Here is a 115343-nt window from a genome sequence, read left to right on the forward strand (position 1 = left end):
TGTACTTGATAGCACCAGAAGGTGAATCATCACCTGAGACCAGCCGATCTTTACGGCTATCAAGTAGGCGCGACGACGCGTACCCGTGACCCAATAGGTCCCACATGGCTTCCAGATCTAGCCCGGAACGCTCAGCCAACACCGACGCTTCACCCAAGGCAAAGATGGTGGCGCTGACAACCAATTGATTACACGCCTTAGCAACCTGACCGGACCCGAGTTCGCCTAGACGCACCGACGTGCCACAAGGTGCCAATGCCTCAGATGCTCGTTCACAAAGAGCTTGTGATCCGCCAAGCATGATGGAAAGCGTGCCTGCTTTGGCACCATCCTCACCGCCTGAGACCGGTGCGTCGACGACGTAAATGCGCTCGCCGAAACGTGCGGTGAGGTCTTCAGCTAGTTTGCGTACCCCGGGGGCCGAGCACGTGGAGCCAATAAGAAGCAGTAGTGGTGGGGCTGTTTCGGATCGCTGTTCCAGCCCGGCCAAGAGTCCTTGGGGGCCTTCCAGGGTTTCGCTGATCTGTGGAAGGTCCGGAAGCATAAGTAGAACTTCATCGCATTCGGCCGCTAGTTGTGCCGCATTGGATGCCCACCGAATGTTTTCTGGGTTTGTGCCGTCTTCCAACTCTGATCGTAGGTCGGTGAGCACCTGGTCTTCCGGTCGGCTGGAAGTCACGGTAACCACTCCGTGGCCCTCGGCTAGCAGTCTGGCCATAGGACGTCCCATGGCTCCAAGACCGATCACGCCTACAAGAGGTGTGTTCTTTTGTACTGGTGAATTCATCAGCAACTCCTTTGTTGTGAAGTGGAACGACGTAAAAAAGGGTGGTCAATATAGAGAACTCTGTTCAATATACTGTCCAAGACGCTATGCTGTCACCAGACGGAAGGAAAACAGAGCAATGACGCCTACAACACAACGCCTGCGCGTGGGAATCGCCGTAGATGTACCCGCAGCAGATATTGAACTCATGCAAGAACTCGAACCCCGCTTGGATTTCATTTATGAACCGGGGCTTTACCGGCCCCAGCGCTGGCAAGGTGACTGGGAGGGTGATCCGCAGTTCACGCGCACGGCCGAACAAGCTGAACGCTATCAAGAGATCATCACTTCATCACAGGCACTCTTTGGAATTCCGGACGTAAACCCAGGACTTCTGAAGAAGACCGTGGGCGAAAACTCGGAACTTCGCTGGGTGCACACCACTGCTGCCGGTGGTGGCGCGCAAGTTAAAGCCGCAGGGCTGACCACGGAAGAACTGGAGCGCGTCGCCTTCTCCACCAGTGCCGGAGTCCACGGTTCAACTCTGGCGGAATTTGCCCTCTTTGGTGTTCTGGCCGGTGCAAAGAATCTGCGCAAGCTTGAAGCTGACCAAGCCAATAAGTTTTGGCCCTCGGAACGCTGGGGTATGCGCCATCTAGATGAGATGACCATTCTTGTTGTTGGCCTCGGCGGCATTGGTACCGCAGTAGCGGAACGCTTTAAGGCCTGCGGATCTACCGTTTGGGGAACCTCGCGTAGCGGCCAACCGGTTACGGGTGTAGATCGACTGATTGATCCTTCCAAGCTGGCCGAAGTGGCTGGTCAGGTAGATGCCATTGTCGCCACGCTTCCAGGCACCAAGAGTACCGAAGGACTGCTGGGTGCTGACGTCTTTGAAGCGGTCCGCGAAGGAACCATCTTTGTGAACGTGGGACGTGGAACTGTGGTTGATGAATCTGCGCTCATCCCTGCATTGCAGGCCGGTCGAATCGGATTTGCTGCCCTTGATGTGGTGGCTCAGGAACCGTTGGATCCGAACAGCGTTTTGTGGGATCACCCGAATGTTTTGATCAGTCCGCATACAGCTGCGCTGAGCAGCCAAGAGACTACGCGAATCGCTCGTCTCTTCGCTCATAATGCAACGTGCTTCCTGGATGGTCAGGACTTGCGCAACAAGGTCGACACCGTAGAATTCTACTAATGACAAGCGAAATTGAGGTTACTGAAGGCACCGGCGAACGGGGTAATAGAGACCCTGCGCCGGCGGTGACCCGAGCCTTGGGAATTCTAGGTCTGCTTGCTGAAGCCGATGGTCGTGCGCTCTCACTTAGTGAGCTCGCACGAACCTTGGGCATTGCCAAATCCTCCTGCGCCAACCTTTGCCAAGCATTGGAAGACGGCGAAATGATACGGCGCACCAGTGACGGATTTGGACTGGGTCGACGCAATGCCGAACTTGGCGGAGCGTACTCGCTGCAGTTCAATCAGGTGCGCGAATTCTTCGGGCTCATCTCATCCTCACCCACCCTGCGTGGTGAGCTGGTGCAGATTGCCATGCTTGATGGCGCGGACGCGCTGTACTTGGCTCGTCATGAGGGGCGTATGCCTTACCGCTTTGGTGCTCCTCTGGGTTCGCGGCTACCGGCCGTCTTTAGTGCGGCGGGTAATGCGCTGCTAATGTCGCTCACCGAAGATCAGCTGACCGAACATATCGACCAGAATCTGCCATTGCGCAGTGGGATTGATGGTCTGGAAGTGACGCCGAAGGAACTTCGTCAACGTTTGACGCTGGCGCGTGAGCGTGGATTTGCGGTGGATGAAGGGCATTCAACCAGTGGCGTTACCGGCGTAGCCGTACCGTTGGCTGCCTGGTCGCCAGGTGATCCGCCATTGGCTCTTGGAACTGCTATTCCGATGGATCAGGCTGACCCGTTACGTGTGGCTGCTGTAGGTACTGCACTACGCGAAGTGGCTGCGCGTCTTGAAAATCCTTGGAGAGCCCGCGCCGCACGAGACTAATTGTCTCTAGCGAAAACTAAATAGTGTTTTAGAGCGTCACCTCGTTTCCCCTTGTGAAGGGCGTGCGAGGTGGCGCTTTTGTTTTCCAAGAAATATCAACCAAAAATAATGTGTCCAATATGTTGTACAGCGTTCGCTATGCTGGTATCTTCAATTCAGGTAGAAGTGATGTGCTTCACTCGTCAAAGGAGACCACCATGAATTCAACGCCAACGGGAGCCACCGGCTCCGGCGGTTCAGCACTTGATGCGAACTACGCTAAAAACCTGCAACGGGCCACCTTGGCCTCGAGTATTGGTAGTGCACTGGAGTATTTCGACTTCGCTCTGTACGGCTTGGCCACGGCGCTGATTTTCAATGTGCTCTTCTTCCCGCAAGGCGATCCGGCCATGGCCACGGTGGCAGCATTCGCCACCTTTGGTGTTGGATTTATTGCTCGGCCTTTTGGCGGCCTGTTCTTCGGAATGCTCGGTGACCGGCTGGGGCGAAAGATTGTCCTGATCATCACCATCATGCTGATGGGCGGCGCATCAACCCTGATCGGTGTATTGCCGACCTATCAGATGGCCGGCATCTGGTCCCCAATTCTGCTGGTGCTCCTGCGCCTCTTGCAGGGCTTCGGCGCAGGCGCCGAACAAGCTGGCGCTACCGTGCTGATGGCAGAGTACTCGCCAACTGCGCGACGCGGTTTCTTCTCGGCCTTGCCATTTATCGGCATTCAGGCCGGAACTCTGCTGGCCGCAGTGGTGTTCTCGCTGCTGACCATGCTTCCCGAAGAAGCATTGATGACCTGGGGCTGGCGTGTACCTTTCCTAGCATCATTCTTGCTGATCATCCTGGCCGTGCTTATCCGTTCAAAGCTGGAAGAAACCCCAACCTTTGTTGAGATGGAAAAGCGCGAGCAGGTTTCAGAGCACCCACTGCGTGAACTCTTCCGCAACGGTTTCCCCGGCGTGCTGGTAGGTATCGGTCTGCGCATGGCGGAAAACGGTGGCTCCTACATGTTCCAGGGCCTGGCACTGAGCTTCTTTGTCACCGTTGTGGGTCCAGAAGCCGACAAGGGCTTGCTTACCTGGGGTGTGACTATTGGTTCGCTGATCGGTGTCTTCTCGGTACCGTTTGCCGGAGCACTCTCTGATCGTTTCGGACGTCGAATCATTTATCGTGCCGGCGCGGTCTTCATGCTGGTGTACTCACTGCCAGCATGGTGGGCCTTGACCCTGGGCAGCCACGCCTTGGCCATTGCCGTGATCGCAGTGGGCATCGGCATTGGTGTTGCCACGATGCTTGGCCCACAGTGCGCCATGCTTCCTGAACTCTTTGGCAGTCGTCACCGTTACTTGGGTGTGGCTATGGCCCGCGAAATCTCTGCAGTGCTCGCCGGTGGTTTGGCCGGTGTGCTCGGTGCCTACCTGATTGCCATCACCGATGGCAGCTGGTTGGTCTTGGGACTGTATATGGCAGTGCTTTCGGCCATCACCGTAGCTTCGACCTTCTTGGTTCCTGAAACCCTGCGTCGAGATTTGACCCGCACCGACGATGCAGTCAAGATTTCCTCGGTAGAAGCAGGCGACGATGTCTGGCTCTCCGGCAGTCAAGGTATGGGTGCCTCGGCAGTTTCTGCTCGCACCTCCTTCACCGTAGACCGGGAGCCGGTCTCGATGGACGAACGGTAGATCCCAACGGCCACAAATGACCGTGGGTAGATAACCAAAACTCAAAACGCGAACCTCCAAGCAACTCGGTTGCTTGGAGGTTCGCTTTGTTCTGGGCAAAACACTAATTTTGTGAACCCTGCTACTGGGGGACTGGTTTAGTGGTCTGGACTACCCAGAAGTAGTAAAATGACGAAAAACTTGTTACTCGGCGTAAGTTTTGGCGCTGAGATGGCTGAATTTAGGTGCGCAGAGCGCCGCGATGTGGCAAAGTTACACTGGGCGCAGTCCATAATAGGGCGCGGCACCGGCGCAGTCTCGTGGCTGAGGCCAAAACTAAAGTCAACTCGCATCATTAGTTCGGGTAGCGCTAGACCACGCACATCAGGTGGCAAGCGACTGCACTGAGCCACAAACAGAAGGACCCTATGAGGATTCCTGGACGTAGTGCCGCCTTAGCGCTGGCCGTAACCATGACCATCGGAACAGGTGCACAGGCAGCGGTTGCAACCGCAGCCACCCCTGAAGTTCCCAAATCATTGCCTTCGACTAAGCTCAACGTCGCAGCTGCAAAGTCCACAGTCACCAAGCGCACCACGGCGAATCTGCGCTTGCGTGCCAAGGGCAGCACATCTTCGGCCACCTTGGCGGTCATTCCCAAGGGAACCAAACTCACCATTTTGGGCACCAGCGGATCATGGAGCAAGGTTCGATACGCTGGCAAGACCGGTTGGTCTTCCAACTCCTACCTAGCCACCGTCTCCGCGTCGCAAAACAACGGTGGCGCCGTGCGCTACACCATTGCCAATCTGAACCTTCGCAGTGGCGGTGGAACCAACTATCGCTCGCTGGGTGTGATCCCTAAGGGTGAGCGTGTCACCGTCCTGAAAACTTCAGGTGGCTGGGCCAAGGTTTCTTCTTCCAAGGGCACCGGCTGGTCCAAGGCCAGCTACCTCAAGTCCTCGGGCGGTTCCTCGACCCCAGAGAAGTCCACCCCGGAAACAACGAGCACTTCTCGTTACACCACAGCTAACCTGAATCTGCGTACCGGTGCTGGACTCAGCTACCGTTCACGGGGTGTGATCCCCAAGGGCGAAAAGGTCAAGGTCTATCGCTCCTCGGGCAACTGGGCTCAGGTTTCAACTTCCAAGGGAACAGGCTGGGTCAGCAAGTCGTACCTCGGCAATGCCGCTACGCCGCAGAAGCCACAACCAGCGCCTAAACCAGAGCAGACTCCTACCAAGACTGCCTACGCCACTTCCAGCGTGAACCTTCGTTCCGGTCCGGGAACTAACTACCAGATCAAGGGAGTTGTTCCGGCTAGTTCCAAGGTTCAGGTACTCAGTGCCGAGGCCGGCTGGTCAAAGGTTTCCGGCAGTGTTGGTGTTGGCTATGTCGCCTCTAGCTACCTGAGCACTTCGGCAACTGGCTCGTCAACCAGCGGGGTGCGCAGCGATACCCGACTGGTCATGAACACTGTCAGCAGACTATTCGCCGGCGATTTCACCTCACTGGGCACTCTGCGTTCAGGCTCTGTAGGCCATAGCTCAGGACGAGCAGTAGACGTGATGATCCGCAATTACCAGAGCGCCTCAGGCGTTCAGGCCGGTGACCGCATCGCTCAGTTCCTTCTGGATAACCGTCAGCAGCTGGGCATCAGCTACCTGATTTGGCAGGACAAGATCTGGTTGGGTGAGAGCAAGGGATGGGAGCCATACTCTACTTCAGGTAAGTACGGCACTCAGTTCACAAACAACTGGACTGACAACACCCGACACATGAACCATATCCATGTGGAGACCTTTGGTGATTCTGCAACCGGTGGGGCACTAAACTACCGCATGCTGAACGGCTAAAAGCAACGCACAAAGCAGTAGACGCTTGAATATTGTGTTCAAGCGTCTACTGCTTTAATAGGCCTCGGCAGCCGGAGTGCTGGCTCGTCGCACCGCAGCCGGGGCGTGAAGGGCAGCGGGCCAATGAAACCTGACAGAGCTTTCGCCCTTCAGCTCCAAGACTCTGGCGCCTGGCTACAGCGTGTTATAGGTTGGGCGTGTTGTGAACGCTGTCTGCGGGGAAGGACCTGACCCCGCATTTGATATGTGCTTCACCGAACCTTGGGCTCCGCCCCGCAGACGTTTCAGATATCTCAGGAGAACCATTGATGGCCTCATCCCGCATTGTCATTGCCGGTCCGGCCACATGGAATCATCTGATCAAGATGGATCACCTACCAGAACCGGTACCTCACACGCAGTTCGCACAGTCAGCCTGGCACACGGTAGGCGGAACAAGCGCGGGTAAAGCACTGCATCTGGCCGGGCTGGCAGCGGATGTTGAGCTATGGACCAGTTTGGATGAGGACACAGATGGCACTCGGGTAAAAATCCTGCTCGAAACCGCCGGAGTCCACGTTCAGGTCATCCCAAGCAAGGACACCGAACGGCACGTTAACCTCATGGCTGGTGGAAGCCGAGTTTCCGTCTATGTCTCTACGGTCTCTGCACCAACAGCCGCGTCGGTAGCAGCCCTTTGTGAGGCAGTAATGGGCGCACGTGTTGCGGTCATCGACCTCAGCGTCGTGGGCCAGCACCTCTTGGATTTGTTACCTGTTGAGCACCCGCCACTGTGGATGGATCTACATGACTATGACGGGTCCTCGACCTTCCACGAACCATTTCTGAGCCGGGCCAGCACAGTCTTCATGAATGACGACGGAACTGATGATCCCTGGACGCTCATGAAGTCCTGTCTTGAACGTGGCCCGCAGCTGGCGGTGTGCACCTTGGGTGCCAAAGGTGCGATCGCCTTGGAAGCTGACGGCACCCGGCACCAGGTTGCAGCCGCACCGGCAACAATAGTTGACACCAACGGTGCAGGCGATGCGTTCATGGCAGGGTTCCTCGCTGCAACTCTGAACGGTAACGACGTCCAGGAAGCGTTAAGCGCGGCCGCGCACCAAGCTACAGAAGCTCTAAAAACCAGGCACTTGCATCCGGTGCTCGCCGAGCTCTGGCAGCCGATTGATTAGCAGTTAGCTGACTATGTCCAAGGGCTGCGGCATTTTATTGTGATGATTTAACGCAAGTACTTGCCAGAGGCCCAACCGTTTTTACCGGCGTACTTCACTGGGTACCACCCCGATTTTTTGGAACCGGTGACGCTCACCTTTTTACCCTTGGGGATTGTCAAGATGATTCGGTGGTTGGTTCCGTTACCGGATCGCATGTTCAGGTTTTCAGTCGTCTTAGCCGACTTTGCCTTGATGGTCTTGGAGTCATCCTTTTTTGGAGTGTCCTTGGACGTATTCGATGGCATGGAGATGTTCTTTAGGTACTTGCCAGAAACCCAACCGGTCTTTGAACTGTACTGAACCTGGTACCAACCCGAATTCTTGGAACCGGTGAGCTTGACGGTTTTGCCGTTAGGAATGGTCAGCAAAATTCGGTTGCCGGTGCCAGCGCCGCTACGCATATTCAAATTTGCGCTTGTTTTTGCCGTTCCCTTGGCGCTCTTGGAAGGAGGAGTGGTGGACTTGCTTCCGGCAACACCGTAGTAGGCGTCAAGAGTTTTCGCGCCTGAGTTCTTGTAGCTCTTGGCCAGTGACGTTCCCAAGTAGCGGAAGTGCCATGGCTCGTACGAGTATCCCGTGATCGATTCTTGGCCCTTCGGATAACGAAGGATGAAGCCGTACTTATGTGCATTCTTTGCAACCCAACGGCCAACAGGAGTATCGGCAAAGCAGGCTTGCAGGCCGCAAGCGCTGTTGTTGTTTCCAACATCGATGGCCAGGCCCGTTTGATGCTCGCTGGTTCCGGGGACGGCCGAAATCTTAGATGCGTAGCTCTGACCGTAGATTCGTGTGTAGTAGTTGTAGAGCTCCGCCTGACGGGCGTAGGAACGGTAGCCGCTGACCGCACGAATCTTGACTCCGTCTTTGGCTGCTGCCTTGACCATCGTGGTGTAAGCAGATGATGCCGAAGATTTCAGGCGAACGTTAGTGCCTGGTACTGCAACTGTCTTAGGTGCGTATTTTTTGGGGCTCAACGGGTAGCTCTTGTTCACAAATACGTCGGTCCGGCTCGGATCACGCTGGATCTTGCGTGCAGCTATGTGTACCGCCGAGTCTACCGAGAGTGCTTGGGTGCTGATTTCGCTCGGCGCAGCAATGCTCGAAGTGGCAGAGGCTGGAGCTAACGGCATCAATGTTGCCATTAACGCAACACTTAGCGTCGTGGCCAGAGAAAGTCTAAGCATGCGTGGCGATTTCATGCGTGTGTCCATTCGGATCTCGAGTGATGTGCTGCTCATTTCATCACTAATCGCCCTCCGATTCAAGGTTTCTGCAATTGGTTGAAGATGAATGTTCTACTTGCCTGCGGTTTATCGAAGCCAGTCTTCATTGGTGTCAAAAGGTGAATGTCCCGGTCAGAGACAGGTGGATACGTCATCTTGTGCCGGCGGCTGCGAGTTCAATTATTACGATGTGTTCAGCCAGCGGTGGAAGCGATACCGGTAGTTATGAGCTGGCATGCACAAACGCTTTTGAATGAGGTGGTCGGCGAGCATATTGATCGGACCTGACGCCCCGAACGGGTTGATCAATCTGAGAGGAGAATTTTTCTTGCTCGGTGAGTTTTGATAAGTTTGCGATCATGCATATCCGTCCAGAAGTCTTTGATGACCGTGCTGCGGTGTATGCAGTTACGCATGCAGCCTTCGCCGGAATAGACCCGATGGTGGAACCTGAAGAGGTCTCACTTTTGCAAGAACTGTTCGACTGCGACGAGTATGACTCCAGGTTCTCGTTGGTCGCTTTGGATGGCACCGCTGTCATTGGCCACGTGATTGCCACGTGGGGGAACATCGCTGGCGTACCGACTCTCGGGTTAGGCCCACTAGCGGTAGCCCCGGAATACCAGCACCGCGGCGTCGGATCGATCTTGATGCAGAGCATCCATGATCAGGCCGAAGCAGAAGCTCTTGGTGGAATCGTCCTCTTGGGTGCTCCGGGCTATTACCGCCGATTTGGATATGAGCCGGCACTCGCGCGAGGAATCAACCCGAGCGACAGCACCTGGGGCGATCATTTTATGGTCCGGGTCTTTGATGAGCGGAAGCTGCCCACCGGTCATTACCAGTATGCCAAGCCCTTCGGTGTTTGACTCAGAATTCTCGGTAAAAAAGTAGCGAAGTGTTGCCTGAGCCTACCGCTACGCGTAGACATGAAACATGGCATCAGATCAAGATTTAGAGCAACTGTCCTTCACCGTCTCAGGATTTATCTCCAAAGAGATTTCCGAGGTTTACGAAGCCGTTGCTGATCCCGAAAAACTCTCTAGCTACTTCACCACTGGTGGGGCTAAGGGCCGTGCTGAAACCGGGGAAACGCTCACCTGGGATTTTCATGATTTCCCTGGCGCTTTCCCGGTCAAAGTCATTGAGGCGCAGTCCCCAAAGAAAATCGTGATTCAATGGGGCGCTGAGCACACCACCTCAGATAACGCGATGAACACCGTGACCTTCGATTTCACTTCCGTTGATAATGACACACGAACTAAAGTCGATATCACCGAAACCTCGTGGCAAGCCACCACTGATGGCGCCAAAGCGGCCTTTGGCAATTGCATGGGATGGACCGGGATGATGGCCGCGATGAAAGCTTGGCTGGAGTACGGCATCAACCTGCGTGAGGGCTTCTACAAGTAATCTCGACGAATCTAGCGGCGACGTCGGTAGTACAAGTGGGTGGCTAGCGAAGTTTCTCGTCGTGAGTAACGGTCCATATGCGACTCGATTGTTTCTACGGTGATCGCTTCGCCCTTGCCCAGCTGAATCGGCGCGATATGTAGGCGCAGTTCATCAATGAGTCCCTCGTTCAAGAACTGCACGATCGTGTTGGCGCCGCCAGCGATGGCTACCTGCCCTTCGCCGGCAGCTTCCTTGGCTTCGGAGAGCGCCTCCTGAATTCCGCGGGTGACAAACTGAAAACTTGTGCCACCATCAAGGCGAAGTGTGGGTCGAGGGTGGTGGCTTAGTACAAAAACCGGTGCGTGGTACGGAGGATTATCGCCCCACCAACCGCTCCAGCCGGACTCAAGGGCTTGTTCTGGTGGGCCAAACATATTCAGGCCCATGATGAACGCTGAGGCTTCGGTAATGGCCGCTATCTCGGCGGTATTTTCCTCGGTGCGCTCAAGTTGCCACCGATGCAGTTTCTCTCCGCCTTCGCCTAGCGGAGTTTCTAAGCATTGATTCGGTCCGGCGCAGAAACCATCAGAGGAAACCGTAACATCGCAAGTAACTAGCCCCATCACTAGACCTCAATTCATCATCGGAGAAACGCTTTGAGTATTGGTACTCCTACAGTGAACCGGTCAGAGAGTAGATGCAAGCAAATCACGCACGGAACGCGTCGAAGCTTAGGAATCAGCGTCCTTAGGAACACCAACAACATTCCACACCGTGGCGGCGTGCTTCTTTAGTAGTGCAGATTCCAAAACTACGGCGGCCTTGCGGTGCACACAAGTCACCCATCTGATCTCACCGTCCAGGCGGTCAATGGCGCGCCTTGCTACAGACTCAACTTTGTCTGCGGTTCCAGCTTCGGCCTGTTGGAGTAGTTCTTTCACCCAGGCGGGATCTGCCAGTGCCCGATCCATGGCATGTTTGCCTAGACCGGAGGTTGCGCCCTTGCCGGAAGAATAGATTCTTAACCGACCGCGCACACCCTTGCCGTTTCGTTCGCCGGCAGCTCCGATATACAGCGGTGGATTTGAGTCGCTGCCTTGCTGGCGAAACATGTAAACACCAGGAAGCGCCGGTGCTTCGTTGGCTGCCTGAGCAAAGGGGATCCACTCGGACCAGTCCAGCGAATCTAGGGTTTCGTCGCTGATAGGTACCAACGGTGCGTTTAGTCCCGGGGCGCCAGCGAATCCGAGCTGGGTGAGCAACGCGGGTTGCAGGTGCCAGTTGCCGCCGGGCTTATTCGGGATTTGGACACCGCCCTTGGGGCGCTGCTTTTGAAGGTAAGTTCTTAGATCCTTGGTAGGAACGCCAAGCTGGCTAGCTGCTACGTCTAACGAAAGTAGCTGCTCATCTTCTAACAATGATCTTCCTTCGGTGCTGGTCTAGGTCCGACTATTTTGTTGCCTAGTTCAATGGTGCCAGAAAACCCGGTAGGCGGGGCGCGAGCCTGACCTACCGGGTCTGTAATGATGAACTAGTCAATGGCGCGGTGCAACTTCGTGCTCAACCGTTCTAATTCGTGAAATTCTTCTTCGCTCAGTGCTGAACCCAAAAGCTCATGAAGATGTTTAACATGCTCACGGCCGATTTCCTGCTGAACTTTGAGACCTTGATCGGTCAGCGAGAGCCGTGAGGCCCGTTGGTCATCTGGATCTGCTTCACGGACTACCAGGCCTCGCTCTTCTAAGCGAGTGATCATTCGACTCAAACTTGGTTGGGTAATGAGCAGATGTTTGTTCAGATCAACCATGCGGCTTTTGCCTTCGGGGCAGTTGCGCAAATTGAACAATACGTCGTATTCGCGCATGGAGAGCTTGCCGAACTCGGGCATCGAATTGATGTGACGCATGACCGCCACCTGTGCTCGGAAGAGTGACTCCCAAGCATCGGTGGTGCTCTTGAGCGAGGCTACCGGTTTACTGGTCTCGGTCACTTGCTACTGGCTCCTTGGTATTTGCTAAGTCAGCTTCCATTTTAGCCCGGCGAGCTACAATCAAGCGTTCATGGGTTGGAGCTGGAGTCAGGTCGTTTGGAGCACGTGACTCCATTTCTTTGCGCAGTTCTGGCAAGACGTACTCACCAAACATGTCCAACTGATTCAGCACGGTCTTCAGTGGGAGACCTGCATGGTCCACCAAGTAGAGCTGGCGCTGGTAGTCGCCAAAGTATTCCTGGAAAGTCAGGGTCTTTTCGATGACCTGCTGTGGGGAACCAACGGTGAGCGGAGTTTGTGCGGTGAAATCTTCCAACGACGGACCATGGCCATAAACCGGCGCATTATCGAAGTATGGACGGAATTCTTTCACCGCCTGCTGCGAGTCCTTGGCCATGTAGAACTGGCCGCCAAGACCAACCACTGCCTGATGTGCTTTGCCGTGACCGTAGTGCTCGTAACGCTCACGGTACAGGTTGATCAGCTGCTGGTAGTGCTCCTTTGGCCAGAAGATGTTGTTGGCGAAGAAACCGTCACCATAGTAGGCAGCGATTTCAGCTACCTGTGGGGTACGGATTGAGCCGTGCCAGACGAACGGTGCAACATCATCAAGCGGACGCGGGGTGGAGGTGAAGTTCTGTAGGGGAGTACGGAACTTCCCTTCCCAGCTCACCACATCCTCATCCCACAGTCGGCGCAGTAGGTTGTAGTTCTCAACGGTCAGGTTCACTGAGTCCTGCATGTTTTTGCCAAACCATGGGTACACCGGTCCGGTGTTACCGCGGCCCAAGACCAAGTCCACACGACCATTGGAAAGGTGCTGAAGCATGGCAAAGTCTTCTGCGATTTTCACCGGGTCATTGGTGGTGATCAGCGTGGTGGTGGTTGAAAGAATAATTCGCTCAGTTTGCGCAGCGATGTAAGCCAGGGTAGTTGTCGGCGAGGAAGAGAAGAATGGACGGTTGTGGTGCTCGCCGATGGCGTACACATCCATACCAATTTCTTCTACCTTTTTAGCGATAGCTACCGAAGCGTCGATGCGCTCCTTTTCGGTCGGGATACGGCCGGTGGTTGGGTCGCGGGTGATGTCGCTGACTGAGAATACTCCGAACTGCATTTCCACTCCTGAATCTATGGGCTGTTGCGATGTGCGCTTGCCTCAAATTTATATGCGTATGCATGTAATAACAAGTTGAAGCGTCAAATATTCCCTGAGGCTTAGAAAACTCGCCGTCAGTTCCGATGGCGCAAGAAGCGGTACCAGCTAAACAAGGCATCGTGCACAGCGATGCTGGATGGGGCTCGGTGACGGGTGCTGACCATGAGTAGTGATCAATCTCGCCGGGTTTCGCGACACCGGTGATGATTGGTTATCGTAGTGAAGATGAATCAATCTAGTAGCGTTGTGCGCCTCGGTCAGCGGAGGATTCCTCCGATGACCTTAGTACGCATGGCGTTGCTCGTTGGTTCAGTTTTTATCGGCCTGCTTTCCATGCATGTGCTGCTGGCACCGGCCACACAGCCTCAGTCAGTTCCAGCAACGAGCCATGAACAGGTAGTTGCCCATCATGGGTCTCACGCCTCTGCCGATGCCAAGAGTGTTCCAGAAAGATCGCACGGTTGTGCTGACTGTCCGAGGGACCATGACATGGCAGCAGTAGGCTGCGTTCTCGCCTTGCTGGCGCTTTTGCTACTTGTGCGCCCTCCGAAGGTTCTAGGTATTTCCGCTGTGGTGGAGAGTATCTATCGACCAGTGAATGCCACCTCACGAGTATGGGCGACGAGGCCAGATTTGACCGCGTTGGGGATTTGTCGAACGTGAAATATTGGCAGGCGCTATCTTGACCTGCCGTTTCGCTCTTTTGTGCCAAGGCTAAGCCGGCACACGACATCTTTCACCCAACGTAGGAGTTTTTCTTGAAGGACAAAAATCTATATTTCAGCGCCCTGGCGCTAAGCACCCTGTTTGCATTCACCGCTTGCGCAGCCGAATCCGGGCAGGTGGCCGAACCAAGTTCCTCGGTTCACGACAGCGGACATCACGCTTCCTCGGCGCCAGCCACGGAATCGGGTGCCGCCAATTCGGCGGATATGAGTTTCGCCAGCGGAATGAAGGCCCACCATCAACAAGCTCTGGACATGTCCGAGGACCTGCTGAGCAAGGAAGATATTCCACAAGAGGTTCGGGAGCTGGCCGAAAAGATCAAGTCGGCTCAGGGGCCGGAAATTGAACTCATGAACAGTTGGCTAGCCGATTGGAAAATGCCTCAAGGCATGGATCACGGTCAAATGAACCACGGTGACGGCATGATTTCAGATGAAGACATTGCGGCCCTGAAAAAGGCCGAAGGAACTAGCGCTGCAAAGCTCTTTCTGCAGCAGATGATTACGCATCACGAAGGCGCGGTCGACATGGCCAAGACTGAAGTGGATCAAGGGTCAGATGCTGAAGCGATCAAACTTTCAAAAAACATCATTGAAGATCAAAATCGTGAAATTCAAGAGATGAAAGAGCTATTGAGCGGACTCTAATCTCGACGCTGTGCTGCTTCCCTATGAGGCAGTGAGCATTAGATAAAACTAAACGGTGAGTGCCGCATGGCACTCACCGTTTAGTTGAACTTATGAGGTATTCAGCTCTTTGAACGCAACTGATCGCGGTCACGCCAAGCTCCGGTTCCCCAGAGTGCCAGTGCAACCAGCGCCGGCTGGAAGAACAGCCGAGCCAATCGCTTGCCATCGGTATCTAAACCGAAGGCATCGCGGTGATCCAGTAGCTGTGCGATATTGCCGGGGAATACTGCGACAAAAAACAGTGCCACTATCCAACCGACGTGAACACGCTTCTTGAGCAGGGTCAGTAGCGATAGACCTAGACCCACTTCTGCCACGCCGGACAATATAACCACTAAGTCAGGATCCAACGGAAGGCTCTGTGGAACTTGCGCCTGGAATTCTTGGCGTCCAAAGCTCAGGTGGCTAACGCCCGCGTAGGTCAGGAATGCGCCGAGCACCAGACGTGCTGTATGCCTTGGCTTGCTGAGTTGATTAGTCATCAGAAACGGTGACGGTCACGTCGATGTTGCCACGGGTGGCGTTCGAGTATGGGCACACGGCGTGAGCTGCATCAGCAAGTTCCTGAGCAGCGTCGTGATCCATTCCGGGGATGATAACTTCCAGCTCTACCGACAGCTTGTAGGCATCGCCATCGCGGTGCAGGTTCACTCGGCCACCAACGCTGGAGTCCTCAACCTTGATCTTGCGTGCACGAGCCACGGTGTTTAGTGCGGAGTGGAAGCAAGCCGAGTAGCCGGCAGCAAAGAGCTGCTCTGGGTTGGTGCCAATTCCGGTTCCACCCAATTCCTTAGGGGCAGTCAAAACCAGATCAAGACGGCCATCCGGGGTCTGTGCGCGACCTTCGCGGCCCTGGCCGGTGGACAATGCTTCTGCGGTGTACAAGGTTTCCATGGTTCTGCCTTTCTTAGGGGGAATACGTGCTGGTGGGCAGTAAATTATTTGCTGTCCATAGTTGGGATCTCTTGCATTGATTCGGTAAGCCGATGCAATGAGTTCACCAAAGCTTTGGCGCTGGCGATGTCGGGTAGGCCCGTGCCGCAAGCGATTTGTTCTGGGATATGCGCTAGTTCATTGCGTAGATTGTTGCCCTGCTCGGTGAGTAGAACGTTGACTACGCGAGTGTCTGTCTCGCTGCGTTGACGCTTGATGAATTCTTTGCTTTCCAGTCGGCGTAACAGCGGGGAGAGCGTTCCGGAATCCAGCTGGAGCATCTCACCGATTTCTCGTACCGGCTGCGATCCTTCATTCCAGAGGATCACTAGGACCAGGTACTGGGTGTAGGTCAGTTTCCACGGAGCTAGCAGCTCGGTGTAGGCCCTGGTGGTAGCTCGGGTTGCCGAGTACAGGGAGAAACAAACCATTTCATCAACTATCGCCATGCATTAATCATTGCACGTAATTAGATTGTGCGCAACTTAAATTTGTGGTGAAGTGCTTCACGCGGTCATGATGTCCACGCTGAGCAATTGGCGGAGACTCTGAAGATGAAAAACGGCGGACCAGACACCGTTAGTTTGGTGTCTGGTCCGCCGCCTAGTCGAGGCCGAGATTAATCTTCAGAAGCCTTAGGGGACTTATTGATCATCTCTTCAATCGTCCGTCGTTCGCGACGTGTGCTCGGGATCTGGCCGGTCATGGGATGAACCACTGGATCATTCGAGACAGGAGCCTTAGAAGTCTTACTTTCGACTTTGTCAGTTAGGTCGGTTTCTGACTTTTCAGGCTTCTCGCCTTGAACCGTCGACTCACTGGCCGGGGCAGTGATCTTTGCGGTGGCCGAATTCATCGCCAGAGCAAGATCAGCGGAATCGGTCTGTTGTTGTGAGGAGTGCTTGCGATTGGCACGACGTGCCGCACGCTTTTCCTTGCGGGACTCCACCAAGCGGTAAAGCACCGGCACCAGGATCAAGGTCAGCAAGGTAGAGGTCACCAGGCCACCGATCACCACAACAGCCAGAGGCTGAGAGATGAAGCCTGACTGTCCAGTCAATCCAAGACCCATTGGAATCAGCGCAAAAATGGTGGCCAATGCGGTCATCAGAATCGGACGCAAACGTTGACGCGCACCATGGGTGATGGCATCTTCCAGACTCATGGCCGCACGCTCAGCGGAAGGCTGACGATATTGGTTGATCAAGTCGATCAGCACAATCGCGTTGGTGACCACAATGCCCACGAGCATCAACATACCAATCAGCGACGGCAGACCCAGCGGGATGCCCGAGATCAGCAGCAGACCGATGGCGCCGGTGGCAGCAAATGGAATGGATACCAAAAGCACCAGCGGCTGAATCAATGACTTAAAGGTGGCCACCATGATGACGTAAACAATGGCTACAGCAGCCAGCAATGCGAGGTAGAGCTGGTTGAACGAGTCTGCCTGCTCGGTGGCAGCGCCACCAATTTCTGCGCTGGCACCTTCTGGAAGATCTACCGAAACAAGCTTGGTAGTGACTTGTTTGGAAACCTTACCCAGCATGTTTTCATCCGGGGTCAGCGTCACCGTAGCGATGCGCTCACCATTAGAGGTGGTGACCTGCTGGACTACCTTGGTGCGATCAACCTTGGCCAGATCCTGCAGCTTCTTCGGACCCGTTGCGGTAGGGATCTGCAAGTCGCGGAGCTTCTGTACGCTATCGAGCTTGAGCCCCTCACCAATCTGTACCGTCAGGTCGGTGTAATCAAGGCGAAGCTTGCCGGCTGGAACAGGGGAGACCTGGCCAGCGACCATTCCGGCCAGCTGGGATTCGGTCAGACCCGCTGCTGCGGCCTTATCTGCATCGATGTCGATGGATACCTGCTCACGTTCAGCCGAGAGGTTGTCGGTAATACCGGAGACATACGCGGTGTCCTCAAGCGCCTCACGCATAGTCGCTGTGGCTTCCCGCAAGCTGTCTTCATTAGGAGCTTTGATCTCCACGGTGACGTCACTTGAGGTCATAGCCGAAGAATTGGAACCGTAGGTGACGGTCATGTCCTTGGACAGATCAAGGGAATCAACTTGCTCGTGGATCGTATCGGTCAGCTTTTCCTGATCTGCGTCCTTATCGGTAATGACGGTAAAGCTTGCGGTGTCTGAACCGGAAGCAAACATGGCCGCCATGCCGCTGGCGGTACCGACGGTCATCTGAACGTCTTCTACACCATCAATGTCGCCAAGCTTAGACTCAATCTTCTTGGCTTCATTAGTGGTTGTATTCAACGCGGTACCCGAAGGCATAGTGGCCTTGACCGTGATGGAGTTTTCGCCGGTAGAACCCAGCAGGTTGGTGTTCAGCAACGGGGTCATGGCTACGGTGCCAGCCAAGATCAGCACTGAGGCCAACAAGGTGATGACCGGGTGCTTCTGGGTAGATTTCAGCACTGGCTGATAAGCCCGCTGCATCCACGACTTATCTTCAGCAACGTGAACCGTGTGCGCCTTGGTGGTCCCTGGACGGTGCGGTAAGAACCAGTAGGCCAAAACCGGAACGATAGTCAAAGAGACCAGAAGTGAAGCGAGCAGTGCGATGGTCATGGTTAGCGCGAACGGGCTGAACAGTTCACCAGCCATACCGCCAACCATTGCGATAGGTAGGAAGACTGCCACCGTGGTCAGCGTTGCAGCCGTGATAGCACCGGCAACTTCCTTGACCGCTAGCAAGATGGACTGAGCCTTGGATTCACCAAAGGCAAGGTGTCGTTTGATGTTTTCAATGACCACAATCGAGTCATCAACCACACGGCCAATGGAGATGGTCAGTGCGCCCAAGGTGAGCATGTTCAGGGTGTAGCCAAAGACGTTCATTCCAATGAAGGTCATCATCAGCGACAGTGGAATCGAGATTGCGGTGACCAAGGTGGAACGCACTGAGAACAGGAAGATCAAGATAATGATGACCGCAAAACCAAGGCCCAGCGCACCTTCGATAGCCAAGTGGCTGATCGAGTCTTCAATAAATGGTGCCTGATCAAAGATCGTGGTCATAGTGGCCTTGTGGCCCAGCTCGGACTGAAGGTCCTCAACCATGTCAGCAACCGCGTGGGAGATGGCAACGGTATCGCCATCTGGGGTTTTGGTCACCGAGATGGAAAGAGTTTCTGCACCGTTGGTGCGGGTGATGCTGGTTGCTTCATCGGCCTTGACCGAAACATCTGCAACGTCCTTGAGCAGGGCTGGTCCATTATCCGTAACGATCGGGATGTTCTTGATAGCATCCAAATTATCCGGGGTTGAGCCGGCAATAACGGGCAACTGGAGACCGTCCACGTTCATATTGCCCACCGGAATTGGTGAGCCGGCGTTCTCGATGCCGTCCTTCAAATCGGAGACGGTCAGCCCGGCACGGGACATCTCAGCGTTTTTCGGTTTCACCGCAATGTGCTGGGTCGCACCACCAGAAACTGAGGCTTCACGGACTCCGTCAATCTTCTGTAGCTTGGGAAGTGCAATTCGCTTAACGTCGTCATTGAGCGACTCCAAGGACTCATCCGAGGAGACAGCAAGCATCAGTACCGGAAGATCTGCGATGGATCCGGCCAGCGCTGTTGGCTCAACGTCATCAGGTAATTGGGACTTGGCGTTAGAGATCGCGCGGTCTACTTGAGAACGGGCACGATCCATATCGGTGCCGTACGCAAAGGTTAACGCAATGCGGGTGAATCCGGCCTGCGAGGTAGCGCTGGAAGATTCAAGACCCTCAACAGCCTGCAACGCCGTTTCAAGCGGAGCGGCAACCTGCTCATCGATGACATCAGGACTTGAACCTGTTTGGGTAGCCATGACGGAGATCTGCGGGAACTCCATGGAGGGGATTAGTTCCTGTTTTAGTGATCCCATGGAGATCACACCAAAGATGGCGGCGAAGACCGTAATTAGCGCAATGAGCGCTCGGTTCTTCAATGACAAGGTGGCCAAGCGTTGCATGCGGGTGTAGTCCTAGCTAGGTCGCAGTACGGATGAAGTGCTTGGAACCAATTCTAGTTTGTTGTGCATGCGCAACTGTCCACTAAAGAGTTAAAACGGTAAAGATCATCCGTGAGGAGTAGTGGCACAAACAAACCCCTCGCGGACTGTTGTCCGCAAGGGGTTTGTAAGTTCTTCAAGTGCGCGGGTTAGGCACGGACGTTGCCACCAGAAACGGCCGCAAATTTGTCGATTATTTCCAATTCTTCGGTGGAGAACTCAAGATTATTGACCGCAGCCAACGAGTCTTCCAACTGCTTCACGCTCGATGCACCAACCAAGGCGGAGGTCACTGGCGTGCCAAGTGGCTGGTCGCGCAGCAACCACGCGATAGCCATCTGGGCCAACGACTGCCCGCGCTTGGCAGCAATATCGTTGAGCCCGCGGATACGGTCCAGGATCTCGTCGGTGATTGCCGACTCGGAGAGGAATCGTCCCTTGGTGGCGCGCGAGTTTTCCGGGATTCCATTCAGGTACCGGTTGGTCAGCAAACCCTGGGCCAATGGCGAGAAGGCAATAGACCCAGCACCTACCTGCTCCAAGGCTTGGAAGACGTTAGGGTTCTCTGCTTCGGTCCAGCGGTTAAACATTGAGTAGCTTGGCTGATGAATGAGTAGTGGAGTGCCAAGTTCCTTGAGGATTCGTGCTGCCTCCAGTGTCTGGGCAGGGGAGTACGAGGAGATACCTGCGTACAGTGCCTTGCCTGAACGGACTGCTTGATCCAGTGCGCCCATGGTTTCTTCCATAGGTGTCTCAGGATCTGGGCGGTGGCTGTAGAAAATATCTACGTAGTCTAGGCCCATGCGTTCGAGGGACTGGTCAAGGCTGGACAGCAAATACTTGCGGGAGCCGCCATCACCGTAGGGGCCAGGCCACATGCGGTGACCGGCCTTGGAGGAGATGACCAATTCGTCGCGGTAAGGCTTGAAGTCTTGGGCCAGGTGGCGACCGAAGTTCTTTTCAGCGGTACCATCCGGTGGACCGTAGTTATTGGCCAGATCAAAGTGTGTGACACCTAGATCAAAGGCACGGCGCAGGATTGCGCCCTGCTCGTCAAAGCGTTTGTCATCGCCAAAGTTATGCCACAGTCCCAACGAAATAACGGGAAGCTTCAGACCGCTACGTCCAACGCGGCGGTAGGGCATGGAGTCGTAACGGTTTCCCGCTGCGGTATAGGTCATTGGTACCTTTCAGCATTCCGCGCGGGGTTGGCCGGCGCAGGAAATTTTGAGACTAAAAACAGTTAGTGTGAAGTAGACAACCTTTTTGAGGATACAGGAATTGTGATCTGTGGTTCTTGGTGTGGCCCGTGTGGAAATAAATTGTTCGGAGCAAGAAGTTCTATGGAATGAGGGATGCTTCCAATGTCGGTCATAGACGAGCGTTTCGGGTTGGCAGACCGCCAGGTCGAGTCTTTTCGGTACCGAATGAGTTACCTGACGATTCTTGGTATCTAGATCTATACCGTGCCGTGGTTAGGGAATGAATAGCTTCAGCCCAAAGAGTCGCTTTTATGAAAATTTGGTACTTTCTGGTGGTTGCAAGATTTCTAGGAAAAGTATTATGCCTGCTTTACGTCAACGTTCTAATGAAGTTTCTGTTCAGTAACAATTAGAGCCGTAAACTTATTTGTCTGAATTTCTCTAAAATGTCGGAAGCTGGACGTACGCTTGGGGCTACTTGGTGGGGATTGATTGGGGCCATCAAGTTCACTCTCAAATCAGTTCCTAGGAGGACAAGTTGTCCACTCGTTTTAATCCACCGCCAGCCTGGCGGCCTTACCTTCCGCACGATTTTGTCCCTGGTGTCCAATGGACCCCAGAGCCTTCTTGGGGCGCTCCGCCAGCCGGATGGCCTCTGTGGGTTGACATGAATACCGGAGCTGCTGCTGAACCGCCGATCGAGTATTCGCAGAACCCGTTCCTGTTCATGTCTGTAGTGCCGGATTGGGGAGCAACAAATAGCGCTTCACTTGGTTCCTCGCCGCTTGGGTTGCCTGTGTCTTCCGCCAAGAAGCGCCTTGGGCGAGGAAAGAAAATTGGCCTCGGCGTTCTAGGGGGAATCGTTGCCATTGTTGTCATCGCTGCGCTTAGTGGTGGGGGCGAAGACGGGGGTGGTGACCCGGTAGTTGCAAGTCCAAGCGCCAATGTTGCTGCAAGCGCCTCGAATATCGCGCTGGCCGAGGAACCGTTGGCAAGTGCCTCTGCTTTTTCTGAAGCTGACGAAAGCTCTAAAGAAGCGGCGGAGGAACAGGCCAAGGAAGAAAAAGCTGCGGCAAGTTCAGCGGCCGCTGCCGAAGAGAAAGAAAAGGCCGCGGCGGAAGAAAAAGCAAAGGCTGAGGAAGAAAAGAAAGCTGAAGCTGAAGCTAGCGCCAAGGCTAAGGAGGAAGCGGAAGCTTCGGCGAAAGCGGAAGAAGAAGCTGGGACACTTAGCCAGCAAAATGCGCTGAATAAAGCTGCTGATTATTTGGAATATACCGCTTTTTCAAAGACTGGTCTCGCTGGACAGCTTGAATTTGAGGGTTTTTCAAAATCCGAAGCTGCTTGGGCGGTTGAACGCGTCACTGTTGATTGGAACGAACAGGCCGCGTTGAAAGCTGCCAGTTACTTGGAATATACGTCATTCTCAAAGTCAGGGCTGGTCAAACAGCTGGAATTTGAAGGCTTCACCCAGAAGCAGGCGGCATATGGGGTAAGCACAACGGGTCTGTAGCTACGATGCTGAGTGACTATCATTTTTGTGATGGCTGAGAGGCAAGTCTCGAGCTTTGTTGCTGGTGTCTAGTTGCTCATGGTGTGGTTAACGTAAAAAGGTCCGTCCACCAATTGGTGGACGGACCTTTGAACGTAGAACTAGATTAGTCCCAGAGTCTTATCGGTAGCAGCCTTAACCTCAGCGTAGAGCGCTGGGTTTTCATTCAGCTTCTGACCGTAAGAAGGAATCATGTCCTTGAGCTTCGACTCCCAGCCGGCGAACTGCTTAGGGAAGCAGCGCGAGAGCAGGCCAACCATGATTGGGGTTGCGGTCGAAGCACCAGGCGAAGCGCCGAGCAGACCGGAAATGGAGCCGTCCGAAGAAGTGATGACCTCGGTTCCGAACTGAAGTACACCGCCCTTCTTGGCATCCTTCTTGATGACCTGTACACGCTGACCGGCGGTGATCAATTCCCACTTGGAACCATCGGCACCAGGGAAGTACTCGGTCAGCGCCTCGTCCTTCTTAGCGCGGGACTTGAGAACTTCCTTGATCAGGTAAGTAGTCAGATCTAGATTGTCCTTGCCAACAGCCAACATCGGAATGAGGTTGTGTGGGCGCAGCGACAGTGGAAGATCAAGCTGGCTGGTGGACTTCAAGAAGTTCATCGAGAATCCAGCGTAAGGGCCGAACATCAGCGAGCGCTTGCCATCAACAAAGCGGGTGTCCAAGTGTGGAACCGACATTGGAGGAGCGCCAACCGAAGCCTGGCCGTAAACCTTAGCATTGTGCTGGTTCACGATGGTCTCATCGGTGCAACGCAAGAACTGACCGGAGACTGGGAAGCCACCGAAGCCCTTGATTTCATCAATGCCTGACTTCTGCAGCAGTGGCAGTGCGCCGCCACCTGCGCCAACAAAGACGAACTTTGCCTTGACGTTCTTTACTGTGCCGGAGGCCTTGTCCTTGACGGTCAGTTCCCAACCAGCACCGGAGCGCTTGAGGTTCTGAACCTTGTGACCGTAGTTCACCGAAGCACCAGCGGCGCTCAGCGAGTTGGTCAAATCTGCGGTGAGGCGACCGAAGTCAACGTCGGTACCCGAGGTTACGCGTGAAGCTGCAACCTTCTGCGAAGCGTCGCGACCCTGAGCAACGAGTGGAGTCCACTGATTGATGGTGTCTAGGTTGTTGGTGATTTCAAGTTCCTCAAACAGAGCGTTGGGCTTCAGTGCCTCGTAACGGGTCTGCAGGTACTTGGAGTGGTCCTCGCCGATAACAAACGACATATGAGGAAGCGGGTTGATGAAGCTGTTGTCAGCAACGCGCTTGTTGTCCACGGCCCAGGAGAAGAACTGGCGGGACATCTGGAACTGTTCGTTGATGCCAATAGCCTTGGCTGGATCAACCGAACCGTCAGCAGAAGCTGCGGTGTAGTTCAACTCGCACAGGGCCGAGTGGCCGGTACCAGCGTTGTTCCAAGGGGAGGATGACTCCAACCCCGCCTTGTCTAGGTTCTCAAAGAGACCAATAGACCAGGTTGGTTCCAGCTGGTTGATCATGGTGCCAAGAGTGGCACTCATGATGCCGGCACCGATTAGTACTACGTCAAAAGATTCGGTTGACGTTTCAGAAGGCACGAGGATCTCCATCGACAGTGATACTTTGCTCTATCCCAGAGTAGACCTAACCACCCTTGGGTTAGAAATCGTTAACTGGGTTAATGCTGATTAACTCTTTAGGGCTGGTGAATTAGTCATCTGCACATCGGCGTAGCATTCGTTGAGCATCGGCGATGGGGGATAGAAGGTGACGTTTCCGTTGAACGCCAAGGCTGAGATTGGGAAGACCAGTGGCAACAAGGGTAGATCCTCATCCAATGTCTTCAGAATGCTTGCGTAGGCATTAGTGCGTTCTTCTCCCGAAGGAATGGAACGAGCAAGCAAGATTTGTGAGTCAAGTAACGCTGACTTGTATCCGAACTCATTAGCTTTATTTGCCAATATTCCGGAGAAGAAGTCATCTGCTGAGCGGTAGCCTCCGGAGAACCCGAGTAGGTGCAGCCCGTTAAATTCACTTGATTGCACGGTTTTCACATAGCCATCGGTCCACGCGATAGGACGAGGCTTGATACGAATGCCTACCTTGGCTAGGTCCTCTGAGATCTGAGCAAAGGTACGTTCAGGAAGTGGGAGATAGTTGCGCGATACCCGTAGTGGGTAGGCAAACTCAATTTCTTCTCCCTTGTAGTTGATCTCATCCAGAAGTGCCTTGGCCTTGGACTCATCATGACTCGGCGTATTTTCTGGACTGGGAATGTTCAGCGCTGGCGGCAAAATGGTGGCCGCGTACTTTGATCCCTGAATGAATAGTTTGTCAGCCAGTGAAGTCCTGTTAGTTGCATGGGCAATGGCCTTGCGGAACTCAGGCTTTGCTAGCCACTTGTTGCGCTGATCCATGCCGAGGTACAGCACGGAGAATGGGTCACGCTGAACAACTACCTTTGCATTGCGTACCAAGGTGCGCATGGTGTCAACGGAGACCATATCGAATCCATCAACTTCTTCGGCCAGCAAGGCGCCCTCCCGGTTATACGGGGAAGGTATGGAAGAAATGAGAACTACTTCTGGGTGTTGCTTATTGTCTGTGAGCCGCTTCTGATTCCAGTAGTCAGCAAAGATCTCGAGACGAACAACAACCTTGTCCAAAGAAACAAACTTATAGGGACCGGTGCCGACCGGTGCGGTAGCCAAAGATTCGGCAGGGTTATCTTCTGGTCCACCGGTCAGGCCGCTAGGTGCAGCAATGGCCATTCCTGGAAGAGTGAATGCCTCAATAAGATCTGGCAGGCGGCGGCGCAAACGTAGAGTGACTTCGTATTTGTCGGTGGCTTCCACCGACCTGAAGTAGCTTGCGCTCCCACCCTTTGACTTACCAGTAAAGAGGTTGGTGGTGAATTGCTTTTGCAGCTCCGTTAGCTGTTGAACACGTTCTTGCTGTGTGGCCAGTTGTTCTGCCGAAGCGGATTCGCCGTCCTTGACCTCCGGCTCAAGATCGTCGGCCTTAGGGAGCTTGGGAATGTCACAGTCGTAGTGGAAAACGTCAAAGAAACCCTGCGTCGACGAGGCGGTTTGGGAGCTGGACAGGGATTCCCAACGTTTGAAGTTGGCAATAACGCCGGCTGCAATCAGCTCGGTGCCGTCGTGAAAGAGCACACCTTCACGCAATTTGAAGACGTAGGTTAGTCCGTCTGTACTTTCACTCCAAGACTCTGCCAGTCCTGGAATTGCGCCACCGGTATCCAGATCAATATTAACGAGCGTCTCGTACACCTGACGAGTGACGCGGAACGACTCATTGTCGGCAACCACGGCTGGATCTAACTTGATCGGCGGAGCCGAGGCGGACAGGCGTAGGGTCCGGGGAATCGGGGTGCTTGAGGCAGAAGCATTGGAAGACGGATCGGCTTGAGTGCCAGATTTTCCAGTGCAGGCGGCCAATGCCAGAGCGGTTGTCGCCAAAGTACCGGTCAGCATTGCGCGTCGAGATACGAGACTTAGTGGCAAATCGGGCACTGGGATGGCTCATCTTCCTTTAGCAAGCAACGTTCTATGCCGCACGCACCAATAACAATGGTGGACTAACGGTATTTATCAAAGATAGCGCACCATCGCTATAGCCCCGGGGCTAAAACTCCCGGGGTCGATAAGTGTCACCTAATTGTTAGCTGCGGTGCACAACATTCTCGCCAAAATCTCCCTCGGACCATTGAACTAGCTGTCGCTTGAGGAGCTTGACCATACGCGGGAAGAAGGCTGCAGTATTTCCGCCGTTGTGGGGAATGATCAGCGCGTTGGGATGCTGCCACAAGGGGTGATCTTTAGGCAGTGGCTCCGGGTCGAACACATCCGAGGCAACGTTGAGGCGTCCAGAGGCGACTTCTTTAACCAAAGCATCGGTATCAACCACCGGTCCGCGAGCAACATTCACGATCGTTGCGCCGTCGGGCAGCTGCGCCAAGAGCTCAGCGTCAACAAGATGATGGGTGGAATCGGTGAGCGGCACAATCAAGATCAGTACTTCTATATCTGCAGCGTGCTGGGAAAGTTCGTTGGTGGAAAGGATTTCGCCGTGCTCATCTGCACGAGCGGTTGAACCAAAGCGCAGCAGGTTTACCTCAAAAGGTTCCAGACGCTTGCGAATTTCTTCACCGATTCCGCCAACACCTACCAGTCCTACGGTTCGATCAGCCAGACCAGGCCACTGCTGCGGGTTCCAGCGGCCGTCCTGCTGGTCTCGAACTGCCTGCGGGAATCCACGCAGGGACGCAATAGCCAGACCGATGGCCATCTCTGCAGTTGATGCCGCGTGCACTCCGGCTGCTGTGTTGATGTTTGCCCGGTCTCCAATCAGATCCACTAAGCCGTCAAAGCCGGTGGTCTGGGTCTGAACAATCTTCAAGTTAGGTGCCTTGCGGATGTTTTTCAGGGCGGCTGGGTTAGCCATATAAGGCATGACCGCAATTTCAATCTCGTCTAGGGGAGTCTGCGGGTCGTTGACCAGATCCCACAGCACTGGTTTGAGATTCTCGGGGAATGAGCCCACCGCATCAATCAAATCTTGGGAAGGGAGAGAAATTGTTTGTTGTCCACTCATGGATTCACTGTACAAACCGAAGCGATCCTATGGAAGTAACGCCTAGTCATATCCTGTAATGAAGGTCACCGGTCCGCGGTGGGTATCGAATTTGCGCTGGGGGATAAAGCTGGTAAAGTTTTATCTCGTTGCGAAAGCGCGGAGCCCAAAAGCTTCTAGAACATCGCAGCGGGCGCCTCTAGCTCAATTGGCAGAGCAAATGACTCTTAATCATTAGGTTTCGGGTTCAAGTCCCGAGGGGCGCACCAACATATTGATCGTTTCGATGAGCAATATGTTCACAAAAGAATAAAACGCGCCTCTAGCTCAATTGGCAGAGCAAATGACTCTTAATCATTAGGTTTCGGGTTCAAGTCCCGAGGGGCGCACCAAAGAAAATAGGTCAGACTTCGGTCTGGCCTATTTTTGTTTTCCCGGATTCTCGAGACCTGAATTCAAATTTCGTTCCTTCTGCCTGTAGGCCCGTGTTCTGCGTGGAAACCACAAGGCACGGAAGGTAATGTGAGGCGCTGCATAGACAATATGGTGTGGCGTGAGTTACTTGGTGGTCAGTTGGCCTATCGTAAATCAGGGGTTGACTAGTAACTACGCGCTCATTAGCGGCAGATTGACCGGGTTTTGTTTTTTGGTCGGTTACTGCTTATGATTATCTACGTTGCAAAGATAACTTCTTCAAAAGAACTAGTCAGAGCGATATGCGCCTCTAGCTCAATTGGTAGAGCAAATGACTCTTAATCATTAGGTTTCGGGTTCAAGTCCCGAGGGGCGCACAGTAAATCCGATCTGATTCATCAGGTCGGATTTTTTGTATACCGTGAAGAAAAGAGGTCCAGTAATGAGCACTTCCGAAACAACCGCACGCCTTGCCGTTGGCGATAAGGCTCCAGAATTTACCCTGACTGACGCAGCGGGTAATTCGTTGTCCTTATCTGATTACCGCGGTAAGAAAACCATCGTATATTTCTACCCGGCAGCTTCCACCCCAGGCTGCACTAAGCAGGCCTGCGACTTCCGTGACTCGATTGAGTCTTTGAAGTCTCTGGGCTACCAAGTTCTGGGTATCTCTCCGGACAAGGTTTCAAAGCTGGAAAAGTTCGTCGCAAACGAATCCCTAAACTTCCCAACACTCTCTGATGAGGATCACGCGGTGGCCGAGGCATACGGCGCGTGGGGTGAAAAGAAGAACTACGGACGTGTTTACGAGGGACTGATTCGCTCAACCATCGTTGTGGATGAAGAGGGCAATGTGGCACTCGCGCAGTACAACGTGCGTGCTACAGGTCACGTTGCTAAGCTCCGTCGTGACTTGGGGATTGACCCAAAGTAGGCCGCGTGACTCGCCGATTTCGTATCGGTGAAAACTTCCGCTACACTGATTGAGGTCGCCTTCGAGGATTTCGATTCTCGGTGTAGCGCTGGCGAGTATGGCGGAATTGGTAGACGCGCTGGATTTAGGTTCCAGTGTCTTCGGACGTGAGAGTTCAAGTCTCTCTACTCGCACCTGATAACCCTGCGGTCTGAGCAATCGGACCGCAGGGTTTTTGTCTGCTTCATGGCAAGCCAGTGAAGCGTAGTATCAAAGGATCATAGGCAGCGAATAATCGTGTTGCTGGGCCGGGCAAGGGCGTAGGGGAGGGTGTTATGGCAGTAGAGCGGTTGCCCACAACCTATGGGCTTGTAGAATCGGATCCAGAACAGTTATTGATTGACCGGCGGGGCATTTCCCCTTCTGATCTGGCGCAGATCGAGCGGATCATGGCCGAGATGGGCCGAATGCGGCAGGTTGAGCGCAAGATCATGCGCAGCTCGCAGCGCTATATGCAATTGAATGAGACCGACATGCGTGCGCTTCGGCAATTGATCGCCGCAAAGAATGTGGGCAGGGTTACTACACCCACTGATTTGCGCGCTTATCTCGGGATCTCCAGCGCGTCCGTGACGAAAATGATCGACCGGCTTGAAGCCCATGGGCATGTTCGGCGCAGCCAGCATCCGACGGACCGCCGGTCGCAGTGCATCGAAGTCACCGAGCAGGCACATCTGGCTGCGCGCGAGCAGATGGGGCGGCATCATGCCAAGCGCTTTGAGGTGGCCTATTCTCTGACCCCTGAAGAACGCGAGGTCGTGATCCGTTTCCTGGCCGAGACCTCCGATGCCCTGGACAGCAGCCTGGAGCAGTCAAACCCCACGCGTTCCTAGTCGCGCCTAGTCCCGGAAACCGCGCGGTGCCTGTTCTGCGTCCTTCGCGATGTTGGCGATTGTCGCCGGGAAAATGACCCCGTGAAACGGGTAGACCGCCCACCAGTAGCAGCGTCCCCAGAGGCCGCGGGGAAAGAAGACCGCACGCTGGATGAGCTCAGAGTTTCCGTTGGCTTGCTGGCCGATGGAGTATTCAAGCCAGGCCTGTCCCGGAACGCGCATTTCCGCTCGTAAGCGCAACAGGCGGTCCTTCTCCAGCGCCTCGACCCGCCACCAGTCAACTACATCGCCTAGGGCCAGGGTGCTGTGCGAGCGCCGGCCTCGACGTGACCCCACGCCGCCGGCTAGTTTATCCATCAGGCCGCGCAGCCTCCAGAGACTTGGGAATGCGAAGTATGGCGAATCACCGCCGAGTCGCTGCACCACCTGGAAGAGTGCCTGCGGGGTGGCTGCCGTGCTGATCCTGCGCGTATCGGTATAGCTTTTGCGCCCAGCCCATTGTGGATCCGAGGGCAGCGGCTCGGCCGGAGCTGAAATCGGATGGGCTGTCGCCCAGGTGGTTTCCACCGCGTCCGCATGAATCTTTTCCAAGGCCAAGTGCACCGATTTGGGGTAGTCGCACAAGCCCTGCGCAGGCGGCGCAATGAGATCGTCAATTTTTCGCGATTGCATAACGCAGTCGTGCTGCAAGGACTGGACGAGCGCGGTAGCCAAAGTGCGGGGCAGGGGCGTGACCAGATTGACCCAATGCGAGGCCAACCGCGGGGTCAGCAGCGGAAGCGCCCAGATCCTCGGTTCGCGTAGCCCGGCCACGCGGGCATAGATTTGCATCAGCTGGGCGTAGCTGTAGGCTCGCGGTCCACCGATGTCGTAGGCGCCTTGGACGGGCGCTCCCAGTTCGGCTGCGGCCACGAGATAATGCAGGGCATCGCGAATGGCTATGGGCTGGACCTTGTTGCGCACCCACCGTGGTGCCGGCATCACCGGCAGTACATCGCTCAGGTGCCGGATCATCTCGAAACTGGCGGATCCCGAGCCGATCACCAGTCCGGCCTGCAGGATCAGCGTGTTCACCGAAGCGGACAGGATCTCTCCTACGGCAACACGGGATTCCAAGTGCTCGCTGAGTTCTCCCGAAGGGTGCAGCCCGGAAAGGTAGACGACTTGGCCAACACCTTGCTGCAGTGCCGCCTGGGCCATGACAAAAGCGCAATTTTTCTCCTGTTCGGCGAAATTGCGGCTTCCGGACATGGAATGCACCAGGTAATAGACGACGTCGGCACCGGAGCAGAGCTGGGAAACGGCCTCAAGGTCCGCGAGGTCTCCTTCGATGATGTCCACCTCGGCATGCCAGGGAACGTCGCGCAAACGCTGGGCATCGCGGGTGAAGACCTTGACCTGGTGCCCTTGGCGCAGCAGCCGCGGGACCAGCCGGCCTCCGATGTATCCGGTGGCACCGGTGACGGCGATCATGCTCATCGGGAGCCCTCCTTTGAACTCGATGTGCGGTGCCAGGCGATTGCGCTGGCTCCAATCAGGACTGCTGCCGCGCAGCCGAGTGCGGTGATGCCAACCAGATTCGATGCGTTGGCCCCGCCCAGGCGCCCAACGCCGATCCATAGCAGACCCCAGCAGATAGCTGCTGGAGCAAAGATGTTGCGCGCATAGAAGCTGATGGTCAGAGCAATCAGGACGGCAACAATCAAAAGCGCGACGGCCAGCTTGGGAGCCCACGCAGCATCGACGCCGAAGCCCAGCGACAACAGCCATGCCGCGGTATTGGCTATGCTGGCAACGCTTACCCATCCCAGGTAGAGGCCGAAGGTCAGCCACATGATCCAGTATTCCAGCCCCGATGATGGCGTGCCGGCACGCATGATTGCCATCATCCACGCCAGGACGGCGACGAGGCCGAAAATAATGGCAACACTGAGTCCCAACCAGCCAAGTTGCACCACGCTGATCCAAGCCGCATTGAGCAATGCCGAGAGCACGGCCGGAGTTCGCAGGGTCGCTGCCCAGGAAGAGCGCCGGCCCGATGCAGTGAGCTGGAAAATGCCGTAGACCGCCAATCCGGCGTAGATCACGCTCCAGATCGAAAATGCCGGTCCTGCCGGCGCCAGCAGTGTCGCATCAGCGCTGAGGTAGCCTCCGGCCACCTGCTGGACCGGAGTGCCGCCCAGTGCTCCGCTGCCGATGAAGGATACGACGATGGCCGTGGCCAGCGAGATTGCCGTGACCACCGACCAGGTCCATCGCGGTTCGGCAACAGGGCTGACGCCCGGCTGCAGTGCGGGTTGGTGTGAGGGTCTCATGCGTTGCTCCTAGGATCGTGGAATCTTTTTGCGGATGCGGCTGGACAAACCTATCTCTACAAAACTATATTATTAAAACATCATGTATCTAGATAAGCTAAATATCAACATAGCGAGATAAAAAATCATGGCAAGTGCACCTCCCTTCCGTACTTCGGAACTTTTCCGCTCTCTGATCTCACTTCAGCGAGCGCATGCACTGCGCGAAGTTCGATTACGCGCTGGCCTGAATCTGAACGACACGGATCTCAAAGCGCTGAACCTCATCCGCAGCTTGAGCGCACCCGGACCCGGCGAGCTGGCTAAGGAGCTGGGCGTTTCTACGGCCGGCATCACCGCGGTGTTAGATCGGCTCGAGGTACGCCAAGTGATCGCGCGCCGGGAACACCCCACGGACCGGAGGCGCACTGTGATCCATGCAGGCCCTGCCTTTCCCGAGGCAACCGGCGAGGCGCTGGCGATCCTGCGCAGCCTGCACAGGTTCTGTGCGCAGCTCGATGCTCCCTCCCGACAAGCGCTGCGCACGCTGCTCGCGGAAATCCTCCTATCGCTGCAGGCCGCCAGCACTGGGCAAGACGATAATTCCACCCCACCAGATCACCGGAGCAGTGAACTATGACAACGCATGCCAGTACCGATCAATCTTCGCCGGCCGGCCCGCGCACGATGACCGGCGAGAAGGGGTTCATCGACGAAGTCACCCGGGCGGCCATCAGCGATCGCCTCGAGCAGATCGGGTTGCAGGCTCAGCAGCGCAGCGCGGCGTATTCCGCGCAGGCCGCCGTGCTGTGGTCGCAGATCACCGCCCGCCTGTCCACAGGCAAGCTGATGCGCCCGGCCTTGGTCATGCTCGGCTACCGCGCCTTCTCGGGCTGCAATGAGGTCCGTGCCATCGATTTGGGCTGCGCTTTCGAGCTGCTACACAGTGCGCTGCTGATCCACGACGATGTGGTGGACAAGGACTTCGTGCGCCGCGCAGAGCCAACCATCTCGGCGCTGTACCGCGATCAAGCTCTAACCGTCGGGCGCAGCCAGGCCGAAGCGGAGCATGCCGGGAATTCGGTGGGGATCATCGCCGGTGACCTGCTGATCAGCGAGGCGATCAAGCTCGCCGCACGGGCCGCCGCTGGCACCGACAGCGAGTCCGTCGTGGAGCAGGCCTTCTTCCAGGCAATCGAGCAGGCCGGAGCAGGGGAACTGGAGGATCTGCTCTACTCCCTGGGATCGGCCCCGGCGACCACCAGCGAAGTGCTGCGCATGGAGCAGCTAAAAACCGCATCGTACTCCTTCCAGTTGCCGCTGCAAGCGGGGGCGCTCTTGGCAGGTGCAACCATGGGCCAAGCTGAAAACATCGGCACCGTCGGCTGCCAGCTGGGGGTGGCGTACCAGGTCATCGACGATGTGCTTGGAACCTTCGGGGATCCTTCGTGCACCGGCAAATCCGTGGAGTCCGACCTGCGCGAATTCAAGAGCACGATCCTGCTGGCCCTGGCCGCCGAACAGCCTGAATTTGCCCAGATGCTCAATGGCCTCCGCTCCGGTCACGTGTCAGTCGGGCAGATCCGCCAAGAGCTGGTCGACCAGGGGACGGAGCAATTCGCCCGGCATCTGGCCCAAGCACTGTGCAGCCGCGCCACTGGATCGACGGCATTCCGCGACTTGCCCGAGGAGGCCCAGCAGCTGCTGCGCACCTGCAGCCACCTCATCCTGGAGCGACGCCGATGAACGCCATAAAACCGCGGGAGCTCAACCCGCGCACCCCTGCCCTGCACTTGTATTCCCGCACGGCACAACGCAGCGCGCAGGTGCTGCTTCGCCAGTACTCCACCTCCTTCTCGCTGGCCTGCCGGATGCTCGACACAGCTAGCGCCACCCATATCGCCAATATCTACGCCCTGGTGCGCCTCGCCGATGAAATCGTCGACGGCGTGGCCTTCCAAGCCGGGCTCGAGCCGCGCGCGATCGCCGCGTGCCTCGATGACCTGGAAGCGGAAACGGAACGTGCCATGGAACGCGGCTACAGCACCAATCTGGTGGTGCATGCCTTTGCGCTCACCGCTCGTTCCACCAGCATCACGCAGGCGCTGACTGCCCCGTTCTTCGCCTCGATGCGGGCGGACCTGACCACCGGGCAGCACGATGCGCGCAGCCTCGAAGATTATATCTACGGCTCCGCCGAGGTGATCGGGCTGATGTGTCTTCAGGTGTTCCTGGCGATGCCCGGGGCCGTGCCGCTGGACGCGGAGCAAGCGGACCAGGCCAAACGGGCGGCCCGAAGCCTGGGCGCGGCCTTCCAGAAGGTCAATTTCCTGCGCGATTTGATGCAGGACAGCCAGGAGCTGGGACGTGCCTATTTCCCCGGCATCAACCCCGCAGCATTTAGCGAGCAGGAAAAGCAGCGCCTGGTGGCGCAGATCGAGCAGGATCTGGAAACGGCGCGTGCTGGGCTGCCACTGCTGGCGCCCGCCGCGGCGCGTGCGGTGCGCCTGGCCCACGACCTGTTCAGGGAGTTGAACAGGCAGCTGGACAAGGCTCCGGCAAAAATGCTACTGCGCACCAGAATCTCGGTTTCCCCCGGGCGCAAGGCGATGATCGCGGTGCGGGTGCTGCTGGGCAGGCCGGGAAAGACGCAAACCAGTCACATCATGGAAAGGCGGCACTAGATGGCCAGAGAAATTCGGGACGTGGTAGTCATCGGAGGGGGATTCTCGGGCTTGGCCAGCGCCGGTCTGCTGGCCGCGCGCGGGTGCAATGTCACCTTGCTGGAACAGCACGCCACGGTGGGCGGCCGGTCCGGCCGTATTGAGCGCGCGGGATTCCGCTTCGATACCGGGCCCTCCTGGTATCTCATGCCAGAGGTATTCGAGCATTGGTTCGAGCTCATGGGAACCAGTGTCAGCGCGCAGCTGGAGGTGCGCGAACTGGATATCGGATACCGCACGTTCTTCCAAGGCCGCCCATCTCCGGTGGACGTGGGCACCGCACCGGGCATCCGCGCGCTCTTCGAATCCCTAGAACCGGGAAGCGCTCCAGTGCTTGAGGATTACCTGCGCACCGCTCGCACAGGTTACGAACTGGCCCTGCAGCACTTCCTCTACGATGATTTCAGCTCGCCCCGGTCGCTATTGGACCCTCAGCTGCTGCGTCTGCTCCCACAGCTGGCCGCCTTGTTGGGCTCTAGCCTGGAAAGCTACCTAGCCAAGCGTTTCCAGAGCAATGAAATTCGCCAGTTGCTTGGCTATCCTGCCGTATTCTTGGGCTCCAGCCCGGAGCGCACCCCTGCGCTCTATCAGCTGATGAGCCACCTGGACCTGACAGATGGCGTCAAGTACCCGATGGGCGGCTTCGCTGCGGTGGCCGAGGCTATGGCAAAGGTGGCAACCCAGCATGGAGCCAGCATCACAGTAGGAGCCACCGCCACCGCGATCGAAACCACGCCGGGCAAGAACCCGCGGGTGGCGGCGGTTCACTGGACCGATGCCACGGGGAAGCGGCAACACACCGCGGCCCAGGCAGTGATCGGGGCAGCCGATGTGCGCCATATCGACGGAAGCTTGCTGCCAGGGCACCTCCAAACTCATACGGCCAAGAATTTTGCGCGCCGGGATCCAGGCCCGAGCGCCATTCTGGTGTGCCTGGGCATCACCGGGAAACTGCCAGAACTGGAACATCACAACCTGCTTTTCAGCACGGACTGGAAAGATAATTTCGCGCGCATCCGCGAAGGCCGCGAATTGCAGCCGGAAACCAGCATCTACGTCTGCAAGCCCAGCGCCACCGACCCTTCCGTCGCGCCTGCTGATTGCGAGAATCTGTTCATTCTTGTGCCTGCTCCAGCCCTGCCAGAATGGGGAAAAGGAGGCCCGGATGGTCATGGGGATCCCATGGTCGAGCAGATCGCTGACGCCGCCATCGACCAGCTGTCGAGCTGGGCCGGAATCTCGGATCTGCGCCAGCGGATCGTGGTGCGCCAGAGCATCGGGCCGGCGGATTTCGAACAGCAGTATGGCGCCTACCGGGGAGGGGCGTTGGGCCTGGCACATACCCTGGGCCAAAGCGCCATGCTCCGGCCCGGCAACCACAGCAAGAAGGTGCAGGGACTGCATTATGCCGGAAGTACGGTGCGCCCCGGGATTGGCGTTCCGATGTGCTTGATCAGCGGCGAGCTGGCCGCCAAGGCAGTTCTGGGCATCACTGCCCCTGGCCCCTTGCCCGATGAGCGACGAAGCGCCAACAGAAGGGAAGCGGGAACATGATCTATCTGGGTATTCTTCTCGGACTGCTCGGGTGCATGGCGCTATTGGATGCCAAATGGAAGCTCTTTGTCTTCCGCCACCCGCTGCGCGGGCTGGCGGTCCTGGGATTGGGGACGGGATTTTTTGTGTTCTGGGATGTCCTTGCCATCGGGCAAGGGATCTTCCTGCATGAGCCATCGAAGCTGATGACCGGGATCATGGTCGGCGAACAGTTTCCGTTGGAAGAAGTCTTTTTCCTGGTCTTCCTGTGCTATTGCGCGATGATTTTAGTCACCGGAGCGCAAGCGCTGATCCAGGTCCGGGCGCGGCGATGCCGTGCAAGCTCAGAGCTAAGGGGAAGGCGATGACCTTGTTTCTTGAGATGAGCTTATGGTTTCTCGCTGCAGCAGGCAGCGTGTTCCTCCTGGGCGTCCTGGCCAGCCGGAAAAGGCCTGCCGCTATAGCGCTGCCGTTGCTGGCCGCAATGGCGCTGATGCTGCTGCTCACGGCGATCTTCGACAACCTGATGATCTTTGCGGGGCTCTTCGACTATGGGACGCACACGCTTTCCGGTCTGCGCATCGGGTTGGCGCCCATTGAGGACTTCTTCTACTCCGCCTGCGCTGTGCTCTTGGCACCCGGCCTCTGGTGGCTCTTCGAAGGCCAGGAGTCAAGGCGCAAGGGCAGCGGCCATTCCACTCTTGACCACGACAAGGCTTGAATATGCTTCATGGAATTATCACAACTTCGCGGCCGGTGTCTTGGGTGAACACCGCCTACCCCTTTGCCGCCGCCTACCTCTTGGCTGGTGGCTCAGTGGATTGGAAATTCGTCGTGGGTACCATCTTCTTCTTGTTTCCCTACAACCTGGTGATGTACGGGGTCAACGACGTCTTCGACTATGAATCGGATCTGCGCAACCCGAGAAAGGGCGGCATAGAAGGCGCGCTACTGGCCCGCCACAGCCACCGGATGATTTTGCTGGCGAGCGCGATCACCGCCGTGCCCTTCCTGATCGTCTTGGCCGTCGCCGGTAGCGGCATCTCCACTGCTGTACTGGCGGGGTCGGTTGCTGCGTTGCTTGCCTATAGCGTTCCGGTCCTGCGGTTCAAGGAACGCGCTGGGCTGGATTCCCTGACCAGTGCGGTCCATTTTGTCTCACCTGCGTTCTTCGGCTGGGTGCTGGCGGGAGCGCCGGTGCACCCCACCCAAGGGCTGGTGTTCACTGCATTCCTCCTCTGGGGCATGGCCAGCCATGCGCTGGGTGCCATTCAGGACATCCTTCCCGACCGTGAAGCAAAGCTTGGTTCGATCGCGGTAGCATTCGGTGCACGGACGACGATTTTCTTGGTGGCGGGCGCGTATGTATTCGCTGGGCTGTTGCTTCTGCTCGGGGTTCGCGGAGTCGGCTCGTTAGCTGGCTTGCTCGCCATCGCCTACATTCTTAATGTGCTTCCGCATCTTGGGGTGCAGGATTCCACGTCCGGTACGGTTAACCGTGCCTGGAAGAGATTTCTGTGGATCAACTACCTATGTGGTTTCTTGCTGACGATGTTGTTGATTTACACAGCTGTATTCACCCGCTAATCACCAAAGAGATGTCGAGGATTTGATGGATGTCATCCTGCTTTCCGAGGACGGCCAGCCAGTTGGCGTCATGCCCAAGGAAACAGTGCATACCAGGGATACACCTTTGCACCAAGCGTTCTCCTGTCACGTCAAGAATTCCCTGGGCCAGGTGCTGATTACACGCAGGGCGCTGTCAAAGTCGACATGGCCCGGGGTATGGACTAACTCCTTCTGTGGCCACCCCCAGCCGGGGGAGCAGATGGAAACCGCGATCCGCCGGCATGCTGGCGGTGAATTGGGCATGGCGATCCGCGATATCCAGGTGGCCTTGCCGGAGTTCCGCTATCGCGCGGTCGATGCCTCCGGGGTTGTTGAGAACGAGATCTGTCCGGTATTTACCGCCGTGATCGATGCAGAAATCACCATGAATCCGGAGGAAGTCATGGATTACCGCTGGGTTGATCCCGTGGAATTTGCGGTAGCGGTCCGAGCCGCTCCATGGGCCTTCAGCCCATGGCTGGTCATGCAGGCCAGCGAAATGCCCCAGTATCGCACTCAGTAGCGAGCCCGGCCAGATTAGCGGCTCTTAAAAGCCAAGCGTGGTGAGGATGCTCAGCACGGTAGTAAGCCCACCGTATACAACAATATCCGACCCCGGTAATGACCCTGATTCCGATACCCCCGACCAATCCGTTTCAAGTTCTTCGCCGTCAAATTCACTGACTCACCCTTAGCGTTAGTGAACCGGGTACTCACAAACACCAACAACTCGCACCGCCAGGCAACCAACGTCCGGAACAAAGACTGCGCCTCCACCATTTTCGATGCTTTCGCTGACTTCTCCGACACCGCCCCCGGGAATGACACTCATGAACGTCCGTAGCCTGCAACAGCGTTCTCATATGCTCTTTAATCCCATAAACCACCGCGAGTTCAGTATCTGATTACAGGATCTCTTGCAGTCGTTCAATCTGAAGATGGGAAAGGTTCTCCAAGTTACAGGTCAACAGTTTCCGATACTTATACGCCGGATCAGTCACCCTGCCACGACGCTCAAAGACCTCATCGGACCGGCGTCGACGAACCTGTGTGATCATATGATTCGCCCGCTGAATCACATGAAAATGATTAACACTGATCTTCGCTTTCAGTAAGTTCTCCCGCACCGCTTTACGGAACTCTGAGGACATATCAATCGCCACATGCTCAACACTTTGACGCCGATACCGCGGCCGGGCCTTCAACCATTTCTTCACTGCCGCACCGCGGCGTGCGTCCACGATATCCAAGATTTTCCCCGTATCAAGCTCAGTGAACACAATGGACCACGGTTCAATCCGCACGAATTTTCCGGTCCTACCCCGGGCATAACGAACCTTACGAAATTGGTGTTCATCGATACCGAGGCGGCGAATAAACATCCGGTCCACATCCCCGACAACCTGACCTTCAACATTCAGCCGCGCCATGACCGTAGGCCACGACTCTCCGTGCGCTGCGGCGACCCGAGACACTGCCCGCAATTCGCAGCTCATCTCATCGACCAGACGCTGGAGAGCGGGCTGGTGATCCGTGCAAGGGGAGGGCAGCTGGGCGGTGGTTTGCACGAAGGCACGGCGTGCACAGGCTGTTTCTTGGCAGGCCATACGGCGTTTGCGTACCAGGATCTGGAGGTCGTTTCCGCCGGTTGGGATGTCTTTGACTCGGTGGATTGGCCTGGCTTGGATGCGAGTGGTGACCACCCCCACACGAGGGGCAGGCAGCTTCGAGGGCTTTGGGCTCGAGGAGGACTTGTTGTCCATCAGTATCGTGGGTTGCGTTGATGACGCGGTAGTCAGTGAGGTTCAGAAGAATCGACGCAGGGTCGCTTCCACCGGAATCCTTGAACGCGGCTCGTAGTTCCTTACGTAATGGTTTGTCTAGACGACATCCATTTTCTCAGAAGGGACTGCGAGCCCTACTTATTTTGGGGCCACCACGCTAAAACTTGAAGAGCCATTTAAAGATTTCTCAAAATTCCGTTTGGTGGAGCCCTGTACCGTGAGGAGTATGGGGCCGGTCATTTTGACCTGTTCCACACAGGAAGAGAGCAACACGTATGGGCTCGAGAAAAAACCTTTCGCTAGGTGTCATTGCAACTTCGCAAAAGACTGACGAAAAGCGACTACCAATTCACCCGATGCATTTTGAACGCATCGAAGAAAACTCCCGCCAGAGCATCATGATCGAATCCGGATACGGCATTCCCTGTGGCATGAGCGATGAAGAACTGGCACCATTTGTCGGAAAAATCGCCTCACGAAGTGAAATCATCGCCAGCGCAGACATTGTGCTGCTTCCCAAACCGCAATTCGCCGACCTGGAAGAAATGCGTGAAGGGCAGACACTTTGGGGTTGGCCTCACTGCGTCCAGGACGCAAAGCTGACGCAGCTTGCCATCGACAAAAAGCTCACGCTGATTGCTTTTGAAGCCATGAATCACTGGGGTGCGGACGGTAGCTTTGGGCTGCACGTGTTCCACAAAAACAATGAACTCGCCGGCTACGCCTCGGTACTTCATGCCCTGCAACTTTGCGGGGTCACCGGAGACTATGGTCGCCGGCTGACCGCGACTGTCATTGGCTTTGGTGCTACAGCTCGCGGCGCTGTCACCGCGCTGCGCGCCCACGGCATTAACGATGTTCGGGTGCTAACTAGCCGATCGGTAGCTGCCGTAGCTTCCCCAATTCACGCCGTACAGATGGTCCAGTTTGAACATGAGGGTGGTCCGAACCTAAGCGAAGTCATCACCGACGAGGGCAAATTGCCATTGGCGCCGTTCCTGGCCGAAAGCGACATTGTCGTGAACTGCACTCTCCAAGACCCCAATGCTCCGTTGATGTACTTACGAACCGCCGAATTAAGTGCTTTCAGCCCGGGGAGCATCATCGTGGATGTGTCTTGTGATGAAGGGATGGGATTCGAATGGGCCAAGCCGAGCACCTTTGCCGAACCAATGTCGAGCATTGGTCCGAACATCAACTACTACGCGGTGGACCATTCCCCTTCGTATCTGTGGAACTCGGCCAGCTGGGAGATTAGCGAAGGCTTGTTACCATTCCTCGATACCGTGCTGGCCGGAGCCGAGGCCTGGAAAGAAAACAAAACTATTTCACGGGCCATTGAAATCCAGGACGGTGTTGTTCTCAATCCTGCGATTCTTGAGTTCCAAGGCAGGGGAGCGCACTACCCTCATCAACTCTCCGCCAAGTAGCAATACTTTCTTGAGATTCTCCGTTGGTAGCTAGGCGGCAGGTTCCGATACGCTTAGTTCCCAAAGGTTTTACCGGTGAGCGCCAATCAGAACAGGAAACAAGAATCTTCATGGATGTAGTTTTGCTGTCGGAGGATGGTCAACCAATTGGCACTTGTGCCAAAGAACTGGTGCACACCACCGACACCGCACTGCACCAAGCATTCTCCTGCCACGTGCTTAATGCAGACGGACAGGTTCTGGTTACTCGCCGTTCACTGAATAAGCTCACCTGGCCTGGAGTCTGGACGAATTCATTTTGCGGACATCCGCAACCGGATGAAGTGATGGAAGATGCTATCAAGCGCCATGCCCAACACGAACTAGGTCTGTCCATCAAGTCAGTTGAACTGGCGCTGCCTGACTTCCGTTATCGAGCAGTGGATGCCAGCGGCATTGTTGAGAATGAAATCTGCCCGGTGTTCACTGCGGTGATTGATAGCGAGATTTCGGCCAACCCGAGCGAAGTGATGGATCACCGCTGGGTTGACCCGAATCAGCTGGGGGACTCCCTTCGCCTGACCCCTTGGGCATTTAGCCCATGGGTAGTTTGGCAAGCGGAACAGATGGATTTATATCAGCGTGCCTGAGTTGAATCGAAACTGAAACTAATAACAAGGAAGCCTCCCAAACTCAAAAGAGTTTGGGAGGCTTCCTTGTCTTGTTCGGAGGTCGACGTTGACCTATACGAAGTTTTCAGTTCCTTCAACGGTGTTCATGAAGTGATCCATGAACTCAGCAAAGTCCTGAGCATCTGACTCTTGATCAATAACGGCACCAACGCTCACCGCGTCATCGATATAAAAATCAATGCTCGGCTTAACCGGGATGGTGAAGCGGAAGACTCGTCCAGTGGAGGTGGCGACTTCATAGCCGCCGTCTACAAGCTGGGCAAGCTGGTTCACATTGGTGTTATTGATATTGATGGCGTCTTCGGAGGCCCGCAAGTCACTGGAATTCACCGGAGCGATGATCAGTTCTGCTGGCTGACGCCGATAGCCGATGACCTTAAGTCCTCCAGAACCGGCAATACCAGTTCCAGCTACAAGGTTGTAGCTGGCGAAATTAGGGATCTGCGAATCGAACGCGTCGTGAAGACGCGCTTTGACCTGCTCGGCTGGATTTTCGTCTGGGCGGTTGTCCATGTCTCCTACTCTACCGATATCTTTGGACAATTTGATCAGTCATAACATTTATTGAAACATGTCATGGTTACGTCATGGGTTGCTCAATTGGTCATATTGACGACTAGAATGAAATTTATGAGCCAGGATGCTACGCCAGATATCAAACCACGTTCCCGTGTGGTCACCGATGGTATCCACGCCGCTCCGGCGCGCGGTATGTTGCGTGCCGTCGGCATGGGCGATGATGACTTCGCAAAACCTCAAATTGGTATTGCCAGTTCATGGAACGAAATCACTCCATGTAACCTTTCGCTTAATCGTCTAGCCCAAGGCGCCAAAGAAGGCGTTCACGCAGGCGGCGGTTTCCCCATGCAGTTCGGAACCATCTCCGTATCTGATGGCATTTCTATGGGCCATGAAGGAATGCACTTCTCACTGGTTTCACGAGAGGTCATTGCCGACTCGGTAGAAACAGTGATGATGGCCGAACGGCTTGACGGCTCAGTGCTGCTGGCCGGCTGTGACAAGTCGCTGCCGGGAATGCTCATGGCAGCTGCCCGACTGAACCTCTCATCAGTGTTCCTCTATGCCGGTTCCATCATGCCGGGCTGGGTCAAGCTAGAAGACGGTACCGAAAAAGACGTCACCTTGATTGACGCCTTTGAAGCTGTAGGTGCTTGCGCGGCCGGGCGTATGAGCGAAAAAGATTTAGATTCTATTGAACGTGCCATCTGTCCAGGTGAAGGCGCCTGCGGTGGAATGTACACGGCCAACACCATGGCATCAATCGGTGAGGCCCTGGGTATGAGCCTTCCGGGTTCCGCCGCTCCACCGTCAGCCGATCGACGCCGCGACATGTTTGCGCACCGCTCCGGTGAAGCCGTGATTGAAATGTTGCGCAAGGGAATTCGCGCCCGCGACATTATGACCAAAGAAGCATTTGAAAACGCTATTGCCGTCATGATGGCCTTCGGCGGATCAACCAATGCAGTGTTGCACCTATTGGCCATTGCTAAGGAAGCCGAAGTTGAACTGTCACTGAGCGACTTCAACCGCATTGGAGATAAGGTCCCGCACCTAGCGGACCTGAAACCATTTGGCCGTTACGTGATGAATGACTTGGACCGCATTGGCGGTGTCCCCGTAGTGATGAAGGCGTTGCTAGATGCAGGACTGATTCACGGAGACTGCCTGACGGTCACCGGCAAGACGGTTGCTGAAAACCTCGCGCACATCGCTCCACCAGATCCTGACGGCAAGATCCTTCGTGCCATGGACAACCCGATCCACAAGACCGGTGGGGTGACCGTGCTGCATGGTTCGTTGGCTCCCGAAGGTGCAGTGGTGAAGTCCGCCGGCTTTGATGCTGATGTCTTTGAAGGTACAGCTCGCGTCTTTGAACGTGAACAAGGTGCACTCGAAGCCTTGGATGCAGGAAAGATTCACGCCGGAGATGTGGTGGTCATTCGTTATGAAGGACCCAAGGGCGGACCGGGTATGCGAGAGATGTTGGCCATTACCGGAGCCATCAAGGGCGCCGGTCTAGGTAAAGATGTCTTGCTACTTACCGATGGACGCTTCTCCGGTGGAACCACCGGATTGTGTATTGGACACGTGGCACCTGAAGCCGTTGATGGTGGGCCCATTGCCTTTGTGAACGACGGAGATAAGATCCGTGTGGATATTTCGGCACGGAGTTTTGACCTCTTGGTTGATCCCGAAGAATTGGAAGCTCGCAAGATTGGGTGGAAGCCCTTGCCAGCGAAGTTCACCACGGGTGTGCTGGCCAAGTACGCAAAGCTAGTCAATTCTGCTTCGACAGGCGCGTATTGTGGCTAAGCAGCAGAAAATTCATGGTGTGGGTGAGACGAAGCGTCCACACCATGGACATTCATCTCATATACTGAGATGAACGGGGCGTCTATTTGCTCTTTACCCTCGGGTAGAGAAAACTAGAGGCATGCAAACAAACTTCGATGTTCTACTAGTTATCAGGCGCGGAGCCTGAGACGCTGTCGCACTAAGCGGACAGAACATCGGTAACGCGCAAGCCCCCTTTCGTCAGTAGCGACGGCCGCGGGGCGTTTTTTATGCGCAAACGAAGAGATAGAAATGGAAAGGATCCCGATGAGCAACTCAACACCCGCCAATCCGGCGTCGGTTGCGAATTCAATCAATCGAACCAAGGATGCCGCCGCCGCTGTCTCTTCCGTTGTGGAAGCTTCGAACCCGGTACAGGGTCCGAATACTATCGTTGCTCCCACACAGATGACGGGCTCACAAGCCATCGTCCGCTCGCTGGAAGAACTAGGCGTCAAAGACGTCTTCGGATTGCCAGGTGGGGCCATCCTTCCCACCTATGATCCACTGATGGATTCGACCAAGATCAACCACGTCTTGGTCCGCCACGAACAGGGTGCCGGCCATGCCGCACAGGGTTTCGCCATGGCTAGCGGCGAGGTAGGCGTTTGTATCGCCACCTCCGGCCCCGGCGCAACCAACCTCGTCACCGCACTGGCCGATGCCAATATGGATTCGGTTCCAATGGTGGCAATCACAGGTCAGGTGCACAGTGCCTTTATCGGCTCTGACGCATTCCAGGAAGCAGACATTGTCGGCATCACGATGCCGATCACCAAGCACGCTTTTTTGGTCACCAAAGCAGAAGACATTCCCAAGACCTTGGCCAGTGCCTTCTACCTAGCTCAGACCGGTCGTCCCGGTCCGGTGCTGGTAGATATCACCAAGGATGCCCAACAGGCGGATATGACCTTCTCGTGGCCACCAAAGGTGGAATTGCCTGGATACCGTGTGGTGACTCGTGGTCACAACAAGCAGCTACGCGAAGCAGCCAAGCTGATCGCCGGCGCAACTCGTCCGGTGCTCTACGTAGGCGGCGGCGTCATCAAGGCCAACGCTCACGAAGAGCTGAAGGAATTTGCGGAATTCATCAATGCGCCAGTGGTCACCACCCTGACCGCACGCGGTGCGTTCCCTGACTCCCATGTACAGCACGTGGGCATGCCTGGCATGCACGGTGCAGTATCCGCGGTGACTGCACTGCAGCAGTCAGACTTGCTGATCACCCTGGGTGCTCGCTTTGACGACCGTGTCACCGGTGTGCTTTCATCCTTCGCTCCTAACGCGAAGGTGATCCACGCCGATATCGACCCAGCGGAAATCTCCAAGAATCGTGTAGCAGATGTGCCAATTGTGGGCTCGCTGGATGAGATCATCCCGCAGCTGCAAGAAGCCTGCGCTACCCGCTTTGAAAACGAGCCTCAGGCCGATCTGACCGGTTGGTGGGGACTGCTGAACCGTCTGCGTGAAACCTATCCAATCGGTTACACACAAACCCAGGATGGACTCTCCGCGCCACAGAACGTGATCCAGCGTATCGGTGAACTCACCGGTCCTGAAGGCGTTTATGTAGCCGGCGTAGGCCAGCACCAGATGTGGGCTGCCCAGTTTGTTAAGTATGAGCGTCCTCGCTCCTGGCTGAACTCGGCCGGTCTTGGCACCATGGGCTTCTCGGTACCTGCAGCGATGGGTGCCAAGGTGGCCCAGCCTGAGCGTGTGGTCTGGGCTATTGATGGCGACGGTTGTTTCCAGATGACCAACCAAGAGTTGGCCACCTGCGTGATCAACAAGATCCCCATCAAGGTAGCCATCATCAACAACTCTTCACTGGGTATGGTTCGTCAGTGGCAGACCCTGTTCTACGACGGCCGTTACTCCAACACCGATCTGAACACCGGTCACGGCACCGCACGCATTCCCGACTTTGTGAAGTTGGCAGATGCCTACGGTTGTGTGGGACTGCGTTGTGAACGTGATGAAGACATTGACGCCACCATCAAGCAGGCTTTGGAAATCAATGACCGCCCAGTGGTGATCGATTTTGTTGTCTCGGCTGATTCGATGGTGTGGCCAATGGTTCCTTCGGGAGTCAGCAACGACCAGATTCAGATTGCTAAGGGCATGACCCCTGAATGGGAAGAGGAGGACTAGAACATGGCAAAGCACACGCTTTCGGTACTGGTAGAAGACGTACCTGGTGTACTCACCCGAGTAGCTAGCCTCTTCGCCCGCCGTGCCTTCAACATTCACTCATTGGCTGTAGGCCCCACGGAAATTGACGGCATTAGCCGCATGACCGTAGTGGTTGACGCCGAGGGCGATTCCCTAGAACAGGTGACCAAGCAGCTGAACAAGCTGATCAACGTCATCAAGATTGTCGAACTGCTGCCGGAAACCTCGGTGCAGCGCGACCACATCATGGTCAAGGTGCGTGCCGACGCGGCAACCCGCCTGCAGGTGACCCAGGCTGCGGAACTCTTCCGTGCCTCGGTGATCGATGTGTCCACCGACTCGCTGGTAGTGGAAGCTACCGGCAACGCGGCAAAGATTGAAGCGCTCTTGGCGATCCTTGAGCCTTTTGGCATTCGAGAGATTGTCCAGTCCGGCACCCTCGCGGTGGGACGTGGCGCCAAATCAATGAGCGACCGCGCACTAAAGTCCCTCTCCGCCTAAGACTGGCGAAGACATCAACGGACACGAACTACAAATTTTAGATACTTGGCACCTAGCTTAGAGATTGAGCTAAACGCCAGAGCACAAATAAGGAGAACTACAGTGGCTGATCTGTATTACGAAGACGACGCAGACCTCTCGATCATCCAGGGCAAGAAAGTAGCCATCATTGGTTACGGTTCCCAGGGTCACGCACACGCACTGAGCCTGCGCGATTCGGGTGTTGAGGTTGTTGTTGGTCTGGCTGAGGGCTCCAAGTCCCGCGCCAAGGCTGAAGCTGAAGGCCTGAAGGTCTCCAACGTAGCTGAAGCAGCTGCTTGGGCCGACGTCATCATGATCCTGACCCCAGACCAGGTTCAGGCTCAGGTGTACTCCGAGTCCATCGCAGAGCACCTTGAAGAAGGCAATGCACTGTTCTTCGGCCACGGCTTCAACATCCGCTTTGGCTTCATCCAGCCACCAGCCAACGTTGACGTTGCCCTGGTTGCACCGAAGGCTCCGGGTCACACCGTACGCCGCGAATTCGAAGCTGGCCGTGGTATCCCTGACCTGATCGCCGTGGAGCAGAACTTCACCGGTGGCGCCAAGGAACTGGCACTAGCTTACGCAGCAGGCATCGGTGGCACCCGCGCTGGTGTTATCGAAACCACCTTCACCGAAGAGACCGAAACCGACCTGTTCGGTGAGCAGGCTGTTCTTTGTGGTGGTACCTCGCAGCTGGTTCAGTACGGCTTCGAAGTTCTGACCGAAGCTGGCTACAAGCCAGAGATCGCTTACTTCGAGGTTCTGCACGAGCTGAAGTTGATCGTCGACCTGATGTGGGAAGGTGGCATCGCCAAGCAGCGTTGGTCCATCTCTGATACCGCTGAGTACGGCGACTACGTCTCCGGTCCACGCGTTATCACCCCAGAGGTGAAGGAAAATATGAAGGCTGTACTGGGCGATATCCAGTCCGGTGCTTTTGCAAAGCGCTTCATGGAAGACCAGAAGGCCGGCGCTCCTGAATTCAAGGAACTGCGTGCCAAGGGTGAGGCCCACCCAATCGAGACCACCGGCCGCGAACTGCGCTCGCTGTTCTCCTGGATCTCGGACGCATCCTCGGATGACTACGTAGATGGTTCCGTAGCCCGCTAATTGCGAGCTGAGAACTAGCTTTATTATCTGAAAGCAGCTGGCTCTGAACGATAGGAATATCGTTTAGAGCCAGCGGTTTTCGTTTAAATGCATGTTGCGTCCATTCTGCGATGAGCGCATCGAAAAGGGAGCTGCACTCCTGCTGTGTGCTGAAGTGCCGCGGCCTGAAGGAACTTTAGTATTCAATCTTTTAGTGTAAGAATTGTTCCGGGCGAGAGCAGAACGAACAATGCCGCCGCCGCTGTTCAATAGCTGATAGTTCAAGGAGCAAAAGTGGCTAGCGAAGATATTGAGATCGTTTCTGATGGAAATGGCGTGGCAGTCCTTGGCGAACGCAGCGCCGTTGACAAATTCGTGGAATCCGTCGGCTTGATTTCCAAGGAACTGCCCTTGGAACGCGTAAGCAAAGCAGCTGGCCACAGTGCAACCGCGATGCAAGCCGGTAGCGGGATTGCGCAGACGTCCGGACGCTGGATCAAGCTCTCGGAAGACTCAGCACGGATCTTCAATGCCAAGAACCTGATGGCTGGATCGGAGAACGGCCTGGCGCGTGCAGTCGTCATGAAAGATGGCAAGATCAGCAATTTGCTTGAAATCGTCACCAGCCCAACGGCGATGCTTTCAAACCCGGCTGTTCTGGCAGGCGTGGGTGGAATTATAGCCCAATACGCGATGCAGCAGAGCATGGATGAGATCACCGATTACTTGAAGGTGATCGACGAGAAAATTGACGATATCCTCCGTGCGCAGAATGACGCGGTCCTAGCGGATCTTGATGGTGTTGGAATGCTCATCGATGATGCCATGGTCGTGCGCGACCAAGTGGGGCATATCGGCGAGACGACATGGTCAAAGGTTAATTCGAATGCCAAGACCATCGCAACGACCCAGTCCTATGCGCTGCGGGCCTTGGCAGGATTAGCTGAAAAGCTGGAAAACAAAACGAAGATGGGTGAACTGGCCAAGATCACCCGCGAGATCGAATCAAAGGCCACCCAGTGGTTGGCAGTATTGGCACGTTGCTTCCAACTCGAAGACGGCATGTCTGTTCTGGAACTGGACCGTGTGCTCAACGGGTCTCCTGACGAACTGGAGAATCATCGAATCGCGCTGCAGATCGCGCGCGAACGCAGAATCGCACACATTACGAAGGTGACCGAGCAGCTTCTTGAGCGAATCGCTGTCGTCGCCGGACTGGCGAATTCAAAGGTGCTGCTGCATCCGAAGTCATCGAGCGAAGTCGTGAAGGCGACGAATGCCGTCTCGAATGATCTAGTGGAATTCCAAAGCCGATTGGGAATCGAGAGCGCCTACGGGGCACTGGAGTCAAAGAAGTGGCTCAAGGCTGTCTCCGAGGTTCGGGACAAGGTGACTGATGCAGGCGCTGATGGCTTGAGCGCAATCAAGCAGTTTGGGGACGAGACGAAGAACCGTGCCTTGGACAAAGCCGAGGACGTAGCAACTTCATTTGCCGAGAATATCAAGAAAAGCCGCAGTGGGGAGTCCGCGAAGGATTCTCCAGAAGCCATTGAGAAGTAGGAGCTGGCGGAGCTAGATTCTTCCCTCGCACTTGGCTCCATTGCATTTCAAATAAATCGACCTCGGTTACTTCCGATATGGGAAGTAACCGAGGTCGATTTTTTAGTCTGCTGGGTCGGATACCAGCCAGGCAGGCTTAGAGCTTCGAAGCCCGGTAGCCGGCCTTGCGCGCATCAGCTGCAGTCTTGAAGCATTCTTCTGGCTTCGTGATGTTGTAGAAGCGCTGTCCCTTGACGTGGTACTTCCACTCCTTCTGGCTGCCGGTGCGGTTGCCCTTCACCGGGTAGCCTGCAGGGCAGTTCTTTGCCTTGCCGCTCATCTTCACGGAACGCTTGGCGGCCGCCTTCTTCACCAGCAAGGTCTGCGTCTTCTGAATGGTGGAGGTCTTGCCCTTGAGCTGGTACTTGACCGTGGTGGTGACCTTGTAGGTGCCCGCTGCGAGCTTGACGGACTTCTTCTTGCTGGCGACGGTCTTCTTGCCCTTGACCACCTTCAGCAACGCCGACTTGATCTTCACGTTCTTTGCCTTGGAATAGCTAGGCTTGATGGTTGCCTTGGCTGAACCCTTGACAGTCTTCGTGCCAATTTTCTTGATCGTTACCGCAGGAGCCTTTTTCTTCGCAGCAACGATGCTGGCAGATGAAATGCTGGTGGGCAACGGAGCGGCCGAGGCCGCGGAGACACCGGAGAATACAAGTGCTCCCGAAGCGATGACAGCGAGTGAACGCTGAACTAATTTATTCAATTTCTCCCCATGGAAAGTCGAGCGAGCATGGGCACTGATCGGTCCCATGTGCTGATTCTAATCTGGACTGGGAATAGAAACTATGGCTTGACGCGATTGTGATCGATTGCGGCTATTGCCGTCAAAGCGTTACCCGAGCAGTCGAGTGTTTTCCCAATGATTAGTTGAAGCCTTTGCTAGGCTCGGGCAAAACCATGCAAAGGAGGGCGCCCATGCCACAGGAAAGCAACTACGACGATTTCGCCCAGGACTACGCTGACGAGAACGAATTCAGCATGCTGAACGCCTACTATGAGCGGCCGGCCACCTTGGAACTGGCAGGAGAGGTTGCCGGCCGGAACATCCTGGATATCGGCTGCGGCGCCGGTCCGCTGTCGGAACAGCTCATGAGCCGTGGAGCGAGCGTCTCGGGCTTCGACACCAGCCGGGCAATGGTGGACCTGGCACGCCAGCGGCTGGGCGAAGATGCCGACCTGAAAGTGGCGACATTGGGGGAGAAGCTCCCGTATGCCGACAACAGTTTTGACGATGCCATTGCTTCCTTGGTGTTCCACTATTTGCCGGACTGGGACTACGCACTGGAGGAAGTCCGCCGGGTCCTCAAGCCCGGCGGCCGGCTCATCATGTCGGTGAACCATCCGATTCTCTTCCCGTTCAACCACCGAGGCAAGGACTACTTCCAGCTCACCCAGTACACCGACGAAGTGACTTTCAAGGGGAAGCCTGCCGAACTGACCTATTGGCATCGGCCTTTGCATGAAACCATGAAGGCACTGATCTCCGCAGGGTTCGCGGTGGAGCGTGTTTGGGAGCCGCCGTATGCCAAGGATGCGCCCGAAGGCGTGATTCCAGAAGCCTTGCGTGAACGCGACGCGTTCTTGAGCTTCCTGTTCTTCTCGCTGCGCTCGACGCGCTAGCCAGCGCGCTGCTTCCAGGTGCCAACGGCGTCCGGAAGCCGCGAAGCCCTCGAATGTCAGCTGATAGCCGGCATAGCGGCAGGACGCGTTGAATGATGGGGATCGACGAAACTGTTTTCTGCCAGCTGAAGCAAGTAATCGCCATACCCGCTCTTGCCCAACTCTCGGCCCAAAGTGCGCAACTGGTCATCGCAGATGAACCCCTGGCGCCATGCAACTTCCTCGGGAGAACCGATCTTCAAACCCTGCCGCGCTTCGACAGTGCGCACGAAGTTGGAGGCGTCGTTGAGCGAATCGAAGGTTCCGGTATCAAGCCACGCAGTTCCGCGGGCCAGCACCGTGACGTTGAGGTTGCCCTCTTCGAGGTACAAGCGGTTGATGTCGGTGATCTCAAGCTCTCCACGGGCCGAAGGCTGCAATGTCCGGGCTTTGCCAACCACGGAATTGTCGTAGAAGTACAATCCCGGAACAGCGTAGTGGCTTTTCGGGTCCAGCGGCTTCTCTTCCAGCGATACGGCCCTTCCGGAGCTATCGAACTCGACGACGCCGTAGGACCTGGGATCCTTGACCCAGTAGCCGAAGATCGTCGCGCCGGTCTGGTCGGCGTAGCTTCCCAACTGGGTGCCGAACCCCGGTCCATGGAAGATGTTGTCACCCAGCACCAGCGCCACGGATTCCCCTCCGATGTGCTCGGCGCCAAGTATGAACGCTTGGGCCAGGCCTTCAGGCCGGGCTTGCACGGCATAGGACAGATTGATGCCGAACTGCGAGCCATCGCCGAGCAAGGACTTGAACTGCCCCTCATCCTGCGGCGTCGTGATGACCAGGATGTCCCTGATTCCAGCGAGCATCAGCGTGGTCAGCGGATAGTAGATCATCGGCTTGTCGAAGACAGGCACCAATTGCTTTGAGATGCCTCGCGTGATCGGGTGCAAACGAGACCCGGTTCCCCCCGCTAGAATTATTCCCCTCATGGCTATCGAGCCTAATGAAGCGGGCAGCGATCTTGTCAGAGTAGTCATACTCGAGAATTGCTAGGAAGTTGCTTGGCCGCGGTGCCCACTGGCTACATTGGTGAGATGAAAAGAATCCTTGTAACTGGGGGAGCAGGATTCATTGGGGCAAATTTCGTGCACCATATGATTGCGCATTCCGACAGTGAAATCACCGTATTGGATAAGATGACCTACGCCGCCAACCGGCAGTCGCTGGAAGGCTTGGACAGCAAACGCGTCAACCTTGTTGTTGGCGACATCTGCGACTACGTGTTGGTCAACGAACTGGTGCCGCAGCATGATGCTGTGGTCCACTTCGCGGCCGAGACGCACAACGATAATTCCTTGCACGACCCGCGCAGCTTCGTGAATTCAAATGTCTTGGGAACATTTGAACTCCTGGAAGCTGTGCGCAACCACGACGTGCGCCTGCACCATATCTCCACCGACGAGGTCTATGGGGACCTGGAACTCGATGATCCGCAGCGCTTCACCGAAACCACGCCCTACAAGCCGTCCAGCCCGTATTCGGCTACCAAAGCCTCCAGCGACCTGCTGGTCAAGGCCTGGGTCCGTTCCTTCGGGATCGAGGCGACGCTGTCCAACTGCTCGAACAACTACGGGCCGTACCAGCATGTGGAGAAGTTCATCCCGCGGCAGATCACTAATGTCCTTGGGGGATTGCGGCCCAAGCTCTACGGCAATGGGGCAAATGTGCGCGATTGGATCCATGCCAGCGACCACTCCTCGGCGGTGCAGCTCATTCTGGAAGCGGGCCAGGCCGGGCGCACCTATTTGATTGGTGCGGACGGAGAGAAGAGCAACCGCGAAGTGCTCGCACTGATTCTGGAGCTGATGGGCAGGAAAGCCGATGACTTCGATGCGGTGGCCGACCGGGCCGGCCATGACCTGCGCTATGCCATTGATTCCACGGTGCTGCGCACCGAGCTTGGCTGGCAGCCGCGGTACACCGACCTGGTGCAGGGCCTGGAGCAAGCCATTGGCTGGTACCGTCAGCACCGCTCCTGGTGGGAGCCGGCCAAGGCACAGACCGAGCAGCGCTACGCGCAGCAAGCCGATGCGTTCAAGGTTGCCAGCTGATGGGCGGCGCGGCGCAGCTACGGGTGGAGGGCAGCCCGATTCAAGGACTCGAGGTGGTCAGCCTACCGGTGCACCGCGATGAGCGCGGCTGGTTCAAGGAGAACTGGCAGCGGGAGAAAATGGTGGCTGCGGGTTTGCCGGACTTCCGCCCGGTGCAGAACAATGTCTCCTTCAATGGCCCGCGCGGGACCACTCGCGGATTGCACGCCGAGCCATGGGACAAATACATTTCGGTGCTGTCTGGAGAGATCTTCGGCGTCTGGGTGGATCTGCGTCCCGGGCACGGTTTCGGCAGCCTGTTCACCGCGAAGATGGGCGAAGGCCAAGCGGTCTTCGTGCCACGCGGGGTGGCCAATGCCTTCCAGACCTTGGCCTCGAACACCGTGTACTCCTACCTGGTCACCGAGCACTGGACAGAGGCAGCCCGGTTGGAATACAGCTACGTCAATCTGGCCGACCCGGATTTGGACATCCCCTGGCCCATCAGCTTGGATGAGGCCATAGTTTCACAGGCGGACAAGGAGCACCCACCGCTGGCGCAGGCGAAACCAGTGCAGCCCAAGAAAATTGCGGTGCTCGGCGGGAACGGTCAGCTCGGACGTGCCTTCGCTCAACTGGCGAAGTCAGATGAACGGATCGCTTTGTATACCCGCGCCCAGACCGACTTGCAGTCCCCGGGCTTCGCGGCATCGCTGGACCTTGCCAATTGCAGCCACGTGGTCAACGCGGCGGCGATGACCTCAGTGGACCGGGCCCAAACCCCTGCGGGCAGTGCCGAAGCGTGGCAAGTCAATGCCGTGGCCGTGCGCCAGCTGGCGGCACGATGCGGTGAGCTGGGGGTGCCGCTGGTGCATGTTTCCACCGACTATGTGTTCGATGGCGCGCAACGCGAGGTCGATGAGCTGCATCCGATCGCGCCGCTCGGAGTCTACGGCCAAAGCAAGGCCGCTGGCGAGCAGGCTGTGCTGGCTCACACCGGCAACTATGTGGTGCGCACCAGCTGGGTTATCGGGCAGGGCAACAATTTCGTGTCCACCATGCGCCGACTGGCCGAGCAGGGAATCGCGCCCAGGGTGGTCGATGACCAAGTTGGACGACTGACCTTCGCCAGCGAGTTGGCCCGCGGCATCATGCACTTGCTGGATACCGGCAGCGCCCCGGGGATCTATCACCTGCAGGGCGGCGGCGAACCCGCCAGCTGGTACCAGGTTGCCCGCGAGGTCTTCGCCTTGTGCGGCCATGACCCGGATGCCGTGCAGCCGGTTTCCACCCGGGAGTATGCCTTGGACCGGCCCCATCTGGCACCCCGGCCGGTAAACAGCACGCTGGACACCGCAAAATTGCAAGCGACCGGCTTCGCGCCGAAGCCGTTATCCGACTTGCTGGACCAGTTCCTTGGCCAGAATCGTGTGACGTCATAAAAACCGGGTAGGTAAAAATCGGGTGTGGTCCAAGTGGAGGGCAGGTGAACGGAAAGAAACCCTCAGTCAGGTTCGACCATCCTGCGCACGGTGAGAGTTGTTCCAAGTCAATTTCAGAATTTGCGGGGACGAATTCGTTGTTGCCGAGTGATGGCGAAGTGCCGTGCATTCACTGGGAAAAGAAGAAAAAGTGACTGAGCTTCATTTATCCTGCCGAAGCCAGTGATCTCGCTGCCTTTAAGTCATAGGATGGGGAAATACGAGGAAGAGTCCAGGCGGATTCTATCGCGGATAAGCGGTTAATTCGGGGGAACGAACCGATTGGGGCGGTTTGAATAATGGAATATTCACGAATTCTCTCGCTGGCGGGCACTCGCAATGCTCAAGCGCAGCGGGGAGATAGTAAGACAACTTCGAAACTCTCGCGGATTTCGCAAGGCATTTTGGGCAGAGTCCTGAACGACCCGCATTGCGCCGGAGCTGTGGTCTCCGGACCAGTGGGTAGCGGTCGAAGGGCGCAGCTGGAAACCGACTTGGGCCAGATGGCCGAGCCGCCGAAGCTGATCCGGCTGAACGGAAGCAACTTCGGCACGAAAGTGCCTTTCGGTGTGCTTTCATTCCTGCTTGCCCAAGTCGACGTGGCCGGAGCTTCGAGCCGTCATGAGCTGATCCACCAGCTGGGCCGGGTGCTGTGCACCGACCAGCGCCCGTCAATGGTGGTGCTCGGGCGGCCTGAATTGATCGACGAGCAATCCAGCTCCTTGCTCGCCCAGCTGGCCACGATGGGCAAGATCAAGCTTTTCGTGATCTGCGAACACGTGCAGGATCTTCCTGTGGACCTGTTCGCCTTGTATCGTTCGGGCCGGCTGGCGCACCAGCGCGTCGAGCGCATGGGCAGCATGGAAACGCACGCTTTCGTCCAGCAGGAATTGGAAGGGCGGGTCTCCGCCTACGCCTCGGCAACCCTGTGCTACTTGGCCGGGGGCAACCGCTCGCTGATGCTCAAGTTGATGCACAGCTGGCGCGAAGACGGCCATCTGCTGCAGCACAACGGTACCTGGGCCTTGCGGATAAACGCGCTCGATTCCGGGCCTGCGATGCAGGCCCTGCACGTTTCGCTGACCCATGGGCTCGATGACGGTGAACGCGAACTGCTCGGGGCCCTGGCACTGGGCGGGCCGGTGGAACTCAACCGCATCCGGCATTCGGGCCTGACCTGCGAGCTTGACGGCTTGCTGAACCGTGGCCAGGCCAAGTACCTGCCCGGCGCCGCCTACAAGGTAGGCATATCCAATCCGCTGCTGTCCCTGCTCGTGCGCGCCGAATCCAGCAATCAGGCTCACCCTCACGGTGCGGAAATGCTGGCCAAGTTGCACAAGGACCCATTGGCTGCCCGGATCCTTGCGCAACTGAAATCCCTGAACGACCTTGGCGACTACGAATCGCAGCTCAGGGTGGCTGAAGACTTCCAGCAGCAGGGCTATCACGCCGAACGCTGGCCAACTGACCCGCGCACCCGGGTGGGCATCGTGGAAATGCACGTGCGCGCGCTGGCCATGCTCGGCCAGTTGTCCCACGGACTCGAAGCAATCGACCTGGCCAGGGCGGGACTGGCCCAGGCCATCAGGGAATCCGGCCCGCGCGAATCCCTGGATATCGCATTCCAGGAACTGGAACTGCTCAGCACGTTCGCGACCTTATTCAGCACCGAGATGACCAAAGAAACGAGCATCGCCGGCAGCAACGAGTCACTGCTGTCTTCGTCAGACTGGATGAGCGAGTCATTGCACCTGCGGTCCCTGTCGTTGCAAGCTGCCAGCTGGGCGGCGCAGTCGCGACAGGCCGATGCCATGAAGCTGGTCCGTTACGTGGACGGGGAACTGCGCAATATCCGCTTCAACGGCCCGACGATCTCGAATTTCCATTCCGAGGACGCAGCAGACATAGAGTTCCAGCTGCTCCAGGCCGAATTGCTCTCCGGAGTCTGGAACGCGGCATCAGCCCGCGCCCAGCGCCTGGCCGAAGGACAGTACATCAGTCCCTTGCTCATTTCCTACGGGGACATCATGCGGGGGATCCTGCTGGGACTGGGCAATGAGTACGACGCTGCCTTGCGCCTGCTGGAACCGAACCTGCACCAGATGCAAGTGGCCGGAGACCGGGGAACCGAAGCACTAATTGGGTCGGTCATTGCCTATGCGCTGGCTTGCTCCGGGAGGCGGGTGGAGGCAGCCGCACTGGTATGCCCTGAATACGGGACCCCCGGAGCGATGCAGATGCCGCTGAGCTTCTACTCCTGGGCGGCAGAAGTCTTCTCCTGCCTTGCGTTGGCCGAACTCGGCTCGCCGCAGGTTGCAAGGCTGCGGCTGGCAACCTTCGCCCAGCGTGCCCGCGGCGGCCAGCACACCCTGCTCGAAGCGCTGACCTTGGGGTTCGCCGCGCGGCTGGGAGACCAGCTGGTGCTGCCGCAGCTGCGCAGCGCCGCCAGACGCTGCGAGGGCCTTGTCGGACAGAACCTGGAGGCGCTCGCAGACGCGGCGTCGGCCAAGGACTCGCCGCGCTTGGCAGCGGCTCTGGACAGCATGGTCGAGGCCGGGCACTTGCTCATGTCCGTGCCATCGAACAACGAGTTCGTCGCATCAATGGAAACCAGGGACCAGCGCAAGCTTTCCCGGACAGTCAACGGCCGCAAGCGGGCCTCGGCTCCGCAGATCCAGCAGCACGACGAGCTGCAGTTTGAAGCCATCGAACAGCAGCCGGGCTGGATGTGCGAGCTGACCAAGCGTGAGGCCCAGATCGCCAAGATGGCCATAACTGGCAAAACGAATTCGGAAATTGCCAAATTCAATGGCGTCTCGATTCGCACCGTGGAGGGGCATCTTTACCAGGTATATTCCAAGCTCCAGGTCCGAAATCGCCAGGAGCTCACTGCGCTTGACCGCACCAGCCGCCGTACCGCAGGGCTGCGATGAAACAGCATCAACTGATTGCCAAGACCAGGACAACTGAATACAACCAGCTGCTGCAGATCCTGCAAGGGCCAGGTCCTGCCGGCGTCTTGCTGCTGGGCGAGCAGGGCGTGGGCAAGACCAGCCTCGTGGAGGCAGTGCTGGCTTCCCCGGGCATGGGCGAGCCGGTCATGACGCTGTATTGCACGCCGTCCTTGAGCACTATTGCCCATGGTGCCTTGTCGCCATATCTGGGGGCCCTGGAGAGCATCGACGAGCCGGTGAGCGTGCTGCGCGAGCTGAATCGGAGCCTGCTTTCCAGCCGCGGGCAGGTTGAACCGCATATCGTTGTGGTCGAAGACGCGCAGTTCCTGGACCCGCAGTCCTGCTTCATCCTCTCTCTGCTGGTGGAAAACGCCGACGTGAAGGTGCTGGCCCTGGGCAGCGGGTCGCTAGAAGCGGATAGCCCGCTGGGCGCACTGGCCGAGCTGGGATCCTTCACCACCATGGCCCTGCAACGCCTGGACCGCAAAGGGGTGCGCGCGGTGGCCGAAGGAGTGATCGGGCGCAAGCTCGCCGAGGGCACGGTGAGCCTGATCGATGTGGTCACCGGCGGTAACCCCAGCTTCATTGAAGCCTATGCTGCATCCTGCCTGGAACAAGGCACGCTTTTCCACGATGACAGGCTGCCGCAGGGCCCCGGGCTCCACGAGCCGGTATGGATCGTGGCCCGCGCACTTCCGGAAATCGATACGCCAATGTTGACGCTGGGCCGGGAAATCACCCGGTCCCTGTCCGTTCAGGAGCAGCAGTCGCTGTTGTTGCTGGCTTTGGCCGGACCGCAGCCTCCAGAAGTGCTTGAGCAGTGCGGATTGCCCTACCGGCGGCTGCTGAAAATCGGCGAGCTGATGCGGCAAGGCCCGGCGATGGCCTTGAAGTCCAAGCTCATGCAGCGGAGCGTCCGCGCCTTGGCCACCGAGCAGGACATCGCACAGTTGCATGACCTGTGGGTTACCGCGGCGGTCTCGCTGGGAAAAGAGCCAAATGCCCGCGAGGTGCTGTGGTCCTTGGAAACCGGTAAGCAGGTGCCCACGAAGCTGGTCCTGGATTTGGCCGAGCAGGCCGCTCGGGAACTGAATTTCGGGTTGGCCCTGCGCCTATGCGTCTTGGGTAAGCTCGCCCGGCATCATGGGCAGGGAGCGCTGCTCGAAGCGCGGATGCTGCTGAGCATGGGGCGGCACCATGCCGCACGCGCGCTGCTGCTGCGCCTGATCGATCAGCTGACGGATCTGGCGCTGCTGGGGCAGGCCTACGCCTACCTGCTGGAGGTCACCACGAATATCGGAACTGATGGCGCCGAATTGGAGCGGATCCTGGACGATTGGAAGCATCGTGCCCGGGGGCACGCGGACGCAGAAGAGGTATCCAGCTTCTTGGCCCTGCATAGTGCGGGGGCCAGAGTCCTGGATTTCTGGCTCAGGGTCAATACCGCCCGCGGTCCGCTGCCCAGCGTTTCCGAGCTGCAAGAATTCCTGGAAGACCGGCTGCTGCCCGCGCAGGTGCGCTTCATCGGCATGATCATGCTCAGCGACCTGCACACTTCCGCCGGCCGGTGCCAGCAGGCCCTGGATCTGATGGAACCGGCTTTGCAGGACCTCAAGGAGTACCCGGTCCCGCAGGCCATGTACGAGGTCCGGGTGTTCTTCCGCATCGGCTGGAACCTGCTGTTCTTGGGACAATACGAGCGCGCCGCGGCATTCATCGACTCCTATCGCCATGCCCGGCTCCGTTCCATCCAGTACTACCAGGGGGCCATCTCGCTGCTCGATGGCGTCAGCCACCTGCTGCAAGGCAGAGTCCAGCTCGCCATGGCCAAAATGGCCGAGGCCGTGACGGAGCTGCAGATTGCGGACATCACTCAACTGCTGGCCTTGGCCAATAAACTGTACCGGCTGCTGCTGGCCCGGTTGGGCTTTCCGGTGCCTGAATCCCTGGTGGTCGGGCCCGGGTCCTCCAGTTCCAGCGGGACGATTTCGCTGAACGGACAGCTGGGCGAGGAGTCGTCGAAGCAGCGGATACTTGCACGGGCCTTCGCTGCGGGACTGGGTTATCCGTATCCGGGTGAGTCGCTGGAGTGCTTCCCGCTGGTGGAACGCGAATTCGTTTTCAGCATGACACGGCAGCTGGGGGACCAGGAGCTGGCCGACTCCCAACTGGGTGAAAGACTGCGCGCCTTGGCGGCGGGGCAGCAGGGATCGCGAGCGGCGTTGTTGGCGCGCCTGATGGACTTGCGAGGCTCAGAGCTTGGCGAGCCTCTGGAACAGCTGGCCCAGGACGCCCTGGCCAAGAAAGAATACCTGGTGGTGATCGAGGCCTGGGCCCGGGCGGCCGAACGCTACGCCCAGTCCGGGGATCAGCGGCGCTGCGGCGCCTTGCTGCGCCGGGCCGCCCAACTGATCGACCAACAGGGGATGGACCCGGGAAAGTACATCGCCCGTGTCCTGGCCCTGACCGAATTGACCGCCCGGGAAGCGGAAATCGTCGGCTTGGCCCGGCAGGGATTGAATAACGCGCAGATTGCCCGGACCTTGACGGTCTCGCAGCGCACGGTGGAGGGGCATCTCTACCGGGTATTTTCGAAGTTGGGGATTACCGAGCGCGCGGAATTGGATCACGCAGGGCTTGAAGCGGGTACAACCGGCAGGTAGCACGTGCCGGTTTGCGCAAACTTGGGGTAGGTACCACCCGTGCCCGGCCCAGCACAGGTGAGTAATGTGATTTGCGGGAGCTGGCGAATTACGCAAGCGATCTTTTGCGAACGAGTGCCCGTCGGTCTGGCGCGCGCTTGGTGTTTTGCGGCGAAGCTCATCCCAGAGACGGAGCCGGTGGCTTGCGAATCCGCAAGGATTACCCCCAGCGCGACCGCCGGCTCCTTTCCGAAAAGACCCTGTACCGGCAACCCCTCTGCGCCGGTGCAGGGTTTTTCTATGCACTGCCGGTCCTTTCCACGTAGTGATCGAGTAGGAACCAAGTGCCATGTGAGTATTTGCGGGTACGGCAGGCAATCTTTTGAGTGTTCCTCCACTCGTGCATCGGGTGCCTTCGCATCCTAAGCTCAGACACAGTACGGCAACCGGGCTGGTGGGACAGCTCGATTGCCATGTGTTTTGGGGAACTCGCTTATTTCTTGGGGGAATACAGATGCTTGACTTTGTGTTGCCGACCAGCGACCACCCTTGCAGCGTTGAATCGCTAGCCAGGGTGGGAACAAGCCATGTCGCAAATTAGCAGCAAGCTGCGCGAGGATCGTGTATCTTCGCTCGGCACCTTGACGTTCGCACGTCCAAGGACAAATCCGGAAACCGGTACCGCCAGTGCCCAGGGCCGCGCCTATCTGCGTCGGCTATACGGCACTGATCTGCTGGTCATTTCCCTGGTGAGCTCCTTGCCGGCAATCGTGCAAGTCCAGGGCTTGCAGATGCCGCAGTTCATTGCAGGCAGCACGCGCTACTACGCGCTGGCCGGGTTGCTGCTCACCTTCGCCTGGATGGCCAGCTTGCTATCCTTCAAGGCCCACCGGCTGGGAAGCGTTGCCGTGGGGATGCAGGAATACAAGATCATGGTCTATTCGGGGCTGGCGTTGTCGGGCTTCATGGGGGTACTTATCGTGCTCACCGGCCAGGACAGCCTGAAAATTTTCCTGGTCCTATCCTTGCCTCTGGGACTGCCCGCACTGCTGCTGAGCAGGTGGACCTGTCGCCAGTGGCTGAGCTGGCGTAGCCGAAGCGGCTTCGCCTTGAGCAATGTGCTGATCTACGGCCAGCCCACCGACGTTCCATCCGCCGTCCGCCAGATTTCCAAGAAATCCGGGCCCGCCTACCGGGTAGTTGGCGCGCTGATGGACGGCGCGGCGGATCCGGAAGCCGAACGCGATATCCGCAAGGCCGATCCGACCCTTCCTCTGGGCTACGACACCGGTGCCATCGAGCAGGAAATCCAGCGGTTGCATGCTGATTCGGTGCTCGTGGCCGGACCATTGCCCGGTGGCAATGAAGCCTTGCAGCAACTGGGCTGGCGGCTTGAGGGCACTGGGACCAGGCTCATCGTGGCCTCCTCGATCATCGGGATTGCCAGCCGCCGCGTGCGGACCAGCCCCGTGGATGGGATGCCGCTGCTGCATGTGGAACTGGCAAAGTTCAACGGAGTGCGATACTTCTGCAAGCGCGGCTTCGACATCGTCTTCTCGCTGCTCGCCCTGCTGGCCTTGTCACCGGTTTTCCTGGTGATCGCCTTGCTGATCAGGAGTGATGGCCCGGGGAAGATCTTCTTCCTCCAGGAACGGGCCGGCCAGGATGGCCGTTCCTTCAAGATGTTCAAATTCCGCACCATGGTCCAGGATGCCGAAGCACAATTGGCCGCGTTGCAGAAGCTGAATGAAGGGGCCGGGCCGCTGTTCAAATTGAAAGACGACCCGAGGGTCACCCGATGCGGCAACTGGCTGCGCAAGCATTCATTGGATGAGCTGCCGCAGTTCCTCAATGTCCTGCGCGGGGACATGTCTGTGGTCGGACCCCGTCCGGCGCTGTTCGCCGAAGTGGAAACCTATGATGGCTACGCCCGCCGCAGGTTGCTGCTGAAGCCGGGGGTGACCGGACTTTGGCAGGTCTCCGGACGGTCGAATTTGGAGTGGAAGGAAAGCGTGCGGCTGGATCTGTACTACGCAGAGAACTGGACCGTGCTCAGCGATTTGCGTTTGATCTGGCGTACCTTCCAGGTCATGGTCAAGCCCGACGGTGCCTACTAGGAGCCAGGCTGAGAACTTGCATCGTGCCCGCGGCGTTGACTGCGGGCACGCCGTGGCAGGACCACTGGGACAAGTAGATATCGGGCCGCATCAATTTGCAGCCAGGATCCGCAAGCATGCGCTACCTTTCATCGGGTGCCTAGCGCAACCAATGTTCGAAAACAAAGCAGTACGAATTCTGTGGGGGATCAGAAAATGCGTTCGTTGCGAGCACATGAGCCTGGAAGCACTCGGGCTATCAAAAAGAATTGCTCTGGCGGGACACCGCCGGATGCGCATCAACCAGTCCATCCGATTTCCCGCGCGGGAGAAATCCCGCGTACGACTTCCGGGTGGGCTCATGAGGCGGAGTCGGCGGCATGCCAGTCGCGCGAAAACACGACTTGCCCCCCAGCTGCCGCCGACTCCTTTGCCACGAAACCCGCCGGACGGATAAGAATTCTGGCAGCGCTGGGGATGCTCTGCTCATCGATCTTCTTGCTTGCAGCGTGCACTTCAGCTGCGCCCCAGGCGAGCGAGCTGGACAACGCGGCGCCGCAAGCACAAGCACCATCACCGTATGCACCGCCAACTGGGAAGCCGCAGGCCAATCCGACGAAGGCACCGGAAGACAGTGCGCCGCAGCTGGAAGCTACCAAAGTGCCCAGCGACGAGCCAACACCCGAAGTCGAGAAGCCAGCAGACTACAGCGGGGTAGCCTTCGAAGCTGACGATGGAAAACTGCCGGTGGTGAAGCGCTCCGGTGAAGCAGTCAAGGCCGCAGACCGCATGCCGGCGAATATGACGGATGCGACGGAAGCCAGCTATCGGGACGGAGTCAACGTCACGGTTGCCGCGATCAGCAATGGCATCGTGAAAAGCGAAGGACCAGGCTATTTCACCGGAGCGAAGTACAGGGTTTACGAGGTCCGAATCGACAATGGATCCGGTAAGGAACTGGACATCTCCAGTGTGATCATTAACCTCGTGCTGGGCAAGGGCCAGCAGGCAGCCCTGCCGCTATACGGCGAGGTCGAGGCCTATGACTTCTCTGGCACGATCGAGGCTGGAAAGCAGGCCAGCGCCCACTACGCCTTCATCGTCCAAGATGCCGGCGCCGTGGCAAAGTTGCAGGTGGATCTGGACAACCAGCACGCTCCAGGGTTGTTCACGTTGAAGGCAGAGAAGAAATGACTCTAGCCAGAACTCTGCTGAACAAGGTTGCCGGTGTGGCTTCATCGTCCACGGCCCAGGCAATCCAGTCCCTGACGAGCCTGATTGTGCTGATGCTGGCCGCCAAGCTTCTCGGGCTGGAGGCCCTGGGCCTCATTTCGACGCTGTACGGAGCGCTGATCCTTGCCGCCGCCATCATCTCCGGCTTTGTTGGCGACTCGCTGACGGTACTGGACCGGCATGATCCGCATGTGCGCGCCGGACTGCGCTTCTGGCTCGCTTTGCTGGCCCTGTCTCTGGGGGCCATCGGAGCGTTGCTTTGCTGGGCGGGTACCGAGCTGGGCTTGCTCGGAGCCGTGCTCTACGGCTTGGCAGTGGTTGCCTACGTCGCTGAAGAGCTGGTTCGGCGCAGTTACATGGTGATCCTCAACTTCGGAAAGCTGATCGCGGTGGACCTGGTGGTATTGGGAACCACCAGCATGGTGCTGCTGGGATTCGGCGTCTTCTCCACCCTGACGCTGGAAGCGTTCTTCTTGGCGGTCTTGGCCGGGCAATGCGCCGGAACCGCCTTCGGTTGGCTGCGCCTGCCAGAAAGCGAAAAAACACCGGCCCGCCGTCCGGCTCAGATCCGTGCCGTCGCCAGGTTCGGAATCTGGCGCTCTGCCCTGCAAGGACTGCGCCCGGCCCAGCTGACCGTGATGCGCGTGCTCGTCACCGCCTTGATCGGCCTGGCCGCGGCCGGCTCGCTGGAGGCGGCTAGGCTTTATGCTGCTCCTGCGATGCTGCTGGTCACTGGCACCTGTGCCTACCTGTTTGCGTCACTGGCCCGCGACCGAGATGCCGGTCCATGGCGCCAGCTGAAGAACACTGATTCGGTGGTGCTCAAGCTGTTGCTGGCCACCGCAGGCTGCGCGGCCATTGGACTGGTGCTGCTGCCTTGGGGCGGACCTCTGCTGACGGGCATCCGCCCGTCAGGTCTTGCTGTTACCGGGTGGCTGGCGTATGCCAGCGCGGTGGCGGCGTCCACACCGTATGGCCTGCTGGCTGCGGTACATGAGAATGCACGGCCGGTATTTGCCATCAGGTTCATGGACAGCATCCTGTCCGTGGTGCTGATTGCAGCCGTGCTGGTATTCACTTCGGATTACCGGCTGGTTCCGTGGGCCGCCGCCGCTGGTGCTTTGGCCGGCGGCTTGGCCATGCGACGGTGGCTGCAGAAATCGGTTGCCGTGCACTTGCCCCGGCAGGGGCAACCAGCGGACCGATTCGCCCAGCAGCGCTGACTTGGCAAAGCCCCGGTATCAATAATGAACGGAATGGACATGGAAGAGCAGCAGATAACTGCAGGCCGGCGCACACCCGTGCGGCGATTCACACGGGTGCTGGCTTCGGTCGCGGCGGCTGTGCTGGTCATTGCCGGCCTGAGCGCAATTCCGGCGACGGCCGCTGGCGAAGAGGAAATCGAGCTGCCCGAGACGGTCAGCGCAAATCATCTTCCTACTCCGCAGCTGAACGGGGTGGCGTGGGACCTTCGTGTGCGCGGGAACGTGGCTTATGTGGTCGGTTCATTCACCCGGGTACGGCCAAGCGGTGCGAATCCTGGCGGCGCCGGGGAAGTGGTTCGCAATAACGCCATGGCCTTCAATATCACCAGCGGGCAGATCCTGCCCTGGAACCCGAACTTCAACGCTCCGGTCATGGATATCGAGTTTTCTCCGGATGGAAGCCGATTCTACGCAGGTGGACAGTTCACCGCAGTCAGCGGCCAAGCCCGCAGCAAGATCGCTGAATTCACCACTTCCAACGGGGCGTTGAGTTCCTTCTCCGCCAGCGTGGGCGGGTCTGTGGAAACCCTTGCAGTGACCAGCGACGCTGTCTACCTGGGTGGCTCCTTCAACTCCGTGGCCAACCAGACCCGGCGCAATGTCGCCAAGCTGAACCGCGTCAACGCGGAACTTCAGGCGTGGGCACCGACCACCGATGACATCGTCCACGGCATCATCGCCACCGACCAGAGCGACCGCGTGGTCATTGGCGGACGCTTCCAGACGATCAACAACGAGCCCAAGGTCGGCATCGGAGCTGTGAACGAGACCACCGGCCAGCAGGTGGCATGGAGCTCGACTCCGGTCCCGGCGCGGATCGATGACAATGCCCGTGCATGGGTCGTGGACCTGAAACTTGAAAACGGAGTCATCTATGCGGCGAACAACGGCATGGGCTGGCACTGGTTCGACGGCAGATTTGCCGCCGATTACGCCACCGGAGATCTGATCTGGCTCGATAATTGCTATGGATCGACCTCATCGATCAGCATCATGGGCGACGTGGTCTACTCGACCCCGCACGCCCACGACTGCTCGTCGGTCAACGGGTTCCCCGAGGAGAATCCGATGATCTGGAAGCGCGCGCTGGCGGAGACTGCCTTCGCCACCGGTACGGATGCCACTGCGCCGTCGAATAATTCGCTGGTGCGCAACCAGCCAATCCCGACCTTGCTGCACTGGTATCCCTCGATCAATACCGGTACCTACACCGGGCAGTACCAAGGTGGCTGGGCCATGGACAATAACGGGGACTACCTGGTTCTCGGCGGCGAGTTCACCAGGTTGAACAACACTAACCAGCAGGGCTTGGCTGTTTTCCCCAAACGGTCGCTGTCGTCGAATTCGATACGGCCCGAGTACACCGCGGAGCTCAAGCCATCGGCGATCTCCCAACGCAGCGGTTCCGTGCGCGTGGCCTGGCCGACCACCTGGGATCTCGATGACGAAACGCTCACCTACGAGCTGCTGCGCGATAATTCGCTCACCGCCATCGACAGCCAGGACGTGTCCTCCATCTGGTGGAAAAAGCAGTCGCTGGGCTTCCGCGATGACAGCGTGGCTCCGGGCAGCACCCACACCTACCGGGTACGCGTCTCGGACCCGTGGGGCAATAACTACATCGGTCCGCGCTCGGATCCGGTGACCGTCAGCAACAGCGCCGAGAGTCCGTATACGCAGGTCCTGCGAGAGACCGGCGCGGATATCTACTATCCACTGAACGAATCCGATGGCAGCGTAGCCTTTGACAACATCGGCTTCGTCGATGCCGACGCCAGCGCGGCCCTGCAGCGCGGCCTGCCCGGTGCGATCAGCGACGATGATGCCAGCGGATTCAGCGGGCAGTCGCTGGCGAGCCGAAATGCCGCGACCGCGCCGGACACCTTCACCACCCAGCTGTGGTTCAAGACCGAGAGCGACCAGGGCGGCAAGCTGATCGGCTATGGCAGCTCGGCCACCGGCGACTCCGGTAGCTATGACCGCCATGCCTGGATGGACAATTCCGGACGCCTGCACTTTGGCACATGGCTGGGGTGGGCGGCAACGGTCAGTTCCTCGGCGAGCTACAACGACGGGCAGTGGCACCAGCTCACCGCAACTCTGGGCCAAGCCGGAATGCACCTGTATGTTGACGGGCTGAAGGTCGCCGAACGCACCGATGTCAGCAGCGGCCAGGCCTACTCCGGCATGTGGCGAATCGGCGGGGACAACCTCAACGGCTGGCCGAACCAGCCGTCGAGCAAGGCCTTCAACGGCGAGCTGGACGAGGTGGCGATCTTCAACGAGCAGATTGATGCAGCCACCGTGCTGCAGCTCTTCCAGTCCACCGGGCGCACTGCGGACATCCCCGAGCCTCCAGCCGATGCCTACGGCATCGCGGTCTACGGCGATGAACCGCAGATGTACTGGCGCCTGGATGAAACCGGGGGCAACGTGGCCACGGACAGCACCATCGCCCGCAACGACGGAACCATCAACGGCCCGGTCCGCTACGCAGAAGATTCCGCTATCGGCCACGGCACATCGCTGGGCTTCGGCGAGTCCGATGCCGCGGTGGTCTCGAACCGGGCGGTGCAGAACCCGACAGTGTTCTCCACCGAGGCCTGGTTCCGGACAACCACGGGCAATGGAGGCAAGATCATCGGTTTCGGCAATGCGGCCAGCGGCTTGTCCTCCAGCTACGACCGGCATGTCTACATGCGCAATGACGGCACCTTGGTCTTCGGCGTCTACACCGGAGCTGAAAATCTGGTCACCACCGGCCGGGCCTACAACGACGGTGACTGGCATCATCTGGTTGCCACTTTGTCCGGCGAGGGCATGAAGCTGTACGTCGATGGCGCGCTCACCGGCACCAACCCGCAAACCGCGGCCGAGCCGTTCAACGGCTACTGGCGCATTGGCGGGGACCGGGTATGGTCCGGAGCCAGCTCCGCATGGTTCGATGGCGAAATCGATGAGGCCGCCGTCTACGCCAGGGCACTGAGCCAAGCCGAGGTCAATGAGCACTACGGGATTGCAGGAGAGCCCAACCAGGATCCACTGGCCGAGTTCACCAGCACCAGCCAAGGGCTGGCAGTGGCATTTGACGCCAGCGGATCAACCGATGCCGACGGCACCATCGCCAGCTACGCATGGGACTTCGGCGACGGGCAAAGCACCACCGTGCAGACCGAAGGCGTGCTTCATGAATACGCCCAAGCCGGCACCTACACGGTGGTGCTGACCATTACCGATGACCGCGGTGGCACTGCCACGAAGACGCAGCAGGTCGAGGCCAAGGCGGTCAACCAGCCGCCGGTGGCCGCGATAGCCAGCGAGCAGGCCGGCTTGAAGGTCAGCCTCAGCGGCTCCGGATCCGCGGATCCGGAGCAGGGGGAACTGTCCTACGAGTGGGACTTTGGTGATGGCAGCCAGAAGGCATCCGGCCAGGATGTGGAGCATGCCTATGGCGCCGACGGTGAATACACGGTGACCCTGACGGTAACCGACAGCGCTGGGGCCACTGCCCAGGCGCAGAGCACCCTGGCGGTCGAAAATGCCGCTCCGGTCGCGGCCATGGAACTGGGTGTTGACGGCCTGGGCATCAAGGTCGATGGCTCTGGCTCCGCAGACGCCGAGGACGGGGAACTGGAATATGCCTGGGACTTCGGCGACGGAACCGAGGCCTCGGGGGCCGAGGCCGACCACGAATATGCGGAACCGGGAACCTACGAGGTCACTCTCGTGGTGACCGATGAGCACGGGGCTACCGGCACGGTGTCGAATTCGGTACAGGTCAAGGTTCCCAACGCGGCACCGGAAGCTGCCTTCGAATCCACTGTTGACGGGCTGGCCGCCACCTTCAGCGCTGCGGCATCGCTGGATGCCGATGGGCAGATCGTGTCCTGGGAATGGGACTTCGGCGACGGGACTACCGGCACTGGGGCCCAGGCCATGCACCAGTACTCAAGCAGCGGAACCAAGACCGTGACCCTGACCGTCACCGACAACGAGGGCGCAACCGGCACCGCTTCCAGCGATGTCGCCGTGCAGGACCCGGCCGAGCTGGATCCGACTGCTGCCTTCAGCTGGGAATCCGATGAGCTGGCGATCACCGTGGATGCCTCCGATTCGCTGCCGCCGGCAGCTGGCGGGGAGATCACCGGATACTTGTGGGAGTTCGGAGATGGAACCGAGGCCAGCGGAGCGACGGCCAGCCACGACTACGAATCGGCAGGCACCTACTCCGTGACGCTGACAGTCCAGGCCGGGGAACGGGAAAGCACCATCAGCCAGGTGGTCACAGTGGCCGCGGCCCAAGGTCCGCAGGCGCAGTTCAGCACCTCGGTAGTCGGGCTCGCGCTGAATACCGATGCCTCGGGCAGCACGGCCGGGGATGCGCCGATTACCGGCTACAAATGGGACTTCGGCGATGGGCAGAGCGCTCTCGGCCAAACTGCGCAGCACCGCTACGCCGAGGACGGCCGGTATACGGTATCCCTGACCGTCAGCGATGGGAACGGGCTGGAATCGCGCACCGAAACGGAAGTGAATGTCCGGAATTCGGCACCGGTGGCGGCCTTCGCCCTGGAAGTGAACGGACTTGAAGTCCAAGTCGATGGCGCCGCCTCCAGCGATGCTGATGGCCAGATTGCCACTTACGCATGGGATTTCGGAGACGGGAACACCGCCAGCGGCCAGAACGCCTCCCATGAGTACGCCGAGCCAGGCGACTATCAGATCAAGCTGGTGGTCACCGACGAGGACGGGCTAAGCGCCGAACTGGTCCAGCAGGTGCAGGTCTCGGAAATCGCGGAACCTGCCCTGCTGGTCTCCGATGCCTTTGGCCGCACCGTTTCCGATGGATGGGGTGAAGCCGATACCGGGGAAACCTGGACGCGCCAAGGCTCGTCATCTAACTTCAGCGTGACCGAAGGCACCGGAAGGATCCGGATGTCCACCGCCGGAAGCGGACCGCTCTCGTGGCTGCCAGCAGGCGTGCGGGAAGGCGATTTGCGCATCAAGCTCAGCCGCGACAAGCAAGCCACAGGCGGAGGCATCTACCAGACGGTGACCATCCGGGACATCCCCGGCGTGGGGGCGTACCGCGCCAAGGTCAGGTTCCTGTCCAATGGCTCGGTGGCAGTGACCTTGGAAAAGGTTGTCTCCGGCAGCGTCAGTGCATTGAGCGCAGAGACCGTCATCGGCCAGGTAGACGGTTCGCCAGGCGAAGCGGTGTGGCTGCGCCTGCAGGCCGAGGGTAGCAGTTCCACCAGCTTGCGGGCCAAGGCCTACAACCAGGGCCAGGATGAGCCGTTGGACTGGCAGCTCAACGCCACCGACTCCACCGCCGCCCTGCAGGCTGAAGGGCGTCTGGGGTTGTCGGTCTACCTCTCCGGCTCGGCGGGTAACGCGCCGGTCAACGGCGGTTTCGATGATCTGGAGGTGTGGGAAATCGCCGAATGAGCCCGGCCGTTCGCAGTTCGTTGCGCCAATGCGGTGCGAATCGCGAGCGCTGGCTCAGCGGCTTCGCCTAGGAATAGGAATTCGATGGATAGAACACGGGAAATCAACTAGATTGTACTCAGCTTGGGTTGTCCCCTGGGGATGCGCTGCAGAAATGCGGTGCTTGGGGACAGGGCTGAATATCGGGGGCGCTTGCGGCCGATCGCGGCCGCAAGCACATAAGAGTTCACTGGGGAGGACTCACATGCTGCAAGAACAACAAGGATACCGTTGGGCGGTCGCAGAACTGCGCCAGCGGCAGAAAACCAATAAGGGAGCGCCAGCCTACTCGCGCTTCGTCAACAGGCCACTGGGCCGCCGGCTGGCGGCACTGGCCTATCTGCTTCGGCTAACGCCCAACGGCGTCACCGGCATCAGCGCACTATGCACGGCTGGCGGACTGGCGGTGATCGCACTGCTGGAACCGTCCTTCGGCTCTTCGCTGCTGATCACTGCTTTGCTGGTGCTCGGCTACGCGTTGGATTCTGCTGATGGGCAGCTGGCCCGTCTCCAAGGCTCCGGATCCGCTGCCGGCGAATGGCTGGACCATATTGTCGACGCGATCAAGACCGCCGCCCTGCACGCGATGGTGCTGATCTCGTGGTATCGGTTCTACCCGGTAGAAGGCGCCTGGTACCTGGTGCCCATTGCCTACCAGGTCGTGGCCTGCAGCCTGTTCTTCTCCATGATCCTCACCGATCAGCTGCGCCGACTGAACTCCGGGAGAACGGGGCACTACCTGCAGGGCCAGGGCAAGAGCTCGGCCCTGTATTCATTGGCCGTCGTGCCTACCGACTTCGGCCTGATCTGCCTGGCCTTCCTGACGCTGTGGCTGCCATCGGTGTTCATTCCGGTGTATGTCCTGCTGCTGCTGGCCAACGCAGGCTTCCTGGCGCTGGCCCTGGGCAAGTGGTACCGGGAGGTGAAGGGCCTTGGCCAAAGCGCTTGATTACCAAGAACATCGCACCTGGCCAGCTGCACCGGAATTGGGCTGGGGACAGCATGCGCATCGGGAGGTGGCAGGCATGGATCTGAGTGATTTCTTCTTCGTGCTGCGAACCCGCATGTGGTGGATCGTGGCCAGCACCCTTGCCGGGATACTCGCCTCCATCGCCATCACCCTGGGGATGACCCCTGTCTACACCGCGAAGTCGACCTTGTTCGTCAGCGTCAATTCCAGCCAGGACACGGCCTATGCCCGTGGCCAGTTCGCGCTGCAGCGAGTGGGGTCCTACCCGCAGCTGGTCAATGATCCGCAGCTGATCAACCAGGTGATCCGCGAGCTCGATCTGGATCGCAGTTTCCAGGACGTCAAATCCAATGTGAACGCCACCAATCCGGTCGATACCGTGCTGCTGGCCGTGACGGCGAAGGCCCCGGAGGCCCAGCAGGCCGCGGACATGGCCAATACGGCTGCCGGGTTGCTGGCGGAGTCCATCCAGAAACTGGAGAACACCGATCCCAAGAAGCTCGAAGTCAAAGCGGAGCTGTCCGTGCCGGCCGCGGCACCGCAGTACGCCACCGCGCCTCGCAAATCCGTGAATCTGGCCCTGGGCCTGGTTTCGGGAGCCAGCTTGGGATTGCTGCTGGCCCTGGCGCTGCACAAGTTGGATCCGAGGATCCTGCGCGGCCGCGACGCCGAACGGCAATTGCGCATGCGCGTGCTGGGCACCGTGGCGGCTCGGTCCAAGGACGGAGCCCGTGCCAACCCGACCGGCATCCAGGTCGGTTACCGCCAGCTGGTATCGAACCTGCTGATGGCCAATGACGGGCGCCTGCCGCAACGCATCCTGGTGCTCGGTACCCGTGCCGATGCGGTTCTCGATGGGCAGCAGCTCGCCCAGACCCTGGCGGCCATGGGCAAGCGCTCGGTGATCGTGCAGGCCGACCGACAACTGGAGCCGCTGCGCCGCGACGAGGCAAGTGGAACGGGCCTGACCCAAGTGCTCGCTGGCACCAGCGAGCTGCATGATGCGCTCACTCATATCGAATCGGTGCCGATGGGCTACCTCCCTGCCGGACCGCAACCTGAAACGCTGCGCCGTTTCGATGTGTTCGCCGGATTGGACAGCTTGATCGCTTCCCTCGAAGAGGATTTCGATGTAGTGATCTTCGTAGCCAGCATGGAGGGCCAGCCGGTGGACGCTACCGCAGTGGCCCTGCACAGCGATTGCGTGATCCTCACCGGACGTGAACGGCGAACCACCTACCGACAGGTTGCCGATGCCCTGCAGGAGCTGAACGCTGTGCGCGTCGGAGCGACCGGGCTGGTGCTGGTGCGCAAGCCTTCGCGCTTCCGGCACCGGCGGGATACCTGATCATGCCTCCGGCCGTCAGCGCGTCCTGGACGCCGGCGGAGCAGATCCCGGTGCCACGGCGCTACCGGGTTCCGCGTCTGTGGCAGTTGAACCTGCTGTGGATCCTGATGGTCTTCAGCGTGGTTGCCTGGCGCCAGGGAACGCTATTCACCGGCGGACTGGACCTCGTGGTCGTGCTCAAGGCGCTGTTGCAAGGCGCCGTGCTGTGCTGGGCGATCCTGCTGTGGATGTGGAGTGGGGCCCGTCAGCCGGTAGGCGTGCGCAGTATCGCGCTGCTCGCTCCGGTTCTGGCCCTGAGCGTGATCGGGGCGATGGCAGAAGGCAATGTCATGGCCTCGGCCATCATCGCGATCCGCGTGGCGATGCTGGCAGCGACAGTGCTGTTCATCATGCGGGTTTTCCCGGCCCATCAGGTGCTGCTGGCCATGTGCGTCGGTTTGGCCGCGGTGGGCATCATCAGCGCGGGGACCGGGCTGGCGCTGGGCGGAGGCGGGCGCCTAACAGGCGGCATCCCTCCGCTGAGCCCCAATGAGATTGCCTTGCTTTCCGGCATCCCGGCACTGGTTCTTTTCCACCAATCGCTGCGCGCGCACGCGCGGTGGTGGCACGTGGGGATGCTGGTGTTGCTCAGCTCCATCCTTCTGCTCTCCGAGTCGCGCACCGCTCTCATCGCGGCTGCTTGCACGGCAGCTGGCATGCTGCTGATGCTCCGCCGAATCCCGTTGCAGACCATCGTGGCGGCGCTGGCGGCACTTCCGCTGGTGTTCTACCTTGCGTTCCTGACTCCGGTTTTGCAGAATCTGATGGCTCGCGAGGACAGTGCCTCGGTGATGACGTTGAACTCCCGGACTATCAGCTGGTCGGTCGTGCTGAACCTGCCCAATGATTCATGGCAGAGATGGATCGGTGCGGGATTGAGCCAGAAGACCATTGCTGTCGAAGGGCAGTACTGGGACGAGCAGGTTTTCGATTCTTCGTGGATTTCCTTGCTGGCGCAAACTGGAATCATCGGAACGCTGCTTGTGGCTTTCTGGGTTCTGCTGACGGTTTTCGCCGCATTGCGTTCAAGCAGGCTGCGCAGCTTGCTGTTCCCGCTGCTGGCATTCGTGATCATCCGCAGCGTGATGGAAAACGGGCTGGTAGATGCCGGTGCGCTATTCCTGATTTTCCTGGTGTTCGCCCTGATGCTGGAACCGGCCAGCAGCCGAGCGGCCTTGGACTGGGAACACGCTGCACCCCTGCAGCGCAAGCAGCCGCCGGATCCGCCGGTGGCGATGGGCAGCTGAACCCGAATGCACCGGATCCCGGCTGGGCACAATGCCGAGCCGGGATCCGTTGCTTGTACTGCCAGGGTGGCCCGGAGCCTAGCGCGGGTAGCTGCCGATGCGCTTGGAAGCGGGGGCGTGTCCTATCAGGAAGGCAATATCGCTAGGTAATGCGGTAGCCTGGCTGTTCTTGCCCGTAACGCTGGTAGTCGGATTATTGGTACTGCTCAGCACCGTGCTGGAGGTGAGTTCAAAGGAATTCAGCTCTTGTCCGGTGGACTTGGCGAAGGCCGGCAAGGTGGTGAACACCGCGGGGTTTCCAGCGCCTTTGGACCAGACGGAGGACCACTTCGGATTCGTGGAGTTGATGCGGTGATAGGCATTGGACGCCAGGGAGATCTTCATCTGTTCCGCCGTGTAGCTCCCCGAGTAGTCCTCGACGGCAAGAATTGCGTTGCCACCGCCGGTATTGGAGAACACGTTGTTCTTCGCGACAATGTTCTTATTGATCCAGGTCATGGTGGTGTCAGGGAATGGCTGGCGCGGATCGTGCCCGGGGTCGGACTTGTTCGCTGCGCGGCGCGCATCCTGCACGATGTTCAGCACCCGGTTCTTGCCGCTGATGGTGTTGTTCCAGATCTTCACATCGCTGGTGTTGTTCAGTTTGAAGGCGAATCCGGAATTCTTGGTGATGCGGTTGTTGGCCACCACTGCTTTTGCGGAGATCTCCAGCGACAGTCCGGGCCCGGTATTGGAGATCAGGTCATTATTCAGGATCTTGGAATCGTAGACGGATTCATCCAGCCATAGTCCCGGGCCGTAGTTGCTGTTGAGCTTGGAATCCTTCACCGTCACGCCCCGGGTGCGTCCGATCTTCAGCCCGCCGGAGACAGGCGAAGTGTTGAACCGCTCGTGGTTATTGCCTGTGGAGGCCAGTTTGTTGACGACCAGTCCGTCAGCGTACACGGCGTTCATGCCCAGCATGCCGCTGCGCTGGATCTTCACGTTGCTCACGGTGTTCTTCACAGCGCTGACGTTCAAACCCGTGGTTGCCGTATCCTCGATGGTCAGGTTCTGCACAGTGATGCCCGGCTTCTCCGCGGTGACCGCACCCATGTCGGGCACCGAAGGAGCGAACTTGCGCACATTGATACCCGAAACGCTGGAATTGCCGCTGCGGATGCTCAGGGCCTTGACCAGCGTAGAAGCGCGCACGGACTTTCCGGTTGGGTCGGTGCCGAGGTGCAGCTTGTTGTTGGCGCGGTCCACATAGAAGGCACCCGGTTTGAGCTTGGCAACCGAGGATACCTGGGTCTGCTTGGCCCCGTTGATCCATACCTGGTCGGGGTGGGCTGCCATGGGATAGCTGGAATTGATGAAGCCCCATGCTTCAGCCGTATTGTCTGTGGCTCCCCGGGTGTAGGTCGGGCTGGTATCGAAATCGTAGTCCCAGCCGGATTTCACCCATCCATTGCTCGCAGCGGAGAAGCCCGTGATTGCCTTGGAACCATCGAGCCAGACGGTCTCTCCCGGGTATTCGCGCAGCTTGAGGCTCTTGCCTGCGGGGATCACTACCGACTCATGGTAGCTGCCACCACGCACCACGATGGTCTGTCCGCTGGAGGCTTTGGAAATGGCCTTGGACAGGGTGCGCAGTGGCGCTGAGGCGGTACCGCCGGAGGCATCATTTCCGGATGCCGAAACATAAAGTGCAGTTGAAGGGATGGCGCTCAGGGTTCCCGCCTGCGGTGCCTGCTCGCCAACGCTGACCTCTTCGGAGTGGAGAACGGTTCCTTCGGCCTCAGGTGCAGGTTCGGGAGTTGGGGAAGGCGATGGGGCAGGTGCCGGTTCCGGGGCCTGCATCGCCGGTTCGGTAGCTGAACGCGCCACCAGATTATCTACGTGCAGACCGGAGTTGCCGGCGGCGCTGGCCGAAAGGTAACCGCCTATGCGCAAGCTGCCTTTGGCCGAGGCCAGCGCTGTGGATGCATCTTCCGATTCCAGTTGCCATTCGGGGGTTCCGCGGCCAGCTGCGAAGGCTCGGGCCTTGAGCGACGCGGTGCCGCTTCCGGTGATGGCGAAGTCAACATGGTACGCAGTCCCCGGGCGAGCCGCTGCGCTGATCTGCCGAGAATCGAGCACGATCTTTTTACCGCTGACGGTCCGTGAAATTTCCAGGGACAGATTGCCAGTGCTTTGCAGCCGAAGCGAAGCGGTGTATTGGCCATCTGCGGTACTTCGGGCACCTAGGTGCGCATAGGACGAACCCGTGCTGGGCAGCGAGTCGAAGGAAATATCGACGCCGGCCTGCATGTCGGCAGCGTTGATGGCGGCGGTGGCATGGCTGAGCTTGCCGGGGACCAAGGTAATTTCACCCTGGGAACCATCTACGGCGAAACGGCTTGGACTGTTGGCTAGGTAGGGGATTCCACTTGAAGTAGAGCCCCAGCCGGAGCCAACTATGCGGTTCATGGCATCGGCGACCAATGTGGTCGAAGCGGCCACGGGCACCGGGTTCAAGGAGGTGGCAACGATGCCGCACGCGGCGGCCAAGGCCAATGCCGCGATCAGGCGCGGCCGCTGGGAAGATTGGCCGGATGTATCCGGACCGAGGGGCAAGAGATTTTTGGGGGAAAGGTTCTGCAAAGGATCCTCGGAGCTTAACCCGTGCTCCCCAGCAAAACAGGCCCTGCTCATTCAATATAGACGATGGTTTAAGGGTCACGCGGGCCCTGCTGTAAATGGTGGCATGGAATGAACCGTTATTCAATCGTGATGTTTCTCTCTCGATCCCTGGACTTCGAGGTTGACGAGGAAACTTCCCCAGTGGCCAGCGAGTATTCCAAGTACCCCCGAGCAAGTAATTCGCGGGTAACGCAAGTACGGGTGCACTCGTGTGCCGCAACGGCACGACACATATGCTCGGTAGATGAGAAACGCATGCTTGCGGCATGTTCCGGAACTCGCCGTTGATTTTGGGGATCGACGCTGGTGCGGCAAGCAAGCGAACGTTGATTCTGCTGTTTAAATTTGGGGGAACAGAATGCAACGCACCGAGCACCATGACTCGCGCGCCAAGCTGAGCATCGCCTTGATCGGCACCAGGGGAGTACCTGCACGCTATGGCGGTTTCGAGACCGCTATTGAAGAGGTAGGGCGCCGCCTGGCCGATCAAGGGCACGAGGTGACCGTATATTGCCGTGGCACTGCCAAAGACGAGCGCATGAGCGAATACCAGGGCATGAAGCTGGTGCATTTGCCTGCCATGAGGCGAAGGAGCCTCGAGACGCTGAGCCATACTGCACTGTCGGTGATCCATGCCCTCTTCAACCGGCCCGATGCGGCGATTGTCTTCAACGCGGCCAATGCCCCGCTGCTCCCGCTGCTGCGTTTGGGAAGGATTCCCGTCGCCACGCACGTGGATGGGCTGGAATGGAAACGGGCCAAGTGGGGACCTATTGGCCAGAAGTACTACCGGCTATGCGAGCGCCTCTGCGTCTGGTGGAGCAGGGAATTGATTGCCGATGCCCTGGGTATCGCCAACTACTACGCGGCGAAATTCTCGCGGGCAACGAGGCTCATCACCTATGGCGCACCGCAAATTCCCGAGGCTGCTGCCATGAAATTGCCCGCGCTCGGCTTGGAATCAGGAAAATTCCATCTGGTAGTGGCCCGCTTCGAGCCGGAGAACCACGTGGAGATGATTGTCCGTGGCTACAGCCAATCGCAGGCCAGGCTCCCGCTGGTGGTCGTCGGTTCGGCGCCCTATGCCGAGCAGTACACTCAGCAGGTTCATGCCGCGGCCACGGAACAAGTCCGCTTCCTAGGCGGGGTATGGGACCAGCAGCTGCTAGATGAGCTCTATGCCCATGCACTTGCCTACTGGCATGGCCATTCGGTCGGCGGTACCAACCCATCATTGCTCAGGGCGTTGGGTGCCGGTACGGCGATCAACGCCTATGACGTGAACTTCAACCGCGAAGTGGCCCAGGCAGCCGGCGAATACTTCAATGACCCGCAATCCGCGTCCAGGCTCTTCGACCGCACCGAATCAAAGGAAAATGCCGTTCGACAACGCGCCCAGCTCGCACGAAAGCGCGCTAACGACTATGACTGGGACGATGTTGCCCGGGCCTACGAAAAGCTGTGCTTGGATTTGGCCGGCGCCGGAAAGCCTTCGGTGGAATTCGACGCAGTACCGTCTGCGGAAACTGGCCGACGCCGCGCCTGAGGCTGGCACAAGAATTCTGGGAAACAGTAAAGCGTCTAGGCCATGGGGATGGCCCGGATGCTATGGGGAATCGAATCAGCAACTGGTTCATGAGAAATTGGGGAAAATAATGATCACTGGGTACGCCGCAGGTGCTTTCGACCTGTTCCACGTCGGGCACCTGAATATTCTCAGGCAAGCCAAGTCCAGATGCGACTATCTGATTGCCGGTGTTGTCAGTGATGAAAGGCTGCTCCAAACCAAGGGGAAACGGCCGGTGATACCGGAAAGCGAACGACTGGATATCGTCTCCTCGATAGGCTTCGTGGATGAGGCGGTTCTCGATTTTCATCCGAACCGATTACTGACTTGGGAGGATGTCAGATTCGATGTGTTCTTCAAGGGAGATGACTGGAAGGGCACCCGCGAAGGAAAAGGACTAGAAGAGCTCTTTGCAACCGTCGGTGTGAGAGTCGAGTACTTCCCCTACACCGTGCATACTTCCAGCACCAAGCTCAGAGTGGCCTTAGAGCAATTAAGCTCGCCATCTATGCAGGTCCAGCGGGCCTGAGCGCAGAACCAGACAGATCATGCGACGCGCACAAGCAGCAGAACCTCCGGCCTGCGGCCATGTCCCAGCCAAGATGCGCATCGTTCCGATGCTGCTCTTGCTGGGAATAGCCCTGGTTTCCTGCACGGTAGAACCCCAGGCTTCGCCGCACGCGGCCATGCCTGGGGAACCAGCCGAAACTACATTGGCGACTATCGATCAGCAGCTGCACGAATCAGCCTTGGCGGCGCCCGCCACCAAGACGGGCAAAGCCGCTGAAAAATCCGAGGATTCAGCTTCTCCTGCCGAGAAAGCAGAGAAGTCCACATGGAAAAAGGACAAGGACGCGCAGAAAGTGGCGCCGGACGCCCAAGCGGCTGGCAAGCCGCCTGCCACAGCCAAGGCGGTGGACCTTGCTGAAGAGGTCCAGGCGGGCCCGCATGCGCAGATGCGGATCAAGCGCATCGAGCAAACCCAGTCTGAAGCAGAAGGCATCGGGCAAATCGCCGGGGCCGCGACACTGGTTGAAATCGAGTTATCCAACGACGGAGTCACCGCGCTGGACTTGGGCAAGGCCCAAGTGCGCTTGTTCTACGGCGACGGCAGGGAACCGGCGGCCGTGCTCACAGACACACGCAGCACCGTACTTCCCGCACAACTGGAGGCAGGCAAACAGGCTACTGCCACCTATCTCTTCAGCGCCCAAACAGAATCCGCGTCTGACATGACCCTAGAATTCGAAACCGGCGCAACTAAGAAAATCCAACAGCTCGCAGGTGAGGTATCGCCATGATCCGCAGATCCGCCCCGGCCATCGCCCGATGGGCCATGTCTATGATTGCTGCAACCGCGCTGATCGCGGCCGCCGCATTAGCCACGCCGCCGCAGGCACTTGCAGATAGTGTGCCCGCGGATCCGTCAGACCCGCTCACCCCTGCGACAGTCACCGCCGATGCCCTCCCGACCGTCCAGATCGATGGCGTGGTCTGGAGCCAAGTGGTCATTGGCAACACGGTATATGCGGGAGGAAGCTTCGCTACCGCACGTCCTGCAGGTGCGGCGGCCGGGACGCAAACCGCAACACGCAAGAACATCCTGGCCTATGACATTCGAACCGGAGAACTGCTCAACAGCTTCACTCCGGAATTCAATGCCTAGGTACTCACTCTTGCTGCCTCGCCGGACGGCAGCCGGCTCTACGCTGGCGGCGACTTCACCACCTTGGACGGGCAAAGCGCCTCGCGCATTGCGGCACTGGATCCGGTAACCGGAGAACGCATCGAGGAATTCGACCCGCAGCCTTCCAATTCCGTGCGCAGCATTGTCGCCACGAACACCACGGTGTACCTGGGCGGTTCGTTCTTCCGCATCGGCGAAGCCTGGCGCGAGCAAGCGGCTGCGCTGCGTGCCAGCGACGCCGCCCTCCTGTCGTTCCGGCCAGTGGTCGGCGGAGGGCACGTCGAGTCCATGTCGCTGTCGCCCGATGGGACAAAGCTGGCCTTGGGCGGCAAATTCACGCAGGTGAACTCGACCAGCGACTTCGCCAACGGCCTGGCCGTCGTGAGCACCGAGACCAGCGCGAAGTTCTCCTACCCGGCAGCTTCATATATCCGCAATGGCGGGGAGACCGGATCCATCACGTCGATCGCCTCGGATAAGGACACCTTCTACGCCAGCGGCTACACGTTCGGACGGGCCACCACGCTCGAAGGAGTGGTGGCCATCAAGTGGGCAGATCTCGAAACTCGCTGGGTAGAGGACTGCCACGGAGATACCTACTCCGTGCACGCCACCGGAGATCTGCTCTACATCGCCGGGCATCCGCACTATTGCGGAAACATCGACGGCTTCGCCCAGGAACCCAGCTGGCAGTACAACCGCGCCATGGCCTTCAGCAAGGAAACGGCTGGAACTATCGACCGTGAAATCCACGGATATACCAATTTCGAGGGCCTGCCGCATCCGCAGCTGCAGACCTGGTTCCCGGCATTGAGCACCGGCACCTACACCGGGCAGAGTCAGGGACCGTGGAGCGTCGCCGGCAACGACCAGTACATCGTCTACGGTGGTGAATTCCAGCGGGTGAACTACAAGAACCAGCAAGGCCTGGTGCGCTTCGCAATTCGCGATTTGGCCCCCAACGACAGGGGGCCGCTACCGAGCGGGGAGGACTTCGTTCCGACCTTGAGCTCCACCACTGCAGGCCAAGTGCGCATCCGCTGGCAAGCCGCTTCGGATATGGATAACGGGACCCTGACCTACAAGGTGATCCGCGACGGGGCGAATAATTCTCCCATCCACACTGTTAAAGCCGACTCGACTTTCTGGATGCGCCAAGGAATGTCCTTCGTGGATAAGGACGTGGAGCCCGGAAGCACGCACAGCTACCGGATCTTTGCCGTGGATCCCACCGGAAGGGAGGCGCGCAGCACCACCGAAAGCATCACTGCCGCCGGCGACACCGTTGCATCCACCGCATACGAAAAAGTCATCAGGGCCGACAAGCCCAAGGCCTACTGGCCTTTCGGAGCAGCTGACAACTCCACTGCCCTCGATGCAGCCGGGAGTGAAGACCTGCAGCTGGCAGGAAATGCAGGCGTCGATTCTTCATCAGCCATTGCCGCGGGACATGGCAGCAGCCTGTCACTTGGCGGCAGCGGAGCGCAGGACATGGTGCGCTGGAAGCGTCCGCAGGAATTCACAACCGAACTGTGGTTCAAGGCCTCGCCCCTGCAACGCGGCCGGCTCATCGGCTATGGCAACGGGCAGAACGCAGACTCAACCGATCATGACCGGCTGACCTATTTGAATTCCGTAGGACGGTTGTCCTTCGGCGTGACCGAACGCGGCGCTCGCCGGGTGATCACCTCTTCGGGGATCTACAACGACAACAAGTGGCATCACGTGGTCTCAAGCTTGGGAGAAGACGGGATGCGCCTGTACGTGGACGGGCAGCAGGTAGCTTCGCGCGCAAGCACCAAATCCGCACTGGAGCTCGACGGCTTCTGGCGGCTGGGCAATGACCGGGTCAGCGGATGGAGCTCGGCGCCTACGAGCGGTTTCACCGGACGCGTCGACGAAGCCGCGGTCTACGGCAAGCAGCTGAGCCCGGCGGTGGTGGCGAACCACTACCAGGCCGGCATCGGCCAAGCGGCCAATGCCACTCCGTCGGCAGAATTCACCCATGAGGTCCACGACCAGCAGCTCACCGTGGATGCTTCGGGTTCCACAGATCCCGACGGCACCATTGTCGGCTATGGATGGGACTTCGGAGACGGAAACAGCGCTGAAGGCATCACCGCCGGTCATGGCTACGCAGAACCCGGAACCTATCAGGTGAAGCTGACAGTCACCGATAACGTAGGCGCGAAGGATACGGCCACCAAGCAGGTCACCATCCTGCCGCCGCCAGAACCGAACCGGCCTCCGGAAGCGGCCTTCGAAATCACGGAAGTGGACGGGCTGGACATCACCGTTGATGCCTCGCAGAGTTCCGATCCCGATAATGATGAGCTCAGCTACCGCTGGTCCTTCGGCAACGGAAGCGGCTGGGTAGAGGGATCAGCAGTTGAATCGTTCAGCTACACCGAGCCAGGCGAGTATACGATCACCTTGGAAGCCAGCGATCCGGAAGGGCTGGTGGATACCCGCACCGAAACGGTGAAGGTCACGCTGCCGCCAAGGCCGGTGGCAGTTGACGCCTTCGGCCGCACGGCCACGGGCAATTGGGGTGCTGCCGATACCGGAGGCACGTGGACGCGGACCGGATCCGCGGCGACCGCCAACGTCGCCGGGGGAATGGGCCAGCTTCTTGGCCTGAACCCCGGTTCAGGCCCGGCGGTCTACCTGCCGGTGGTCGACAGCACCACCACGGAAGCCGCTGTCCAGGTCCAGCTTAATAAGCAGCCTACCGGCAATGGCACCTATGTCTCCTTCTCGCCGAGGTATCTGGGCAATGCGAACCAGTACTACCTCAAGAGCCAATTCACCTCCTCGGGCGGCATCCAGATCCAGCTGATTCGTGCTGTAGGCGGTGCAGAGAGCATCCTGGACACGCAGTACCAGTCTTCCTTCGGCTACCAGGCCGGTGAAGCGGTCCACTTGAAGCTGTCCGTGACGGGCACGAATCCGACGCAGCTGGCGGCAAAGATCTGGGCAGCTTCGGACAGCGAACCAGCTGACTGGCAGCTCAACGCCAGCGACTCGACCAGCGAGCTGCAAGTCCAAGGCGGCATAGGACTGCGCCTGTATCTCTCCGGATCGACCACCAATGCGCCGGTGACCGCGTCCTTCGACAACCTGTCGGTGATCGGGTAGCAAGGATCCAATCAATGCCATGCCCGCCAAGGCCCAGGCCTTGGCGGGTATGGGCTGCCGAGGGGGCACCATGGAAATCGGAACCGCAGGACAGCACGGGGTCAGCCGCCGCGCCTTCTTGGGCCTGGCTGCCAGCACGTTCGTGCTGGCAGGGTGCTCAAGGGAACTGGTGGCCAAGAACGCCGCGCCCAAGGTGGCCAGCGCGGCGGACCTGCTGGGGCAGGACCTCTTCTATATTGCCCACCGCGGTTCGGGAGACAACTGGACCGAGCATACGCTGGCGGCCTACAGGCAAGCTCTGGTCCACGGTGCGCAGGGCATCGAGATCTCGGTGCACCGGAGCAAGGACGGACAGTTCATTTGCCACCATGACACCAGCTTGCAGCGCCTTTGCGGAGTCCCGCAGCTGATCAGCGAAACCGGGTGGGACCAGCTCGAAGAACTGCACAACGATGCCCGCCAATGGCTTGGACCGAATGCGGCGTTGGAGCCATTGGCACGCCTGGAAACCGTTCTGGAAGCACTGGCAGACCAGGCGGTCCTGTTCATCGAGGACAAGAGCGGACAGCATGCCGCCGCGTTGATCGAGAAGATTGCCGCTTCCCGGGTTCCTGTTGAATCAACGGTGTGGAAGCAGCCGGCAACCGGCACCGGAGCCGAACTGGCAGCGGCCGCCGGGATGAGGACCTGGGGCTATTTCGCCCCGGAGAATTTCGCCGAGATTGAAAAGCTTGCCGGTGGATTCGATGCCATAGGAATCCATGATTCTGCTGATCCGGGCACCATTAAACGAGCAGTGGCCACCGGGCTGCCGGTAATCTGCTGGGAAGTGCACCGCAGAAGCCAAAGGGACTTGCTGGCAAGGCAAGGCGTCCGGGGAATGATGTGCTCGAACTTGCCTTATGTGACTTCCTCACCGCGAGCTGTCCGCATAGCTGCCGATGGCTTTTCCAGCGGCTTGAGGTCCACCGGTGATCTGCCGGATGTGCTCACCTGGAAAGCCCAGCCGCAGATCGCGGCTGAGGAGGGTCTGCTCACGCTGGGTGAATCCCGCAAGGCCGCCTATGTCCTGGGCTCCATGGCCACAGCAGGAGGCGGTAATTGGCGATTGAAAGCCCAGATCCGCTGGCCGCAGCGGGGAGAACAGAACCAGATTGCCGGCATGGCCTTCGGTTTGCCGACGGATGCGCCCTACCGGGCATTCGAAAATTCGCAGGCAGAAGGATTCCATCTTCAGCTTGAAAGCCGCGGAGAAGTTTCACTGTGGCGCGCTGCCGGCAAAAGTCCGCAGAATCTGGGCAGGGCAGCATTCAGTGCCCCGGTTGAGGGCGGATGGGCTGAGATCGAGCTGTCGATGACGGATGGACGGATTCTGGTCCAATGCGGTGGCGAGGCATTGGCGGCGCAGCTGGGCGAATCAGTTGTGCCTGGCTACGTGAACCTGCTGAATCTGATTCCGGGCGGACATCGTGTGGACTTCCGCAAGGTGTCGCTCGAAGTGGATGCATCGGCGTGAGGGCCACCTCATGGCACTGGAACCTATTTGGATGCAAGAAGCGATTTCAAGGCGGAATCCATGCGCTGTCCGAAGAGCTCGGGGTCGTGGAATTCTCGCGCCTTCACCGCCGACTGCTTAGCTGATATCCGGAATTTCTCCCAGTCGTTGCGGATCTTCTCGATGGCCGCCGCCAGCTGTTGGGGATTTCCTGGTTCAACGAGCACTGCGCTGGAATACGGTTCCACGGCTTCCTGCAAGCCGCCGATGCGCGAGGCAATGACCGGACGTTCGGCGAGTATGGCTTCCACCGCGGTGTTCCCGAAGGATTCTTCGAGCTGCGCGGGGACCACAGCGATGTCCGCGGTATCGTAATGGGGCCAGACAACGGACTGGAATCCCAAGAACTCCACCAGTTCGGGTCGTGGCAGTGCATCAACTCTCTTCGTGAGCCCCTGTTCAAAGGCTTCGTTACCTTCGAAAACAGCTCCGACCAAGCTCAACGACACGTCCACTCCCTGCAGCTGCAGGATCTTCACGGCATCGAGTAGAACCAGCAGCCCTTTCCGTTCCGAGAGCCGTCCAACGTAGAGCAACCGCAGGGGGCCGTCAATTGTCTGCCTGGCTGGCGCCGAATCAGCCGGACCTGCGATGCCGTTGTAGATCACTTGGCTGTTCTTCTGCGCCCAAGGCACGTGCTGGAAGTACGCGCCACTGGTGAAGCGGCTATTGGTGATGATCTTGTGAGCGAATGTTCCCGGCAACGACAAGCCCAAGCGCATTGGCTTGGGGGCATGGGATTCGGACTCGTGCACGTGCAAGGCAACCTTGTGCCCCGAAAGGCGGGCATAGGCGACCCACAAGGGGATGATGGTGGTGTTCACCAAGACGGCCGATGGTTTGGTGCTCTTGAGCAGACCATGCATCTGGCGCATGCCTTGGAATGTGTCTTTGGCCAACCCCAAAGCGCCGCGCAGCGTGAAGATTGACTTGCGCAGTACTGGAGTATTGCAGACCATGACCTTGGCGCCCTGTTCACGCAAGGCCCAGGCCAGAGGCCCTTCGCTGGGAAGGCCGACGGTGACTTCCCAATTGCCCCGCAGCAAGCCCTTGACGTCTTCCAGCAGCATTCTGTCGGATCCATATAATTCCGAACCTGGATGCGCTACTACGATAATTTGATTCGATGCCTTTGCCCCCATGGAATGATCTTCCCATCCGCAGCGGGAATCCGATAGGCGCGGTCAGCGCCAGTTCTGCTTTCCAAGTAAAAGTAGGGGGAGTGCAAAACGACACATCTGAATGGCCAGGAATTTGACGTGGAACTGGATGGGCGGAGGAGCGAAGTGAAATCCCATATAGAAAGGCAAAGGTTCGCCTGGCATTCCTTGTATCCTTTCCGGCAAGTCGAGTTATTCGCAAATCCAGGTGCCCCGTGCGACATGCATGAATTTGAGTTACAACGGGTATGCATAGGGTTACTCTGGAAGTCCAGACAGTGAAAAACAGCCGCTTCTATGCCAGCATCAGCTAGAAAAATTGCAAAAGTGCTACACCCGGGGCGGGTGATACGTCGATCGTACTTCTGGCCGAACAACCTTTCTCAGCAATTGTCTCTGCTCTCGACCCCGACTTTGAAATCGGTCAGACCGACTGAGCTGAACGTTTTCAGCTGCATAAATCCACTGCCGATGTAGTTACAATGCTCGTTTGCTCGGCACCCTGGATGCAGAAGCATTGGCCACAGCAAAGAACCTGAAGGCTATTGCGCGCGTAGGCGTAGGCCCTGATTATGTAGCCATCAACGCAGCCACCAAGTCTTGCGTCAAGGTGCTCAACGGTGCCACCTTAACGGGCTCTTCGATTTTTAGCGTGGTGACCTCGAAAAAGAAGTAAGGCTCGCAGTCCCTTCTGCGAATATGGATGTTGACTAAAACTATTCATACGCAAGGAACTACGAGCCGTGTTCAAGGATACCGGGCCAATCGACGCTGCGTCGATTCTGTTGAATCTCACCGACTACCGCGTCATCACCGTGACCCAGGAACCTGCCGGACGGCAGGTACTTGTTGAGCCCATCGAAACCGAAGCGGCCTGCCCCTTCTGCGGGGTACTGACTACCCGGATCCAAGCCAGGCCGGTGCACCGGGTCAAGGACCTTCCCGCCGGCGGTCACGACCTGCATGTCCGGGTCCGCAAGCGGCGCATGGCCTGCCAAGAGCAGGCTTGCGAACGGCGGTCATTCGTGCAAACCACCGAGCAGCTGCCCTTCCGGGCCAGGATCACCACCAGGCTCTCCCAACAACTGGTGGACGAGATGCGTTGCGAGCTGCGCGCGGTCTCCCGGGTCGCTGCCGCGCACTCCGTCTCATGGCCAACCGTCATGGCCCGGCTGAACACCGTCGGGGAACTGGTCGGGAACGTGGACCGCATGTTCATCCGCCGCCTGGGCATCGACGAGCACCGTTTCCGCAAGGTCCGCTACGCGCGCGGCAGAACCGGAAAAGTCGTGCGGATTGAGCCGTGGTCCATCGTGTTCACCGACCTGGATACGGGGAAGATCCTGGATATCGTGGATGGCCGCCGCGGTGCGGCGGTGAAGAGATGGTTGAAGGCCCGGCCGCGGTATCGGCGTCAAAGTGTTGAGCATGTGGCGATTGATGTGTCTTCAGAGTTCCGTAAAGCGGTGCGGGAAACCCTGCCTAGGGTGAAGATCAGTGTGGATCATTTCCATGTGATTGCCCGGGCGAACCTGATGATCACCCAAGTGCGCCGTCGGCGTTCGCACGAGGTGCACGAGCGCCGCGGCAGGATCACAGAACCGGCTTACAAGTACCGGAAATTATTGACCTGCAATCTGGAGAACCTGTCGATCATGCAAGTGGAGCGCCTCAAATTGATCCTTGAAACGGATCCCGAACTTGGAGTGACCTATGGGATCAAGGAGCACGTGCGGGACCTGTTGCGGGCCACGGATGTTCATGAGTTCCAGGCCCGGTGGGCGGTGCTGGAGAAGTCGGTAAAAGCAACGAAAGTGGTGGAGGCGAAATCACTGTTCAGGACGTTGAACGCGTGGCGCAGTCAGCTGCTGGTGTTCGTGCGTACCAGGCTGACTAACGCCCGGAGCGAGGCGGCGAATCTGACACCGAAGAACTTGAAACGGATTGGCCGGGGTTATCGGAATCAGGGTCGTTACCGGGGTCGGACTCTTCTATGTCTGTCAACCCGAAACAGAAACCTTTTCAACCATTGCTGAAGCACTGAAGATTCTGAAGATTCGACGGACCAGGTAGCGTTTGATGCAGCGGCGGATCTCACGATCGGTCTTGCCATCAGCCTGGCGCTTCTCAACATAGGCCCGCGTCTCCTCGTCGTGGGTCATGCGCGTGACCGCGGCAATATGCAGGGCAGCATTCAGCGACCTATCACCACCACGATTAAGCCGGTGCCGGATTGTGTTCCCCGACGACGCAGGAATTGGATTCACGCCAGCCAGGCAGGCAAATGCCGCTTCATCACGCACTCGCCCTTCATGAGACCACGCGACAAAGCATTTCGCCGCAGTGATCGCCTTGAAGCCGGTTTCATTCAACAAGGGTGCCGCTTCGCTGGCTTTGACCAGCTCGTCCAGCTGCTGCTCATTGGCCGCCAACTGCTGGTCCAAGTCGAGAACATGCTTGGCCAGCCGTACCGCTTCGGCTCGTGCGATCCTCAGCGATAGTTCTTCTTCCCGTTCCCTCCAGCGGCTGATTTCATCGATCTGGCTACCGGTCAGCTTCTTGCGGGCGTCGATCCCTAACTCATTGCTGCGTACCACCGCGTTGAGAGCGTTGACCGACCTGGTGCGATCCTTCGCCATCGAGCTGCGTGCTGTGACAAGGATGCGCAATCCTTGCCAGATGCCTTCATGCAGTCGCAGATGGCGCAACTTGTTTACCTGTAGTGGCAGGGAAGCCATCGCCATGCGGTGGGCGTCCAAGGCATCGCTTTTCCCGACACCGCGGTTCTGCTTTGTGCTCATGCGTGGTGCCTCGGTGACGGGGAATCCGTGGGCGGCCACGGTGCCGGCAAGGATCGCTCCGTAGGTGGCGGTGCCTTCAATGACCCAGAGAGTGTCTGCTGCGCCTTGGGTGCGTCGTGCGACCCAGTTGATGGCCCGGTTGATGCCGGTGCTGCTCACTGGAAACGACTGGGTATCGAGCAGGGCGCCGTTGCTGGAATCGATGATGGCGTAGACATGGTTGCGTGCGTGAGTGTCGACACCCACGACAAATGGGTGGCAATGAGCGACGATAGGTTGTGCGGTCACCGTCATTTCCTTTCCTGGATTTTCTTGGTCGGCCGTGAACGGCCGGTACCAGTCCGGGTAAGGGTCACTACGGAACAGCACTGTGATGGGTCACGCCCTCTAGTTGGGGTGGACAATCTTCTGATGAAGCTACCGTGGTGGGCCGGATTGGTCCCGGCCGACCCACCCCAGTTAGAAGGACAAGTCCGAAGCATGACACTGTGTCAGGTCAGATATTGTTTGAGTCACATCCAGGGGGGTGGGACGGCTGGTTCCTATCCTGCCAGCTAGTCCCAGACCAGCCACCTCAATACTCACAGATATTGTTGTATACGGGGCTACGACCGTGCTGAGTATCCTGCGCCACGCTTAACCTTTAAGAGCCATATTGTTCCGAGGGCCACCATTCTTTGCCACTGAAGCATTTCCCTCAAAGCGATAGCTGATGCCAGTGGCTTATAGGGCTTCGAATCCCGCATTTGGCAGCCACCGTTATCCCGAAATTGATTCTGGTGAATCATATGCGCCAGAAAAGACGGAATTAGCGGTGAGGATCATGTAGCTGTAGATAGTCGAACGGTCTTCAACGTCTCGGCCAAGGTTTCCACGATTCCTATCAGCAGGACAGGATGTCACATTCTATGCAATAAGTGAAAGTTTTCACAAAGTGCCGTTTTCTCTACGTAACATGCGTGAATTCGCACCAAAACGTTGGATGCATAGGGTTACGCTTGATTCGAAGGTAGTCGTTAGAAGCTACCGTCTTGCAAGCATCAGCCCAATGAAATCGCAAAGGTGCCACACCCGTGTCTGACATTAAGCCCATCGTACTTTTGGCCGAGCAACTCTCTCCTGCAACCGTTGCTGCTCTCGGTCCCGACTTTGAAATTCGTCAGACGGACGGTGCGGACCGCTCTCAGCTTCTTGAAGCTATCGCTGATGTAGATGCAATTCTGGTTCGTTCCGCTACTCAGGTAGACGCAGAAGCCATCGCCGCAGCTAAGAACCTGAAGGTTATCGCTCGTGCAGGTGTTGGTCTGGACAACGTGGACATCAAGGCTGCTACGCAGGCCGGTGTCATGGTTGTGAACGCTCCAACCTCCAACATTATCTCTGCTGCTGAATTGACCGTTGGTCACATCGTGTCTTTGGCTCGTCGAATCCCCGTTGCCAACGCCTCGCTAAAGAGCGGTGCTTGGAAGCGTAGCTCCTACACCGGTGTTGAGCTGTTTGAGAAGAAGGCCGGCATTATCGGCCTTGGTCGTATCGGCGCTTTGGTCGCAGCTCGCCTACAGGGCTTCGGTATGGAAATTATTGCCTTTGACCCATACATCACCCCAGCACGCGCAGCCCAGCTAGGCGTAACCTTGGTGACCCTGGATGAACTGCTGGAACAGGCTGACTTCATCACCATCCACATGCCTAAGACTCCAGAGACCCTGGGCATGCTGGGCAAGGATGCCTTCTCGAAGATGAAGAACACCGCCTACGTAGTCAACGTAGCTCGCGGTGGCTTAGTTGACGAAGCAGCACTTTACGAAGCATTGAAGAATGAAGAGATTGCTGGCGCTGGCATTGACGTCTTCGTCAAGGAGCCAAGCACCGACCTTCCATTCTTCGAGTTTGAGAACGTCACCGTCACCCCACACTTGGGCGCTTCCACTGATGAAGCTCAGGAAAAGGCTGGCGTATCTGTGGCTAAGTCGGTTCGTCTCGCACTTGCTGGCGAGCTGGTTCCGGATGCAGTCAACGTTGCCGGTGGCGTCATTGATGAGAACGTACGCCCAGGCATCTCGTTGATCGAAAAGCTTGGTCGTATCTTCAACGCACTGACCGCTGGATCGTTGACCAGCATTGATGTTGAAGTCGCCGGCGAAATCGCCTCCCTAGATGTCAAGGCTCTTGAGCTTTCGGCACTCAAGGGTGTCTTCATGGATGTCGTTTCGGAGCAGGTCTCCTACGTCAACGCTCCAGTGCTTGCGGAACAGCGTGGCGTAGCCACTCGTTTGATCACCACCGCTGACTCACCTGAGTACCGCAATCAGCTGACCATCAAGGGTTCAACCAACGAGGGCACGCAGCTTGCCGTGTCCGGTACCCTTACCGGTCCTAAGCAGATTGAAAAGCTGGTTGGCATCAACGGTCACGAAATTGAAATCCCAATTTCTGATCACATGATCGTAGTTCGCTACGCTGACCGTCCAGGTGTTGTCGGTTCTCTGGGCAACGTTTTGGGGGAGCAGGGTGTCAACATTGCTGGCATGCAGGTTGCCCGCGATGAAAAGAAGTCAGAGGCCCTGGCCGTCATCAGCATCGACTCTGCACTGCCTACTGGTGTCCTAGACGTAGTTGGCGCTGCTATCGGTGCGAGCGTTGCACGAGAGATCAACCTCGCCGACTAAGTATCACTAATCTGAGGCAACCCGCTCCCTGAACAATTTGTGAACTGCTCCCCAAAAGTTGGACTGTAAAAGTCAACAACTATTGGGGAGCAGTTTCATGCGCGCACGAAGCACACTATCCGAGTATCAACGGGAAAAGCTCGTTGTTCTTTTTGAGCAAGGCAATGCGTATACGGCTGCGTCATCCAGGATCAACGTAAACCCAGGGGCGGCCAAGCGTCTCTATGACCGGTGGCGATTGCATGGCAGTCTATGTCTCATGGAGAATCCAACTAAAACGCAGTATTCCTTCGAAACCAAGAAGGAAATCGTTGACCGCTTCCTTTCCGGAGAAACGGCCATGGGCCTTGCCGCTGAGTTCAATCTCAGTTCCAAAGTGCTGGTTATTACCTGGGCACGTGAATGGCGGAAAGCCGGCGACGAAGCACTCATGCCCAAGGCTAAAGGACGTCCGAAAGGCTCCGCACCTAAACCAGCGTTGAGCGAAGAAGACAAACTCCGTAGGGAGAACAAGTTCTTGTTGGCCAAGGTGGCTTACTTGGAAAAACTCCGAGACTTGAGGGATCAGGGACACCGCTAAAAGCCCAGGCGGTCGTCACTCTCAAGTCAGAGCACGACCTCGCAGACCTGCTTGCCGCGGCGGGATTGGCCAGGTCAACCTATTACTACCACCTGAAATTGATGGATCAGGCGGATCCGTATGGGGACCTCAAAGCTGCCATCACTATGTCGTTTGAAGGCAGTAAGCGACGCTATGGGTATCGAAGAGTTCACATGGATCTTCACGCTGAAGGTTGGAACGTTGGTAGGAAGCTGGTCCGTAAGCTCATTCGGATCCTCGGATTCCAGTCCAAAGCTCGTCCGAAGCGACGTTACAACTCGTATCAGGGTGAGCAGGGCAAGATCGCTGAAAGCCTTTTGCAAAGAAAGTTTGACGTGGAATCCCCGGACACTGTTTACGTCAGTGACGTGACAGAGTTTCGGGTTGATGAGAGGAAACTGTATTTGTCTCCCATTATGGATCTGTTTGACCACAGCATCCTGAGCTACACGATCTCTTCATCACCGACTACGGCGTTCACCAATGGGAGCTTGGCACTGGCTTTAGGGTCGCGGGATTTCGGGAAGAAGTTGTTGGTGCATACGGATCAAGGTTTCCAATATCAGCATCAGTCTTGGAAGGCCTTGTTGGAGGAGCATGGTGCGGTGCAGTCCATGTCGCGTAAGGGAAATTGCTATGACAATTCTGTTATGGAGAATTTCTTTGGTCATCTGAAGTCAGAGATGTTCCATGGAGAGCATTTCGCTGATTTTGCGGAGCTCAAGGTGGAGATTGAAGCGTATATCCATTGGTACAACACGGATCGACGTCAGGAACGGCTGAAGGGTATGGCACCGATGGAATATCGATGTCATACCCTTGCAGCCTAAGCCAGGACTATTATTTAGTTAGTCTAACTTTCGGGCCCCAGCTCATTTGTTCGGCGGGCGGGTGCTTTCGTTTGTGAGAAGAGGTCGCATGGGATGAAGTCTAGACAGGCTCGATCAGAACCGACTTACCCCCGTTGCTGCTTGGAGGGTAGCCGAGGTTGCATGATGATGACTTTCGCCGAACAATTCGTAATGCAAAGCTTTGGGGAGTTCTAGGTAAACAGAAGATGAATTTGTGATTGAATTCAGGTTATTACTAATGAGAAGTCGTTTTATAATTAGCTGACATCTTTTTATTGGGATAAAGTTGATTTGATATGAAGCCTGAATCAAATGACAAAGCAGAGGTCGATACGACGAGTTTCGCACCGTCGGATACGGCGATCGTGATCGTTACCTACAACCGGTCGCACCTGCTTGATCGTCTACTCTCCAGTATCCAAGTGATGAATCCATCGCCAGGTCACGTAGTAATTATTGATAATGACTCAGCGGATGACACGCATGAGATTGTCGCCAAGCACACGAGTGAGCTGGCTCCAACGGTTATCTATCAAAAACTCGCTACGAACACCGGTGGTTCAGGCGGTTTCCATCACGGTGTGAAAACCGCCTATGAACTCGGCGCCTCATGGATCTGGATGATGGACGATGACGTAGAGGTCATCCCTGATTCTCTTGGCAAATTAGGCAAGTGGGCAGCGCGGTTCCAGGTTATTCAAGGACGCCGGTACGACTACGACGGTAGCGAGTTCTATTGGCAATATCGGATCTCTGACCGTCTTGCCATCCCGATTCCGTTTGCACCGAGCGACTTTGATATCACTGGATATCGAGAGATGAACTCCGGGTGCTTCGAAGGCATGTTCATCCACAGGGAAGTGGTCCGTCGTATTGGGCTTCCCGACCCACGGTTCTTCATATATTGGGACGACCAGCTCTATGGTTGGTTAGCTTCGAAGATCACCACGTCTGTTATCGTCAATGAGTTTGTTCTCAGGCGTACCCGAGACATTCGGCAACTCGACCTCGGCGTTAGGCACTTTAACGCGTCTAGCAACGGATACCGATACTACATCATGCGCAACCGGGCGATTCTCAAACAGTATTATCGCGCTCACGGCGTGTTATTCCCCGTTCACTTCGCCTTGGGAACGGTTCTGACCTTCGCGAAGGAAATCCTGCGCCTAGTACTTGTTGAGAAGACTATCCGCGGAACTTCCAACCTCTTCAAGGGGCTGCGAGACGGGCGAAAGATAGAAATTGATAAGGCATGGAAACCGATGGCTCCCTTGGAATCAACTGACGATAGCCTTCAGCTAAAGAATCATTAGACAGACGGACTTGCCGAAGAGCCGGGCGCCCCTTGGTGTGGGGTGCCCGGCTGCTGGTTTAATGGCCGAAATTGTTTGTCCCGGTGGATGGTCCTGAGTTCGGTGCTTGTCGTCGTTGCTAGGTTCCCGGTGAACAGGCACTGACAAGGTTTTCCATGCCTTGAATGGGGACTGGGATGTCAGGATATCCATTATTCAAGAAAGAGGCATGTGGCTGGTGCGTCTTTCGTTGCGCGTTCATCACTGTCAGCCGCATTCGTAGCAAGCCATCAAAGAAACTAGCCGTTTGCGTCCACGCAGTCTCTTTCTGGTGCGATGACAAAAAACCGGGGCGCGTTCGCGCTTGAATCGCGAACACACCCCGAAGGCTTAATGCTTATCTCATATTACTGAGAGACCTTTTGCTCCTCAGCAAGTGCGGAGATCTGGTTGTCCCACATGGAAAGCGCAGAGCCGATTGCCATGTGCATGTCCAAGTACTGGTAGGTGCCAAGACGGCCGCCGAAGAACACATTTTGTTCCTGCTTCGCGAGTTCGCGATAGGCAAGAAGTCCTGAACGATCTTCTGGAGTGTTGACCGGGTAGTACGGTTCATCATCCTTTGTAGCGAAGCGTGAGAACTCCCGCATGATGACAGTTTTGTCAGTTGGGTAGCTATCTTTGCGTTCAGGGTGGAAGTGCTTGAACTCGTGGATGCGAGTGAAATTCACGTCAGCATCTGGATAATTCATCACCGGCGTTCCCTGGTAATCGCCGACATTCACAACTTCTTCTTCAAAGTCCAGGGTTCGCCATGAGAGCTCACCTTCGCTGTAGTCGAAGTAACGATCAATGGGTCCGGTGTAAACAATCGGAATCTGGCCGGCTAGGTCGTCCTTGTTGAAAGGCTGGCTTGAATCAAAGAAATCAGTGTTCAGATGAACCGTGATGTTCGGGTGATCCGCCATGCGCTCAATCCAAGCCGTGTACCCATCCGTGGGTAGACCTTCGTACTTGTCGTTGAAGTAGCGGTTGTCGTAGTTGTAGCGAACAGGAAGGCGGCTGACGATATCGCCTGAAAGCTTTTCTGGGGAGGTCTGCCATTGCTTGGCTGTGTAGTGAGCGAAAAATGCTTCAAACAGTGGGCGTCCTACAAGGGCGATACCCTTTTCGTAGAAATTCTTTGCGGTATCAACGTCAAACTCCCCAGCTTGTTCTTTAACCAAAGAACGTGCTTCATCTGGGGTATAGGCGGCATTAAAGAACTGATTGATCGTGTGCAAATTTACTGGCAATGAGAAAGTCTGTTCATTGTGAGTGGAGTACACACGGTGAACGTAGTTGGTGAAACTGGTAAAGCGATTCACATACTCCCACACACGCTCGTTCGATGTGTGGAACAGATGAGCTCCGTAGCGGTGTACCTCAATGCCCGTCTCAGGCTCTGCTTCGCTGTAGGCGTTTCCGCCAATGTGTGATCTCCGGTCAATTACCGTAACTTTGAGGCCAGCTTCTGCGGCGCGCTCGGCAATGGTGAGACCGAAGAATCCTGATCCGACAACTAATAAGTCTGTATCCATACATGCAATTTATTCATTCGGCAGTAACGAGCTGTCGTATTGAAGGTTAACGTGAGGTGTACTTAATATAAACAAATTTGCCGATGGGTCAATTTCAAAGGTGAAGGAATTGGTTTATTGATAATGTGGTTTTTTGCGGCCAACGGAAAGTCCGTTTCGGATCGCTCCAGCATAAGAAAATTCGCTGACAAATGGCATCCGGGCCTACAGAAGTACGACGTGGCAATGCGTTAGTTCGTGCATGATGCGTAAGACAAGGAATGAGGAATTTCCCCTTGGTGGATCCGAAGAATAAGTATGATGTGGCCGTCCTCGGCTGGTGGTACGGCAAGAATTACGGATCAATTCTGACCTACTACGGTTTGAACCGCGCCATCGAAAATCTCGGCCATTCGGTGCTCATGGTGCATGAACCTGTCGGCTACAACGGTTTCCGTGTGCAATGGCCAAGCGAGATCCTGTCAATGGATTTTGCGCGTCGCACCGGATACGAATACACGGAGCAGCTCCATTACTCGGATCTGGATCAGCTCAATGAGCTCGCTGAGACCTTTGTTGTTGGCAGTGACCAGCTGTGGAACCCGCTTATCGGGCGCGTCAACGATGATCTGTTCTTGGACTTTGTCGCACCGGACCGAAACCGAGTTGCCTACGGCACGTCCTTCGGCAATCGAGGAACTGATAAGTTCAAGCCGGCCTTCGTTGAAAAGCACTCGCAGAATCTTCAAAACTTCAAAGCCATCTCTGTACGTGAGAACTATGCAGTAAAGACGGCTAGTGACATCTTTGGCGTCAAAGCCGACCTCGTAGTTGATCCGGTATTCCTTCTGGACCAGGAACACTACAACGCGTTGGCTTCCAAAGCGTCAATCTCACCTGAGGGTGAATATTTGGCAGTGTTCCTTCTGGACCCAACGGAGGAAAAGAAGTCGACGGCCCTGGCCATCCTTGAAAAAACCGGCTTGGAAAAGATCCTCGTTATTTGTAACCCTGATGAGGGACGCGCGGTAGCAGAAGAGATTTGGGCTGATGAACCGCGTGCAGAAATCATCGCAGCTGACTCACCAGAAAACTTCCTTCGCGCTTACAATGATGCCAGCTATGTAGTCACCGATAGCTTCCACGGCACGGCGTTCTCGGTCATCTTTGAGAAGCCATTCTCATCGATCTACAACAACAAGCGTGGCGCGGACCGATTCAAGAATTTGCTGGCCTCACTCGGGTTTGGTGACACTCGCCGAGTCTATGAAAGTGATACCACAGAGACCGTGAATGAAAATCCAAACGTAACTCGGACCATCGATTTCACCAAGGCTCGCACCTACATCACCAACGGGCGCAAGACGTCGCTTGAGTGGCTGAAGGCGGCTTTGGACCCCAAGGTAAAGTCGACAGCCGCACTCGAAAACGGCAAGGCCATTACAGCAGCCGCGGCAGCCGGTGCCAGCAGTCACACTCTGGACCTGGACTTCTCCGCTAACAGCGACGTCTGGTCCATCGACAAGGGCGCAGAGGGCGTTTCACTGAGCGTCGTAAAAGACAAAGAACTTCGTGGAAAGCACGTTTGGACCAATCTTCCAGAGCCACTTACTCCAGGTTCAAAAAAGCGCATCAAGATTCAGTGGACACCAACCACGCAGACCAAGAGCATCAATGTGCACTTACGTAACCCTGAATCCGGAACTTTCCGAGTGATCGGCAAGGCGGCAGTAGCTGCCGGTTCGGGAAGCTTGCGCACCGATGAGTTCGAGTTCTCGGTAGCGGAGCCAGGGCTAAGCCAGATCATGCTTGGAGCACTGCACTTCACCGGTCCTAAGGCCGGAGCGCAGGTACACGAAATTTCGATTTCTGATGCAAAGGGTAAAGTACCGGCACCCAGCACTCCAGCGGCCAAGAAGTCAGACGAAATTGTAGAAGGTTTCTCCAAGCAGGCACGCCGGCTGGCCAACCATGACTTTGAGCAGCAAGTTCGTTCCTTTACTCGCGGAAGGTCAGCTGACTCTGTAACTGGGATCCGCGCGCGGATGTTCTTTCATGCGCACGCAATTGAAAAGGGACTGACCCATAGCAACTTCCGTCCGGGCTTCGGACGAATTGCCATCCCAGGTCTTGCCAAAGAGATGAATGCTTGGCTATCGCGTGGTTTGGGCACGGACGACACCATCGTTCAAAGCTCAGCTTCGGTGCTGAAGGCCTACTTCGCCCGCAACGAGGAGACCAATACGGATGTCTCTCATTTCCGAAACTTGTTTTCGGTGGAGTCGCAAGAAGTAATCGCAAAGGGTCAGCTGGGGGAGGGCGGAGCGTTCCCAGCCTCGAAGCACCGCGAAGACCCGGTTGAAACGCCTAATGATGACCGTGCATTCATGGAGGTCGTTTACGGGCGTCGCAGCGTACGCGAATTCAACGACACTCCTGTTGATGATTCAGCGATTGCTTCCGCAGTTCAGATTGCCATGCAGTCACCATCGGTTTGTAGCCGTCAGGGAGCACGTGTTCACCAGTTTGATGATCCAGAGATCATCAAGCAGCTACTTGAAGTTCAGGGTGGATTCTTTGGATTCAATGCGCCGCCACGCCTGCTCTTGGTCACTGCAGATCTAGATGCTTTCCTCTTCGCACCGGAACGCAATCAGCCCTTCGTCGATGGCGGGCTGTTCATGATGTCGTTGTTGCTGGGTCTAACCCAAATGGAATTGGGATCATGCCTGCTGAACACAGCCATGGGAGTCGAGAAGGAACAGAAGATTCGCAACATTGTTGATCTTCCTGAGAATGAAGTCTTCATCGCCTTTGTTGCTGTCGGTAACTTTGACCAAAGTGTCCTGGTTCCACGCTCAAAGCGCGTAGAAGCCGACAGCATCCTGAAGCGACATGGCTAATCAACAACTCATCGGTAAGGAGGGTGACACAAGCATGACGTTGCCAGCGACATTTGAATTGGGACAGACTGAAGGACCTGACATGGCTGATTCCACTACCGCGTACCCTGTACAGCCTGGAATTTGGCTTCAGGCCGGTATTTCCACGGAACAAGAAGCACATTTCCATGTCTATGGTCCAGTTGGTATTTCGCTGAGCCGTGGAGTGGCAGAATTTGCGCCTGGTGGCCTACTCTCTACTGGCACTTACTACAACGTGTTCAATTACGGAAAGTGGAAGAGGATCTGTGGAAATATTCCACTAGAACTTCAGCTTAAAGGCAGCGGACGCTTCCAACTAACAGTCTTCCAAGCCGACCGTCACAAGTCGTGGCACAAGTTGGTTAGCGAAGTGGTGACCTTAGATGGCTTGTATCGCCATCCAGTCGTAGTAGACGAGGACACACCGGATGAGTCGTTGCTCTTCTTTGACTTGATGGCATTGCAAGATGGCGAGTTGGAAGATTTTGCGTGGGCCACTACAGCCAAGCCAGTGCGCACCCCGGATCTGATGCTCTCGGTAACGACCTTCAAGCGGGAAACTGAAGTAGAAGACACGATTTCCCGATTCCGTGAATTCCTTGCCGATTCGGCAATCAAAGAACATATCAGCATGAAGGTGGTGGATAACGGCAATTCGCTCAATGTTGAAGACGGTGGCGGCGTTGAAATCATTGCTAATGAAAATCTGGGTGGTGCTGGCGGATTTACGCGCGGTCTTTTGCGCGCACGCGAAATCGGCGCAACACATTGCTTGTTTATGGATGATGACGCATCGATCCAGATGGAAGCCTTGTCCCGAACATGGTGGCTGTTGGCCTATGCCCGAGATTCACGTACTGCCGTTGCAGGCGCAATGATCAACGCTTCACACCGTTGGCAGATCTGGGAAAATGGTGCGGAGTTTGATCTGGGATGTAAGCCTAGGTATCACGGATTAGATCTGCGTTCACGAGACGCAGTCTTCGACATGGAATATGAGACTACTATTCCAGCTCCGGAAGATCTTTACGCCGGTTGGTGGTTCTTCGCGTTCCCGCTGGACAAGGTGGAACACTTGCCGTTCCCATTCTTTGTTCGTGGAGACGACGTGAGCTTCTCATTGGTCAATGACTTTGACATCGTTTCGCTACCTGGCGTTGCATCTGTTCAGGAGAATTTCACTGACAAAGCTTCGCCAATGACCTGGTATCTAGATTTCAGAAGCCACCTGGTACATCACCTGTCGCTCCCAGAAAAGCAACGATCATGGATTGAACTGCAACAGATGGTGCTGAGCTTCTACCAACGCAACGTTATGCGGTTCCACTACGACACTCTTTCGGCAATCAACCTTGCCTTTGAAGATGTGCTTCGCGGACCGAAGTTCTTTGATAAGCATGCGGATATGGCAAGACGGCGTTCGGATCTGAAAGCTTTGACGAGGCAGGAGGCCTGGAAGCCAGTCGTTGAGCGGCCGGAAGAACTTCACGGTGAGAAGTCGCGTCTTGCTAGGGCTCTACTCTTGGGATCGTTGAATGGACACTTGTTGCCAATGGGCAAGGAGGGTGATGCTGATTTGACGTTGTCTTCGCCATTTAGGGATGACTACCACAAGGTCTATGGTGCAAAACAGATCACTTACCTCAATGGAGATCAGTCTTCAGCCTACGTAGTTCGTCGCAACCAGAAAAAGTTCTGGCGCGAAACCGCACGACTGGTGCGAAACACCATGCGATTGAGGGCGACCTACGAAGAGAACCTTCGTCTATGGCGCGACGGGTATGACCAGTTGACGTCTGACGCTTACTGGACAGAAAAGTTGAATCTTTCCAGTAGAAGAAAACCAACTGAGCTCTGGAACGAATGAGCAAAATGCATCTCAAATGAGAAGTCCACACGCCCTGCGAAGGATATGTGGACTTCTCATTTGTCTTTTTGACCGGCAACTTTGAAATCAATCGAATTTGACGGAACGCTACTTCTGTTCTGGCTAATTGGTTATCTGGAATCGCCCCAGTCAGGCATCCGGTGTGAAATCTCGGTCAAAATGAACGATGAAAATCGTTACTACGTCAAAAGCGGATTTCAAAACTTTGTACACGGCAACCAACCGCGATAAATGGATAGTAGCAGCCGAGAGATTGTTGGTGATCAAAGAACTTCGTAAATTGCCATTTCCGTGCTGAGTCACTGCGCAATACCGCGCAAAGCTTCCTTCTTCAACTGTAGGATTGTCAGCGTCACCTGATTTGCCCCTGATGGAATACGACGAGACAGACTTTCGGCCCACTTTCAACGGCGCCAGCGGCAACGACATTACAACTGCACTTGTGTCCGGATCCGATAGTAAGAGGTCCGAGAGGCTAGTAGCTACTTCGAACTGATCCAGAGCCTGTCGTTCAGTGCTGACTGTTCTGGCCACAACAACAGGTCCACTCAGAGCGCGAGAAACAAATCAGACCCGTGTCACTGCCTGTATACTAGATCGAGGCAAATGTAGCGTATGGCTAACTGAAAAAGGGGACAAGACGATCTCATGGAGTCAAAAGATAAAATGAACGTATTCCGTAGACTCTTTTCTCAAGCGACCCCGTGGAACCAACAGGCTCGGGGTTGGATTGGAAACGAAGATCGTCCGGTGCTGGAGGAGACGTTTAGAACTCCGACAGAAGTGCTCTTGAAGAATTACGAGTATACGAAAAGAATTATTGTTGACTCTGAATGCGAACCAATTCTAATTCGAGGTTTTGATCGAATTCGCTTTGTTTTTGTTATACCAGAGTCCAAAAAACGACAGTTCTTTCGCGCACTAACGCATTCAAAAAACAGTCCTTCAATTCGGATCATATCACCGTCGAATGGACTTCCTGAATTAACGTACGACGCTGCAAGTTTTAAGCAGGCTGAAAAAAATCGACATATTTCCGTAATTCGATTGACCTGGCATCTAAAAGATGAAGCACGCGAAGGTTTCAATGGCGAGGAATTTGGCGCAGAAATTGAATTCTGGGATGATGAGTCAGCCATCGGAGAGGTAAGAACCTACGATGATGAGTGGATTGCACCACGCCATAATGCTAGCGGTAAAAGGATTCGATTGTCAGAGGGACTGACGACGGTCCCGCTGTCCTCGATGAGCAATTTTGCACCGACTGAACTTAGCGATGTTCAAGCCTTAACTTTTGAAATATCAAAGACCTTGGATCTTGACGTAATCAATTTTCCGATTGATATCGTTTTTACATGGGTGGATAGTTCTGACCCAAGGTGGATGGAAAAGAAACGAAAATTTTCGCCTTCATCAAATCTCCACGGTGAGTCCGCAAGCGCAGCGCGCTACCTAAATCGAGATGAACTGCGCTATGCGCTGCGGTCGATATGGATGTTTGCGCCGTGGGTCCGTCAAGTTTTTCTCGTAACAGACGATCAAACACCAGAGTGGCTGGACGATGTTTCGCAAAACAGAGTCAAGGTCGTGAGTCATGCCGACATATTTTCTAATCCAGACAATCTACCAACATTTAATAGCCATGCTATTGAAAGTCAGATCCATAAAATTGATGGGTTGTCGGAGCAATTTATATACTTAAATGATGACATGTTGTTTGGGCGTCCAGTAGTTCCGGGGCAATTTTTCTATGCAAATGGTGTCGCTAAACATTTCCGGTCCCAATCAAGAGTCCCTGCTTTCGGCAAGTCCGAGCAGGACACCCCCGTAGACCAAGCAACAAAGAATTCACGAAACGTAATTCAGCAAAAATTTGGTAAATCGCAGAGTCAAGTTTTCGAGCATGCACCGTATGCGATTGTGAAATCCGTAATGTCGGAAATTGAAGAGGAATTTCCCTTCGAAGTTGAACAGACGGCGTCCTCGAGATTCCGTAGCAGCGATGACCTCAATATTCCATCGCATCTCGCACACTATTGGGCGTACCTTAGCGGACGGTCAATACCGTCAACAATTTCCTTCTCCTACATTGGATTGGCAGTCCATGACGTGCAACGTCGACTCGACAGATTGGAAAATCGTAGAAACGTGGATGCTTTTTGCATAAACGATACGTTTACGGACAACATCGATTTGGATCTGCAGGCTCAGATGGTACACCGCTTCATGACAGACTACTTCCCGCACTCAGCGCCTTGGGAGCGATAGGATTATGGCAACAATTACGTTCTTGACTCATAATATCTACGGCGTCGGAGGTACTGTCCGAACCGTTGTCAACCTGGCCAATGAGCTTGCGAATTTGCACGATGTTTCTATTCTTTCGGTATACCAACGTGTAGATAGTCCTTCGTTCGACATCAGCCCGAAGGTTCAAGTAATTCCGCTAGTGGATACGAGACTTGGATCCCAAGACAGGAATGATGAGAAGTCGCAGTTTCCGAGTCAAGAAATCCCTGCTCAAGAGGAGTTATACGATCAATATTCTGTACTTTCTGATGAAAGACTGAGGGAATTTTTCTCAAAACTTGAGTCCGACGTCGTCATCTCTAGTCGCCCTGGACTAGCGATCATGATGGCGAAATATACAAGGCCTGGAACGCTGAGAATCGCACAAGAACACACATCTGCTTCCATGCTTGCACCCGACTTGGTGAATGAGATGCGATCCAGCTACAGTAATATTCAGGAAGTCGTTACAGTAACAAATTATGAACGTGATTTGTTTGCAAAATTATACGAAGGCGTAAATGTTAGAGTAAGCTGTATTGCTAATTCATTCACCGTCTCCAATCTGCCAAAATCGACTCAACAAAATAAACTAATCGTTGCTGCTGGCCGATTGAACAAAGGGAAGCGATTTGAGCTTTTAGTACACGCCTTTGCCCAGCTGAAGGACGAATTTCCTGACTGGAAAGTTCGTATCTATGGTGATGGCGCGGAACGTTCTTCCTTGAAGCTCCTTACCCAGAGGCTCGGATTGTCTAACCATGTGCACCTCATGGGACCACACGGTTCCATGGCAGCGGAATGGCGCAAAGGAAGCATAGCGGTATCTACTTCAGACGCTGAGTCGTTTGGCATGACGATCATCGAAGCAATGGATGCCGGTCTCTCGGTACTGAGTACGGATTGTCCCGTTGGCCCGAGAGAGATTATTGAAAATGAGGTTGACGGGATCCTCTCGGAGCTCGGAAGCCTCTCCGACCTGACACGACATCTTCGAAGGTTATTACGTGATCAGGCTCTCCGGGAAAAACTGGCCGAAAATGCCAAACATAAAGCGATCCAGTATTCGTCCAAATCCATAGCAATGCAATATAATAAACTGATGGCTGATGCAGGAATACTTGGTACCGACCCAATGCCTAACGCACTAAGGGCACCGAGTAGCAAGACTTCCCCAAACCTTGACGTAAAGTCGATTTCTGGAAATGAACTTACACTCCGAATGTCTTTTCCGAGAGGCAACTTCGTAGCATTTCCTACGGTTACATTTTCTAGTAAGACGAAAAAAGCCCTAAGTTTTAGTTCAAGGCTTCAGAAGGTAACTCAATCAACAGATGGAACCGTATACGAAACGGTAATCACGTCCGATCTTTTTAATACGGATGCAATTTGGGACACTAAGTTTAGTAGTTTGGGTAGAAGGATTGCTTACACGAATCTGACTGTTGATTCATCTTCTTTGGTTTCAAGTTCAATCAACGAGACCCAGGCCGGTTTTTCTCACGTCATCCCATTCTCGTCTGGTCAAGGGGAAATGAGGGTACGCTCTTGGCGCCGCAAACGGCATGCGGAGTTGTCAACGTTGCGCCAACAACAGTCGTTGGCCGTTGTTGACATAAATTCTTTGTTTGCGCAATCCGAAATTAAAGATGCCATTCTGGTGCGCCGCGGAATAAATAAGGAACGAATCACGTTTCCCGTTGACTTCCAAGGGGTTGACTCCCTTCGAGTCGTGATTGATCTTGCTAGACTCGCAGAATTAGCAATAGATGTTCATGAAGACTGGGATCTTTTCCTGAGGGAAAAAAACAAGCGTATTCGTGTTTCGAAAATCATTGATGACGTAGTTTCTAAAAAGCATATATATAGTTATCCTGCTTGGAATTATGAAGACTATGATCAGATGCACCAAATTGAGGGTCGCGTTTCAATTCGGCCGTATTTGTCTATTCGAAACGATTTGTCGTTCAGTGTGATTAGTCGAAAGGTCTGAATCTATGAAGAAGTTATTTATTATTGGCGATTCTGTCGCTGCGCCTCGTACAGAATCTGAGCAGCCAATGCATGGTTGGGGCAGTCACCTCTCTGATTTTGTCGGAGGAGACGTTGAGGTACTAAATTTCGCTCGAAGCGAGATGACGACTCGAATATATTTTACTGAACGATTCCATCTGCTCTTGGAGCGGCTTGCACCAGAGGACGTTGTCCTAATTGCTCTCGGCACCGTTGACGCCATGATCCATGACGCAACTAGATTTGTACCGATTCCAGAGTTTAAAACTTGGCTGAATTCACTGATACAGTACATCAACCGGTCGGGAGCACGACCGGTATTGTTGACGCCTCCACAGAGACATACTTTTCAATCATTAAATGACTCTGCACTCTCTCGTGGAGCGCACTCGTCAGCAATTCGTGCGGTGGCCACGGAGACACAAACTCCGTTGATCGATCTAGAAGTTCGAACTAAACAGATTCTTGATAACCTGGGTTCCTTCAGCGCGCGTTATCTGTTTTGTTGGTATGAACCAGGCGAGAACGATCATAAGCCGAACGGTGTATGGGACGGTACTCATCTCAATCAGCTGGGCGCTCGTTTGGTCGCGTCTTTGGTTATAGAAGATCTCGCACTGAATCATGTTTTACGCGCTATCGATGGCTTTGAGAAAGCGATTCAGTTTTCAAGTGAATGCATTAGTCGATTGTCGAATCGCCTTCAGGAGGAAATGAATCAGCCAGCAATCTCTGACCAAGCAAAAGGCGACCCGAGTTCGTTAGAAATCTCAATTCCGCGCCGGCCACTTGGCCCGTACGCGAAAATAAGTGGTCGTGTTATTGGTGACACGGGTTCTCGAGGAATTATTTCTGCGTATGTAGGTGAAATTCTTGTCGGTAAGTCAAGCCTCGACTCTGACCTGAATTGGACACTCCGACCCGTAACGGCATGGCCAGATGGGGAAAACGAGTTGATTATTATCTTGTCAAATGATGATGGAATAAAATCTTCGGCTGCTATGGTATTTTCTTCGCTTAGTGGCCCGGCTTCACCTGTAGTGACTTTTCCGACTCGACGTTTTTCCTCTGCAATTCCGGAGATTCGTGGCAGCGTTTCATCGCCGAGTTCGAAGATAGTTATCTGGGGCAACGACTTAATCGTTGGAGCAGTTGCTGCTGATAGCGAGGGGCGGTTCCATTTCAAATCTGCGCACCGATGGAAGCCTGGTATCCATCGGGTTGGAGTGTCATCTGTTTATGGTGCAGTCGAGTCAAAGCGAGTGGAATTTGAGATAGAGATTCTTGGGGCAATTCAACTCAATAAATCACTCGCTCCATCCAGTTTCATTGTGTACGAAGAAGAATGTCGCCACAGACCGTATAATAATTTTACTTTTGAAAATGTTCGAAATCTAGGCTAATTTAGGTGTATTTTAGATGCAGACTGTTCTATCAAAAATGCTGAATAGAATGATCAGAATATTCCGCACATGGTACAATGAGGTATCGTGTTCCCTTTTTTCCATATTGATACTTCTGATTAACAGCCGACAATTTAGGCAGGCCGGAGTTGTGGTGCACGCCCAATTTCTCTCTGTTAGGTTTTTTCTTCCGCCAACAGTTGGGTCGCTTCAGAGTTCAGCCCAGTTGAATATGAATTTGGTAAAAAATCAGCTAGCCAAGATGAACCTGGAATATTGGGAGTTCATCCGGCCGTGGCCACAAACTCCGTTCCTGAACTTGACGGATCAGGATTATGAAAAGTTTGTGAAAAGTACTGCCAGTTCACCTCATTTCAAGTATTGGTACGCTGCGCCACTGGACGGACGGGGTCGCGCAGATGAGACTAAGGCTCAGCCAGTCGGTCGTGCGCGCCTAGGGAGGTTCCCCCGTGGCTTAAGGTTATTTCCTTATCGTTGCTTATCATCGAACCCTGAATCAAAATTCAAGAGTGGGATAGCTCAAGGCATAGATGTAATACGATGGTGCCCTTCATCTGATTCTAATTCTATAGTTGCCTCATGTTGGAATCCGGTTTCGGCAACTTTGCCAGACCCTAGCTTTAATATTAGTTCATTCGAAAAGGCCATTGACGAAGCCAAGCAGTTGGATGGACTATCTGTTCAATTTCCGATCGATGCCGTTATTACTTGGGTTGACGGTCAGGATCAAGTCTGGAAGCGAAAGAAAGAGCGATTTCTTCAGACGAGTATGGGCGATGAGAAAGGGCTCGTTCCTGACGCCGTAGCGGATTCAAGGTACGATTCTTTCGATGAATTGAAATTCTGCCTTCGATCGATTAGGCAGTTTGCTCCGTGGATACGAAATATTTTTGTAGTGACTGATGGGCAAACTCCCGTTTGGCTAATTCCAGATGATCAAATACGCATAGTTGATCATTCTGAGATATGGCAAGATGCGTCAATGTTGCCAGTATTTAATTCACATGCGATTGAGGCGAATTTACATCACATAAATGGTTTATCTGAACATTTCCTTTACTTCAATGATGATTTCCTTTTGGTGCGGCCCATTGGTCCCGAAGCGTTCTTCCACCCGAACGGGGTTTCTAAAGTATTTTTCTCCAGGGCCCTGGTTAATTACAACGATGAATCGGATCTAGACAATGTTTCGACGGTTGCCGGTCGCAACGCTCGAAAGTTATTGAAAAGTAACAACTATCCGATTGTCAACCGTAAATTTTATCATACGCCTTATGCCCTTTCTCGGTCTGTGTTATATGAGCTTGAAGATTTATTTGCCGAAAATTTCAGGGAAACTTCTTCATCACGTTTCAGGTCAAAACGAGATCTTGCTATTTGTGGCTCTTTGTATTTTCAGTACGCTCTTGCAAGGGCATACGCCGTTCCCGGTCGCATAAGGTATGACTATATTGACCCAGGAGATTCGCATGCGCTAGGTCGACTCAAGCGTATTCTCAGTAGTAGGTCACATGACACAATCGTAATTAATGATGGATCCAGTGCTGTGTCGGATCAAGACAGGCCAAGAATGAAAGCTCTAGTTGGAGAATTGCTTGCAGCTTTTCTGCCTGTAGCCAATACGTTTGAGAACGAAGCCCCGAGAATAACGGACTAGTTGTTGAGTTGCCGCAGGATATTTTGAATTTCGAACGACATGAGATCGGCTCCTTTGGGTAGATATCGTACGATCGAAACATGATGAATCAAACCGCAATATTTGTTGACGCTGGATTCCTACTTTCACTTGGCGGGCACCGCGCCGCTGGTACAACCCTAAGATCCGCATTTACTACTCACTACGAATCGTTGGTACGGGGAATCGTCCAGACGGTAAAGAAAAATACCGGGCTGAATAACCTGCGTGTTTATTGGTATGACGCGTCCAAGGATGGACTCTTTACCGAGCAGCACAAGCGAATTGGACTTATACCTGGCGTGAAAGTTCGTCTGGGTCGTATTTCTTTCAACGGAGAACAAAAAGGCGTGGACTTGCGTCTTGCCTTGGATCTTGTTGGTGTTGCTCGAAATCGCTCAGCTTCCATTGCCTACCTTGTCTCCGGTGATGATGATCTTGCTGAGGCTGTAGAAGAGGCTCAGGACCTCGGGATGAAAGTGGTGCTTCTTGGTATCGCTAAATCGGATAGCAGGTTAGGCGTCGCCTCTGTGGCCGAGCATTTGGCACTAACAGCGGATTACATTGAAATCATTCCTAACCAGTTATTGGATAGTGCGTTCACTAAGGTACTGGAATGGGATCAGCACCATTCAGAGAAGACGTCGGCAATTGCCGGTGCTCCAACGGCTCCAGCAGTTCCTGCCACGCCAAAACCAGCTATTCCAACCCCGGCGATGATGGCTCAAAAACCTGTAGCTCAAGCGTCCGTTCACGCGGAGCCAAGTCTAGAAGTTGTGTATTCCAGCGGTGGCGAACGTCCTGGATACAAGGGCAATGCTGCCTATGAGCAACAAGAGCTTAAGGTAGCTGAAGAGATTGGCGCAAAGGTCGCCGAGTCCTGGCTTGCCTTTACTACACAGTCTGAAGTAGTGGAATTAATGGCTGATAAGCCGCAGCTTCCACCGGAAATTGATAGGACGCTACTCAAAGATTGCGCGCAGGTTTTGGGGGAGTGGAAGACTGATCAGCAGACTGTCCGCAGAACATTAAGAAGTGCCTTCTGGGAGTACCTAGACAAGATCATGTGACAGGCAAGCAACGACTTGAAGAACTCTAAAGCACGCAAGCTAAGGTAAATTTGTATCGTGACTTCTCAGCAGAAACCTTTTTACATCACCACTGCCATTTCCTACCCGAACGGCACTCCTCACATCGGCCACGCTTACGAGGTTGTGGCTACCGACGTGATGGCTCGATTCAAACGACTTGACGGCCACGACGTATTCTTCTTGACCGGCACTGATGAGCATGGTCAGAAGATGATGCAGACAGCTGAAAAGTTGGGAATCACGCCGGGGCAACTTGCGCAGCGCAATTCGGATGCATTCCAGACAATGAATGATGATCTGGGAACAAGCTACGATCGCTTTATCCGCACTACTGACGCGGACCACCATGCTGCAGCTCAGGAGCTGTGGCGTCGGATGGAAGCCAATGACGACATCTATCTAGATAAGTATGCTGGCTGGTACTCCGTACGCGATGAAGCGTTTTACACCGAAGAGCAAACTGAAGTCCGTGAAGACGGAATTCGCTACGCCACTGAAACCGATACCGAAGTTACGTGGACTGAGGAAGAATCCTACTTCTTCCGTCTGTCCAAGTATCAGGACAAGTTGCTGGACTACTACCAGAACAATTCTGAATTTGGAGCACCCCGTACTCGCTTTAATGAGGTAGTGCGCTTTGTTGAAGGCGGTCTGACCGATCTTTCGATTTCACGCACAACCTTCGACTGGGGAATCCCGGTTCCTGGTAACGAAAAGCACGTGATGTACGTGTGGGTTGACGCACTGACCAATTACCTCACTGGTGTTGGATTCCCAGACGTGGACTCCGCTTCGTTCCAAAAGTACTGGCCAGCTGACGTACATGTTATTGGTAAGGACATTTCTCGTTTCCACGCAATCTACTGGCCAGCGTTCCTGATGTCCGCCAAGTTGCCGTTGCCTAAGCGCGTGATGATTCACGGCTTCTTGCACAACAATGGTGTGAAGATGTCTAAGTCCTTGGGCAATACTGTTTCACCTGACGATTTTGTGAACCGTTATGGACTAGATCAGGTGCGTTACTTCTTCCTCCGCGAGGTTCCTTTCGGTGCTGACGGAAGTTACAACCACGAAACCATTGTCGCTCGCATCAATGGTGACCTTGCCAATAACTTTGGCAATTTGGCTCAGCGTTCATTGTCCATGGTGGCTAAGAACTGCGGGGGAGTCGTTCCGACTCCTGCAGGGTTTGTTGCCGAGGATCATGAAATTCTTGATGCTGCGGGCAAACTGTTGGACATTAGTCGAGATGCCTACTCGCGCCAAGAGTTTAGCAAGGCGCTTGAAGCTGTTTGGCACGTGCTTGGCGATACCAACGCGTACTTCGCAGAGCAAGAACCATGGAAGCTTAAGAAGACAGATCCTGAGCGCATGGCCACTGTCTTGTACGTGACCATCGAGGTAGTCCGTAAGGTGGCTTTGCTCTTGCAGCCAGTCTTGCCTCAGACCATGACTGCCATGCTTAATTCGCTGGCAGTTGGCGAGGGTTCGGCTCGCACCTTCGAATACTTCGACACCTCTTTGGTTCCTGGCACGGAATTGCCAGCTCCGAAGCCTGTCTTCCCGCGCTACGAAGAAGAAAAGTTAATTTAGCTTCTGATAGAGAATGCCGGCCTTACAGGACTTCAGTCAATTGATTTCCTTGCAAGGCCGGCATTCGTCATACCTAGGGGCTAACTACTCCGGTCTGGTAGGCGATGACAACGGCCTGCACACGGTCGCGGGCTTCAAGCTTTGAGAGAATGTGGCCGACATGTGTTTTGACAGTAGCCTCAGATAAGAACAATTCTTGAGCGATTTCTGGATTTGAGCGACCCAGTGCAATCAGGCCAAAGACTTCTCGCTCACGCCGGGTCAGTGAGTCGACCAGACCTGCTAACTGTTCATTGCAAGGAGCCGAAGCTTTTTTCATCAATGGCGCCATATGATCCAGTAGTCGTCGCGTTGTTGAAGGTGCAATGACTGCATCTCCGCGGTTGACCGTCCGAATTGACTCCAGAAGTTCTTCCGGAGGGGCGTCTTTGAGAAGGAATCCACTGGCGCCGGCCTGGATGGCACTGAAGGCGTATTCATCCATGTCGAATGTGGTTAGAACAATGACCTTTGGTCCGTCTGCTGCTGGCTTTGATGGGTCAAGCAAACGCTGGGTGGCTTCGATACCGTCCATCTCAGGCATCCGAACGTCCATAAGGATGACATCTGCTTGTGAGGTCAGGGGAGAAGCTATCGCTTCTCGACCGTTTCCCGCTTCAGCAATGACTTGCATGTCATCTTGTGAGTCGATAAGCATTCGAAAACCGCTACGAACCAGTAGCTGATCATCAACCAATGCGACTTTGATGGCATTGATATTTTCCATGTGTGTTTAGTCCTCAGAGTATGGGATGAATACTGCTACGGCGTATCCGCCGGATGGTTGTGCGCCGGAAGTGCAGGTACCGTCGTACAAGGCTACTCGTTCTTTCATTCCGATTAGCCCTTGTCCAGTGCCCTCTAATTTGATGGCCCCGGCACCACGCCCGTTGTCCACAATGCGAAGGTCAAGACCACGGTAAGTCCACGTGAGTAACACTTCAGCAACTACGTTGGTGCCGGCATGTTTCAGAACGTTGGTCAAGGATTCTTGAATACACCGATATGCGGTGAGCTCTGCTCCGGCGGGTAGGTCTTTACGGGGTGTGCCAGCTGTTTCCAACTTCACTTCGAGTCCGGAGTTCCTAGCAATTTCAGCCAGGTCTTCAACATCAGTCAAGGAGGGCAGCGGTCGATTTTGGAGCTCTTCGTCCTTTCGCAGCACGCCCAAGAGTCGGCGCATTTCTTTGAGTGAGGCACGACCGGTATCAGAGACAGTCTTCAAGGTGTCGATTGCAATTTGCGGATCTTTGATCGCAGCGTAGCGTGCGCCGTTTGCTTGGGTAATGATCACAGAGAGCGAGTGAGCAACGATATCGTGCATTTCTCGGGCAATATGGTTTCGCTCATCTGAGGCAGCCAAGGCCCGTTCCATGATTCGTTCGTTTTCCAGTCTGTCTGCATGATCCTTGAGGGATTTCATGGCTAGTCTGCGTGTCCGCGCCAAGTCGCCAAAGGTCCAAGACAAGGTCACGAGCAACGCCAATCCCACGAAGGAAAAGATCATGTCAGCGGATAACCCAGTTGAGACTTCTGGGCTGTACTGAGACGGGCTGAAAAGCTTGAAGGTGGCAAGTATGGCGCCTAGAAACCCGAGCGCCAACGTGCCGAATGACTGCCAACGTTTCCCGTACACGGCCATGGTGTAGATCATGATGGGCACTGATATCTGAGACGGAAGAATCAGGCCATCAAAGGCCAGCTGCAGTAGATGGCCCACGACTATAACCAGAGTTGCTGCCCACGGGAATCGTCTGCGGACCATCATTGGAGCGGATTGCAGAAGGGCAATCGCAAAAATGGACAACATTGCAGTGACTGACATGGAGCCGGTTAAACCGATGGTGCCGGGCACACAGAAAAGTGTGTAAACGAGCCCGGTGATGAAATCTACGCGTCGTGGATTCGCGCGGATCCAACCGTCAATGCGACGGTGGGGATTAGCAAGAAACAATGCTTCCTTCAATTCAGTGGTGTCAGTTGCGGACAGATAAAACCGATACAGCGGTGTCCGCTAGATCTAGGATATCGAGTCGTTGAGACGGTGCACGTCATGCTCAGGTTTGAAGTCTGTAATTGAAAGTCGCAGAGTTCTCATAATATGAGACGAACTCTCACATGTTGGACTGTGGTCGCTAGAGTTGAACCATGGCAAATGAAATTGATATTGCGGTCATTCCAGGTGACGGGATTGGCCCAGAAGTTATAACTGAAGCGGTCAAAGTTCTGAAGTTCGTCACCAATGGTGGCAAGCAAGACGTCAAGCTCACTTACTACAAACTTGGCGCAGAACACTGGCTTGAAACTGGAGAGACTCTCCCAGATGAGACGCTGACTGCAATCAAACAGCACGACGCCATTCTTTTTGGTGCCGTAGGTGCAGCTCCTGGTGATACTCGTATTCCTTCAGGAATCATTGAACGTGAATTGCTGTTGAAGCTTCGCTTCTCCTTGGATCACTTCGTGAACCTACGTCCATCCAAGCTTTATGCCGGCATTGAAAGCCCGCTGGCTAACCCTGGCAACATTGACTTTGTCGTGGTTCGTGAAGGTACCGAAGGACCATACGTAGGCAATGGTGGTTCGGTGCGCACCGGAACCGCGCACGAAATTGCCACAGAGGTTTCGGTGAACACTGCCTACGGTGTTGAGCGAGTGGTTCGTGATGCATTCCGCCGCGCTTCAGAACGCGAACGTAAGCACGTGACTTTGGTTCACAAGCACAACGTCTTGGTGCACGCAGGCCACTTGTGGAAGCGAACCGTGGAAGCCGTTGCTGAGGAATTCCCTGAGGTCACTCATGACTACCTCCACGTTGACGCTGCCACGATTTTCTTGACCACGGACCCATCTCGTTTTGATGTCATCGTTACTGACAACCTGTTTGGTGACATCTTGACTGACCAGGCTGGAGCCATTACTGGTGGCATCGGACTAGCTGCCAGTGGCAATATCAACATGGAGCGCACCTACCCTTCAATGTTTGAGCCGGTACATGGATCAGCTCCTGATATTGCTGGCCAGCAGAAGGCTGATCCAACGGCTGCCATTCTGTCTGTGGCTTTGATGCTTGATCATCTCGGATTGTCAGAAGAAGCACGCACAGTTGAGCAAGCTGTTGAAAAAGAGATCACTTCGCGACAGGAATTGACCGATAATCGCACCACAAGTGAAATCGGCGATGCAATTGTCGCTCTACTGGCATAAGCTGAAAACAGACGTTTCCGGTTAGTTCCTAACCGGTGGCAATTCCACGAACGGATGTTCCGCGTAAACGTGGGGCATCCGTTCTTTTGATTATTGAGCTAGGAAGTCCAAGGGTAGATGGAATTCACCGAAAATCTTTCAACAAGTCGCAAGAGTGCCCAGGAGCGCGCCAGCGTTTTGGCTAACCCGGGCTTTGGAGATTTCTTCACTGACCACACTGCAGTTGTCGATTGGACCTCCAATGAAGGTGGCCGCGATGGTCAATGGCATGACGCTCGAATTGAACCCTACGGTCCAATCGCCATGGATCCAGCCGCCTCGGTGCTTCACTACGGCCAGGAGATCTTTGAGGGTCTGAAGGCATACCGTCACGAGGACGGCTCAGTTTGGAGCTTCCGTCCGCGGGCTAACGCTGCGCGCTTGAACAAGTCGGCACAGCGGTTGGCTCTGCCACAGCTGGACGAGGACGTGTTTGTTGATTCCTTGAAGAAGCTTGTTGCTACCGATGTCGAGTGGGTTCCAACCGGTGAAGGTGAAGCTCTTTACCTGCGCCCGTTCATGATTGCTACTGAAGCTTTCCTCGGAGTGCGCGCTGCGCGAGAAGTTTCCTACCGCGTCATTGCTTCTCCAGCCGGTAATTACTTCGGGGGAGAGCTCAAGCCTGTGGCCATCTGGGTTTCCAAAGACTACGCCCGTGCCGGGCGCGGTGGTACCGGCTCGGCTAAGTGTGGAGGCAATTATGCTGCTTCCCTGATTGCCCAGCTGGAAGCGGAAGAGCACGGCTGCAAGCAGGTCTTGTTCTTGGATTCGTTCAACGACAATGCTGTTGAAGAACTTGGCGGCATGAACGTTTTCTTTGTAACAAAGGATCAGAAGCTCATTACACCTGCGCTGACCGGGACAATCCTTGAAGGTGTCACCCGTTCGTCGGTCATTCAGCTTGCCAAGGATCGTGGCATGGAGGTTGAAGAGCGCAAGATTACCCTTGACGAATGGCGTGACGGAATCGCTTCAGGCGAAATCACCGAAGCATTCGCTTGTGGTACGGCCGCAGTCATTACTCCGATTGGTGTGCTCAAAAATGGAGATGAACTTATCGGAAACGAAAGTGCTCCAGCAGGTGAAGTGACCATGTCTATCCGTGAAGAACTCTTGGGTATCCAGCTGGGTACCGTTGAAGATCGACACGGTTGGCTTGAGCGCTTGGCTTAGAGGCCATAACAAACGACTACGATGGTCTCGGGGATTCTTTCCCGAGGCCATCGTTTTTGAGTTGTAAAGGACTGCAATGCACGTACTGGTAACTGGCGGAGCTGGCTACATAGGATCGCACGCTGTGCTCCTATTGCTAGAAGCAGGACACAAAGTATCCGTCTTTGATAACCTGAGCAATTCTTCGCCTGAGTCGCTCAAGAGAGTACGTGAGATGTCTGGCTCAGCACCGCAATTGTTTACCGGTGACCTGCTGGACAGCGACCGTCTTGAGTCTGTTCTTCTAGAAACCAAGCCTGATGCTGTGATCCATTTCGGTGGTCTGAAGGCCGTTGGCGAGTCAGTAGAAAAGCCAATTACCTATTATCAGAACAACGTGGTTGGCACCCTGAATTTGGTTTCCGCAATGGAAAAGGCAGGCGTGAAACGCTTGGTCTTTAGTTCTTCGGCCACCGTATATGCGGAATCAACCGAATTGCCGTTGGTTGAAGGCGCTCAACGAGACGCATCCAACCCGTATGGTCGTACCAAGCTCCACATTGAACAGATCCTTGAAGATTTGGCTGTCTCTGATTCATCCTGGTCCATTGCGACTTTGCGTTACTTCAACCCTGTTGGTGCTCATCCGTCCGGCAATATTGGCGAAGATCCACAGGGCATTCCGAATAACCTGATGCCATTCATCGCTCAGGTTGCGGTCGGACGACGCAGTGAAGTTCAAGTCTTCGGCAATGATTACCCAACCTATGACGGGACTGGCGTTCGAGACTACATCCACGTCATGGATCTAGCCCAAGGCCATCTGGATGCCTTGGACTTCCTCAATGAGCACAGCGGACAATATGTATGGAACCTTGGCACAGGAAGCGGCACAAGCGTCTTGGACGTTATCGGTGCGTTCTCACGTGCTTGTGGACGGCAGCTTCCCTACAAGCTTGTTGATCGCCGCCCGGGCGATATTGCCGAGTACTATGGCGACCCGACTACCGCTCGCTTGGAGCTAGGCTGGAAG

89 protein-coding genes, 4 tRNA genes and 1 pseudogene (2 of these 94 only partly in view) are annotated in these 115343 nt (G+C 56.3%); 66 read left to right on the forward strand and 28 right to left on the reverse strand.

The window, feature by feature from the left end; translation table 11 throughout:
• Positions 1-787, reverse strand: the 5' portion of a protein-coding gene (locus tag AC1Z3F_RS03705) for an NAD(P)-dependent oxidoreductase (RefSeq protein ID WP_131087938.1). It extends 158 nt beyond the left edge of the window; the window shows 787 of its 945 coding nt (coding positions 1-787); its start codon is at positions 785-787; the stop codon falls past the left edge of the window.
• Positions 788-905: 118 nt separating this feature from the next.
• Here AC1Z3F_RS03705 and AC1Z3F_RS03710 point away from each other — a divergent pair, with 118 nt between their 5' ends.
• From AC1Z3F_RS03710 to AC1Z3F_RS03730, 5 genes are all read left to right on the forward strand, one after another.
• Entirely contained in the window at positions 906-1967 is a 1062-nt protein-coding gene (locus AC1Z3F_RS03710; RefSeq protein ID WP_131087939.1) for a D-2-hydroxyacid dehydrogenase, read from the forward strand.
• Positions 1967-2785, forward strand: a complete 819-nt coding sequence (locus tag AC1Z3F_RS03715; protein ID WP_262197966.1) for an IclR family transcriptional regulator — start codon at positions 1967-1969, stop codon at positions 2783-2785. The genes AC1Z3F_RS03710 and AC1Z3F_RS03715 overlap by 1 nt, the downstream gene beginning before the upstream one ends.
• A gap of 197 nt (positions 2786-2982) precedes the next feature.
• On the forward strand, positions 2983-4461 hold the full coding sequence (locus AC1Z3F_RS03720; protein WP_262197965.1) for an MFS transporter: 1479 nt from the start codon (positions 2983-2985) through the stop codon (positions 4459-4461).
• Between the two features lie 407 nt (positions 4462-4868).
• Positions 4869-6296, forward strand: a complete 1428-nt coding sequence (locus AC1Z3F_RS03725) for an SH3 domain-containing protein (RefSeq protein WP_262197964.1) — start codon at positions 4869-4871, stop codon at positions 6294-6296.
• A 308-nt stretch (positions 6297-6604) separates the two neighbouring features.
• Entirely contained in the window at positions 6605-7471 is an 867-nt protein-coding gene (locus AC1Z3F_RS03730; protein ID WP_262197963.1) for a carbohydrate kinase family protein, read from the forward strand.
• A gap of 47 nt (positions 7472-7518) precedes the next feature.
• Here the strand turns inward: AC1Z3F_RS03730 and AC1Z3F_RS03735 are convergent, their stop codons facing one another.
• Positions 7519-8712, reverse strand: coding sequence for a D-alanyl-D-alanine carboxypeptidase family protein (locus tag AC1Z3F_RS03735; protein ID WP_483566577.1), 1194 nt, complete (start codon positions 8710-8712; stop codon positions 7519-7521).
• A gap of 359 nt (positions 8713-9071) precedes the next feature.
• Between AC1Z3F_RS03735 and AC1Z3F_RS03740 the strand changes: the two genes are divergently transcribed.
• Positions 9072-9605, forward strand: a complete 534-nt coding sequence (locus AC1Z3F_RS03740) for a GNAT family N-acetyltransferase (RefSeq protein WP_131087945.1) — start codon at positions 9072-9074, stop codon at positions 9603-9605.
• Positions 9606-9672: 67 nt separating this feature from the next.
• Complete coding sequence (locus AC1Z3F_RS03745; RefSeq protein ID WP_262197961.1) at positions 9673-10149, forward strand: SRPBCC domain-containing protein; 477 nt, start codon at positions 9673-9675, stop codon at positions 10147-10149.
• 11 nt (positions 10150-10160) lie between these two features.
• Here the strand turns inward: AC1Z3F_RS03745 and AC1Z3F_RS03750 are convergent, their stop codons facing one another.
• The 4 genes from AC1Z3F_RS03750 to AC1Z3F_RS03765 form a co-directional block, all read right to left on the reverse strand.
• A complete protein-coding gene (locus AC1Z3F_RS03750) occupies positions 10161-10754 on the reverse strand; it encodes a dihydrofolate reductase family protein (protein WP_262197960.1) in 594 nt (197 codons plus the stop codon).
• Positions 10755-10862: 108 nt separating this feature from the next.
• On the reverse strand, positions 10863-11549 hold the full coding sequence (locus AC1Z3F_RS03755; protein WP_262197959.1) for a hypothetical protein: 687 nt from the start codon (positions 11547-11549) through the stop codon (positions 10863-10865).
• A 113-nt stretch (positions 11550-11662) separates the two neighbouring features.
• Positions 11663-12121 (reverse strand): MarR family winged helix-turn-helix transcriptional regulator, encoded by a 459-nt coding sequence (locus AC1Z3F_RS03760; RefSeq protein ID WP_444613207.1) that lies wholly within the window; start codon positions 12119-12121, stop codon positions 11663-11665.
• A complete protein-coding gene (locus AC1Z3F_RS03765; RefSeq protein WP_483566578.1) occupies positions 12105-13238 on the reverse strand; it encodes an LLM class flavin-dependent oxidoreductase in 1134 nt (377 codons plus the stop codon). Before AC1Z3F_RS03765 ends, AC1Z3F_RS03760 begins: the two co-directional genes overlap by 17 nt.
• Before the next feature lie 318 nt (positions 13239-13556).
• Between AC1Z3F_RS03765 and AC1Z3F_RS03770 the strand changes: the two genes are divergently transcribed.
• Together AC1Z3F_RS03770 and AC1Z3F_RS03775 are read left to right on the forward strand one after the other, a co-directional pair.
• Positions 13557-13943: a DUF6153 family protein gene (locus AC1Z3F_RS03770; protein WP_483566579.1), complete on the forward strand. Its 387-nt coding sequence runs from the start codon at positions 13557-13559 to the stop codon at positions 13941-13943.
• A 95-nt stretch (positions 13944-14038) separates the two neighbouring features.
• Positions 14039-14653, forward strand: a complete 615-nt coding sequence (locus tag AC1Z3F_RS03775; protein ID WP_483566580.1) for a DUF305 domain-containing protein — start codon at positions 14039-14041, stop codon at positions 14651-14653.
• 101 nt (positions 14654-14754) lie between these two features.
• Here the strand turns inward: AC1Z3F_RS03775 and AC1Z3F_RS03780 are convergent, their stop codons facing one another.
• The 5 genes from AC1Z3F_RS03780 to mgrA all read right to left on the reverse strand — a co-directional run bounded on the left by AC1Z3F_RS03780 (position 14755) and on the right by mgrA (position 20824).
• Positions 14755-15177 (reverse strand): DoxX family protein, encoded by a 423-nt coding sequence (locus tag AC1Z3F_RS03780; protein WP_131087952.1) that lies wholly within the window; start codon positions 15175-15177, stop codon positions 14755-14757.
• On the reverse strand, positions 15170-15589 hold the full coding sequence (locus AC1Z3F_RS03785) for an organic hydroperoxide resistance protein (RefSeq protein WP_131087953.1): 420 nt from the start codon (positions 15587-15589) through the stop codon (positions 15170-15172). Before AC1Z3F_RS03785 ends, AC1Z3F_RS03780 begins: the two co-directional genes overlap by 8 nt.
• Positions 15590-15633: 44 nt before the next feature.
• Complete coding sequence (locus tag AC1Z3F_RS03790) at positions 15634-16077, reverse strand: MarR family winged helix-turn-helix transcriptional regulator (protein WP_242632426.1); 444 nt, start codon at positions 16075-16077, stop codon at positions 15634-15636.
• 170 nt (positions 16078-16247) lie between these two features.
• A complete protein-coding gene (locus tag AC1Z3F_RS03795) occupies positions 16248-19604 on the reverse strand; it encodes an efflux RND transporter permease subunit (RefSeq protein WP_483566581.1) in 3357 nt (1118 codons plus the stop codon).
• Positions 19605-19792: 188 nt separating this feature from the next.
• Entirely contained in the window at positions 19793-20824 is a 1032-nt protein-coding gene (gene mgrA, locus AC1Z3F_RS03800) for an L-glyceraldehyde 3-phosphate reductase (RefSeq protein ID WP_131087955.1), read from the reverse strand.
• 688 nt (positions 20825-21512) lie between these two features.
• On the opposite strand from mgrA, the gene AC1Z3F_RS03805 reads away from it, so the two are divergent.
• Positions 21513-22355 carry an Ltp family lipoprotein gene (locus tag AC1Z3F_RS03805; RefSeq protein ID WP_483566582.1) on the forward strand — a complete coding sequence of 281 codons (843 nt, stop codon included), beginning with the start codon at positions 21513-21515 and terminating at the stop codon, positions 22353-22355.
• A 140-nt stretch (positions 22356-22495) separates the two neighbouring features.
• Here the strand turns inward: AC1Z3F_RS03805 and AC1Z3F_RS03810 are convergent, their stop codons facing one another.
• The 3 genes from AC1Z3F_RS03810 to AC1Z3F_RS03820 all read right to left on the reverse strand — a co-directional run bounded on the left by AC1Z3F_RS03810 (position 22496) and on the right by AC1Z3F_RS03820 (position 26990).
• On the reverse strand, positions 22496-23986 hold the full coding sequence (locus AC1Z3F_RS03810) for a malate:quinone oxidoreductase (protein WP_483566583.1): 1491 nt from the start codon (positions 23984-23986) through the stop codon (positions 22496-22498).
• 78 nt (positions 23987-24064) lie between these two features.
• Positions 24065-25909 (reverse strand): ABC transporter substrate-binding protein, encoded by a 1845-nt coding sequence (locus AC1Z3F_RS03815; RefSeq protein WP_131087957.1) that lies wholly within the window; start codon positions 25907-25909, stop codon positions 24065-24067.
• A 148-nt stretch (positions 25910-26057) separates the two neighbouring features.
• A complete protein-coding gene (locus tag AC1Z3F_RS03820) occupies positions 26058-26990 on the reverse strand; it encodes a 2-hydroxyacid dehydrogenase (RefSeq protein ID WP_483566584.1) in 933 nt (310 codons plus the stop codon).
• A 172-nt stretch (positions 26991-27162) separates the two neighbouring features.
• Between AC1Z3F_RS03820 and AC1Z3F_RS03825 the strand changes: the two genes are divergently transcribed.
• The 6 genes from AC1Z3F_RS03825 (at position 27163) to AC1Z3F_RS03850 (ending at position 29189) form a co-directional block, all read left to right on the forward strand.
• Positions 27163-27238, forward strand: a tRNA-Lys gene (locus tag AC1Z3F_RS03825).
• Between the two features lie 47 nt (positions 27239-27285).
• Positions 27286-27361 (forward strand) — tRNA-Lys (locus AC1Z3F_RS03830).
• 326 nt (positions 27362-27687) lie between these two features.
• A tRNA-Lys gene (locus AC1Z3F_RS03835) sits at positions 27688-27760 on the forward strand.
• Between the two features lie 65 nt (positions 27761-27825).
• On the forward strand, positions 27826-28317 hold the full coding sequence (bcp, locus tag AC1Z3F_RS03840) for a thioredoxin-dependent thiol peroxidase (protein ID WP_262197955.1): 492 nt from the start codon (positions 27826-27828) through the stop codon (positions 28315-28317).
• A 91-nt stretch (positions 28318-28408) separates the two neighbouring features.
• Positions 28409-28490 (forward strand) — tRNA-Leu (locus tag AC1Z3F_RS03845).
• Between the two features lie 141 nt (positions 28491-28631).
• The gene (locus AC1Z3F_RS03850; protein WP_131087960.1) at positions 28632-29189 is read left to right on the forward strand and encodes a MarR family winged helix-turn-helix transcriptional regulator; all 558 of its coding nucleotides are present in this window, start codon (positions 28632-28634) and stop codon (positions 29187-29189) included.
• Positions 29190-29195: 6 nt separating this feature from the next.
• Here AC1Z3F_RS03850 and AC1Z3F_RS03855 read toward each other — a convergent pair whose 3' ends face one another.
• Positions 29196-30668, reverse strand: coding sequence for an SDR family oxidoreductase (locus AC1Z3F_RS03855; protein WP_131087961.1), 1473 nt, complete (start codon positions 30666-30668; stop codon positions 29196-29198).
• Positions 30665-31504, reverse strand: coding sequence for a tryptophan-rich sensory protein (locus AC1Z3F_RS03860; RefSeq protein ID WP_131087962.1), 840 nt, complete (start codon positions 31502-31504; stop codon positions 30665-30667). Before AC1Z3F_RS03860 ends, AC1Z3F_RS03855 begins: the two co-directional genes overlap by 4 nt.
• 127 nt (positions 31505-31631) lie before the next feature.
• On the opposite strand from AC1Z3F_RS03860, the gene AC1Z3F_RS03865 reads away from it, so the two are divergent.
• Genes AC1Z3F_RS03865 through idi (AC1Z3F_RS03900) form a run of 8 tightly spaced genes read left to right on the forward strand, consistent with a single transcriptional unit; the run spans position 31632 to position 37870 of the window.
• Positions 31632-32123 (forward strand): MarR family winged helix-turn-helix transcriptional regulator, encoded by a 492-nt coding sequence (locus tag AC1Z3F_RS03865; protein WP_131087963.1) that lies wholly within the window; start codon positions 31632-31634, stop codon positions 32121-32123.
• Complete coding sequence (locus AC1Z3F_RS03870) at positions 32120-33229, forward strand: polyprenyl synthetase family protein (protein ID WP_131087964.1); 1110 nt, start codon at positions 32120-32122, stop codon at positions 33227-33229. Before AC1Z3F_RS03865 ends, AC1Z3F_RS03870 begins: the two co-directional genes overlap by 4 nt.
• Positions 33226-34167, forward strand: coding sequence for a phytoene/squalene synthase family protein (locus tag AC1Z3F_RS03875; protein WP_131087965.1), 942 nt, complete (start codon positions 33226-33228; stop codon positions 34165-34167). Before AC1Z3F_RS03870 ends, AC1Z3F_RS03875 begins: the two co-directional genes overlap by 4 nt.
• On the forward strand, positions 34168-35760 hold the full coding sequence (gene crtI / locus AC1Z3F_RS03880; protein WP_483566585.1) for a phytoene desaturase family protein: 1593 nt from the start codon (positions 34168-34170) through the stop codon (positions 35758-35760). It begins immediately after the preceding gene.
• A complete protein-coding gene (locus tag AC1Z3F_RS03885; protein ID WP_483566586.1) occupies positions 35757-36107 on the forward strand; it encodes a lycopene cyclase domain-containing protein in 351 nt (116 codons plus the stop codon). Before crtI ends, AC1Z3F_RS03885 begins: the two co-directional genes overlap by 4 nt.
• The gene (locus tag AC1Z3F_RS03890; protein ID WP_242632427.1) at positions 36104-36460 is read left to right on the forward strand and encodes a lycopene cyclase domain-containing protein; all 357 of its coding nucleotides are present in this window, start codon (positions 36104-36106) and stop codon (positions 36458-36460) included. The genes AC1Z3F_RS03885 and AC1Z3F_RS03890 overlap by 4 nt, the downstream gene beginning before the upstream one ends.
• A 44-nt stretch (positions 36461-36504) precedes the next feature.
• Positions 36505-37326, forward strand: a complete 822-nt coding sequence (locus tag AC1Z3F_RS03895; protein ID WP_483566587.1) for a prenyltransferase — start codon at positions 36505-36507, stop codon at positions 37324-37326.
• Positions 37327-37351: 25 nt separating this feature from the next.
• Positions 37352-37870, forward strand: a complete 519-nt coding sequence (gene idi / locus AC1Z3F_RS03900) for an isopentenyl-diphosphate Delta-isomerase (RefSeq protein ID WP_483566588.1) — start codon at positions 37352-37354, stop codon at positions 37868-37870.
• A 50-nt stretch (positions 37871-37920) separates the two neighbouring features.
• On the opposite strand, the pseudogene AC1Z3F_RS03905 reads toward idi (AC1Z3F_RS03900), so the two are convergent.
• Positions 37921-39162, reverse strand: a pseudogene (locus tag AC1Z3F_RS03905) (ISL3 family transposase).
• A 244-nt stretch (positions 39163-39406) separates the two neighbouring features.
• Between AC1Z3F_RS03905 and AC1Z3F_RS03910 the strand changes: the two are divergent.
• Positions 39407-40561, forward strand: coding sequence for a N(5)-(carboxyethyl)ornithine synthase (locus AC1Z3F_RS03910; RefSeq protein ID WP_483566589.1), 1155 nt, complete (start codon positions 39407-39409; stop codon positions 40559-40561).
• 110 nt (positions 40562-40671) lie between these two features.
• Complete coding sequence (idi, locus tag AC1Z3F_RS03915) at positions 40672-41190, forward strand: isopentenyl-diphosphate Delta-isomerase (protein WP_483566590.1); 519 nt, start codon at positions 40672-40674, stop codon at positions 41188-41190.
• A gap of 93 nt (positions 41191-41283) precedes the next feature.
• Here idi (AC1Z3F_RS03915) and AC1Z3F_RS03920 read toward each other — a convergent pair whose 3' ends face one another.
• On the reverse strand, positions 41284-41745 hold the full coding sequence (locus AC1Z3F_RS03920; protein ID WP_131087972.1) for a hypothetical protein: 462 nt from the start codon (positions 41743-41745) through the stop codon (positions 41284-41286).
• A 108-nt stretch (positions 41746-41853) separates the two neighbouring features.
• Here AC1Z3F_RS03920 and ilvD point away from each other — a divergent pair, with 108 nt between their 5' ends.
• The 5 genes from ilvD (at position 41854) to AC1Z3F_RS03945 (ending at position 48933) form a co-directional block, all read left to right on the forward strand.
• Positions 41854-43566: a dihydroxy-acid dehydratase gene (gene ilvD / locus AC1Z3F_RS03925; RefSeq protein ID WP_483566591.1), complete on the forward strand. Its 1713-nt coding sequence runs from the start codon at positions 41854-41856 to the stop codon at positions 43564-43566.
• Between the two features lie 288 nt (positions 43567-43854).
• A complete protein-coding gene (locus AC1Z3F_RS03930) occupies positions 43855-45738 on the forward strand; it encodes an acetolactate synthase large subunit (protein ID WP_483566592.1) in 1884 nt (627 codons plus the stop codon).
• Between the two features lie 3 nt (positions 45739-45741).
• Positions 45742-46260 (forward strand): acetolactate synthase small subunit, encoded by a 519-nt coding sequence (gene ilvN, locus AC1Z3F_RS03935; RefSeq protein WP_131087975.1) that lies wholly within the window; start codon positions 45742-45744, stop codon positions 46258-46260.
• A gap of 102 nt (positions 46261-46362) precedes the next feature.
• Positions 46363-47394, forward strand: coding sequence for a ketol-acid reductoisomerase (gene ilvC, locus AC1Z3F_RS03940; protein ID WP_483566593.1), 1032 nt, complete (start codon positions 46363-46365; stop codon positions 47392-47394).
• 273 nt (positions 47395-47667) lie between these two features.
• Positions 47668-48933: a hypothetical protein gene (locus AC1Z3F_RS03945; protein WP_483566594.1), complete on the forward strand. Its 1266-nt coding sequence runs from the start codon at positions 47668-47670 to the stop codon at positions 48931-48933.
• Positions 48934-49069: 136 nt separating this feature from the next.
• On the opposite strand, the gene AC1Z3F_RS03950 is transcribed toward AC1Z3F_RS03945, so the two are convergent.
• A complete protein-coding gene (locus AC1Z3F_RS03950; protein ID WP_105661116.1) occupies positions 49070-49726 on the reverse strand; it encodes a sunset domain-containing protein in 657 nt (218 codons plus the stop codon).
• Positions 49727-49890: 164 nt separating this feature from the next.
• Between AC1Z3F_RS03950 and AC1Z3F_RS03955 the strand changes: the two genes are divergently transcribed.
• A complete protein-coding gene (locus AC1Z3F_RS03955; protein ID WP_483566595.1) occupies positions 49891-50595 on the forward strand; it encodes a class I SAM-dependent methyltransferase in 705 nt (234 codons plus the stop codon).
• A gap of 56 nt (positions 50596-50651) precedes the next feature.
• Here AC1Z3F_RS03955 and rfbA read toward each other — a convergent pair whose 3' ends face one another.
• Positions 50652-51569 (reverse strand): glucose-1-phosphate thymidylyltransferase RfbA, encoded by a 918-nt coding sequence (gene rfbA / locus AC1Z3F_RS03960; RefSeq protein WP_105658087.1) that lies wholly within the window; start codon positions 51567-51569, stop codon positions 50652-50654.
• Between the two features lie 105 nt (positions 51570-51674).
• On the opposite strand from rfbA, the gene rfbB reads away from it, so the two are divergent.
• From rfbB to AC1Z3F_RS03985, 5 genes are all read left to right on the forward strand, one after another.
• Positions 51675-52691, forward strand: coding sequence for a dTDP-glucose 4,6-dehydratase (gene rfbB, locus AC1Z3F_RS03965; protein ID WP_483566596.1), 1017 nt, complete (start codon positions 51675-51677; stop codon positions 52689-52691).
• Positions 52691-54112: a sugar nucleotide-binding protein gene (locus AC1Z3F_RS03970; RefSeq protein WP_131087983.1), complete on the forward strand. Its 1422-nt coding sequence runs from the start codon at positions 52691-52693 to the stop codon at positions 54110-54112. The genes rfbB and AC1Z3F_RS03970 overlap by 1 nt, the downstream gene beginning before the upstream one ends.
• A gap of 542 nt (positions 54113-54654) precedes the next feature.
• The gene (locus AC1Z3F_RS03975; RefSeq protein WP_483566934.1) at positions 54655-57084 is read left to right on the forward strand and encodes a helix-turn-helix transcriptional regulator; all 2430 of its coding nucleotides are present in this window, start codon (positions 54655-54657) and stop codon (positions 57082-57084) included.
• The gene (locus AC1Z3F_RS03980; protein WP_483566597.1) at positions 57081-59768 is read left to right on the forward strand and encodes a helix-turn-helix transcriptional regulator; all 2688 of its coding nucleotides are present in this window, start codon (positions 57081-57083) and stop codon (positions 59766-59768) included. The genes AC1Z3F_RS03975 and AC1Z3F_RS03980 overlap by 4 nt, the downstream gene beginning before the upstream one ends.
• A gap of 566 nt (positions 59769-60334) precedes the next feature.
• On the forward strand, positions 60335-61864 hold the full coding sequence (locus tag AC1Z3F_RS03985) for a sugar transferase (protein WP_483566598.1): 1530 nt from the start codon (positions 60335-60337) through the stop codon (positions 61862-61864).
• A 338-nt stretch (positions 61865-62202) separates the two neighbouring features.
• Here the strand turns inward: AC1Z3F_RS03985 and AC1Z3F_RS03990 are convergent, their stop codons facing one another.
• Positions 62203-62502 (reverse strand): hypothetical protein, encoded by a 300-nt coding sequence (locus AC1Z3F_RS03990; RefSeq protein WP_483566599.1) that lies wholly within the window; start codon positions 62500-62502, stop codon positions 62203-62205.
• Between the two features lies 1 nt (position 62503).
• On the opposite strand from AC1Z3F_RS03990, the gene AC1Z3F_RS03995 reads away from it, so the two are divergent.
• The 6 genes from AC1Z3F_RS03995 to AC1Z3F_RS04020 all read left to right on the forward strand — a co-directional run bounded on the left by AC1Z3F_RS03995 (position 62504) and on the right by AC1Z3F_RS04020 (position 73432).
• Complete coding sequence (locus tag AC1Z3F_RS03995) at positions 62504-63037, forward strand: hypothetical protein (RefSeq protein WP_483566600.1); 534 nt, start codon at positions 62504-62506, stop codon at positions 63035-63037.
• Entirely contained in the window at positions 63034-64299 is a 1266-nt protein-coding gene (locus tag AC1Z3F_RS04000) for a polysaccharide biosynthesis protein (protein ID WP_483566601.1), read from the forward strand. The genes AC1Z3F_RS03995 and AC1Z3F_RS04000 overlap by 4 nt, the downstream gene beginning before the upstream one ends.
• Before the next feature lie 78 nt (positions 64300-64377).
• On the forward strand, positions 64378-69789 hold the full coding sequence (locus AC1Z3F_RS04005; RefSeq protein ID WP_483566602.1) for a PKD domain-containing protein: 5412 nt from the start codon (positions 64378-64380) through the stop codon (positions 69787-69789).
• Between the two features lie 244 nt (positions 69790-70033).
• On the forward strand, positions 70034-70777 hold the full coding sequence (locus AC1Z3F_RS04010) for a CDP-alcohol phosphatidyltransferase family protein (RefSeq protein WP_105658095.1): 744 nt from the start codon (positions 70034-70036) through the stop codon (positions 70775-70777).
• Positions 70761-72146, forward strand: a complete 1386-nt coding sequence (locus AC1Z3F_RS04015) for a Wzz/FepE/Etk N-terminal domain-containing protein (protein WP_483566603.1) — start codon at positions 70761-70763, stop codon at positions 72144-72146. The genes AC1Z3F_RS04010 and AC1Z3F_RS04015 overlap by 17 nt, the downstream gene beginning before the upstream one ends.
• 2 nt (positions 72147-72148) lie before the next feature.
• Positions 72149-73432, forward strand: coding sequence for an O-antigen ligase family protein (locus AC1Z3F_RS04020; RefSeq protein ID WP_483566604.1), 1284 nt, complete (start codon positions 72149-72151; stop codon positions 73430-73432).
• A 78-nt stretch (positions 73433-73510) separates the two neighbouring features.
• Here the strand turns inward: AC1Z3F_RS04020 and AC1Z3F_RS04025 are convergent, their stop codons facing one another.
• Positions 73511-76108, reverse strand: coding sequence for a right-handed parallel beta-helix repeat-containing protein (locus AC1Z3F_RS04025; protein ID WP_483566605.1), 2598 nt, complete (start codon positions 76106-76108; stop codon positions 73511-73513).
• Between the two features lie 346 nt (positions 76109-76454).
• On the opposite strand from AC1Z3F_RS04025, the gene AC1Z3F_RS04030 reads away from it, so the two are divergent.
• The 6 genes from AC1Z3F_RS04030 to AC1Z3F_RS04055 all read left to right on the forward strand — a co-directional run bounded on the left by AC1Z3F_RS04030 (position 76455) and on the right by AC1Z3F_RS04055 (position 84004).
• Complete coding sequence (locus AC1Z3F_RS04030; RefSeq protein ID WP_483566606.1) at positions 76455-77642, forward strand: DUF1972 domain-containing protein; 1188 nt, start codon at positions 76455-76457, stop codon at positions 77640-77642.
• Positions 77643-77751: 109 nt separating this feature from the next.
• Positions 77752-78192: an FAD synthase family protein gene (locus tag AC1Z3F_RS04035; RefSeq protein ID WP_193058222.1), complete on the forward strand. Its 441-nt coding sequence runs from the start codon at positions 77752-77754 to the stop codon at positions 78190-78192.
• Between the two features lie 19 nt (positions 78193-78211).
• A complete protein-coding gene (locus AC1Z3F_RS04040) occupies positions 78212-78964 on the forward strand; it encodes a hypothetical protein (RefSeq protein ID WP_483566607.1) in 753 nt (250 codons plus the stop codon).
• Positions 78961-79329, forward strand: a complete 369-nt coding sequence (locus AC1Z3F_RS04045) for a hypothetical protein (protein ID WP_483566608.1) — start codon at positions 78961-78963, stop codon at positions 79327-79329. Before AC1Z3F_RS04040 ends, AC1Z3F_RS04045 begins: the two co-directional genes overlap by 4 nt.
• 63 nt (positions 79330-79392) lie before the next feature.
• The gene (locus AC1Z3F_RS04050; RefSeq protein WP_483566609.1) at positions 79393-82488 is read left to right on the forward strand and encodes a PKD domain-containing protein; all 3096 of its coding nucleotides are present in this window, start codon (positions 79393-79395) and stop codon (positions 82486-82488) included.
• A gap of 19 nt (positions 82489-82507) precedes the next feature.
• Positions 82508-84004 carry a glycerophosphodiester phosphodiesterase gene (locus AC1Z3F_RS04055; protein ID WP_483566610.1) on the forward strand — a complete coding sequence of 499 codons (1497 nt, stop codon included), beginning with the start codon at positions 82508-82510 and terminating at the stop codon, positions 84002-84004.
• Between the two features lie 23 nt (positions 84005-84027).
• On the opposite strand, the gene AC1Z3F_RS04060 is transcribed toward AC1Z3F_RS04055, so the two are convergent.
• The gene (locus AC1Z3F_RS04060) at positions 84028-85113 is read right to left on the reverse strand and encodes a glycosyltransferase (RefSeq protein ID WP_483566611.1); all 1086 of its coding nucleotides are present in this window, start codon (positions 85111-85113) and stop codon (positions 84028-84030) included.
• A 580-nt stretch (positions 85114-85693) separates the two neighbouring features.
• Between AC1Z3F_RS04060 and AC1Z3F_RS04065 the strand changes: the two genes are divergently transcribed.
• Both AC1Z3F_RS04065 and AC1Z3F_RS04070 read left to right on the forward strand, forming a co-directional pair.
• Positions 85694-85879: a hypothetical protein gene (locus tag AC1Z3F_RS04065; RefSeq protein WP_483566612.1), complete on the forward strand. Its 186-nt coding sequence runs from the start codon at positions 85694-85696 to the stop codon at positions 85877-85879.
• 67 nt (positions 85880-85946) lie between these two features.
• Positions 85947-87239 (forward strand): ISL3 family transposase, encoded by a 1293-nt coding sequence (locus AC1Z3F_RS04070; protein WP_483566613.1) that lies wholly within the window; start codon positions 85947-85949, stop codon positions 87237-87239.
• Here AC1Z3F_RS04070 and AC1Z3F_RS04075 read toward each other — a convergent pair.
• The gene (locus tag AC1Z3F_RS04075; protein ID WP_483566614.1) at positions 87204-88298 is read right to left on the reverse strand and encodes an IS110 family RNA-guided transposase; all 1095 of its coding nucleotides are present in this window, start codon (positions 88296-88298) and stop codon (positions 87204-87206) included. The two genes, AC1Z3F_RS04070 and AC1Z3F_RS04075, sit on opposite strands and share 36 nt — an antisense overlap.
• 779 nt (positions 88299-89077) lie before the next feature.
• Here AC1Z3F_RS04075 and serA point away from each other — a divergent pair.
• From serA to AC1Z3F_RS04095, 4 genes are all read left to right on the forward strand, one after another.
• Positions 89078-90673 carry a phosphoglycerate dehydrogenase gene (gene serA / locus AC1Z3F_RS04080; protein WP_483566615.1) on the forward strand — a complete coding sequence of 532 codons (1596 nt, stop codon included), beginning with the start codon at positions 89078-89080 and terminating at the stop codon, positions 90671-90673.
• 259 nt (positions 90674-90932) lie between these two features.
• Positions 90933-91253 (forward strand): helix-turn-helix domain-containing protein, encoded by a 321-nt coding sequence (locus AC1Z3F_RS04085; RefSeq protein WP_483566616.1) that lies wholly within the window; start codon positions 90933-90935, stop codon positions 91251-91253.
• Between the two features lie 47 nt (positions 91254-91300).
• Entirely contained in the window at positions 91301-92104 is an 804-nt protein-coding gene (locus AC1Z3F_RS04090; protein ID WP_483566935.1) for an IS3 family transposase, read from the forward strand.
• Between the two features lie 317 nt (positions 92105-92421).
• Positions 92422-93438, forward strand: coding sequence for a glycosyltransferase (locus AC1Z3F_RS04095; protein ID WP_483566617.1), 1017 nt, complete (start codon positions 92422-92424; stop codon positions 93436-93438).
• A gap of 386 nt (positions 93439-93824) precedes the next feature.
• Here AC1Z3F_RS04095 and glf read toward each other — a convergent pair whose 3' ends face one another.
• Complete coding sequence (gene glf, locus AC1Z3F_RS04100) at positions 93825-94997, reverse strand: UDP-galactopyranose mutase (protein WP_483566618.1); 1173 nt, start codon at positions 94995-94997, stop codon at positions 93825-93827.
• A gap of 278 nt (positions 94998-95275) precedes the next feature.
• On the opposite strand from glf, the gene AC1Z3F_RS04105 reads away from it, so the two are divergent.
• Both AC1Z3F_RS04105 and AC1Z3F_RS04110 read left to right on the forward strand, forming a co-directional pair.
• Entirely contained in the window at positions 95276-97879 is a 2604-nt protein-coding gene (locus tag AC1Z3F_RS04105) for a polysaccharide pyruvyl transferase family protein (RefSeq protein WP_483566619.1), read from the forward strand.
• A gap of 82 nt (positions 97880-97961) precedes the next feature.
• A complete protein-coding gene (locus AC1Z3F_RS04110) occupies positions 97962-99767 on the forward strand; it encodes a glycosyltransferase family protein (RefSeq protein ID WP_483566620.1) in 1806 nt (601 codons plus the stop codon).
• A gap of 150 nt (positions 99768-99917) precedes the next feature.
• On the opposite strand, the gene AC1Z3F_RS04115 is transcribed toward AC1Z3F_RS04110, so the two are convergent.
• Entirely contained in the window at positions 99918-100217 is a 300-nt protein-coding gene (locus tag AC1Z3F_RS04115; RefSeq protein ID WP_483566621.1) for a hypothetical protein, read from the reverse strand.
• A 219-nt stretch (positions 100218-100436) separates the two neighbouring features.
• Between AC1Z3F_RS04115 and AC1Z3F_RS04120 the strand changes: the two genes are divergently transcribed.
• The 6 genes from AC1Z3F_RS04120 to metG all read left to right on the forward strand — a co-directional run bounded on the left by AC1Z3F_RS04120 (position 100437) and on the right by metG (position 109873).
• Positions 100437-102056, forward strand: a complete 1620-nt coding sequence (locus tag AC1Z3F_RS04120; RefSeq protein WP_483566622.1) for a stealth family protein — start codon at positions 100437-100439, stop codon at positions 102054-102056.
• 4 nt (positions 102057-102060) lie between these two features.
• Entirely contained in the window at positions 102061-104070 is a 2010-nt protein-coding gene (locus tag AC1Z3F_RS04125) for a glycosyltransferase (protein ID WP_483566623.1), read from the forward strand.
• Positions 104071-104074: 4 nt separating this feature from the next.
• Complete coding sequence (locus AC1Z3F_RS04130; RefSeq protein WP_483566624.1) at positions 104075-105493, forward strand: GDSL-type esterase/lipase family protein; 1419 nt, start codon at positions 104075-104077, stop codon at positions 105491-105493.
• A 262-nt stretch (positions 105494-105755) separates the two neighbouring features.
• Positions 105756-107171 carry a stealth conserved region 3 domain-containing protein gene (locus AC1Z3F_RS04135; protein ID WP_483566625.1) on the forward strand — a complete coding sequence of 472 codons (1416 nt, stop codon included), beginning with the start codon at positions 105756-105758 and terminating at the stop codon, positions 107169-107171.
• 80 nt (positions 107172-107251) lie between these two features.
• Positions 107252-108259 carry an NYN domain-containing protein gene (locus AC1Z3F_RS04140; protein ID WP_483566626.1) on the forward strand — a complete coding sequence of 336 codons (1008 nt, stop codon included), beginning with the start codon at positions 107252-107254 and terminating at the stop codon, positions 108257-108259.
• Between the two features lie 57 nt (positions 108260-108316).
• A complete protein-coding gene (gene metG / locus AC1Z3F_RS04145) occupies positions 108317-109873 on the forward strand; it encodes a methionine--tRNA ligase (RefSeq protein WP_483566627.1) in 1557 nt (518 codons plus the stop codon).
• A gap of 73 nt (positions 109874-109946) precedes the next feature.
• On the opposite strand, the gene AC1Z3F_RS04150 is transcribed toward metG, so the two are convergent.
• On the reverse strand, positions 109947-110639 hold the full coding sequence (locus tag AC1Z3F_RS04150) for a response regulator (protein ID WP_483566628.1): 693 nt from the start codon (positions 110637-110639) through the stop codon (positions 109947-109949).
• Positions 110640-110645: 6 nt separating this feature from the next.
• The gene (locus tag AC1Z3F_RS04155) at positions 110646-111866 is read right to left on the reverse strand and encodes a sensor histidine kinase (protein ID WP_483566629.1); all 1221 of its coding nucleotides are present in this window, start codon (positions 111864-111866) and stop codon (positions 110646-110648) included.
• 194 nt (positions 111867-112060) lie between these two features.
• Between AC1Z3F_RS04155 and AC1Z3F_RS04160 the strand changes: the two genes are divergently transcribed.
• The 3 genes from AC1Z3F_RS04160 to galE form a co-directional block, all read left to right on the forward strand.
• Complete coding sequence (locus AC1Z3F_RS04160) at positions 112061-113119, forward strand: 3-isopropylmalate dehydrogenase (RefSeq protein ID WP_483566630.1); 1059 nt, start codon at positions 112061-112063, stop codon at positions 113117-113119.
• Positions 113120-113236: 117 nt separating this feature from the next.
• Positions 113237-114331, forward strand: coding sequence for a branched-chain amino acid aminotransferase (locus tag AC1Z3F_RS04165; RefSeq protein WP_483566631.1), 1095 nt, complete (start codon positions 113237-113239; stop codon positions 114329-114331).
• 76 nt (positions 114332-114407) lie between these two features.
• Positions 114408-115343 carry the 5' portion of a UDP-glucose 4-epimerase GalE gene (gene galE / locus AC1Z3F_RS04170; RefSeq protein WP_483566632.1) on the forward strand. 156 nt of this gene lie beyond the right edge of the window, so 936 of the gene's 1092 nt are visible here — the first part of the coding sequence; the start codon lies at positions 114408-114410; its stop codon lies beyond the right edge, outside the window.

The organism is Glutamicibacter sp. MOO4 (assembly GCF_056934395.1).

Bases quoted from the DNA above. Each gene is read 5' to 3' on its own strand.
- AC1Z3F_RS03710 (WP_131087939.1), top strand. From the start codon at position 906: ATGACGCCTACAACACAACGCCTGCGCGTGGGAATCGCCGTAGATGTA.
- AC1Z3F_RS03715 (WP_262197966.1), top strand. From the start codon at position 1,967: ATGACAAGCGAAATTGAGGTTACTGAAGGCACCGGCGAACGGGGTAAT.
- AC1Z3F_RS03720 (WP_262197965.1), top strand. From the start codon at position 2,983: ATGAATTCAACGCCAACGGGAGCCACCGGCTCCGGCGGTTCAGCACTT.
- AC1Z3F_RS03725 (WP_262197964.1), top strand. From the start codon at position 4,869: ATGAGGATTCCTGGACGTAGTGCCGCCTTAGCGCTGGCCGTAACCATG.
- AC1Z3F_RS03730 (WP_262197963.1), top strand. From the start codon at position 6,605: ATGGCCTCATCCCGCATTGTCATTGCCGGTCCGGCCACATGGAATCAT.
- AC1Z3F_RS03735 (WP_483566577.1), bottom strand. From the start codon at position 8,712: ATGAAATCGCCACGCATGCTTAGACTTTCTCTGGCCACGACGCTAAGT.
- AC1Z3F_RS03745 (WP_262197961.1), top strand. From the start codon at position 9,673: ATGGCATCAGATCAAGATTTAGAGCAACTGTCCTTCACCGTCTCAGGA.
- AC1Z3F_RS03750 (WP_262197960.1), bottom strand. From the start codon at position 10,754: ATGGGGCTAGTTACTTGCGATGTTACGGTTTCCTCTGATGGTTTCTGC.
- AC1Z3F_RS03765 (WP_483566578.1), bottom strand. From the start codon at position 13,238: ATGCAGTTCGGAGTATTCTCAGTCAGCGACATCACCCGCGACCCAACC.
- AC1Z3F_RS03770 (WP_483566579.1), top strand. From the start codon at position 13,557: ATGACCTTAGTACGCATGGCGTTGCTCGTTGGTTCAGTTTTTATCGGC.
- AC1Z3F_RS03780 (WP_131087952.1), bottom strand. From the start codon at position 15,177: ATGACTAATCAACTCAGCAAGCCAAGGCATACAGCACGTCTGGTGCTC.
- AC1Z3F_RS03785 (WP_131087953.1), bottom strand. From the start codon at position 15,589: ATGGAAACCTTGTACACCGCAGAAGCATTGTCCACCGGCCAGGGCCGC.
- AC1Z3F_RS03790 (WP_242632426.1), bottom strand. From the start codon at position 16,077: ATGGCGATAGTTGATGAAATGGTTTGTTTCTCCCTGTACTCGGCAACC.
- AC1Z3F_RS03795 (WP_483566581.1), bottom strand. From the start codon at position 19,604: ATGCAACGCTTGGCCACCTTGTCATTGAAGAACCGAGCGCTCATTGCG.
- mgrA (WP_131087955.1), bottom strand. From the start codon at position 20,824: ATGACCTATACCGCAGCGGGAAACCGTTACGACTCCATGCCCTACCGC.
- AC1Z3F_RS03805 (WP_483566582.1), top strand. From the start codon at position 21,513: ATGAATACCGGAGCTGCTGCTGAACCGCCGATCGAGTATTCGCAGAAC.
- AC1Z3F_RS03810 (WP_483566583.1), bottom strand. From the start codon at position 23,986: ATGGAGATCCTCGTGCCTTCTGAAACGTCAACCGAATCTTTTGACGTA.
- AC1Z3F_RS03820 (WP_483566584.1), bottom strand. From the start codon at position 26,990: ATGAGTGGACAACAAACAATTTCTCTCCCTTCCCAAGATTTGATTGAT.
- bcp (WP_262197955.1), top strand. From the start codon at position 27,826: ATGAGCACTTCCGAAACAACCGCACGCCTTGCCGTTGGCGATAAGGCT.
- AC1Z3F_RS03850 (WP_131087960.1), top strand. From the start codon at position 28,632: ATGGCAGTAGAGCGGTTGCCCACAACCTATGGGCTTGTAGAATCGGAT.
- AC1Z3F_RS03855 (WP_131087961.1), bottom strand. From the start codon at position 30,668: ATGAGCATGATCGCCGTCACCGGTGCCACCGGATACATCGGAGGCCGG.
- AC1Z3F_RS03860 (WP_131087962.1), bottom strand. From the start codon at position 31,504: ATGAGACCCTCACACCAACCCGCACTGCAGCCGGGCGTCAGCCCTGTT.
- AC1Z3F_RS03865 (WP_131087963.1), top strand. From the start codon at position 31,632: ATGGCAAGTGCACCTCCCTTCCGTACTTCGGAACTTTTCCGCTCTCTG.
- AC1Z3F_RS03870 (WP_131087964.1), top strand. From the start codon at position 32,120: ATGACAACGCATGCCAGTACCGATCAATCTTCGCCGGCCGGCCCGCGC.
- AC1Z3F_RS03875 (WP_131087965.1), top strand. From the start codon at position 33,226: ATGAACGCCATAAAACCGCGGGAGCTCAACCCGCGCACCCCTGCCCTG.
- crtI (WP_483566585.1), top strand. From the start codon at position 34,168: ATGGCCAGAGAAATTCGGGACGTGGTAGTCATCGGAGGGGGATTCTCG.
- AC1Z3F_RS03885 (WP_483566586.1), top strand. From the start codon at position 35,757: ATGATCTATCTGGGTATTCTTCTCGGACTGCTCGGGTGCATGGCGCTA.
- AC1Z3F_RS03890 (WP_242632427.1), top strand. From the start codon at position 36,104: ATGACCTTGTTTCTTGAGATGAGCTTATGGTTTCTCGCTGCAGCAGGC.
- idi (WP_483566588.1), top strand. From the start codon at position 37,352: ATGGATGTCATCCTGCTTTCCGAGGACGGCCAGCCAGTTGGCGTCATG.
- AC1Z3F_RS03910 (WP_483566589.1), top strand. From the start codon at position 39,407: ATGGGCTCGAGAAAAAACCTTTCGCTAGGTGTCATTGCAACTTCGCAA.
- idi (WP_483566590.1), top strand. From the start codon at position 40,672: ATGGATGTAGTTTTGCTGTCGGAGGATGGTCAACCAATTGGCACTTGT.
- AC1Z3F_RS03920 (WP_131087972.1), bottom strand. From the start codon at position 41,745: ATGGACAACCGCCCAGACGAAAATCCAGCCGAGCAGGTCAAAGCGCGT.
- ilvD (WP_483566591.1), top strand. From the start codon at position 41,854: ATGAAATTTATGAGCCAGGATGCTACGCCAGATATCAAACCACGTTCC.
- AC1Z3F_RS03930 (WP_483566592.1), top strand. From the start codon at position 43,855: ATGAGCAACTCAACACCCGCCAATCCGGCGTCGGTTGCGAATTCAATC.
- ilvN (WP_131087975.1), top strand. From the start codon at position 45,742: ATGGCAAAGCACACGCTTTCGGTACTGGTAGAAGACGTACCTGGTGTA.
- AC1Z3F_RS03950 (WP_105661116.1), bottom strand. From the start codon at position 49,726: ATGGGACCGATCAGTGCCCATGCTCGCTCGACTTTCCATGGGGAGAAA.
- AC1Z3F_RS03955 (WP_483566595.1), top strand. From the start codon at position 49,891: ATGCCACAGGAAAGCAACTACGACGATTTCGCCCAGGACTACGCTGAC.
- rfbA (WP_105658087.1), bottom strand. From the start codon at position 51,569: ATGAGGGGAATAATTCTAGCGGGGGGAACCGGGTCTCGTTTGCACCCG.
- rfbB (WP_483566596.1), top strand. From the start codon at position 51,675: ATGAAAAGAATCCTTGTAACTGGGGGAGCAGGATTCATTGGGGCAAAT.
- AC1Z3F_RS03970 (WP_131087983.1), top strand. From the start codon at position 52,691: ATGGGCGGCGCGGCGCAGCTACGGGTGGAGGGCAGCCCGATTCAAGGA.
- AC1Z3F_RS03975 (WP_483566934.1), top strand. From the start codon at position 54,655: ATGGCCGAGCCGCCGAAGCTGATCCGGCTGAACGGAAGCAACTTCGGC.
- AC1Z3F_RS03980 (WP_483566597.1), top strand. From the start codon at position 57,081: ATGAAACAGCATCAACTGATTGCCAAGACCAGGACAACTGAATACAAC.
- AC1Z3F_RS03985 (WP_483566598.1), top strand. From the start codon at position 60,335: ATGTCGCAAATTAGCAGCAAGCTGCGCGAGGATCGTGTATCTTCGCTC.
- AC1Z3F_RS04000 (WP_483566601.1), top strand. From the start codon at position 63,034: ATGACTCTAGCCAGAACTCTGCTGAACAAGGTTGCCGGTGTGGCTTCA.
- AC1Z3F_RS04010 (WP_105658095.1), top strand. From the start codon at position 70,034: ATGCTGCAAGAACAACAAGGATACCGTTGGGCGGTCGCAGAACTGCGC.
- AC1Z3F_RS04020 (WP_483566604.1), top strand. From the start codon at position 72,149: ATGCCTCCGGCCGTCAGCGCGTCCTGGACGCCGGCGGAGCAGATCCCG.
- AC1Z3F_RS04025 (WP_483566605.1), bottom strand. From the start codon at position 76,108: ATGAGCAGGGCCTGTTTTGCTGGGGAGCACGGGTTAAGCTCCGAGGAT.
- AC1Z3F_RS04030 (WP_483566606.1), top strand. From the start codon at position 76,455: ATGCAACGCACCGAGCACCATGACTCGCGCGCCAAGCTGAGCATCGCC.
- AC1Z3F_RS04035 (WP_193058222.1), top strand. From the start codon at position 77,752: ATGATCACTGGGTACGCCGCAGGTGCTTTCGACCTGTTCCACGTCGGG.
- AC1Z3F_RS04040 (WP_483566607.1), top strand. From the start codon at position 78,212: ATGCGACGCGCACAAGCAGCAGAACCTCCGGCCTGCGGCCATGTCCCA.
- AC1Z3F_RS04045 (WP_483566608.1), top strand. From the start codon at position 78,961: ATGATCCGCAGATCCGCCCCGGCCATCGCCCGATGGGCCATGTCTATG.
- AC1Z3F_RS04055 (WP_483566610.1), top strand. From the start codon at position 82,508: ATGCCCGCCAAGGCCCAGGCCTTGGCGGGTATGGGCTGCCGAGGGGGC.
- AC1Z3F_RS04060 (WP_483566611.1), bottom strand. From the start codon at position 85,113: ATGCTGCTGGAAGACGTCAAGGGCTTGCTGCGGGGCAATTGGGAAGTC.
- AC1Z3F_RS04075 (WP_483566614.1), bottom strand. From the start codon at position 88,298: ATGACGGTGACCGCACAACCTATCGTCGCTCATTGCCACCCATTTGTC.
- AC1Z3F_RS04085 (WP_483566616.1), top strand. From the start codon at position 90,933: ATGGAGAATCCAACTAAAACGCAGTATTCCTTCGAAACCAAGAAGGAA.
- AC1Z3F_RS04095 (WP_483566617.1), top strand. From the start codon at position 92,422: ATGAAGCCTGAATCAAATGACAAAGCAGAGGTCGATACGACGAGTTTC.
- glf (WP_483566618.1), bottom strand. From the start codon at position 94,997: ATGGATACAGACTTATTAGTTGTCGGATCAGGATTCTTCGGTCTCACC.
- AC1Z3F_RS04110 (WP_483566620.1), top strand. From the start codon at position 97,962: ATGGCTGATTCCACTACCGCGTACCCTGTACAGCCTGGAATTTGGCTT.
- AC1Z3F_RS04115 (WP_483566621.1), bottom strand. From the start codon at position 100,217: ATGTCGTTGCCGCTGGCGCCGTTGAAAGTGGGCCGAAAGTCTGTCTCG.
- AC1Z3F_RS04120 (WP_483566622.1), top strand. From the start codon at position 100,437: ATGGAGTCAAAAGATAAAATGAACGTATTCCGTAGACTCTTTTCTCAA.
- AC1Z3F_RS04125 (WP_483566623.1), top strand. From the start codon at position 102,061: ATGGCAACAATTACGTTCTTGACTCATAATATCTACGGCGTCGGAGGT.
- AC1Z3F_RS04130 (WP_483566624.1), top strand. From the start codon at position 104,075: ATGAAGAAGTTATTTATTATTGGCGATTCTGTCGCTGCGCCTCGTACA.
- AC1Z3F_RS04135 (WP_483566625.1), top strand. From the start codon at position 105,756: ATGAACCTGGAATATTGGGAGTTCATCCGGCCGTGGCCACAAACTCCG.
- AC1Z3F_RS04140 (WP_483566626.1), top strand. From the start codon at position 107,252: ATGATGAATCAAACCGCAATATTTGTTGACGCTGGATTCCTACTTTCA.
- AC1Z3F_RS04150 (WP_483566628.1), bottom strand. From the start codon at position 110,639: ATGGAAAATATCAATGCCATCAAAGTCGCATTGGTTGATGATCAGCTA.
- AC1Z3F_RS04160 (WP_483566630.1), top strand. From the start codon at position 112,061: ATGGCAAATGAAATTGATATTGCGGTCATTCCAGGTGACGGGATTGGC.
- AC1Z3F_RS04165 (WP_483566631.1), top strand. From the start codon at position 113,237: ATGGAATTCACCGAAAATCTTTCAACAAGTCGCAAGAGTGCCCAGGAG.